The sequence below is a fragment of the Actinocorallia longicatena genome, from assembly GCF_039534125.1.
In the GTDB taxonomy this organism is placed as follows: Bacteria; Actinomycetota; Actinomycetes; order Streptosporangiales; family Streptosporangiaceae; genus Actinocorallia; species Actinocorallia longicatena.
In genome coordinates this window covers 1-111255 of sequence record NZ_BAAAUV010000006.1, presented here as the reverse complement: position 1 = coordinate 111255, position 111255 = coordinate 1, and the positions used below count along the sequence as shown (strand labels likewise).

The following is a 111255-nucleotide window of genomic DNA, read 5'->3' as shown; positions in this document are numbered from 1 at the left end:
ATGACCTTGCGGGTCGTGGTGGATCCGTCGGGCTCCCCGTGCTTCTGGGAGAGCGTCAGGGTCTTCTTGGTGCAGAGGGAGAGGGCCTTGACGCGCACCACGAAGACGTCGTCACCGGACCGGACCTGCGGCGCCAGCCGCTGGACGCCGCCGTCGATGTCGGGGAGGATCACCGCGCGCACGGTGGCGGGGCCGGTGGCCGTCTTGGCCTTCGGGGTGAACGTGCCCTTGGCACCGCCGGTCAGCTTCACCGCGTACTTGAGGGTCTTGCGATAGGTGAACTTGGCCTTCAGGACGCCGTTGGGGGTGTTGGCGACCATCCACACGGGCTTGGACTTCGAGAAGTCGTAGCTCGCGGTGGAAGTGGTGATCTTCAGCTTGGTGCCGGTGCCGCCGGACATCTTGGTGACGATCTTCTTGCCGCCGACGACGGCGACGTTGGTCGTGGCCTGGCCGGACAGCCTCCACGAGCCGATGGCGCACTTCTTCTTGACCGCGGCCGGAGCGGCCTGGGCCGGGGTGGCGAGGACGGCCATGCCGCCGAGGGCGAGGGCGCCGACGGCGCCGAAGCTCGCGATCTTGCTGAACATGTGTGCGTCTCCTGAGGTTGAATGCCCCTTTTGGGACACTTTGCTCAGGAGACGCTATCGCCCGCGGAGACCCCCTGCTACCGGCTGAACTTGAGCAGGAACTCGACCTGGCCCGAGTCCTCGACCTTGGCCCCCGGGAAGCTGGGGTTGTCGATGCCGTAGTCGCTGAAGGTCACCGGGATCTGACCGCTGGCCTCGAAGGAGTCCGCGCCGGTGCGGGTGGCCGTGACCTCGAAGGTGACCGGGTTGGACTTGCCCTTGAGGGTCAGGTCCCCCGTCGCCTCGGCCTTCAGCTGGGCGCCGACGGCCGGGAGGGTGCCCAGGTCGATCGGCTTGGTGAGGGTGAAGGTCGAGGTCGGGAACTGCGAGACGTCCATGATCCGCCCGCGGAACTGGCCGTCGCGCTGGTCCTTGTCGGACTTCACGCTGGCCATGTCGACGGTGAAGGTGCCCTTGGGCACCTGGGTCCCGGACATGGTGATCTCCCCGGTGACCGTTCCGGTGCGGCCGACGGCCTCGGTGGACTGCCCGAAGAGGACCTCCTTGACCCGGTAGCCGGCCAGTGAGCCGGATCCGGACTTCCAGACCCCGTCGACCGAGGTGGCCGGCCCGCTCGCGACGGCCCCCGAGGACGGCTGGACCGACAGCTCGTCCGGCGCGTCCCCCTCGATGAACTTGGTGTAGACGAATGGCGCGACCACGAAGGCCAGAAGGAGAACGCCCACTCCGGCGATGATCCAGCGCTTCAGATTTCGGCTCATCTGACTATTGTCTCCCTATGCTCAGGTCGTAGACGGTGGTGCCCCCGATGGTTGAAGCGGAGAAGTTCTCCGACACCCATTCGGTGATCTTCTGGGCGGCGTCGCTGCCGGTGGAGGCGGTCATGCCGCCTCCGGACGCGCCACCGATGAAATAGTGAATTCTGCCCGACTTGACATATTCCTGGAATTGCTCGAGCCCCGGCGCGGGATCCGTTCCGTTGAATCCGCCGATGGCCATCACCGGCTTTCCCGTCGCCAGCTGGTATCCGGCCGCGCTGTTCGACCGGACCGCCGCCGCCACCCAGGTGTAGGCGTCGGCGTTCTCCTGCAACGTCTTGGTGAGCACGGAACTCGGCGTCGTCGCGTTCAACAGCCCGCCCATTCCGCCGCCCATGCCCCCGCCGGGGCCGCCTCCGGACCCGGCGTTCCGGCCGCCGGGCGGGCCGCCGTTCTGGCCCGAGGCCGTGCCGGGAGGCCCGCCGAAGCCGCCGCCCATCCGGCCGGGGCCCCCGCCCCCGCCGGGACCGAAGCCGCCGCCGGTGCCGGGACCGGCCGTCGGGATCGCCCCGCTGTGCGGTGTCCGTGCGGTGTCGACGGCGTAGGCCGCCGGACCCGCGAGCGAGGTCACCAGGGCCAGGACGCCGCCCGCGACCAGCACCCGCCGGGCGGCGACGCCCGCCAGCAGCACCAGCGCCGCGCCGAGCCCGCCGATGAGGACCGCCCACCGCAGCCACGGCAGGAAGTCCGCGGACCGCCCGAGCAGCACCCACGACCACACCGCCGTGACGGCCGCCGCCGTCGCGAGGACCTGCGAGCCGTACCGGTGCCGCCACAGCACGGCCGAGCCGAGCCCGATCAGGGCCCCGACGGCCGGAGCCAGCGCCACCGAGTAGTAGGCGTGGAAGATCCCCTGCATGAACGAGAACACGAGCCCGGTGACGAGCAGCCACCCGCCCCACAGCGTGAGGCCGAACCGCACCTCCCCGCGGGCGGCCGCGAAACCGGCCACCAGCAGGATCAGCGCGGCGGGCACCAGCCACGACACCTGCCCGCCCAGCTCGCTGGCGAAGATCCGCCCGATACCGGCCTGCTGGTCGAGGTTGCCGAGCCCGCCGGTCTCCTCGCCGTTGAGCCGGCCGATCCCGTTGTAGCCGAGCGCCAGCTCCAGCACGCTGTTGTTCTGCGACCCGCCGATGTAGGGCCGCGACGACGCGGGCACCAGCGCCACGACGGCGATCCACCAGCCGGCGGAGACGACCATCGCCGCCCCGGCGAGCAGCACCTGCCCCGCCCGCCTGCCCAGGCCCGCCGGGGCGAACACCAGCCAGGCCACCGCGAACACCGGCAGCACGAGGAAGGCCTGCATCATCTTGGCCAGGAACCCGAGCCCCACGAACACCCCGGCCAGCACCAGCCAGCGCGTCGATCCGCCGGGCAGCGCCCTGACCATCGCGTAGGCGGCCAGCACCAGGAGCAGCACGAGGGCGGCGTCGGGGTTGTTGAAGCGGAACATGAGCGTCGCCGCGGGAGTGAGCGCCAGCACCGCCCCCGCGACCAGGCCGCCCGCCGTCGCCGCCGGCCGTCCGAGGCTCCCCTCCAGGGAGCGCCGCACCGCGGCGAACAGCACCCCCACGGCCGCGACGCCCTCCAGCGCCTGCGGCACGAGGATGCTCCAGGTGTTCACTCCGAACACCCGCGCCGCCAGGTCCATCGGCCACAGCGCGAGCGGCGTCTTGTCCACCGTGATCGCCCCGGCGGCGTCGGAGGAGCCGAAGAACATCGCCTTCCAGCTCGCCGAACCCGCCTGCACCGCGGCGGAGTAGAAGGCGTTCGCCCACCCCGACGCGCCCAGCCCCCAGATGTAGAGGACCGCCGTGACCGCGAGCAGGCCCAGCAGCGCGGGCCGCCCCCATCGCGGATCGTCAGCTCGTCTCTTCATGGCCCGAACGCTAGGCACTCTCGATGAAAGCCCTATGAGACGCCGTCTCCCGGCTTCTCAGGTCCGCTGCCCGGCCCCTCTCATCCGGCCTTCACACGCCCTGACGAGCCTTGATCCATGACCAACGGCGAAGAGGAAGAGAACGCAGGGACGGCCGCCCGCGACAGGAGCGGCCGCAGGGCCGGGCGGTTCGCCAGGGCCGTCGGCGCGGTGGCCGCCGTGGGCGCGGCCGTGCTCAGCATCGGCCTGGCCTCCGGCAACTACGGCACGGCCACCCAGACGACCTCCGATACGGCCACGAACACCAGGAGCGACGCGAACGACGCGAGCACCGAGCCGCTCAGCGGCTCCGCCCAGGCTCCCCGGTCCAGCTCGGACCAGGGGACCGTCACCACGGGCGGATCCTGACGATGACGGGGCGAGCGGAGTTCCCTCTGTGGGGCGGTGAGGCGACGGTGCTGGTCGCCGACGGGACGCGTGCCGAGGCCGCCAGGGCGGCGGTCGGGACCGTGGTCGAGGCGGTCGACGCGGCGCTGAGCGTCCACCGGGAGGACTCGGTGGCCGCATGGGTGAACCGCGCGGAGGGCCGCGAGGTACGGACCGGAGAGCTGTTCCGGTGGGCCCTGGAGATCGCCCTGCGGGCCTGGCGGGCGAGCGGCGGCCTCGTGGACGTCGCCGGCGGGAGCCTCGACTGGCGGGAGGCCGTGATCGAGGATCCGCTGCGCCTGCCCGCGGGCGCCCGCCTCGACTTCGGCTCGGTCGGCAAGGCCTGGGCGGCCGACCTCGCCGCGGAACGGGCCGCGGAGGCGGCCGGCTGCGGAGTGCTCGTCGCCCTGGCCGGAGATCTGGCCGTCGCGGGGGAGATCCCCGCCGAGGGCTGGACGGTCCGCGTCTGCGACGACCACAGGACCGCCGGAGGCCTGCCCGACGGCCAGGACGTCCGGCTGACGGCCGCGGGCGGCCTCGCGACGTCCAGCCTGCGGGTGCGCGGCCACCGGTCGCTCGACGGGACCGTCGTCAACCACATCGTCGATCCGCGCAGCGGCCTGCCGGTCAGGGGCGAGTGGCGGACGGTCACCGTCAGCGCGGGCTCCTGCGTGGACGCCAACATCGCCACCACCGAGACACTGGTCCTCGGCCACGACCGCAGGCTCGCCGGACGGGGGCTGCCCGCCAGGCTCGTCCACGCCGACGGCTGGACCCGTACGCTGAACGGCTGGCCCGAGCGGGAGGCCGCGTGACGCTCTGGTACGCCACCCGCGTCTTCGGGATCGTATCGTTCGTGCTGCTCAGCGCCGTCATGACGCTGGGACTGCTGGGGGCGTCGCGGCGGACGGGTTACGGGGCCGCGCTGCTGCACCGGTCGCTGTCGCTGCTGTCGGTCGTGTTCGTCGCCCTGCACGTGGTCGCCGCGATCGGCGACGGCTTCGTGCCGCTGGCGTGGAAGGACGGGTTCGTGCCCTTCCTGTCCGGCTACCGGCCGCTTCTGACCGGTCTCGGCACCGTCGCGGCCGATCTGCTGCTCGCCCTCGTCGTGACGAGCCTGCTGCGCCGCAGGCTCGGGCTGCACGCCTGGCGGGCGGTCCACCTGCTCGCCCCGCTGTGCTGGCCGGTCGCGCTCGTCCACGCGGTGGCGATCGGCACCGACACCCCGACGCCCTGGTTCCTGTTCCCCGTCAGCGCGTCGTTCGCGGCCGTCCTGGCGGCGGGCGCGCTCCGGCTGAGCGGCCGCGGACGCGCCGCGGCGCCGGTCCCCGTCGAACCCCTGAAGGAAAGGCTCAACCGATGAGGCTCATGCAGGCCGCGGCGGGCACCTCCTACGCCGCTCACACGGAGCGCAACGGAGGGATCCGCCCGCTGACGCTCGCCGAGGTCGAGGCCTCCGGCCTGCGCGGACGCGGCGGAGGCTGGTTCCCGACGGCCCGGAAGATGGCCTCCGTCCGCGGCTGCTCGACCGTGATCGTCAACGGCATGGAGGGGGAGCCGCTGTCGGAGAAGGACGGCTGGCTGCTCACCCACGCGCCGCATCTCGTCGCGGACGGGGCGATCGCCGCGGCGGAACTGCTCGGTGCCCGCGAGATCGTCCTCGCGGTCGCCCGCGACGGTCTCGCCGGGGTGCTCGGACCGCGCGGCGTCCGGGTCGTGCGCGGGCCCGACCGCTACCTGTCGGGCCAGGAGTCCGCGCTGGCCGGGTGGGTGCGGGGAGGACGGCCGGTGCCGGCCGCGCGCCGCCCGGCCGATCGGGGGATCTTCGTCTCCAATGCCGAGACGTTCGCCCATCTCGGCCTGATCGCCCGGCACGGCGCGGACTGGTTCCGCTCGGCCGGGACGGCCGCGGCCCCCGGCACCCTGCTCCTGACGATCAGCGGCGCCGTCGCCCGTCCCGGCGTGGTCGAGGTGCCGGTGGGATCGCCCCTGGCACCGCTCATCGCGGGCTCGTCGGGGGCGGTGCTGACCGGCGGCTACGGCGGCGCGTGGATCGGCGCGCAGGGGGCGCGGAGCCTGTGGCTGGAGCCGGAGGCGATGCGCGAGCGCGGGGCCGTCCTCGGTCCCGGCATCGTCTCGGTGCTGCCCGCGACGGTCTCCGGCCTCTCCGACACCCGCAGGATCGTCCGCTGGATGGCCGCCCAGGGCGCGGGCCAGTGCGGGCCCTGCCGGTTCGGCCTGCCCGCGGTCGCCGCCGACCTGGACGCCCTCGACCTCGATCCCGGCGCCCTCCCCAGGCTCAGGGCCCGGGCGGAACTGCTGCGCGGACGCGGCGGCTGCGCCCATCCCGACGGCGTCGAGCGGCTGGTCTCCAGCGCCCTGGACGTCTTCGCCCACGAGCTGAGGGCGGCCGCATGAGACTCACCGTCGACCGCATCGCCTGCGACGGCGCGGGCCTGTGCCTGAGAACCCTGCCCGAGCTCCTGGCCGCCGACGAGTGGGGCTACCCGATCGTGCATCGGGAGGAGGTCCCGGACGCCCTCCGCAGGCACGCGAAGAACGCCGCGCACCTCTGTCCCCGGATCGCTCTCCACCTCAAGGATTAAGGCAAACTTAAAGGAAAGTTTCTTAAGAGAAAGCGTTGACGCCACCCTTACGACGCGCCTACTTTCGTGCCGACCCTGCGGGGAGCCAGGGGCCAGGTCCGAGAGTTCGTTCATCTTGAGAGGTGGGCCGATGGCCTTCCGTACACGCGCCAAACTGCTCGTCGCCGGCGCGACCCTGTCCCTGATCGGCGGCGCCTTGGCCGCCTTCACCCCGAGTGCCAACGCCGCGGCCGACGCCTCCTGCCGTCCCGACGGTCTCTACACGACGCCCGGCGTCTCTGTTCCCTACTGCAGCGTCTACGACGCCGAGGGCCGGGAGAAGATGGGCGCCGACCACCAGCGCCGAGTGATCGGGTACTTCACCTCCTGGCGCACCGGCAAGGACGGCACCCCGTCCTACCTGGCCAAGGACATCCCCTGGAACAAGGTCACCCATCTGAACTACGCCTTCGCCCATGTCGACGCGGCCAACAAGATCTCCGTCGGCGGAGACACGGCGGCCAACCCGGCGACGGGGATGACGTGGCCGGGCAGCGACATGGATCCGTCGTTCGCCTACAAGGGGCACTTCAACCAGCTCAACAAGTTCAAGAAGCTCTACCCGAACGTCAAGACGCTCATCTCCGTCGGCGGCTGGGCCGAGACCGGCGGCTACTTCGACGACTCGGGCGCCCGCCAGACCGACGGCGGCTTCTACAAGATGACCACCAACGCCGACAACACCGTCAACCAGGCCGGGATCGACACCTTCGCCGACTCGGTCGTGGCGTTCCTGCGCAAGTACGGCTTCAACGGCGCCGACATCGACTACGAGTACCCGTCGTCGATGAAGGACTCGGGCAACCCGCTGGACTGGGCGGCGTCCAACCCGCGCCGCGCGGTGCTGATGAAGGGCTACGCCGCCCTGATGAAGACCCTGCGCGAGAAGCTCGACCGGGCCTCGGCCGCCGACGGCGAGCACTATCTGCTGTCGATCGCCGCGCCGTCGTCGGGCTACCTGCTGCGCGGCATGGAGACCTACCAGGTCGCCCAGTACCTCGACTACGTCAACATCATGAGCTACGACCTGCACGGGGCGTGGAACAAGTACGTCGGCCCGAACGCCGCCCTGTTCGACGACGGCAAGGACGCCGAGCTGGCGGCCGCGAACGTCTACGGCACCTCGCAGTACGGCGGCATCGGCTACCTCAACACCGACTGGGCCTACCACTACTTCCGCGGCTCGATGCCCGCGGGCCGCATCAACATCGGCCTGCCGTACTACACCCGCGGCTTCAAGAACGTCACGGGCGGCGCCAACGGCCTGTGGGGCACCTCCTCGACGAGCACCTGTCCCGCCGGAGCGGGCCTGACGACCTGCGGTGACGGAGCCACCGGCATCGACAACCTCTGGCACGACCTCGACGACGCGGGCAAGGAGGCCCCCGCCGGCTCCAACCCGATGTGGCACGCCAAGAACCTGGAGAAGAACATCAAGGGCGACTACCTGTCGGCCTACGGTCTCCAGAACGCCGCCCTCGACGGCGCCTACACCCGCAACTACGACGCGACGCTCGTCGCCCCGTGGCTGTGGAACTCCACCAAGAAGGTCTTCCTGTCGACCGAGGACGAGCAGTCCATCGCCGCCAAGGCCGACTACGTCGTCAGCAAGGGCATCGGCGGCACGATGATCTGGGAGCTGGCGGGCGACTACGCCTGGAACGCCACCAAGGGCCAGTACGAGCCGGGCTCGACCCTCACCTCGCTCATGTACGACAAGTTCAAGAACGCCTCGCCCTACGGCGCGTCCAAGAGCAACACCGCGCTGCCCGCCGACAAGCTCGACGTCTCCATCGGCTTCGGGGACTTCCCGGTCGGCGACAGCAACTACCCGATCAACCCCAAGGTGAAGATCACCAACAACTCCGCGGTGACGATCCCCGGCGGCTCGGAGTTCCAGGCCGACTTCGCCTCCTCGACCTCCAGCACCATCAGCAACTGGTCGGGCTGGACCACGACGATCCTGAAGAGCGACCACACCGGCACCAACGTGGGCGGCCTGAAGGGCGACTTCCACCGCGTCTCGCTGAAGCTCCCGGCCTACCAGGCCATCGCCCCCGGCGCCTCGGTCGACCTGTCGCTGGTCTACTACCTGCCGGTCTCGACCCCGTCGAACTGGACCGTCAACGTCAACGGCACCCTCTACGGCCTCACCCAGGACTACACGCGCGGCGGCACCGTCGTCACACCGAGCCCCACCGCCACACCCACGGTGACGCCGACCGTGACCCCGACGGTGACCCCGACCGTCACGCCGACGGTGACCCCCACGGTCACCCCGACCGTGACGCCCACCGGCGGCACGTGCACCCTCCCCGCCTGGAGCAGGACCGCCACCTACACCGGCGGCGCCAAGGTCTCCTGGAAGGGGCACAACTGGAACGGCCAGTGGTGGACCCAGGGCGAGGAGCCCGGGACCACCGGTGACTGGGGGGTCTGGCGCGACGCCGGAGCCTGCTAGCCGATGAGCGCGCGGCCCTGGTCACCTTCCTCAGCGCGGGGAGAGGACCAGGGTCGCGTCGTGTCCGCCGAAGCCGAAGGAGTTCGAGACGACGGGGAGCCGCTCGATCTCGCGCGGCGCCGCGTGGACGACGTCGATGGCGTCGGCGTCGGGGCCGCCGGTGAAGTTCGCCGTCGGAGGGACGAGCCCCGCGTCGGCGCAGAGCAACGCGAAGACCGCCTCGACGGCGCCGCCCGCGCCGAGGAGATGCCCCGTGACGCCCTTGGTCGCGGTGACGGGCGGCGAGCCGGCGGGGAAGCACGCGCTGATCGCCCGGGCCTCGGCCCGGTCGTTGTAGGTGGTCGCGGTGGCGTGGGCGTTGACGTGCCCGATGTCCTCGGGGCGCAGCCGGGCGTCGGCCAGGGCGGCGAGCATCGTCCGGGCGGCCACCGAGCCGTCCTCCAGGGGCTGGACGATGTGGGAGGCGTCGGCGCCGGTCGCGAAGCCGGTCACCTCGCCGTAGATCCGGGCGCCGCGCATCAGCGCCAGGTCCTCGCGCTCGAGCACGAGGAACGCCGCGCCCTCGGCCATCACGAAGCCGTCCCTGTCCCGGTCGAACGGGCGGGACGCCTCCTGCGGCGCGTCGTTGCGGCGCGACAGCGCGCTGATCCGGGCGAACGAGGCGATCGCGAACGGGTTGAGCATCGAGTCGACCCCGCCGGCCAGCGCCCGGTCGATCCGCCCGTACCTGATGGCCATCGCGGCCTCGCCGATCGCGATGGAACCGCTGGCACAGGCGCAGCTGAAGGTCAGGCAGGGGCCCTGGAGGCCGTGCCTGATCGAGATGCGCGCCGCCGTCGTGTTCGGCATGATCATCGGCACGGTGGCGACGGGCAGCTTGTCGTGGGGGAGCGCCCCGAAGTCGGCGGTGAGGCCGATGTTGGCGCCGCCCGTCCCGACATAGGTGCCGCAGCGGACCGTGCCAGATCCCGCCGTGCCAGATCCCGCCGTGCCAGATCCCGCCGTGCCAGGTCCCGCAGGGCGGCCGGCGTCGGGCGTCCCGGCGTCGGCCAGGGCGTCGGTGGCGGCCGCGATCCCGAGCTGGGTGGGCCGGTCGAGGTGACGCCTGCGGTGTTTGGGGAAGTAGACGTCGGGGTCGAAGTCGGGAACCTGGCAGCCGAAGGTGACGGGCACGCCGGCCTCGAGGAGGGCGGGGAGGTGGGCGGCGGCCGATTTTCCGGCGAGAACTGTGGCGAACGCCTCGGCGGGGCTGTTGCCTGCGGGACTCTTGATGCCCAACCCGGTGACGACGACGCGGTGCATTGGTCCTCCAGGGGGTCCGGTAGCGCCGGAAAGGTACCACGTGACCCATCAACCACTTGTTTGGTTCCCCGTCTCCCGCGGGGGATCGCGATGAACGACCCCTACGGCGGCAGGGCCGAGAAGCTGATCCGCGACGGCGTCGCCGGACGCATCCGGGCGGGCGGGGGAGTTCCGGACGTCCGGGTGGCGGAGGAGACCGAGCTTCCGCGGTTGCTGCAGGCCAAGCTGTACGAGGAGGCCGACGAGTTCGCCGCCTCCCGCAGCCCCGAGGAGGCCGCCGACCTCCTGGAGGTCGTGCACGCCCTCGCCGCCCTGATCGGCCTCTCGCCCGGAGAACTGGAGCGGGTGCGCGCGGAGAAGGCCGGAGAGCTCGGCGGATTCACCCGAGGGCACGTGCTGCGTGGCCACGAGCAGCCGCCGCGGCCCCTGGTCCAGAAGGCCCGTGCGCTCCTGCTGGACGGCGACGACCTGCTGCTGTTCCGCCGCACCAGGCCCGGCCGCGCTCCCTACTGGACGACGCCCGGCGGCCGGGTCGAGGACGGCGACCCCGATCTGCCGTCGGCCCTGCGGCGGGAGGTCTGGGAGGAGCTGGGAGCGACGGTCGGGCCGCTGCGCCGGGTGTTCACGTTCTTCGAGCACCGGCCGCTGGAGGACTACCGGCACCACTTCTACCTGTGCCGGCTGGAGTCGATGGACCTGTCCCAGCGGTGCGGGCCCGAGTTCGGCGATCCTTCGCGCGGCGCGTACGACGTCGAGTCCCATCGCTGCACGGGCGCGTCCTTCGCCGGGCTCGAGCTGTGGCCGCTCGAACTGCGCGACTACCTGGCCGACGAGGCGGACGGGCTGCCGTCACTGATCTGAGCCCGGAGCCTCAGCGGGGGAGCCAGCCCTCACCCCGGTGGGCGTCCAGGCCGGGGACCGCGGCGGGCGGGGCGGGGGAGTCGCCGTCGGTGCGGACCGGGGCGCCCACGGTCGGTCCGTCGGGGGCGTCGGCGATGACGCCCCGGACGCGGAAGTGGGGGAGCGCCAGCATCTCCTCGCGGGACAGCAGCGGGCTGACCGGGGCGCCCGCCCGCTCCAGCCTGGCCACGGCCTCGTCCCTGGGCAGGCGCCGGACGGCCTCGGCCAGCTCGGCGTCCAGTTCGCTCACCCGGCCGATCCGGTCGGGGAACGGGACGTCCGCGAGACGGCCGAGGCCGAGGGCGGTGCAGACGGCCGACCAGAAGTGGTCCTCCGACACGACGCCCAGGGTGAGGCGGAGGCCGTCGGCGCAGGTGTAGACGCCGTAGCCCGCGACCGGGCCGGTGTCGGCGTCGCGGCGGAGCGCCGGGGGAACCGTGGCGACCCAGTGGGCCAGGACATCGGCCATGCCGAGGTCGAGATGGCGGCCCTCGCCCGTCGCCCGGGAGTGGAAGCACGCGGCGGTGATCGCGAAGGCGGCCATCGTCGCGGCGGCCATGTCGGCGACGGGCAGGTCGTCGGCGTCGGGCGAGGCCGCGGCCTGCGGCAGCGAACCGGTCATCGCGCGGTAGTTGACGTCATGGCCCGGCAGGTCGGCGGCGGGGCCGTGCTCGCCGTAGCCCGTCATCGAGCAGGTGACCAGTGCGGGACGTGAGGCCCTGAGCGCGGCGTGCCCGATCCCGAGACGCTCGGCGACCCCGGGCCTGAACCCCGTCACGACCACGTCGGCTTCGGAGGCCAGTTCCCGGCAGCGGGCCCGGTCGCCGTCGTCCTTGAGGTTCAGGACGAGGGCGCGCTTGCCCCGGTTCAGGTGCCGGAAGTGCTTGTCGAACAGCCGCATCGGCTCGCCGCCCGGCGGCTCGACCTTGAGAACGTCCGCGCCGAGCTGGGCGAGGAGTTGGGTCGTGTACGGCCCGGGCCGCCACATCGTCAGGTCCAGCACTCTCAGCCCGTCCAGCATGGTCGTGAGAGTAGCAAGCGCTTGCTCTGTAGTAAAAGTGATATCACTTTGCTAGAGTCGAGACATCAGACCGACGAAGGAGAAGCCGATGAGCGAACTTCCCGAGATGCCCGCCCCCCAGATCCGTGAGCGGATCGCCTTCGGCTCGTCCGGCTGGCCCGTCCTCGCCGGAGCGATCGCCGGAGTCCTCGTCTCGATCGCCGTCTTCGTCGTCGGGGCCGTCCAGAGCGATGACGGCAACGTGGGCGCAGGCATCGGCCTGATCGTGCTCTCCGTGCTCCTGCTGCTGGTCAGCCTGTTCGCCGCGGGCGGTCTCACGCCCGTCGCGCCCGGCGAGGCCAGGGTCCTGCAGCTGCTCGGCCGCTACACCGGCACCGTCCGCACCGACGGCCTGCGCTGGGTCAACCCGCTGACCAGGCGCCGCCGGGTCTCGACCAGGATCCGCAACCACGAGACCGACATCCTCAAGGTTAACGACGCCGACGGCAACCCGATCGAGATCGCCGCCGTCGTGGTGTGGCAGGTCGAGGACACCGCCCGCGCCGTCTTCGAGGTCGACGACTTCATCGAGTTCGTCGCCATCCAGACCGAGACCGCCGTCCGGCACATCGCCAACAGCTACCCCTACGACACCCATGAGCCCGGCACCCTCTCGCTGCGCGACAACGCCGACGAGATCACCGCACGGCTCTCGGAGGAGATCGGCGTCCGGGTGGCCTCCGCCGGCGTCGAGATCATCGAGTCGCGGCTGACCCGCCTCGCCTACGCGCCCGAGATCGCCCAGGCGATGCTCCGCCGCCAGCAGGCCTCCGCGGTCGTCGCGGCCCGCACCCGGATCGTCGAGGGCGCGGTCGGCATGGTCGAGATGGCCCTCCAGCGGCTCGCCGACAACGACGTCGTCGAACTCGACGAGGAGAGGAAGGCCGCGATGGTCAGCAACCTCCTGGTCGTCCTGTGCGGCGACAGAGACGCCCAGCCCGTCGTCAACACCGGCTCCCTCTACAGCTGACCCATGGCCACCGAGCGGAAGAAGATCCTCCTCCGGCTCGATCCGGCCGTGCACGACGCACTCGCCCGCTGGGCCTCCGACGAGCTGCGCAGCACCAACGCCCAGATCGAGTTCCTGCTCCGCAGGGCGCTGTCCGAGGCCGGACGGCTGCCCTCGGGAGTGGGCCGGATGCGCGGTCCGGGACGTCCAAGTACCAGCCGTGACGAACCCGCCGAAGAGGAAGAGTCATGAACCTGCCCGACACCCTCCCCCAGCGCCTGTACCTCCTCGCCTACGATCCCGACAAGGGCCGGACCCGCACCGGCAGCCTCGGGGAGCTCGTCCGCGCCGCCGCGCTCACCGACCTCTACCTCAACGGCCATCTCGCCGACGAGCGCGGCCGGCCGGTCGTCGAGGTCCGCCACCCCTGCCACGATCCGGTCCTCGAGGCCCTGCTCGCCGAGGTCGCCGAGGCCAGGCGGCCCAGGAAGTGGAAGGCCTGGATCGGCCGCCGCGGCAAGCCCGCCCACCGTGCGGTCAGGGAACAGCTCGCCGAGGGCGGCTGGGTGCGCGTCGAGACCGGCCGCGTCCTGCTGTTCTTCCCCCGCACCAAGGTCACCCTGCGCGACCCCCGGGTCCGCAAGCACCTGGCCTCACGGGTCTCCCGCGCGCTCAGCGATCCGGTCGGCCGGGTCGACCCCGCCGACGCGGCCCTGGTCGCGCTGTCGGCCGCCGCCGAGCTCAAGCATGTCCTCGACCGCCGTCGCCGCCGCGACAACAAGGCCAGGATCGCCGACCTCACCCGGCTGGCGGGCCCCGCAGCCCCCGCCCTCCGCCAGGTGATCAGCGAACAGGCCTCGAGCGCGGCGGGTTAGGGCCTGTCGAGACAAGCCCCGACCGTCAGGTGCGGCGGAGGGCGGCCAGGAAGTCCTCGGCCCACTTGGCCACGTCGTGCTCGACGATCCGGCGGCGCATGATCCGCATCCGGGCGCGGCGGTCGGCGGGGGAGGCCTGGATCGCCTCCATGATCTTCCGCTTCATGCCCTCGATGTCGTAGGGGTTGACCAGGAAGGCGCGCTTCATCTCCTCGGCGGCCCCCGCGAACTCGCTGAGGACCAGGGCGCCGCCCAGATCCTCGCGGCAGGCCACGTACTCCTTGGCCACCAGGTTCATGCCGTCGCGCAGGGGCGTCACCACCATGACGTCCGAGGCGAGGTAGAGCGCGGCCAGCTCGTCCCGGGTGAAGGAGGAGTGCATGTAGTTGACGACGGGGGAGCCGAGCTGGCCGTACACGCCGTTGAGGCGGCCGACCTGGAGCTCGATCTCGTCCCTGAGCAGCTGGTACTGCTCGACGCGCTCACGGCTCGGGGTGGCGATCTGCACGAAGACCGCCTCGCCCGGCTTGATCCGCCCCTCGGACAGCAGCTCGCCGAAGGCCTCGAGACGCTGGCCGATGCCCTTGGTGTAGTCCAGCCGGTCGACGCCCAGGAGGATCGTGCCTGGTTCGCCCAGGTCTGCCCGGATCTGCCGGGCCCGCTCCTGGACCTCGGGACGGTGGATGACCTCGGCCAGCTCCTCGACGTCCACGGAGATCGGGAAGGCTCGGGCGCTGACCGTCCGGTCGTCCAGGAAGACCTGTGAGCCCTGCGTCTTGACGTCCAGGAGGCGCCGGGCCAGCCGGACGAAGTTCGCCGCCCCGCCGGGGACCTGGAAACCGACCAGATCGGCCCCCAGCAGGCCCTCGAGGATCTCCGTGCGCCACGGGAGCTGCCAGAACAGCTCGACCGGCGGGAACGGGATGTGCAGGAAGAAGCCGATCCGCAAATCGGGACGGAGCTCGCGGAGCATCTTCGGGACGAGCTGGAGCTGGTAGTCCTGGATCCAGACCAGGGCCCCCTCCGACGCCACCTCGGCGGCCTTCTCCGCGAACCGGCGGTTGACCTTCACATAGGCGTCCCAGTAGGCCCGCTCGTACACCGGCGGCGCCACCACGTCATGGTAGAGAGGCCAGAGCGTGGCGTTGGAGAAGCCCTCGTAGTACAGCTCGATCTCCGCCCCCGACAGGGGAACCGGCACCAGCGCCAGCCCGTCCTCGACGAACGGCTCGACCTCCTCGTCCGCGGCCCCCGCCCAGCCCACCCAGGCCCCGTCCCGGCCGCGCATGAGCGGAGTGATCGCCGTCACCAGGCCGCCGGGGCTGCGCCGCCAGCTCGCGACCCCCTCCGAATCCACGATTCGGTCGACAGGAAGACGATTGGCGACTACGACGAAATCACTCATAGAGATCTTCATACCCGCGGATCGGCAATCCTCGCATGTCGGTATGGACACACTGTGACAGGCGAGTACGCGGAGTTCGGTACTTTCGAACCATGAGATTGGGCGTCCTGGACATCGGCTCCAACAGCGTGCACCTGCTAGTGATGGACGCGCACCAAGGGGGCAAGCCGATCCCCGCGTTCTCGCACAAGACGGAGCTGAGGCTCGCCGAGCACCTCGAGGAGGACGGCCGCCGCCTGTCCCAGGAGGGCGCGGACCGGCTCCACGGCTTCGTCACCGAGGCCGTGCGCTTCGCCGAGGACAAGGGGGTCCACGAGACGCTCGCCTTCGCGACGTCGGCCGTCCGCGACGCGGAGAACGGCCTGGAGATCCTTGACCGGATCAAGTCCGACCTCCAGCTGGAGATCCAGGTCCTGTCCGGCGCCGACGAGGCCCGCCTGACCTTCCTGGCCGTCCGCCGCTGGTTCGGCTGGTCCTCGGGCCGCCTCCAGCTCTTCGACATCGGCGGCGGCTCCCTGGAGATCGCCACCGGCATCGACGAGCAGCCGGACGCCGCCGTCTCCCTCCCCCTGGGCGCGGGCCGCCTGACCCGGGGCTGGTTCACCACCGACCCTCCCTCCGCCGACGAGATCAGGGCCCTGCGCCGCCACGTCCGCACCGAGATCGCCTCCCACGTCGGCTCGATGACCCGCTTCGGCCGCCCCGACCACGCGGTCGCCACCTCCAAGACCTTCAAGCAGCTGGCCCGCATCGCCGGCGCGGCCCCCTCCAGCGAGGGCCCCTACGCCACCCGGGTCCTGACCCAGGCCGCGGTCACCGAGTGGACCGACCGCCTGGCCGCCCTCCCCGCCGCCGAACGCATGGAGATCCCCGGCGTCAGCCCCGCCAGAGCCTCCCAGCTCCTGGCAGGCGCCATCGTCGCCGCCGCCACCCTGGACCTCTTCGACCTCCCCGAACTCGAGATCTGCCCCTGGGCCCTCCGCGAGGGCGTCATCCTCCGCCGCCTCGACCTCCTCCCCGGCGAACCCCTGGCCTCCCTCTGACCCACCGAGATCATCCCGCCCACAACCGATGTGCACTACTCCCGCACCTACGCTAGAGTTACTCCTGCCCGCAAGGCCGCCGGAAACGGCGCCCGACCAGGCAAACCGGGACGTAGCGCAGCTTGGTAGCGCACTTGACTGGGGGTCAAGGGGTCGCAGGTTCAAATCCTGTCGTCCCGACGGTTTGTTCGGCTCAAAGGCCTGATCATCATCATGATGATCAGGCCTTTTGCGTTCTGGTCGTCACAGGGAAGGCCGAGGTGCCGGCGAAGCCGTGGGGTGAGGTTTCGGCTCTGTCGGAGGGTTCTTGGGGTGGCGGGAATCTATCGGTTGTTGTCATTTCAGCCGCTTGGAAAGGGGGGCGGCCGGGCTGAGGATGGGCGGTATGAGTGAAGAGACGGTCGTCCCTGGACGCGAGCTGCTGGCCCTTCCCGAGAGTGACGCTGCGCTGGAGGCGCTTGAGTGGATCAGGCGGATCGAGTCGGAGTCGCTGGTCAACCACAGTGTTCGTAGTTTTCTGTTCGCTCGGCTGCTCGGTCGGCACCGGGGTGTGGCGCCGGGGACGGATTATGATCCGGAGCTGTTGTTCCTGGCGTGTGTGCTGCATGATGTGGGGCTTACCGAGATCGGGAACGGCGGTCAGCGGTTCGAGGTGGACGGTGCGGATCTGGCCGCGGATTTCATGAACGCTCGCGGCTTCTCCGCGCAGGCGGTCGACACGATCTGGCAGGCGATCGCCCTGCACACCTCGACGGGGATCGTCGAGCGGCGCGGCACGGTGTGCGCGCTGGCCAAGGGCGGCATCTCCATCGATGTCACCGCGAGTGGCAGCGAGTTCATCACCGACGACGACGCGCGGCTGATCCACGACGCCTACCCGCGGCTCTCCACGGTGCATGAGCTGTTCGACGCGATCGGCGGTCAGATCGACGCCCGTCCGGAGAAGGCCCCGCCGATGAGCCTTCCCGGGGAGATCGCGCGGCTGCGCGGCACCGACGGCCTCGCCCGCTTCAAGGAGCAGATGCTCGCCGGGTCACGCTGGGGCAGCTGACGCGGGAGGGCTCTAGGAGGAGGCGAAGGTTCTGCGGTAGTCGGAGGGCGAGGTGCCGACCAGCCGGCGGAAGTGCGTGCGGAGGTTGGCCACCGTGCCGAGGCCGCAACGGCTCGCGATCTGCTCGACGCTGAGTTCCTCGTGTTCGAGGAGTTCGCGGGCGAGGTCGATGCGCGCGGTGAGCAGCCATTGCAGGGGCGGCAGGCCGGTCTCGGCGACGAACCGGCGGGCCAGGGTGCGGTCGGACAGTCCGGCGTGGCGGGCGAGGTCGGCGACGGTGAGCGGGCTCTGGAGCCGGCCGAGTGCCCAGGCTCGGGTGGCGGCCAGCGGGCTGCCGTGTTCCGGCGGAACGCTTCGCTCGATGTACTGTGACTGGCCGCCCCCGCGATGCGGTGCGGCGACGATGTCCCGGGCGATGTCGTTGGCGACGCGGGATCCGCAGTCGGTGCGGACGATGTGCAGGCACAGGTCGATGCCGGCCGAGAAGCCGGCGGAGGTCAGCACGGCGCCCCCGTCGACGTAGAGGGCGTCGCGGCTGACCCGGACGCGGGGGAACTCCCCGGCCAGCCGATCGGCGTAGCGCCAGTGGGTCGTGGCCTCCCGGCCGTCCAGGACTCCGGCCGCCGCCAGCGCGAACGCCCCGGTGCAGATCGACACGATCCGCCTGCCCCGGTCATGCGCCCTGGCCAGCGCGTCCGCAACCGCCGGTGACGGCCGCGCGTCCAGCGCGTAGCCGGGCACGATGATCGTGTCCGCCCGGCGTGCCACGTGCAGGCCGCTGTCCACCCGCATGGTGAAGCCCGCCGCCGTCCTCACCTCGCCCGGGGCCTCCGCGCACAACGTCGTCCGGTACGGGGTGGACTCCCGCCGCCCGAACACCAGCAGCGGAATGCCCAGGTCGAAAGGAACCACGCCCTCCAGGGCGAGGACCGCGACACGATGAACCGCCATGGCGGAAATCTATCGTGAAGTGATGTTCCAGCCACAGCGGTCCGCTGCCGAACGGCTCCTCCCCGAAGTGCCGAACCGGCCGAAAGAAGGCCCGGGCCCGCCCCGGCGGGTGGGGACTCCGGTCCCTGGAGGCCGGGCTCCGGGGACCGGGAGAATCGGCGGGACGGTCAGGGAGGCACGATGGGATACACGTTCAGGTGCGCGGACGGCAGCGGAGGCAATCTGTCGATCCCGGGTGGCGCGATGGTGGACCTGCGGGAGGTGCTCCGCCTGGCGGTGACCTTCGCCGGAGACGAGAGTGTCGTCCAGATGAGCAAGTTCGAGTCCAACGGCGGACGGATCGTCACCCCTGAGGAGTGCCGCGAGATCGCGCGGCTGCTCGGCGGACGCGAGGGCGAGTACATCCTCGCCGAGTACCGCAACTACGTCGACGGGATCCCCGACGGGCTCACCGGTGACGTCCGGGAGCTGGCGGAGCTCTGCGCCCGGGCCGCCGACCACGGAGGCATGCGGGTCGGCTGAGCGAGGACGCTTTACGAGGAGCCGATGACGGAGGAGAAGGCGGTGAGGGTCTCGACGGGGGCGAAGTCGGCGAACCAGAGGTAGAAGCGGTCGATGCCCTGGGCGTGGAGGGCGTGGAAGTGGGCCGTGAGCTCGGCGGGGGTGCCGATGACGGCGGTCTCGGCGATGCGGGTGGTGCCGAAGCGGCGCTGGAAGCGGGCGGTGGCCTCGGCGCGGGCGCTTTCGGAGGGGAGGGGCACGACCATGACCTGGGCGGAGATCTTCGTCTTGCCGGCGTGGGGGCGGAGGTCGTCCAGGCGGGAGAGCTCGTGCAGGGGGATGTTCCACCAGTCGGCGTGGGCCTGGACGAGTTGCAGGGTGCGGCGGCCGACCCCGCCGATCGTGATCGGGATCCGGTCGAGGGGGACCGGGAGCTGGCGGGCGTCGTTCAGGGTGAAATACGTGCCCTTGTGGTCGACCGGCTCGCCGGTCCACAGGCCGCGCAGGACGGTCAGTGATTCCGCCAGACGGTCGACGCGGTCGCGGGCCGCGGTGGAGCCCGCGCCGAAGGTCTCCAGCTCCTCGGGGGTGGAGCCCCAGCCGATGCCCAGTTCGAAGCGGCCGCCGGAGGCGTGGTCGAGGGTGACGGCCTGGCGGGCCAGGACGGCGGGGTGGCGGAGAGCGTCGCACAGGACCAGATGGCCGACCGTGAGGGTGCTGGTGCGGGCGAGGACCCAGCCGGCGATCGTCATCGCCTCCCACATGTCGTGCTCGGCGGCCAGCGGCGGGACGAGGTGGTCCATGAAGGCGATGCCCTCGAAACCGGCGGCCTCCGCCGCCAGCGCCCGTTCGACGATGGCCTCGACGGGCATCCGCATCTGCGGGAGGAAGAGGTGGAAGGTGGGGGAGCCGGCCATGAGAAGTGCCTTTCCGTGTTCAGGCGAAGAGTTCCAGGAGCGCTGAGGCCGAGGTGACCATGCGGTCGCCGGCGCCCTCGTCGTGAAGGGTCATTCTCACCCCGATCCTTCCGCCCGTTCCCGGCAGGGCCTCCCCGTCGACGCGGAAGGGGCCGGTCTTGCCGCGGGCCAGGAACATGACGTGCCAGGTCCGCATCTGGAGCCGGTCGGTGCCCGCCAGCCCGGCGGCGAGGTCCATCGCGGCCGTCTCCAGCAGGACGTGCTGCGGGCCGATGTGCAGGGCGGCGTCGGGGGAGGCGAACGCGTCGGACAGCGGGGGGAGCGTCCAGTGGGAGTCGTCGCGGCGGACGGCTCCGAACGCCTCCCACAGCGGCGGCAGGGCGGGGGAGTCGACGATCTCCAGCTTGGCCTCGTCCATCTTCACGAGCCCCTCGGGGGGCGCGCCGATCCGGACGCCCTGGCCCTCGGTGAGGGCGATGACACGATCGTGGTCGTCCGCGTCGACGATCTTCGACCGGCTGTAGCCCATGCGCGTGCCCGACCTGAGGACCTCCGACTCCACGACTTCGATCCGCCGGACGTCGCTGGCGTCGTCGAGGATCTGGCAGCAGTGGATGACCGGGTTGGGGACCGTGACGAGGTCGGATCCGACACCGCCCTCCGGCGCGCTGATGGACAGCGGCGCGACCAGGAGGCCGCCCGCGGCGTTGCGCATGTCGCGGCGGAGCGTGACGGTGTCGTCGGCGGGACCGGTGTTCATGGCGCCGTGGTTGCGCCCGATGTAGCGGTAGCTGAGCAGGCCCGTCCAGCGGCGCTTCAGCTCGGCGGCGTAGGCCTCCGGGTCGTCCTTCAGTGCCCTGATGTCCTTGACCATGGTCCGCTATCTTACCTATCTTTAGGAACCTAAAGTATGAAATATACACTTCTGATGGCGGGTGAACGGCGGGGAGGCCTGATGACGACCGGTGTCAACGGACATCGAGGCGAGGTCGGCTACGAGCACGACGGTCATGTTCTCGGCCACCTGGCCATGTACGACGTCGACGTGCCCGGAGCGGACCTCGCGATGGCGCTCCCGCTCACGCCCCGGGTGACGAACAACCGCGGTGGCCTGCAGGGCGGCCTGCTCGCGACGCTCGTCGACGTGACCGCAGGCCGCGCGGTCGGACAGGGCCTGGCCGAGCGCGACAGCGCGGCCACCGCCGACATGAACCTCCGGTTCCTGTCCGCCGTCACCGTCGGCCCGGCGCTCGCGGTGGCCCGCGTGCTGCGGCGGGGCCGGTCCCTGGTGGTGGTGCAGGTCGACGTCCGGGACGTGGGCCGGGACGTGCTCGCCGCGATCGCCACCCTCACCTTCGCGATCCTGCCGCTGAGGGCCGGGCAGCTCAGCTCCCGCGACCTCGACGGCCTGGCCACCCCCGGACGAGCGGACGAGGACCCACCCCATCACCTGGAGGAACCGATGCGGCGACCCGGAAGCGAGGACGCGCGATGACCGAATCCGAGGGCGTGGTCAACGATGTGCTGGCGGGGGTGAAGGTCCTCGAGGTCGCTGCGTGGACGTTCGTCCCCGCGGCGGGGGCGGTCCTCGCCGAGTGGGGCGCCGAGGTCGTCAAGCTCGAGCCCCGCGAGGGCGGCGACCCCCAGCGCGGGCTGTCCTCGCTGGGCTTCGTGCCGACCGGCCGGGGCGGGATCAACCCGATGACCGAACTGCCCAACCGCGGCAAGAAGTCCATCGGCGTCGACCTCAGGACGCCCGGCGGCCGCGAGGTCGTCCGGGAGCTCGCGGCCCGGAGCGACGTGTTCCTGACCAACTACCTGCCCTCGATGCGGGCCAGGCTGGGGATCGACCTCGAGGACATCCGCGCGGCCAATCCCTCCATCATCTATGTCAGGGGATCGGCGCACGGATCGCGGGGCCCCGACGCCGACCGTCCCGGATACGACGGGGTCTCCTACTGGTCGCGCGGCGGCATCGCCCATGCCCTCACCGGGCCGGGCGACGAGCCGGTGAGCCCCCGGCCCGCGTTCGGCGACGTCATGGGCGGTCTCACCATCGCGGGAGGGGTCGCGGCGGCGCTGTACAAGCGGGCGACCACAGGACGGCCCTCGGTCGTCGACGTGTCCCTCGTCGCGCTGGGCGCCTGGAACATCGGCCCCGACATCGTCACCGCGGGCCTGATGGAGTCCCGGGAGGTCAGGAAGACCTCCCGCGCCGACCGGCCCAACCCGCTGGTCGGCAACTACCGGACGAAGGACGGCCGCCACATCACGCTGATGATGCTGCAGATGGGCCGGTACTTCGCCGAGGCCATGCGCGTGATCGGCCTGCCGGAGTTCGTCGACGACGAGCGGTTCGGCACCGACGCCGACCGCTACCGGAACCGTGCCCTCATCGTCACGGCCATGGACGAGGTCTTCGCCGGGCGCACGCTGGAGGAGTGGACGACCGCGCTGTCCGGGCTCTCGGGGGCGTGGAGCGTGCTCCAGTCGCCGGGAGAGATCGTGGACGACCCGGCGGTCCGCGCGAACGGCTACGTCCCGACCGTGACGGCCGTCAACGGGACCGAGTTCGCGATGCCGGTCAACCCGGTGCAGTTCGACGAGGTCCAGGTCGTCCCCACGGGCGCACCCGAGCACGGCCAGCACACCGAGGAGATCCTGCTCGCCGCGGGACTGTCCTGGGAACAGATCGCCGCCCACAAGGAGCAGGGCGCCATCCTGTGAGGAGACCCATGCCGTCCCGAGAACTGCCCTATCCCGTCTTCGACGCCGACAACCACCTCTACGAGACCGAGGAGGCGCTGACGAAGTACCTCCCCGAGGGCTACGGGAACGCCGTCCAGTACGTGAACGTCAACGGCCGCACCAAGATCGCGATCAGGGGCCGGATCAGCGAGTTCATCCCCAACCCGACCTTCGAGGTCGTCGCCCGTCCCGGCGCGCAGGAGGACTACTTCCGGCGGGGCAACCCCGAGGGCAAGAGCGCCCGCGAGATCTTCGGCAAGCCGATGAAGGCGATCCCCGCCTTCCGCGACCCTGCCGCGCGCCTGGAACTGATGGACGAGATGGGCCTCGAGCGGGCCCTGATGTTCCCCACCCTCGCCAGCCTCGTCGAGGAGCGGATGCGCGACGACCCCGAGCTCACCCATGTGGTGATCCACGCGCTCAACCGGTGGATGCTGGAGACCTGGTCGTTCGGCCACAAGGGCCGCATCTTCCCCACACCCGTGATCACCCTGCCGATCGTGGAGAAGGCGATCGAGGAGCTGGACTGGTGCGTCGAGAACGGCGCGAAGGTCGTGCTCATCCGGCCCGCGCCGGTGCCGGGGCCGGGCGGATCGCGGTCCATGGCGCTGCCGGAGTTCGACCCGTTCTGGAAGCGGGTGGTCGAGACCGGGACGCTCGTCGCCTTCCACGCCTCCGACAGCGGCTACGAGCGGTACGTCAACGACCACGAGGGCAACGCGCGCGAGTACCTCCCCTTCAAGCCCAGCCCGTTCCGGAGCCTGTCGCAGTGGCGGCCGATCGAGGACCTGGTGGGGTCGATGATCTGCCACGGCGCGCTGTCCCGCTTCCCCGACCTGAAGATCGCGGTCGTCGAGAACGGCGCCTCCTGGGTCGAGCCGCTGATCAAGGGGCTGGCGAACGTCCACAAGAAGATGCCGCACCAGTTCGCCGAGGACCCGGTCGAGGTGCTCCGGCGCAATGTCCACATCAGCCCGTTCTGGGAGGAGGACATGGCGCACCTGGTGGACCTGATGGGGGTCGACCGCGTGCTGTTCGGCTCGGACTACCCCCATCCCGAGGGCCTGGCCGACCCGATCTCCTACGTGGACGACCTGGCCGGGCTGCCCGAGGCGGACCAGGCCAAGATCATGGGCGGCAACCTCTCGCGCCTGATGGCGTGAGGGAAACGGTGAGAGGAAGTCTCGATGGAGCTGGCGCTTTCGCCGGATCAGAAGCTCTTCCAGACCGCGGCGAGGGGGCTCCTCCGGCGGGAGCACTCCCTGGAACGGCTGCGCGGGCTCAAGGAGGGTGAACCGCGCTGGAGCCTCGAATGGTGGCGGGAGGGCGCGGAGCTGGGCTGGGCCGCCGCCCTCGTGCCGGAGGAACTCGGCGGCGGCAGCGTCTCCGGGGAGGGGGTGCGCGACCTGGGCCTGCTGGCCGAGGAACTGGGCGGCGAACTGGCCCCCGGGCCGCTCCTGCCGGTGAACGTCGTCCTCGCCGGGCTGGTCGAGGCGCACGGCACCGGCCCCGACCACGCCATCGAGATCGAGGCGCTCGTCACCGGGGAGAGCGTCGCGAGCTGGGCCGTTCATACGCCGGGCCGCCAGTGGTCGCCGGACGAGCCAGGGGTCACCGCGACGCCGGACGGTGACGGTCATGTCCTGGACGGCGTCAAGGACCGGGTCGAGGAAGCCGACCGGGCCGATCTGCTGCTGGTCACGGCCGCGACGCCGGAGGGCCTCGCCCAGTTCCTGGTCCCGGCCGGCGCCGCGGGCGTCAAGGTCTCCCCGCAGTGGTCCCTGGACCTGAGCCGGTCGTTCGGCGAGGTCGGGTTCGACGGCGTCAGGGTCGGCGCCGCCGCCATGGTCGGGGCGCCCGGCGCCGGGCGGGTGCTGGAACGGCAGCTCCAGATCGCCTGCGTCGTCCAGTGCGCGGAGGTCTGCGCCATCCTCGACCAGGTCTTCGCCCGCACCTTGCAGTGGGCGGGCGACCGGTACTCCTTCGGCCGTCCGATCGCCTCCTACCAGGCGCTCAAGCACCGCTTCGCCGACATGCGCACCTGGGTGGAGGCCTGCCACGCCACGACCCAGGCGGCGGCCGCCGCGGTGCAGGCCGCCGCACCGGACGCCGCGGAGGCGGTCAGCGTCGCCAAGTCCTTCGTCGGCGAGCGGTCCCTGGTGATCCTCCAGGACTGTGTGCAGCTGCACGGCGGCATCGGGGTGACCTGGGAGCACGACCTCCACCTCTACCTGCGGCGGGCGATCCTGAACCAGGCGCTGTACGGGACACCGCGCGACCACCGGCTGCGCCTCGCCGACCTCGCCTCCCTCTGAGCCCCCGACCCTTTCGAGCGCGAAGGACCTGATCCGCGATGACCGAGAGCACGACCGAGAGCGTCGAGGACTTCCGCCTGAGGGCGCGGGCCTGGCTGGCGGCGAACATGGAGCCGAGGGACGTCCGGCCGCCCGCCCTGGTCGACGACGACGTCCACGAATGGCTGGCCGCCCGTGAACTCCAGAAGCGGCTGTACGAGGGCGGTTTCGCCGGGATCTGCTTCCCGCGCGCCTACGGCGGCCTCGGCCTCACGCCCGCCCACCAGGAGGCGTTCAACGACGAGAGCCAGGACTACGAGATGCCGCTGCATCTCAACATCCCGACGTTCGCGATCTGCGCCGCGACCCTGCTCGACGTGGGCAGCGAGGAGCAGAAGCGGGACCGGATCGGCGCGGCGATCCGCGGCGACGAGGTGCTCTGCCAGTTCCTGTCCGAGCCGGGCGGCGGATCGGACCTGGCGGGCCTGACCACCCGCGCCGACCGCGACGGCGACCACTGGATCCTCAACGGCGCCAAGACCTGGAGCACCTCGGCCTACGCCGCGGACTGGGGGCTGTGCCTCGCCCGCACCGACTGGGACGTCCCCAAGCACCAGGGCCTGACGATGTTCCTCGTGCCGGCCAAGGCCCCGGGCGTCACCATGAACCGCATCCGCATGGTCAGCGGGTCGCGCGAGTTCTGCGAGGAGTTCTTCGACGACGTGGTGCTGCCGGACTCGGCGGTCGTCGGGGAGGTCGGCGGCGGCTGGACCGTCGCCTCCCGGCAGCTCTTCCACGAGCGCAACTCCCTGGGCGGCGGATCGCCCTACACCAGCGGCCGGGGCAGACCACGGATGCTGCCGAAGGTCGCCCCCGTCGACGTCGCACGAGCCGCGGGCCTCGCCGGTGATCCGGCCGTCCGCGAGATGGTCGGGGAGGCCCTGGCCCTGAGCGCGGTCCAGCGGCAGACGGCCGCCCGCGTGGTGCGGGCGATGGAGTCGGGCGTCCTGCCGCTGGCGGCGTCGTCGCTCCTGCGGCTGCTGGCCGCCGAGTCCGCCCAGCTCAACGACGACCTCGCACTCAAGATCGCGGGAGCGGGGGCGGCGACCGGCGCCTGGGGCGACCCCGGCCTCCAGGGAAGGGCGGGCATCGGCTTCCTGTCCCGGCAGAGCGCGAGCCTGGGCGGCGGCACCACGGAGATCGCCCGGAACATCGTCAGCGAGCGGCTCCTGGGCATGCCCCGCGAGCCCGCCCCCGACCGCGACATCCCCTTCAGCCAGGTCAGGCGCGGACGGTGAGCCGGACATGACCAGCGGCGGGCTGACCCCGGCCGGGGCCGTGCTCCTGCGCTCCGATATATAGATTTGATGATATATATAATTTTCATAATCGCATCGAGAAGCGGAGATGCCACGTGGACGTGAACAAGAAGGCCGCCGTCGTCGTGGGCGGAGGCTCGGGCATGGGACGCGCCACGGCGGAGGCCCTCGCGGCGGGCGGAGCCACCGTCGCGATCCTGGACCTGCCGGCGGGGCGCGGCGCCGAGACCGCCGCGGCCCTGGGCGGCACGGCGACCTTCCACCCCTGCGACGTCACCGACGCCGAGGGCACCGAGGCGGCCCTGGCCGAGGCGCTGGAGGCGCACGGCGCCCTGCACATCGCGGTCAACACCGCGGGCGGCGCCGTCAGCAAGCGGACCATCAACCGGGACGGCCCGCTGCCCCTGGCGGAGTTCCGCCGGATCGTCGAGCTCAACCTCGTCGCGACCTTCAACCTCAACCGGCTCCAGGCCTGGAGCATGAGCAAGAACGATCCCGACGAGGGCGGCGAGCGGGGCGTCATCATCAACACCTCCTCGATCGCGGCCTTCGAAGGCCAGGTCGGCCAGGTCTCCTACACCGCGGCGAAGGCCGGGATCGCCGGGATGAGCCTCACGATGGCCCGCGACCTGGGCAGCCTGGGCATCCGTGTCCTCGCGATCGCGCCGAGCCTGTTCGCGACCGGTCTGCTGGAGGGCGCGCCCGACAGCATCATCGCCGAGCTCACCAAGGACGCGGCGTTCCCGCGCCGCGCCGGCCTGCCGAGCGAGTACGCCATGCTCGCGGAGGCGATCGTGAAGAACCCCATGCTCAACGGCCAGACCATCCGGCTGGACGGCGGCCAGCGCTTCGCGCCCCGCTGACCCCAGGCCACGACCCCCGGAGGAATCCGATGCCCGAAGCAGTGATCGTCGCCGTCGCGCGGACCCCCATCGGCAAGGCGAACAAGGGCTCGCTGGTCGACGTCGACGCCTTCCAGCTGGCCAGGACGGCGGTCACCGCCGTCATCGAACGGGCCGGGCTGCCCGCCGCGGACATCGACGACCTCGTCCTCGCCGAGTCGTTGCAGGGCGGCGGGGTCATCGCCCGGTACGTCGCCGTCGAGGCGGGGCTGCCGCACATCCCCGGGATGGCCGACAACCGTCACTGCGCCGCCGGGCTCAGCGCCCTCCAGATCGCGGCCGGGTCGATCCGCTCGGGCATGGACCGGGTCGTGGTCGCGGGCGGCACCGAGAGCCTCAGCTCGATGCCCCAGACCCTCAAGTCCACGCCCGCCTCGGCCCGTGACTACCGGAGGTGGATGTCGCCGAGCCACCCGGAGACGCCCGGCGCGCCCGCCTTCGACATGTCCGTGACGGTCGGCGAGAACACCGCCCGGCTGGCCGGGATCAGCCGCGCCGACGCCGACCACTGGGCGCTCCACTCGCATCTGCGCGCCGCCCGCTCCATCGCCGACGGCCACTTCGCCGCCGAGATCGTCCCCGTGGACCTCCCGGGCGGGGGGGTCTTCGACACCGACGAGCACCCCCGCGCGGGCAGCACCGCGGAGAGCCTCGCGGGGCTGCGGCTCCTCCACCCGGAACTGGACGGGGCCGTCATCACGGCCGGGAATGCGGCGGGCCTCAACGACGCCGCCGCGGCGGTCGCCGTGGTCTCCGACGACTACGCCCGCGCCCACGGCCTGACCCCGCTCGCCCGGATCGTCTCCTGGGCCTCGGTCGGCGTCGAACCCGAGCGGACGGGCCTGGCCCCCGCCCTGGCCGTGCCCAAGGCGCTCGACCGGGCCGGGATGAAGGTCTCCGACATCGACCTGTTCGAGATCAACGAGGCGTTCACGACGGTGGCCGTCGCCTGCGGCCGTGCCCTGGGCCTGGACCACGACCGGGTCAACGTGAACGGCAGCGGCTGCGGGCTCGGTCACCCGATCGCCGCGACCGGGGCCCGGATGGCCGTCACCATGATCGGTGAGCTGCGGCGGCGCGGCCGGAACCTCGGCTGCGTGTCCATGTGCGCGGGCGGCGGCATGGGCTCGGCGATGGTCCTGGAGATCATCTGAAAGAGCAGATCTGATATCTTATTCTGCTGGAGTCGGCCAGGCGCCGGACGTTCCAAGGCGAGGAAGTGAGACCGATCGCACGACGGCAGGAGAGCTCGGGCCCGATGTCCGCGGACGACGGCCCGGCTCCGCTTCCGGGAGAGAGCCTCGCCAGGCTGAGCAGCGGTGAGCAGGTCCGGATCTACGTCCGCAGGCTCATCTTCGACGGCGTGCTGAGGCCCGGCCAGAGGGTCCCGCAGGACGCGATCGCCAAGACGCTCGGTGTCTCCCGGATCCCCGTCCGCGAGGCGCTCATCGCGCTGGAGCACGAGGGCTGGGTCACCCAGATCGCCCACCGCGGCGCCTACGTGAACATGCTCGACGAGCCCTCGATCCGCGATCACTACGAGCTCAACGGGCTCTTCTTCGGTTTCGCGGTACGGCGGGCCGTCGAGCGCCGCGGCATCGCGCTGGCCGAACCGCTCGAGGCCCTGCAGAAGCGCATCGCCAGGACCAGGGACACGGCCGAGCTCTCCCGGCTCGTCCGGGAATTCCACGGCACGGTCATCGCCGGGGCCGGCTCGCCCCGGCTCCGCACGGTGTTCCGCCAGATGACCGACATCGTGCCGGGGGACTTCTTCGAGCTCGTGCCGGGTTCGGAGAAGGTCGTACGGGCCGGGACCGGGGCGATCGTGGCCGCGATCTCCCGCGGCTACTCCGAGATCGCCGAGCGGGAGTACGCGGTCCTGCTGCGCCGGCAGGGCGATCTCGTGGTGGAGCTGTTCGAGCGGCGCGGGATGTTCGAGGGCAGCCTAGGGTCTGAGCCCGCCGGCTGACCCGTCTCAGGTCGTCGCCTTCCTGACCATCTCGCCGATCTCGAGGCCCACGGACTTCTCGAAGCGGCCCTTGTCGCGCGGGCGGACGGCGACGTCGTGATCGCCGGCCTCGGCGCGCAGCGCCCCGACGGTGGCGTTCTCCTTCGTCCGGCCGTTCACGAACGGGTCGAAGGAGTACCAGCGCATCGCGTTCTGGTAGGTCATCTTGTCGAGGTCGGTGTCGGGCACCCCGGCGGCGACCGCGGCGAGCTCCTCGGGGGCGTTCGGCCAGGAGGAGTCGGAGTGCGGGTAGTCGCACTCCCAGGCGATGTTGTCGATACCGATCATGTCGCGCAGGATGACGCCGACCGGGTCGGAGATGAAGCACGTCAGGAAGTGCTCGCGGAAGACCTCGCTGGGCAGCCGCCCGCCGAAGTCCTGGCCGGTCCAGAGCCGGTGCATGTCGTAGGTCCGGTCGACGCGGTCCAGGAAGTAGGGGATCCAGCCCGTACCGCCTTCGGACAGGGCGAAGCGGACGTCGGGGAAGTTCTTGATGACCCGCGACCAGAGCAGGTCGGCGGCCGCCTGGCAGATGTTCATCGGCTGAAGCGTGATCATGACGTCGACGGGTGCGTCGGGTGAGGTCACCGACAGGCGGCCGGACGAGCCCAGGTGGATGGAGATGACGACGTTCTCCTCCGACGCCGCCCGCCACAGAGGGTCCCAGTAGTCGTTGTGGAAACTGGGGAAGCCGAGCGTCGAGGGGTTCTCGGTGAACGTCACGGAGTGGCAGCCCTTGCGGGCCACGCGCCGGATCTCCCGGGCGCACTCCTCGGCGTCCCAGAGGATCGGGAGGGCCATCGGGATGATGCGGCCGGGATGGCGTCCGGCCCACTCGTCGATGTGCCAGTCGTTGTAGGCGCGCAGGACGGCGAGCGCCAGGTCCTTGTCGGGGTCGGCGGCGAACAGGCGGCCGGCGAAGCCGGGGAAGGAGGGGAAGTTCATCGACGCCAGGATGCCGCCGGCGTTCATGTCCTTGACGCGCTCGTCGATGTCGTAGCAGCCGGGACGCATCTCGTCGAAGGCGGTCGGCTCGATGCCGTACTCCTCCTTCGGCCGGCCGGCCACGGCGTTGAGGCCGATGTTGGGGATGATCGATCCGCCGAAGGTCCAGACGTCCGAGCCGTCCTTCTGCTTGACGACCTTCGGGGCCGCGTCCATGTACCGGGCGGGCAGATGGCCGGAGAACAGGTCCGGCGGCTCGACGACATGGTCGTCGACGCTGATCATGATCATGTCTGCGGCGTCCACGGTGCTCCTCGGGGGGTGCGGCCGGCCTGCGAGATGAACGGCTATCTCAGTAGAGTGAACCGCAGTTCAGTACCGGGCACAAGAGCCCCGTGCGGCCGGGGTCCGGGGCGTCAGCGGGCCGGTTGGACGATGAAAGCGGCGCTGACGGACTCGAGCAGGATCGCCAGCGGCATCGGGGCCCGGTCCGGTCCCGCCGTCGCGAGCTCGGTGGCCTGGAACGCGCTGACCAGGCCGGAGAACATCCGGGCGAGCAGCTGCGGATCGCCCTCCCGCAGGACGCCCTCGTTCCGGCCTCGCCGGAAGAGGTCGGCCTGCACGTCGAGGGAGCGCCGGAAGTCGTCGAGGAGGTGGCTGCCCTCGGCGGGGTCGGCCAGCGGGGTGACGATCGCGCCGCCGCGCAGGACCAGCCGCCCGAACTCCGGATGGATGCGGAAGAACTCGACCTGCCACTCGGCGAGGGCCAGGAGCTGCTGGTCCGCCGGCAGGCCGGAACCGATGATCTCGCTCATTCCGGGAACGAAGTCCGCGCGCCGGCGCAGGAAGATCGCCTGGTAGAGGTCCTCCTTGCCGGTGAAGAACCCGTAGACGGCGCCGACCGAGTACTCCGCCAGCTCGGCGATCTCCCGCAACGAGGCCTCGTGGTACCCCTTGCGCGCGAAGACCTGCTCGGCGACGTCCAGGATCTGGTCGCGGCTCAGGGCCCGTCGTTGCTCTCTGCGCTGCTCCCGCAGACTGCGCTGGCTCATTCGTTCGTCCGCTCTCCAGGTGCGTCGGCGAACAGCCTACCGGGCCGGATGACCCGGCGACCAACAGACTGAACCTTCGTTCATAATGATGAATCACGCCTTGACACGAGAGAACCCTCGTTCCAGACTTTGCCCTGCCAGGCGGTGCGGGCGGGCGGAGCGGAGAATCCAGTGATGAAGCTCGACGAGGAGATCCTCACGGTCCTGCGGGTGCGAGGGCCCGCCACCGACCTGTCGGAGATGCGGGCCGGCCGCGACTGGCACGCGATCCACGAACTCCTCGACCTCATGCACGGGCCGCCCGCGCCCCCGGGCAGGGGGGTGACCGTCGACCGGTACAACGTCCCCGCGGAGGACGGCGTCCCGCTCCCCTTGCGGATCTACCGGAAGGCCGGCCTCTATCCGCGTGCCGTGCTCCTCTACGTGCACGGCGCCGGCCTGCTCGACCGCGAGCTCGACGACTGCGACACCATGTGCCGCCGCTACGCGCTGGGCGCCGACGTCGCGGTCGCGGCCGTCGGCTACCGGCCCGCACCCGCCGGGGCCGAGGTCGGCCCGGTCGAGGACTGCCACGCCGCCCTGGCCTGGCTGGCCGAGTACGCCGCCGACCTGGGCTTCGACCCCGCGCGGATCGGGATCGCGGGCGACAGCGCCGGCGGCGCGCTCGCGGCGGGGACGGCCCTGCTCGCCCGCGACGCCGGCGGCCCGGAACTGGCCCTCCAGATGCTGGTCTATCCGATGCTCGACGACCGCGGGACCGCGCCGTGCGCCTCGCGGGGGCTCGGCACCCAGTGGACGCACGAGCTGAACGACCTGGCGTGGAGGCTGATCCTCGGCGGTGCGGATCGGGAGCGCGAGGCCACCCCCTACCAGGTGCCCGCCCGCGCGAAGGACCTGTCGGGCCTGCCCAGGACCTATCTGGAGGTCGGCGAACTGGACATCGTCCGCGACCAGACCCTCGACTTCGCCGAGCGGCTGACCGCCGCGCACGTTCCGGTCGAACTGCACGTCCGGCCCGGCGCGGCGCACGGGTTCGATCTCTGCGCCCCGCGGTCCGACCTCGTCCGCGAGGCGATCGCCGACCGTCTGCGCGCCATGTCGGCCCTGTAGGAGCGCGCGGGGATCGCCCGCGTCACCGGCCCTCCTTAAAGGTCTAGATGTTTTGAGCATCGGACTCGGCGGTGAGCCTGGCTCTGAGCTCGTGTTTGAGGATCTTGCCCATGGGATTGTGGGGGAGCAGGGTGGTCACGACCAGCCGTTCGGGGGTCTTGTACCGGGCGAGGCCCTCGGCCAGGCAGTGCGCGGACAGGTCCGCCAGCGTGAGTTCGTGGCCGGACCGGAGCACCACGACGGCGCACACGCGCTCACCCGTGCGGGGGTCGGGCACGCCGACGACCGCGGCGTCGGTGACGGCCGGATGGCGCAGGACCACGTTCTCGACGTCGAGGGCCGAGACGTTCTCCGCATTGCGGATGATCACGTCCTTGAGCCGCCCGGAGATCCGGACCCGGCCGTCGCCGCCGACATGGCCGAGATCGCCGGTCCTGAACCAGCCGTCCTCGTCGAAGGCGTCGGCGTCGAGCGCGGGATCGACATAGCCGAGGAAGCACTGGGGGCCCTTGAGCCGCAGCTCCCCGTCGACGACGCGGACGCTGACTCCCGGAGTCGGCCGTCCGACGGTCGTTCCGGCGCCGGGGTCGGCGGGTGTCTCGCTGGTGGCGATCGGGAACTCGGTGAGGCCCCAGGCCGCGAACACGCCGGGCACGCCGAGAACGTCGGCGACCTCCCGGTTGACCGTCTCCGGCACGGCCGCGCCGCCGGACAGGCAGACGCGGAGCGCGGGGAAGAGCGGCCGGTCGCCGTGGCGCCGCTGGGCGGCGATGAAGGCCTGGAAGAACGGGGTCGCCGAGCCGAGGATCGTGGGCCGGTGAGCGGCCATGCGGCCGGGACCGGCCTGGGGATCGAAGGCGTCGAAGAACACGAGCCGCCCGCCTGCCGTCAGGACCGAGGCGAGCAGCGAGACGCCGCCGATGTGCGCGAACGGCCACGCGACCGGGCTGACGTCCGCCGGGTTCCGCTGCTGGTGCTCGATGGCGCCCAGAGCGGCCGCGATCAGTCCGGCGTCGCAGTGGCGCACGCCCTTGGGGTCGGCGGTCGTCCCGGAGGAGTAGTAGATCCATCGGCAGGCCGCCGGGTCGGCCGGCGGGCCGGGCAGGACGCCGAGGTCGCCGGCGGGCAGCCGGATCCCCGGCCCGGACGGCGGCTTTCCGAGGTCGAGGACGAGCGTCCGCGGCACGAGCCTCCGGGCCATCGCGCCGTGCTCGAATCCCTGCCAGCGCTCGGGCACCACCAGCAGCCGGGGGCCGACCTGCCCGGCGATGAAGCCGACCTCCCGTTCGCGCAGGATCGGGACGACCGGGTTCTGGACGGCGCCGAGCCGGGCGCAGGCCGCGAGGAGCACCGCGGCCTCGAGCACCGTCGGGAGCTGCCAGGACACGACCTCGCCCGGCCGCACCCCCAGCTCCCACAGTCCGGCCGCCGCGCGCTCGGCCTCGTCGTGGAACGCGAGGGCCGAAAGCGACCTGCCGTGGTCGTCGGCCAGGACGACCGCGTCCGGCCGCAGCCGCGCCGCCCTCCGCACGAGACCCCAGAGGCCGTCCGGCCCGGGGGGTTCCTCCTGGATCACTGCCATCTGCCGGAGTGTAGACGCTCGCTCGGAAATATCTATAGGATTCGACCGATGTAAGGAGTGGGACGCATGGAGTTCGAGACGATCCAGTACCACGTGGCCGACCGTGTCGCCACGATCACCTTCGACCGTCCTGACAAGCTCAACGCCATCACCCCCGAGATGATCCGCGAGCTCGGTGCCGCCTACGCGCGGGCCGAGGCCGACGACGACGTCTGGCTGCTCCTGGTCACCGGGAACGGCCGGGCCTTCTGCGCCGGGGCGAGCGTCACCGACATCCCCGAGGACGGCAAGGGCATCGCCCCGGAGCCGTTCCTGTCGGTGTACGGGCACTGGGAGGCGCCGCAGGAGGCGACCCCGCCGTTCCGGACGATGGCCAAGCCGATCATCACCGCGGTCAACGGGCTGTGCTGCGGGGCGGGCCTCGACCTGGTCACCACGAGCGACATCGTCATCGCGGCGGACACGGCCGAGTTCTTCGACCCGCACGTGAGCATCGGCCTGGTCTCGGCCCGCGAGTCGGTCCGGCTGGCCCGGGTGCTGCCCAGGACCGTCGCCCTGCGGATGGCCCTGACCGGACGGCATGAGCGGATGAACGCGCGGCGGGCCTACGAGCTCGGCCTCGTCTCGGAGGTCGTCCCGGCCGCCTCGCTCCTGGAGCGGGCCTATGAGGTGGCGGCGCTGGTCAACCGCAACGCCCCGCTCGCCGTCCGCGGCACCCGGCTGGCGATCCACAAGTCCCTCGACCTCCCGATGCACGAGGGCGAGATCCTCGCGGAGACCTACCGGGAACGGGTCAACCTGACCGAGGACGCGCTGGAGGGTCCGCGGGCGTTCGTCGAGAAGCGCGATCCGAAGTGGCAGTGCCGGTGACCTCGGCGGTCGTCGACGCGGGCGACGGCCTTCCGCTGACCGTCCCGGCCCTGCTCGCCGCGCGGGCGGCGGAACGGGGCGGGCACACGCTGCTCGTCTGCGACGACGAGGTGCTGACCTACGCCGAGGCGGAGCGCCGGTCGGCGGAGCTGGCGAAGGCCCTGCTGGCGGCGGGCGCGGGCAAGGGAACGCATGTCGGGCTGCTCCACCCCAACGGAGCGGCGTTCGTGGTGGCCTGGCTCGCCGCGGCCAGGATCGGCGCCGTCACCTTCCCCTTCAGCACCTTCTCGACCGCCGCCGAACTGCGCGGCCTGCTCCGCGGCGCCGACATCGAGATCCTGCTCGGAGCCCGCTCCCACCGCTCGCATGACCATCTCGCCAAGCTGCGCGAGGCCGTCCCGGAGTTCGGCGCGACGGCCGTGCCGGCCCTGCGGCGCGTCGCCCTCGACGGCCCGGACGTGCCCGCGGACCTGTCGCTCGCGGCGCTGACCGCGGGCGGCGCCGGGATCGGCGACGCTCTCCTGGCCGGGGTCGAGGCGGCCGTGCGGCCCGCGGACCGGATGGTCGTCGTCCACACCTCGGGCTCGACGAGCTCCCCGAAGGGCGTCGTCCATCTGCACGGGCCGCTGATCAGGCACATGGCGAACCTCAACGCGATCCGGCGGATCGACGAGCACGAGGTCTGCTTCTCCAACTCGCCGTTCTTCTGGATCGGCGGCTTCGCGTTCGTCCTGCTCGGCACGGTCCTCGCCGGGGGGACCCTGGTCTGCTCGAACGCCCCCGACGCAGCCGGGGTCCTCGACGTCCTGGAGCGGACCCGGCCGACGCTCGTCAACGGGTTCGCGGCGTCGGTCGCCCACCTACCGGCGGACCCCTCCTTCGCCCGGCGCGACCTCACCTCGATCCGCCGGGGCAATTTGTGGCCGATCCTGCCCGGTGGCGTCCGCCCGGCCGACCCCGAGCTGCGCCACAACATGCTCGGCATGACCGAGACCGGGAGCGTGTGCCTGCTCAGCGCCGACGAGGACGACCAGCCGGAGCACCGGCGCGGCTCGTTCGGCCGGCCCGCCCCGGGATTCGAGGCCCGCGTCGTCGATCCCGTGCGGCTGGCCGACTGCGCCCCCGGCGAGACCGGCGAACTGTGGCTGCGCGGCCCCTTCCTGATGGAGGGCTACTACGGCCGCGAACGCGCGGAGGCCTTCGACGCCGACTCCTGGTTCCACACGGGCGATCTGTTCACCACCGACGCCGACGGCCTCTTCTACTTCCACGGCCGCGGCGGCGAGATGATCAAAACCGGTGGCGCGAACGTGTCGCCGCGCGAGGTCGAGGCGGCCATCCTCGCGGCGTCCGGGCTCACCGCCCATGTCGTCGGGGTGGACGACGAGACGCGGGGCCAGATCGTGGCCGCGGCCGTGCGCGTCCCCGCGGGCCACGCCCCCGTCGACCCCGACGCCCTCCGCGCCGGCCTGCGCTCCCGCCTGTCCGCCTACAAGGTGCCGCGGCGCCTGCTTCTCCTGCGCGACGACGAGGTGCCGACCATGTCCAGCGGCAAGCTCGACCTGCCCGCGCTCAAGGCCAGGCTCGCGGGCACCCCCGACACCGTGAAGGACCGATCCCTGGAAGGGTGAGTCACTTGGGCGACCAACGGATCCTGCTGGAGCGGGACGAGACGACCGGGATCGCGAAGATCACGTTCGACAACGCCGAGCGCCGCAACTCCTATGACGCCGCCATGCGCCGTCAGCTGGGGGCGGCCCTCGACGCGGCGGCGGGCGACGACGACGTCAAGGTCGTGCTCCTGCGCGGCGCGGGCGGCGTCTTCAGCACCGGAGCCGACATGGGCAACGCCTACGGCTGGTACGACGAGGAGCCGGACGGCGGACGGCCGCGCCGTCCCAGCCAGCGGCGCAGGCTCACCGTCGACCGCAGGACCTTCGACTTCTACCACGACTTCATGGGCTTCCCGAAGGCCACCGTGGCCGAGGTGCGCGGCTACGCCCTCGGCGGCGGCTTCGAGATGGCGCTGATGGCCGACGTCGCGGTCGTCGGCCGCGACGCGAAGATCGGGATGCCCGCCACCCGGTTCCTCGGCCCCGCCCTGGGCTCGCTGCACCTGTTCTTCCACCGGCTCGGTCCGGTGCTCGCCCGGCGGATGCTCCTCACCGGGGACACGATCGCGGCGGAGACCGTCGAGCACCTGGGCGTCTTCACCGAGGTGACGGACGACGGCCGGGTCGAGGCCCGAGCGGACTGGTGGGCCAGGAAGATCGCCAAGATGCCGGCCGACGGCATCGTCATGGCGAAGGAGGCCTTCCGCCTCGTCGAGCAGCTTCAGGCCTACCAGGGTGAGGAGGTGGCGAGCTATCTCTTCCACGCCTTCGGCACCAACCTGCGGTTCGAGGAGGACGAGTTCAACTTCGTGAAGACCCGCGCCCGGCACGGGGTGAAGGAGGCGTTCCGGATGCGCGACGAGCACTTCGAGGTCCCGGAGCCGTGACGGGCCCCCTCAGTAGAAGTCGGAGCCGCCGTCGGCGTTGACCGTCGCCCCGGTGACGTAGCCGTTGCGCCGGGAGACCAGGAACGCCGCGAGGGCCGCGACCTCCTCGGGCAGGCCCGCCCGGCCCAGGCCCGCGCTCTCGTGGAAGGTCCGCCCGATCCACTCCATGACGGCCACCGGATCGCCGGAGTCGAGCCCCTCGGCGGCCAGGACCGGACGCAGGGCCTCGGTGAAGCTCGCGGTGACGATCGTGCCGGGGCAGACGCAGTTGACCAGGATCCCCTCGGGGGCGAGGGTCTTCGACAGGTTCTTGGTGAGGTTCGCCAACGCGGCCTTCGCGGCGGAGTAGGCGACGGTCCGGGCGTTCGGCCGCCGGACCGAGACGGCTCCGAAGGTGCACACCCGCGCCCACTCGGCCCGGCGGAGCAGGGGAAGCGCGCACCGCACCGCCCTGACGGCCGACAGCGTGCCCCGGCCGAACGCGTCCTCCCAGCCCGCGTCGTCGAGGGACTCGAAGGTGCCGGAGCCGGGACCGACGGTGTGCACGAGGACGTTCAGCGCGTCCCAGCGGGCGCCGATCTCCTCGAAGGCCGCGGTGACGGAGGCGGCGTCGGCGAAGTCGGCGGTGATTCCCACGCACTCGCGCGCCCCCGCCTGCCACAGTGCGTCGACCGTCGCGTCGAGCGCGTCCCGGCCGCGGGCCATGACGGCGACCCGCGCCCCCTCGGCGGCGAGGGCCTCGGCGACGGCCCGCCCCATGCCCTTGCTGCCCCCGGTGACCACGGCGGTCGCTCCGTCAAGACCGAGGTCCATCTTGTCTTTCCCTTCCCCGGCAGCCTATGTTTTACCAATCTTAGGTAAGAAAGGCGGCATGTGTCATGTCCCTCCTCGAAGACCAGGACACGGGGCTGACCGCGGGACTGCGCGACTTCCTCGCGCGGCCCGGCGGGGGGCTCGCGGACGAGCACGCCCTCGTCCTCGCCGAATCCCTCGATGCCGGGCGGGTCGCGTGAGCGCCGGGACGGCCGTCCACCGCGACGTGCGGGACGGCGTCCTGACCCTGCGCCTCGACCGCCAGGCCAAACGGAACGCGCTCGACAGGGCGTCCATCGAGCACCTCGTCGCCCTGCTGGAGGAGGCCTCGACGGACGATTCCCTGCGCGCCGTCCATCTCACCGCCGCGGGCGCCGACTTCTGCGCGGGCTCGGACTGGGTGGCCTCCAACGCCGGGGGCGGCAGGCCGCGCCCGGCGAGCCTGGTCCGCCGGCTGCCGTTGCAGAGCCACCGGCTGATCGAACTGCTGCTGACCCTCCAGCTCCCGGTGGTCGCCACCGTGCGGGGCGTCGCGGCGGGGCTGGGCTGCCAGCTCGCACTCGCCGCCGACTTCACCGTGGCCGCCGAGGACGCCGTCTTCTGGGCGCCGTTCGTCCGCCGCGGCTTCACCCCCGACAGCGGGGCGTCCTGGCTCCTGCCCCGGCTGGTGGGGCTCGCCAGGGCCCGGCGGATGCTGCTGCTGGGAGAGAAGGTGAGCGGCGCGACCGCCGCCGGCTGGGGCCTGATCCACGAGGCGGTCCCCGCCGCCGACCTTGACGCACGGGCGCTGGAGCTGGTGGCCTCGCTGGGCCGCGGCCCGACCGTCGCGCTGGGCCTGACGAAACAGGGCCTGCTCAGATCGGCGGAGGTCCCGCTCGCCCGCGCCCTGGCCGACGAGGCGTTCGGCCTCGAGCTCGCCTCCCGCACGGCCGACTTCCGCGAGGGCCTGGCCGCCTTCGCCGATCGCCGCGACCCGGACTTCACCGGACGATGACGACCTCCGAGGAGACCTCCCGCATGACGCCCCACGCCTACGAGACGATCCTGCTGGAGACCGATCCCGCCACCCGCGTCGCCACCGTGACGCTCAACCGGCCCGAGCGCCTCAACGCCTTCAACCGGCGGATGTGCCACGAGGTCGCCGACGCCTGGCACCGGATCAGACTCGACCCTGCGGTCAACGCCGTCGTCCTGCGCGCCGCCGGGGACCGGGCCTTCTGCGCCGGGCTGGACGTCAGGGAACCCTACGGCCAGCCGGACGACGTGTGGAACCACGAGGACCCCGGCGAACTGCTCAGCCCCAAGTGGCAGAAGCTGTGGAAGCCGGTCGTCTGCGCCGTCCAGGGCATCTGCACGGCGGGCGCCTTCTACTTCCTCAACGAGTCGGACATCGTCCTGTGCTCGCAGGAGGCGACGTTCTTCGACTCCCACGTCACGTTCGGGATGGTGTCGGCCATCGAGCCCATCGGCCTCATGCGCCGGATCGGGCTGGGGGAGACGCTGCGGATGGCGCTGAGGGGCAACGACGAGCGGGTCGGCTCCGAGACGGCCCTGCGGATCGGCCTGGTGAGCGAGGTCCTCCCCGCCGACCGGCTCTGGGCCCGCGCGGACGAGATCGCGCGCTCGATCGCGCGGAAGCCGCCCGCGGCCACCCAGGGCACGGTCCGCGCGATCTGGGAGTCGCTGGACCGGCCCTACCGGGCCGCCGTCGAGCAGGGGCTCCTCTACACCCGGCTCGGCAACCCGATCGGGATGAGCCAGGTCGACCGTGCCGCCCTCGGCAAGGACGAGGTGGTGATCCGTTGAGCGGGCTCGCCGGGCGCCTCGGCGCGGTCCTGGCCCTGGACCCGGACGCCCCGGCGATCGAGTTCGAGGGCCGCTGGTGGAGCTGGGGACGGATCGCGGACCTCGCCGGGACCGTGGCCGCCCGGGTCCCGGAGCCGGGAGCGCCCGTCGGGGTGCTCCTGCGGAACACGCCCCGGCACGTGGCCGCGCTGCTGGGCATCCTGCTGGCGGACGGCTGCGTCGTCACGGTCAATCCGGGCCTCGGGGAGGAGCGGATCCGCGCCGAACTGGGGGAACTCGACCTCGCGGGACTCGTCGGCACCCCCGGTGACCTGGCCGGGCTCGGCGGCCGGGCACGCTGCGCAGTGAGGATCGCGCTGGCGGATCCGGTGGAGGCCGTGGAAGCCGCCGTGGCTCCCGCCGCGACGCCCCGGCCGGGGGTGGCGGTCCGGATGCTGACGAGCGGGACGACCGGCCCGCCCAAGCGCGTCGACCTCGGTGCCGAGGCGCTGCTGCGCGGGCTGGACGGGGTCAAGCACTACGAGTCGAGGCCCGCCTCCGGAATCAGGCTCAGGACCGGGGTGGCGATCGTCAACTCCCCGCTCGTCCATCTCGGCGGCCTGTTCAGGGTCCTGCAATGCGTCCTCGACGGCCGCTCCTTCGTGCTGCTGCCCCGGTTCGAGGTCGGAGCGTGGGCGGAGGCCGTCCGCCGCCACCGGCCGAGGACGGCGAGCCTCGTCCCGGCTGCGCTGCGCATGGTCCTCGAGTCCGAGCTGACCCGCGAAGACCTCTCCAGCCTGATGTCGGTGATGTCGGGGACGGCGCCCCTGGACCCGGCCGACGCGGAGGCCTTCACCGGCCGCTTCGGCGTCCCCGTGCTGACCTCCTACGCGGCCACCGAGTTCGCCGGGGGCGTCGCGGGCTGGAGCCTCGCCGACCACCGGGCGTTCGGCGGGCTCAAACGCGGCAGCTCCGGCCGCGCCCATCCCGGCTGCGGGCTGCGCGTGATCGGCGATGACGGCGCGGAACTGGCCGTCGGCGAGATCGGCCTGCTGGAGGTCAGGCCCGCCCAGTTCGGCGCGGACACCCCCTGGATCCGCACCACCGACCTCGCCCGCCTCGACGCCGACGGCTTCCTCTGGATCGTCGGCCGCGCGGACCAGACGATCATCCGCGGCGGCTTCAAGATCCATCCCGACCAGGTCAGGACCGTCCTGGAGGGGCATCCGGCCGTCCGGGCGGCGACCGTCCTCGGCGTCCCCGATCCGCGGCTGGGCGCCGTCCCGGTCGCCGTGGTCGAGCCCCGGCACGCCCTCGACCCGGCCGACCTGCTCGCCTACGCGGGCGAGCGCCTGGCCCGGTACGAGCTGCCGGTCCGGGTGCGGCTGGTCGGCGCGCTCCCGCGGACCGCCTCGGGCAAGGTCGATCTGGCCGCCGCCCGCACCCTGATCGAGGAGGACCCGCGATGACGTTCCGCCCCTCCGCCCGGGACGAGGAGTTCCGGGCGCCACGGCGCGACCGGCTGAAGGGCGCGCTCTGATGCGGCCCTGGATCTTCGGCGCCCGGGCCCTGCCCGAACAGGAGCGGTTCGCCCGCGAGGTCAGGGAGCTGTGCTCGGCGGCGCTGAGCCTGGAACACCCCGAACCCGCCCTGGAGGAGATCACCCTCGCGCTGGCCGGGGCCCGCCGCCGGATCGCCGCGGCCGGGCCCGCCGACCAGCGGCCCCGGGTCGGCGACCTCGCCGGCGGCGAAGGACGGGTCTACCTGGACCACGGACGGGACGTCGGGGCCTTCAACCCGATGTTCCCGGTCTACCGGATCGAGGTCGAAAGCCCTTCGCGCGCCACCGGCACCGTGCGGTTCCCCCTCTGCTACGAGGGGCCGCCCGGGCTCGTCCACGGCGGGTTCCTGGCCGTCTTCGCCGACTGCGCCGTCCAGCACCACAACTGCGCGGCCGGCCTGACCGGCAGGACGCGCGGGCTGGAACTCCGCTACCGGCGGCCGGTCCCGGTCCTCGCCGATCTGGAGTTCACGATCGACCGGACCGTCCGGGACGGCTCCGTGCACTCGGAGCTCAGCCTGACGCGCGACGGAGCCCCGCTCTGCACCGCCACGACCAGCGCGGTCGCCGGTGACCACGCGAAACTGCCCACGGTGTCCCCACGGAGGCGACGCGCATGACCGATCCCGGCACGTCCGCCGAGGGCCCCACGATCCCCGCGCTGCTGGCTCGGGCCGTCCGGGACCATCCGGACCGCGACGCCCTGGTCACCCTCGACGAGCGGCTCACCTGGGCCGAACTCGACCGGGAGTCCCGCGCCGTCGCGGCCGTCCTGGCCGGGCGCGGCGTCGGACGCCGCACCCGGGTCGGCCTCCTCATGGAGAACGGCCCCGGCTGGGCGGTCTGCTCCCTCGCGATCCTGCGCCTGGGCGCGGTGCTCGTACCCCTCAGCACGCTGCTGCGGGGCCCGGAGCTCCGGCAGCAGCTCTCCGTCGCCGACGTCGAGCGGCTGATCATGGTCGAGGGGTACCCGGGCCGCGACTACACCACCGAGTTCGCGGACCTCCTTCCCGCAGGGGAGGGCGACGGGCGCTCCGCCGGGCTGCCGTCGCTGCGCTCGGCCTGGTCCTGGGCGGAGATCGAGGCGGCCCCGAGGCCGGATCCCGTCCTCGCCGCCGCCCTCGAGGACCTGGTGCGGCCCGCCGACGATCTCGCGGTCATGTTCACCTCGGGCAGCCGCGGCCTGCCGAAGGGCGTGATCCACACCCACGGCAACGCGCTGCGTGCGGTCGCCGGCGGGCTGACCGCCCGGTGCGTCGGTCCCGGCGAGCGCCTCTACATCCCGATGCCGTTCTTCTGGATGGGCGGGTTCGGTGGCGGGCTGCTCACGGTGCTCGTCGCGGGGGCGACGCTGCTGACCGAGCCGGGCCGCGACCCGGAGCGGACCCTGGAACTGCTCGGCCGCGAGCGCGTGACGCTCTTCCGCGGCTGGCCCGACCAGGCCGTGCGGCTGGCGTCCCATCCCCGCGCCCCGGGCACCGACCTGTCGTCGCTCCGTCCGGGCAGCCTGGCCGGGATCCTTCCGGCCGGGCTCCGGCCGGAGCCGGGGGCCCGCGCGAACCTGTTCGGGATGACGGAGACCTTCGGGCCCTACGCCGGGGAGCACCTCGACAAGGACCTGCCGCCCGAGGCGTGGGGGAGCTGCGGCAGGCCGTTCGACGGCGTGGAGGTGCGGATCACCGTGCCGGAGACCGGGGCCGCCGCCGGACCAGGGACGCACGGCGAGATCGAGGTGCGGGGCCCGCACCTCATGCGCGGCGTCTGCGGACGGCTCCGCGAGGAGGTGTTCACCCCGGACGGCTGGTACCGGACGGGCGACCTCGGCCACCTCGACGAAGGCGGGCGGCTCTGGTACCACGGCCGCCTCGACGACATGCTCAAGATCCGCGGGGCCACCGTGTATCCCACGGAGGTGGAGACGGCCCTCCTGACGATCCCGAAGGTCCGGCAGGCGTTCGTCACCGACCTCAGGGGAGAGGACGGGGTACGGCGCGTCGCGGCGGCCGTCGTGCCCGAGACGGGTGCGGACCTGGACGAGACCGGGGTGCTGGCGGCGGCAAGGGAACGGCTCAGCTCCTTCAAGGTGCCGGCCGTCCTGCGGATCCTGGAGCAGGGAGCCGAGGTGCCCAGGACCGCGAGCGGCAAGGTCGACAAACCGGCCCTGCAGCGGCTGCTCTCGGGCTGACCGCTCAGCCCGACGAGGGGATCGTCGCGGCCCGGATGGCGGTGTTCTCCGCCCATTCGAGGGTCTTGTCGCGGGCGGCGGACAGGTGCGCGGAAGCGATCTTCTGCGCCCTGGCCTCGTTGCCGTCCTCGATCGCCGCCAGCAGGCTCTCGTGGTCGCGGACGGCGTTGCGCCGCACCTTCTGCGAGGCGACCGGGGCGTCGGAGTCCGCCGCCGCGGCGTCGGCCAGCGACCTGCGGCGCTCCCCGGCGGCGCTGCTCCAGACCGAGGACTCGTGCGCCGACCAGATGGCCTCGAGTGCGCCGACGACGACGATCATCGTGTCGTTGCCGCACAGGTCGACGACCGCCTCATGGAAGCGGCGCGCGTGCAGGATGTAGGCGTCCAGGTCGTCGATCTCCTGGAGCTGCCGTTCGAGGATGGCGCGCAGGGCCGGCACGACGGCCTGCGCCCGGTCCGGACGGGCCGCGCACATCCCGGCACAGATCGGCTCCATCCTGGTGAGCGCGTCGCTGACGTCCGAGGCGGTCGTGACCCGCGCCTGGAGCAGCATGCCGATCATCTGGGCGGCGCGGTCGACCTTCGGGGCGCGGACGAGGGCGCCGCCGACGTTCCCCCGGCGCACGATCAGCAGCCCGTCGTTCTCCAGCAGCCGCAGCGCCTCGCGCAGGACCCCGAAGCTCACCTGGAGCTCGGTCATGAGCTGCTCCTGCGGCGGCAGCAGATCGCCCTCGCGCAGTTCACCGCTGAGGATCCTCTCCCGCAGCCGCCCGGCGACGAGCTCGGCCAGCAGGGGTTGCCGCACGGACCGCTCCTCCTCGATTCAGTCTCTCCTGGTGCGCTCCTGAGCATAAGGCTTGGCGGGCGGGCCGAATCCGAAGAAGGCCCTGGCGTTGCCGCCGAGATAGGCCTCGAGGACCTGTTCGGGAAGGTCGAGCGCCCGTGCCTCGGTGACGCACCGGGTGATCGGCAGCACGGGCGCGTCGGAGGCGAAGATCACCCGGTCGGCGCCCCGCCCGGCCATGAATCGGAGCAGCTCGGGCGGGAGACGGCGCGGCGACCAGGCCGACGCCATCAGCGTGAGGTTGGCGTACTTCTTCATCAGCCGGATGGCGACGTCCCACCAGGGGTCGGCACCGTGGTGCATGCACAGCTTCAGCTCGGGAAAGCGCTGGCAGACCCGGTCCAGGTGCATCGGGTGCTGGGCCTCACCGGCGATCGGCGGCCCGGGCAGGCCGGTGGCCAGGCACAGGGGGAGCCCCCATTCGGCGCACTTGGTGTAGAGCGGATAGTAGACGGCGTCGCCGGGCGGATAGCGGCCGTCGCCCCAGAAGGCCGGTCCGACCTGGGCGTAGGCCACCGGATGGTCTCTGCGGAAGGAGTCGAGGGCGCGCAGTGTCGGCATCGGCCGCAGCAGGTCGAGCCCGCCGACGCCCAGCGCGAACCGGTCGGGGTGCGCCTCGGCGTAGGCGACCGCGCGCGCCGACGGCTCGGTGATCCTCGTCAGGAGGATCGCCCGCTCGACGCCGTTGGCGTCCATCTCCTCCAGCAGCGCGGCCACGGGCGCGCTCGCGAGCATCTCCTCGCCCGCCCGGAAGTAGTCCTCTTTCACCCGGATCATCCAGTCCGGCTGGGCACGGTCGCCGAAGCCCACGTTGACCAGGCAGTCGATCACGCCGCCCCCGCTCACGAGACCTCCGCGGAGGCGGTGGCCAGCGCGGTGCGCAGGATCTTCCCGGCGGCGTTGCGGGGGAGCGGCTCGGTCCGCAGCCTCCAGCGCGTCGGGACCTTGTAGGGCGGCAGCGCTCCCGCGCACCAGTCGGCGAGCTCCCGCTCCCCGGCCGCGGCGCCGGGCCGCATCACGGGGAAGGCCATCACGGCCTGCCCGGTGACGGGATGGTCGACCCCGACGACGGCGGCCTCCTCGACGTCGGGATGGGCTTCCAGCCGGAACTCCACCTCCGAGGGATGGACGTTCTCCGCCGAGACGAAGATCAGGTCACCGGCCCGGGAGTCGATGTAGAGAAGGCCGTCCTCGATCCGCCCGACGTCGCCCATCGCGATCCACCGTCCGGGGCCGATCACCGCCGCGGTGCTCACCGGGTCGTTCCAGTAGCCCAGCATCGTGTACGGGCTCCGCACATGGATGAGGCCCTCGCCGCCGGGGGCGACCTCGCGGCCGTCGGCGTCCCGGACGGAGATCAGCACCCCGTCCTGGATCGGGCCGGTCGACTCGGGGAAGGCGGCGAAGTCCGCCCCGCCGATGCTCGCGACGATGCTTCCGCCCTCACTGCTGGTGTAGCCCATGCGGAACCCGGCGGCGGCCGACGGGAACGCCTCGCGGAGCAGGCCCTTGACCGCCGGGCTCATCGGGGCGCCGCCCACCACGACGCTCGCGAGGCTGGACAGGTCGTGGGCGTCACGGGCCGGATGCGCGGCGACGCGCGGCGCGGCGCTGCCCACCGACAGCCAGACCGTGACGCGCTCGGCCTCGATCGCCCGCAGGACCCGCTCCTCGTCGAACCGGCCGGGCCTCATCACCAGCAGCCCGCCCGCGACGGTGAACATCAGGACGGCGCCGTAGAGGGCCGAGAGATGGAACAGCGGAGGGGAGACCAGGACCCGCGCGGGCGGCGGCGGGGTGCACGGCATCGCTCCCGCCCGGAGCAGGGCGTTGAACCGGTTGCAGGCCACGAACCCGATGAGCCCCCGGTGGCTGTGCGCGACCCCCTTGGGCCGTCCCGTGGTCCCGCTGGTGAAGATCAGCAACGCCGGATCGTCCTCGGCGACCGCGGGGACCGGAGCGGGCAGGGCGGGCGCCGCGGTGAGACGTTCGTAGAGGGCCGGAGTGAACGGCAGTGTGCCGAGGCCGGGGGCGACCCGGGCGACGGACGCGAGCCTGCGCTCGTCGCCGAGCACCACCCGGGGCGCCACCAGGGCCAGCGCGGTCTCGATCTCCGGCTCGCTCCAGAAGCTGTTCATCGCCGCGGCCACCGCCCCGCAGGCGGCCACCGCCCAGAAGCCGATGACCCACTCGAGCCGGTTGGCGGAGATCAGCCCGACCCGGTCGCCCGGCTCGACGCCGTGCTCCTCGCGGAGGATCCGCGCGAGTTCCGTGACGGCCGACAGATGCTCGCGGTAGGTCAGCCGCCGCTCCTCGTCGGCGAGATACTCGCGGCCGGGATAAGCGGCCGTGGCCCTGGTCAGCAGCTCGAACACCGAGGACGGCCGGTCGCGGAACACGGCCGCCCGCTCGCCCAGGACGTCCTGCTCGACGACCGGGAACGGGCCTCCGGGCGCGATGAGGGAGCGCCCGAACTCCGTCCTCGACGCGTTCGCGAACGTCTCCCGGATCAGGTCGCTCATCGCCTCACCCTTCTCAGTTCCGCCACCGCGTGCTGCTGCGCCGCCGCCTCGTTCTCGAGCGCCTCGGCGAACGTGCTGGTCCAGGCGCCGTCGATGAGGTCGAGCGTCCCCGAGGCGGCGGCGGGCGCGCAGGCGGCGAGCCGCTCGCACCACTCCCCGACCACGGCCTCGAGCTCCCCGGCGGGCACGATGAGGTTGGCGAGGCCGAGCTCGCGCGCCTCGGCGGACTCGATGATCCGCCCGAAGAGGGCCAGCTCCTTGGCCTTGTGCGAGCCGACGATGCGCGGGAGCAGCCAGCTCAGCCCGCCGTCCGGGGTCATGCCGTGCCGGGAGAACACCGAGCCGAACCGGACCCGGTCCGAGGCGACCACCAGGTCGCAGCCCAGGGCCAGGCTCATGCCCACCCCGACGGCCGCGCCGTCGACCTGGGCGAGCGTGGGCTTGGGCAGCGTGTGGAGCCGGACGATGATCGAGGCGATCTCGCGCATCTTCGCGGCGACCTGGCCGGAGGAGGCGTTGATGCCGCCGGACAGGTCGGCTCCGGCGCAGAACGCCCCGCCCGCCCCGGACAGGACCAGGACGCGGGCCCCGGGGTCCTGCGCGAAGCCGTCCAGGGCCTCGCCGAGCAGATCCCAGCTCTCGGCGTCGAGGGCGTTCCTGACGTGCGGCCGGTCGAAGACGATCCGGGTGACCCTCCCCGGCAGCCAGCGGACGGGAGGCACGCTCACGCCTCGATGCCGAGGCACTCGGCGAGATTGTCGCGCATGATCCGCCGGACGCCACCGGAATCGAACCCGCCGAGCTCCGCCGCGTAGTCCGTCGGCTCGGCCAGCCCCTCGCCGTGCGGCCAGTCGGATCCGAACAGCACCCGCTCGACGCCGATCCACTCCGCCAGCTCCACGACGTCCTCCTCGAAGTAGGGCGCCACCCACACGTTCTCGCGCAACCGGTCGCCGGGGTCGGTCCTGAAGCTGCCCGGCTGCTGGTTGGCCAGCTTGCGCAGCCGCTTGGCCAGCAGCGGGACCCACGCGGAGCCGTTCTCGACGCTCATCACCCTGAGCGCGGGGAACCGGTCGAAGACCCCGTGGATGATCAGTGACCCGATGGTGTCGTGGATGGCGCGGTCGGAGATCACCAGCTTGGTCAGCGGGTCGATGTGGAACGGGTCGTAGTCGGCGGGCCCGCCCCAGGCGCCCGCGAGCAGGTTGTACCCGCTGTCGGACAGGTGGAAGGCGACCGGCACCCCGGCCTCGGCGAGCCGCGCCCAGACCGGGTCGTGCACGGGATCGCCGAGGGAGCGGGTGCGGCCGTCGGCTCCGGGGACGGGCGCGGGCCGCACGCAGACGACGCGGGCGCCGAGGCCCAGGACGCGCTCGACCTCCGCGAGCGCCGCCTCCGGATCGGCCAGGGAGATCATCGGGGCGGCGAACAGCCGCTCCCGGAAGTGGAAGCCCCAGTCCTCGTCGAGCCAGCGGTTGAAGGCCGTCAGCGCGGCCATCGTGGCCGGGACGTCATGGCTCAGCGCCTGCTCGACGCCGCAGCCCAGGGTGGGGAAGAGCAGGACGAGCCCGAGGCCCTGGGCGTCGAGCGCGGCGACCCGGGCGTCCCGGTCGCGGTACTCGGGGTGCAGCGGCTCGACGACCCGCAGGCTGCCGGGGTCGACCCCCTCGGGGATGGCCCCGCGGAAGTAGGGGTCGAGGGAGCCGGGGACGAGCACCGGGTCGAAGGTCGGGTTGGGGATGAACCGGCTGACCTTCTCGCCGATGAGGACCATCGTCCGCTCACCCGCCTGGACGACCTGCACGCCCCTGCGGCGGAAGCGCCGGTCGATGTGCCGGGTGAAGGCGTCGACCGTCTCGTAGTAGTGGTTGTCGGCGTCGAAGGGCAGGAACGGGGCGCCGTCGAGTGTCATGGGCATGGGGTGGGTCCTCCTCGGACGGGTTCAGGACGATCGCGGCAGGCCGAGGCCGCGCTCGGCGATGATGCGGCGCTGGACCTCGCTCGACCCGCCCCAGACGGGCAGGATCACGGCGTGGCGGAACTCCTCGGCGAAGGCGCCGCCGGCCACCGCGCGCGGATCGCCGACCTCGCGCAGGCCCCGCGGGCCCAGCAGATCGACCAGGACGGTCGAGAAGCGCACCCGGGACTCGGCGCTGAACAGCTTGTGCATCGAGCCCTCGACGGTCGGCAGCCCGCCCGTCGCCTCGATCCAGCAGCTCCTGCGGCCCAGCAGCTTGGCCACCTCGACCTCGGTCGCGAGCCGTGCCAGCGACTCCCGGACGGCCGGATCTCCGATCGCGGCGGTGCCGTCGGGGCCGGGGGTCCCGGCCGCCTCGACGATCGTGGTGAGCAGCCGGGAGTCGTCGCCCACCCCGCTGCGCTCGTAGGTGAGGGCGGTCATCAGGACGTTCCATCCGCCGCCGACCTCGCCCACGCGGGCGTCGTCGGAGACCCGGACGTCGGTGTAGTGGACGGTGTTGGTGCGTTCGCCGCCGAGGGTCGCGATGGGGTGGATCTCGATGCCGGGCGTGTCCATCGGGACGAGGAACATGGTGAGGCCGCGGTGCTTGGCGCCCTCGGTGGAGGTGCGGGTCAGGAGGAAGACGTAGTGGGCCTCCTCGGCCAGGGTGGTGAACACCTTCTGGCCGTTGATCACCCAGCCGTCGCCGTCGCGTTCGGCGCGGGTGCGGGCGGCGGCGACGTCCGATCCGCCCTGCGGTTCGGTGTAGCCGAGGCAGATGAGGATCTCGCCGTTGATCGCCCGCGGCACGATCTCGGTGCGCATCCGCTCCGATCCGGCGGCCAGGAGGGTCCGGGCGACGAGCACGGTCATGCCCATGCCCTCGGTCGGGGCGTGGCGCTTCTTGAGCTCCTCACGCATGGCCATGAGCTCCAGCGGGCTGCGGCCCTGGCCCCCGTACTCGACCGGCCAGCCCGCGGCCAGCCAGCCACGGGCGGCCAGCGCCCGGTGCAGGTCCCAGTCGTGCATGGAGCCGCTGCGGCGCACCCGGTCGCGGACGTCCGGCGCGAGGTGCTCGTCGAGGAAGGCTGCGACCTCCGCCCGGAAGGCCTCTCCCTCGGCGCCCAGGTCGAAGTTCATGCGGGCCCCCTCGCGGGTTCAGGGCCGAACAGGAGGCCGGCCAGGTCCCGGTACTCCCGCCGCACCGACCCCCAGACCAGGGGGTGGGCCTGGGCCCGGCGGTAGTAGAGCTGGACGTCGTACTCGGTGGTGAACCCGTAGCCGCCGTGGAAGTGCAGGGCGTCGCCCGCGACGGCCACGGCCCGTTCGGCCGCGTAACAGAAGGCCATCGACGGCAGGGAGACGGCGCGGGGGTCGCGCACGTCGCAGGCCCAGGCGGCCTCGCGGACGAGCAGCCGGGCGCCGTCGATCGCCGTGGCGTGGTCGGCCAGAGCGGCGGCGACGGTCTGGAACGACCCGACGGGGCGGCCGAAGACCGTCCGCTCCTTCACGTAGGCGACCGCGATCTCCAGCGCCCTGGCCGCGAGCCCGACGAGCTGTGCGGCCGTCAGCAGCCGCCATTCCCGCAGGGCGAGGCCGAAGGCGGCGCGGGCGGGTTCGCCGTGGGCCAGGGGACGGCCCGCGGCCGGATCGAGGTGGCGGTCGGCCAGGGCCAGGCTCCCGATGTTCGGGGCGGCGGCCATCGGAGCGGGAGCTTCGTAGGCGGTCAGCGTCTCTCCGTCGCAGGCCAGCAGGGTCTCGGCCACGGCCCCGGCGGGGACCAGGTCGGCGCGCCCCTCGTGCGGGTGGTGCAGGACGAGCGTCGCGATCCGCCCGGCCGAGCATCCATCGAGGAGCTCCGCCGCGCCGGGGCCGCCGCACCGCTCCAGCAGCCGCGCGGCCACCAGGCTCTCGATGACGGGGGCACAGGCCAGGTGGCGTCCGGCGACCTCGGCGATCAGGACGAGCTGCACGGTGGTGGCGGCTTCGGGGCCGACGGCCAGTGCGGGGACGCCCATCCGCTGGAGCGCCGTCCAGAGGCCGGGGTCGAAGCCGAGGGGCTCGGCGGCCCGGACCCGGGACATCGAGGACTCCCTGGCCAGGAGGCCGTCGAGGGCCTCGACGAGTTCCTCCTCCTCGGGGCTGAGCGCCAGGTCCATCGTGTCGCCTGCGGTCGTCATCGCAGCAGCCTCCCCATCAGCCGCTGGGCGGACGGGCTGTAGGGCGGATACATGAAGGACAGGTCGGGCCGGCTGGGCTTGCGCAGGACGGCCTTGGGGTTGCTGAGCGCCTCGAAGCCCCAGCGCCCGTGGTAGCGGCCGGTGCCGCTGGTCCCGACCCCGCCGAACGGCAGATCGCTGACCGCGTGGTGCATCATCACGTGGTTGACGACCGTCCCGCCGGTGACGATCTCCCGGAGCACGCGCCGCTCGTCGTCGCGCTTCTCGGTGAACAGATACGTGGCGAGCGGCCGGGTGCCGCGCCGGACATGGCCGACCGCCTCCTCCAGGGAGCCGACGGTGACCACGGGCAGCAGCGGTCCGAAGATCTCCTCGCGCAGCAGGGCGGCGCCGGGCTCGGGGTCGACGATGACGGTCGGCTGCGCGCGGGCCCCTTCGGCGTCGACGGTGCCGCCGAGGACGGTCCGCCCGCCGGCGTCCACGAGCAGCCCGGCGAGCCTGGCCGCGTGCCGCGGGTTGACGATCCGCTGGTCCCCGCCCTCGGAGAAGGTCCGGACGGCCGCGACCAGCTCCTCGACGAACTCGTCCCTGACCCGCCGGTCGACCAGGACGTAGTCGGGGGAGATGCAGGTCTGGCCCGAGTTGAGGAGCTTGCCGAAGGCGATCCTGCGGGCGGCGACGCCGACGCGGGCGCTCTCCGTCACGATCGCCGGGCACTTGCCGCCGAGTTCGAGCGTCACGGGGGTGAGATGGCGGGCGGCGGCGGCCATGATCTCCTTGCCGACGGCCGGGCCGCCGGTGAAGAAGCAGTGGTCGGGCGCCTGGTCGAGCAGCGCCCTGGTGACGTCGGCGTCGCCCTCGACGACCGCGAACGCCCCGGGGTCGAGGTAGCCGGGGATCGCCTTGGCGAGCGCCGCCGAGCTGGCCGGGGCGAACTCCGACGGTTTGATCACCGCGCAGTTCCCCGCGGAGACCGCGGCGATCAGCGGCGCGACCACCAGGTGCACCGGATAGTTCCACGGTCCGATGATCAGGACGACGCCGAGGGGCTCGTGCTCGTACCAGGCCCTTCCCGGGCGGGTGCCGAGAGGGGCCCGGACCCGGTGCGGGCGCATCCATCCGCGCAGGTTCCGCAGGGCGTGGCGGACCTCCGCCTTGGTCGGGGCCAGGTCGAGCAGGACGCTCTCGAACGGCGTGCGCCCGAGGTCCTCGGCGAGCGCGGCGGCGAACTCGTCCTCGCACTCGACGAGCATCCGCTCGATGGCGCGGAGCTGGCCGGTGCGCCAGCCGCGGTCGCGGGTGCGGCCTCCGTCGAAGGTGCCGCGCAGCCGGGTGAAGGTCTCCATCAGGCCCCGCCCTCCCGCAGCAGCGTGTCGCGCAGCCGGTGCTTGAACAGCTTCCCGGTGTCGGAGCGGGGGAGTTCCTCGGTGAACAGGACGCGGCGGGGGCACTTGTAGCGGGCGAGGCTGCCCGCGCACCAGTCGGCCAGCTCGGCGGCCAGGTCGGGACCGGCGGCACCGGGATCGACGGGCTGGACGACCGCGACGGCCACCTCGCCGAGATCGGCGTCGGGGAGCCCGACGACGGCCACGTCCTGGACCAGCGGGTGCACGGCGAGGACGTTCTCGGCCTCCTGCGGGTAGATGTTCACCCCACCAGAAATGATCATGAAGGAGCTGCGGTCGGTCAGGTAGAGGTAGCCGTCCTCGTCGAGGCGGCCGATGTCGCCGACCGTCCGCCAGCCCTCGCGGCTGGTCGTCTCGGAGTCCTTCGCCGGGTCGTTGAGGTACTCGAAGTCCACGCCCTCGGCCCAGATGAGGCCGGGTTCACCGGCGGGCAGATCCCGGCCGTCCTCGTCGAGGATGTGCAGGGCGCCGAGCAGCGAACGGCCGACGGAGCCCGGGTGGGCGAGCCACTCGTCGGGGCCGATGAAGGTGAATCCGGCGCCCTCCGACGACGACCAGTACTCGTGGATGATCGGCCCCCACCAGTCCATCATCGCCCGCTTCACCCCGACCGGGCACGGCGCGGCGGCGTGGACGACGCCGCGCAGGCTGGACAGGTCGCTTCCCAGCCGGTCGGCCTCGGGGAGCCTGAGCATCCGGGTGAACATGGTCGGCACGAACTGCCCGTGGGTCACCCGGTGCTCCTCGATGAGCTCCAGCGTCCGCCGGGGATCGAACTTCGTGGACAGCACGACGGTCGCGCCGACGCGCAGCGCGGTCATCGTCCAGATGATGGGCGCGGAGTGGTAGAGCGGGGCGGGACAGAGGTAGACCGAGTCCTCCTGGACCCCGATCAGCCCGACGAGGAGCGCGAACATGTCCTCGGCGGCCGACCGGGGGGCCGGGCGCAGGGGCCGCCGGATGCCCTTGGGCCGTCCGGTCGTCCCCGAGGAGTACTGGAGGAGGTCGCCCTCGAGACCGGTGTCGCTCACGAAGTGCGGCGCCGCCGCCAGGACCTCCTCGTAGTCCTCCCAGAGCGGATGCGCGGTTCCGCGCAGGAGGCGGTGCAGGATCCCCGGTGCGAGCGCGGCGGTCAGCTCGGCGTGGACGGGCAGGTTCGCCGAGGCCAGGAGCGCCCGGGCACCGGAGTCGGCGAGGATGTGGGCGATCTCGTCCGCGCGGAAGCCGGTGTTCAGGGTGACGTGGTAGAGCCCGGCGAGCCGGCACGCCCACGTCATCTCCAGGTAGGCCGGGCTGTTCTCCGACAGGATCGCCACGACGTCGCCCACGTTCAGGCCCCGGCGCCGCAGCTCACCGGCCAGCCGTGAGACGCGGTCGGCGAGCTCGCCGTGGGTGAGGGTCTCGCCCGAATCACAGATCACGGCGGGGCGGCCGGGGTCGGTCCCGGCCCGGGGGAGCGCCCGGACGGCCGCCCGCGCGGCCTCGGCGGGGGGCCTCACAGCGTCACCGGCAGGTGCTCGACGCCCGCGATGAAACTGGAGGTGATCCGGCGGACGTCGCCGTCGATGCGCAGCCGCGGAAAGCGGGTGAGCAGCTCGGTGAGCATGATCGATATCTCCAGCTTCGCGAGCCGCGACCCGAGGCAGAAGTGCGGGCCGATGCCGAACGCGAGATGCGGGTTGGGGTCGCGGCGCAGGTCGAGGCGGTGGGGGTCGGCGAAGACCGAGGGGTCGCGGTTGGCGGCGCTGTACCAGAGGACGACCTTGTCGCCCGCGCGGATCCGCTGCCCGGCGAGCTCGGTGTCCCGGGTCGCGGTCCGCCGGAACTGCATGACCGGGGTGACGTGGCGGACCAGTTCGTCGGTCCCGGTGGCGAGCAGCCCGGGATCGCGGGCCAGCTCCGTCCACAGGCCCTGCTCCTGGAGCGCGATGACGGCTCCCGACAGCGAGTTCCTGGTGGTCTCGTTGCCCGCGATGACGAGGAGGATCCAGAACATGCAGAACTCGTCGTCGGTGAGGCGCTCGCCGTCGATCTCGGTGTTGGCGATGACGGACATGATGTCGGCGGTCGGGCGCCCGCGGCGGTCCGCGGCGACCTCCTTGCCGTACTCGATGGCCTCGGAGAACATCGCCACGGCCGCCATCGGGTCGCCCGCGAGCTCGGCGTCCTCGAAACCGATCATGGCGTCGGACCACTTGACGATCAGATGCCGGTCGGCTTCGGGCATCCCGAGCAGCTCGGCCAGCACCCGGGTCGGGAGCTCCTTGGAGACGGTCGTGACCAGGTCGATGGTCCCGGCGCCCGCGATGTCGTCGGCGAGGTCGCGGGCGTGCCGCGCGATGGAGGTCCGGAGCGCGCCGATCGCCTTCGGCATGAACGCCGGAGAGACGATCTTGCGCAGCCGGGAGTGCTCCGGCGGGTCCATGGTGAGCATCATCAGCCGCAGGCCCGCGAGGGTGATCTCGTCGGCCGTGAACATCTGGACGCCGCCCAGGTAGCTGGAGAACAGACCGGGTTCGCGGGACAGCCGGTGGACCAGCTCATGGCCGGTCACCGCCCAGAACCCGGGGGAGGGCGGCGCGGGGACGCCGCTGGAGGCCTCGCTGGCGCGCAGGGCGACGGCCCGCTCGTCCTGCCAGGCGACCGGAGCCGCCGCGCGCAGGAGGTCGAACGCCGCGTGCGGCGGACCGGTGACGAAGGTACGGGGATCGCTCAGGCTGACATCGCAGTGGTCCGCTACCCGCGCGGCTCCCTCGGGAGCCGTCTGGGGTTGCCGCACGTCGTCCATCTGGCTCCGTCCGGGGTGGTGGAGGATTCGCCACGACGTTACACATTTTACTTGGTGTCTTGTCAAGGGACGCGGTACCTTCACCCCATGCGGACACACGGATGGGGTGGATCACCTCCGGCGAGCGATGCGGAGGCCGTCGCCCGGATCATGGACATGACGCATCGCTGCGTCGAGGAACTGGGCGGCACCACGACGATCGCCCACGTCGCGACGGCCCTGGGCATCAGCCGTCCGACGGTGTACCGCTACTTCCCCGGTACCGACGCCCTGCTGACGGCGGCCGCGCTGGAGGGCACCAAGCCGTTCCTGAAGCGTCTGTCCCGCAGGCTCCGCAGGATCGACGATCCCGGTGAGGCGCTGGTCGAGGCCGTGGTCTACACGGTCCGCCACATCCCGAGCGAGCCGTACCTGCGGCTGCTGCTGGGCGGTTCGGGCCGCAACTCCCTGCTCCAGGGCGTCACCTCCGACGCCGCCCGCACCATCGGCCGGACCCTGCTGGACCAGGCGGGGGTCGACTGGGACGCCTCGGGCATCAGCCCCGCGCAGCGCGAGGAGCTGATCGAGTGGACGCTCCGCGTCATCCAGTCCTTCCTGCTCGATCCGGGCGGCCCCGAGCGGACGACGGAACAGTTCCGCGACTTCCTGCGCCGATGGCTGGCACCCGGTGTCGGCGCCGTCGTCAACCCGGTCCGGGCCGGGGCCGCCGAGCCGAGGGCCGCCTCATGAGCGGCCCCGGCGCGCTCTTCGAACGGTCGGGCTCGCAGCTCCTGCCCACCGACCACGCGCGGGGCCCCTGGCGGCCGGACGCGCTGCACGGGGGCGCGGTCGCGGCCCTGCTCGCGAGCGCGATCCAGGTTCCCGGCTGGAATCCGGCCCGGGTCACCTTCGAGCTGCTCGCACCGGTGCCCGCCAAGCCGCTGACCCTGGAGGTCTCACCGCCCGAGGGCGGCCGCCGGGTGGTGCGCCAGTCGGTCACCCTGCTGGAGGGCGGCACCCCCGTGGCCGAGGCCCGGTGCGTCGCGGTCCGGGAAGCCGTCCTCGATCTGCCCGCCGGCCTGGCCGGCGCCGCGGGCCCGTTCGCCGGGCTTCCCGAACCGGATCTGAGCCGGCCGCGGCCCGGGGTGCGGGAGGCGATCGGCTGGGACTCCTTCGACAGCGGCGCGGTGTCCGTCCGGTCGCTGCGCTCGGCGGACCTCGGGGCGAACACGGTCGGCATGTGGATCAACCTCCTGGTCTCCGTGGTGGAGGGCGAGCCGACGCCGCCCCTCTCCCGGATCGCCGCCGCGGCGGACTACGGCTCGGCCGCGACGGGAGCGATGCTCCCGTTCGACCGGTGGAGCTACATGAACACCGAGCTGACCCTGCACCTGCCGCGTGAGCTGTCCGGCTCCTGGGTGGGCCTCATCAGCACAGGTACGGTCGGACCGAACGGCCGCGGACTGGGGGCCGGCGACCTCTACGACCGTTCGGGACCGCTCGGACGCTCGGCGCAGACCCAGGTGGTGGAGGAACGCGAACGCGTCGTCCGCGAGTAGCCCGCCCGCGGAGTGCGCCGCTCAGGGGTCGCGGACGAGGAGCTCGACGACCTTCGAAGCGCGCTGTCCCAGCATGACCCGGCCGACGACGGCCATGTGGCTGCGCCAGTGCTCCTCGGCGGCGGTGGCGTCTCCGGCCTCGATCAGCTCGAGGAGCCGCCGCTGCGAGCGCAGTCCCCGGCGGCGGACGGCCACCGAGCCCGTGGGGTCGTCCGCCCGGCTCACCTCGGCGACCGACCGGACCACGATCTCGGTCAGCATCTCGGTGAGGACGGTGAGCGTCTGGTTGCCGCCGAGCTGCATCAGCCGCTCGTGGAAGGCGGCGTTGGCGTAGCCGAACCGCTCGGGGTCCTCGATCGCACGCTCCTCCTGGACGATCAGGGCGCGCAGTTCCGCGAGGGCGGCCGCCCGGTTCCGCCGGGAGGCGATCCTGCGGACCGCCAGCGGTTCCAGCATCGCCCTGGCCTCGAAGACGTCGGCGAGCGGGACGTTGCGGGCGCGCAGGACCAGGGAGCCGGTGCGGGCGGTCATCCGCTGGTCCGGCTGGTGGACGATCACGCCGCCGTACACCCCGCGCACGACGGTGATCAAGCCGTCCGCCTCGAGGATCCGCAGGGCCTCGCGCAGGGACGGCCTCGAGACCCCGAACCGCTCGATGAGCTCGGGCTCGCGGCCCAGCGAGTCGCCCTCGGAGAGCTCCCCGCTGACGATCAGCGCCCGGATCGCGTCGGCGACCTGATGGGGCTTCGCCCGGGAGGGCCCCTCGGCTCGAACTGGATCGGGTCGCACCACGCCCACCACAGTAGCGATCTCCGGGGGAGCCCGGACCGTCCGCCGGTCCCGCCGGACGCTCCAAAAGCGAGCGGTGATGCTAGCGTGACGCTGTGAAAAATGGCGGTTGCGGTGAAACGGGGCAGTTCGATCCGTCCGTGCCGTCGGAGGCGCGGATCATCGACTACCTGCGGGGCGGCAAGGACAACTTCGCCACCGACCGCGAGGTGGGCGACGCGCTGCTCGCGGTCGCTCCGGAGCTCCAGTCCATCACCAGGGACGGGCGGAGGTTCCTCGGGCGGGCCGTCAGGTACATGGCCGCGCAGGGGGTGCGGCAGTTCATCGACCTCGGCTGCGGGCTGCCGACGGGGGGAAGCGTCCACCAGATCCTCGAGGAGGCGGCGCCCGGATCGAAGGTCCTCTACGTCGACAACGACCCCGTCGTCGTCCGCCACGGCCAGGCGATCCTGGAGAAGGGGGAGGGGGCCGGCGTGCTGCTCGCCGACGTGCGGAACCCCGACGCGCTGCTCGACCGGCCCGAGGTGGCCGAGCTGATCGACCTCGACCGCCCGACGGGCGTCATCATGCAGGGCCTGCTCGCGGTGATCCTCGACGACGAGGCGGCGACCGGGATCGTCGAGCGGGTGGCCGGCCGGATCGCCCCCGGCAGTCATCTTCTGCTCTCCCATCCGATCGGCGACCTGTGCAGGGAGAAGGCGGAGCGGCTCGGCGACGTGTACCGCGACACCCGCCTGGTGACGGGGGAGCGGGAACGGGCCAGGGAGCGGGTGGACGTCGCCCGGTTCCTCGACGGCCTGGAGATCGTCCCGCCGGGTCTCGTCCCGCTGCCGGCCTGGCGTCCCGACCCGGGTGAGCCTCTCGTGAACCTGGACGGCTACTGGGCCGTCGGCGCCGTCGCGCGCAAAGCCTGACGCCGATTCGAGCCGATCGATTCAGGGCCGAATACAGAATGCCATTCGGTCCGTCCGTCACTCTCGGCAGTTGTTCGTGAAACTCTCATCGGCCATGATGGGGGAAAATGGGCGAATAGGGACGCCGCCTGATTCGCACCGTGAAGATCTTGTTTCGCGGCCTCTGGGTGCCTTGTAGCTTTTCTGGCACTATTTCCAAACTTAAATAGATTTCACTGTTCGGTTGGGCTAGCCTCTGGTCCACTCGTCGACCCCCGTCGTCAGAAAGCCGATCGGCGGTGCTCTGCGATGAGGGCAACCACGCCATTCGTCACGGAGTGTCATGAGCAAGTCCCCCCGTAGCCGCTCCCTGCGAACGAGGCTCATTCCGCTTCTGCTGATCCCGCTGACCACGCTCACACTTCTGTGGGGCTATCTCGCCGTGACCACGGTGGACAGCGCATTGCAGAATCGCATTTTCGACAAAGACAGCAGGCAGCTCGCTGATCTTGACAAAGAGCTTGACGCGGAGTTGTCGGCCGAGCGCATTGATACCGCCCAGTTCCTGGCCACGCCCAGGGCCAAAGGCGACGTGCTGAGGAGCCAGCGGCTGCGCACCGACGACATCGTGGCCCGGTACCGCGCGACCGTGGATCGGGTGTCCCGCCCCCAGGGCAACGGCGCCGAGTACACCACCCGCGCCAGGGAGATGGCGGCCCAGCTCGAACGGCTGCCCGAGGTGCGCAAGCAGGTCGACGACCGCTCGGCCGACCGGGTGCGGATCTTCGACGCCTACAACGCCATGTACGACGCGCTGTACCTGATGTACGAGTCCACGAACGTCTTCAGCGACCAGCGGCTCAGCCGGGCGGTCAACGCGACCATCAACGGCGGCCGGGCGATGGAGCGCATCACCCGGGAGAGCATCCTTCTCACCGCCGCCTTCGCCAACGGCGGCCAGATGAGCCGCAACGACCGCGACGCCTTCGTCGGCACCGTCCGCGAGCAGCGGCTCCTGTGGGACCTGGAGCGGGCCAACATGCCCGACGATCTCTACGAGACCTACCTGCGGAAGGTCCTGGAGGGCCCGGACTACCAGCGGCTCCGCACCATGGAGGAGCAGATCGTCGCCGCTCCCGGCAACCGGATCACCGTCGACCCCGCGCTGTGGGGCTCCACGGTGAAGGCGGCCAAGACCACGATCGGCATGGCGCACTACGCGGTCTCCGACCAGTACGGCGACGAGGGCGACGCCTTCGGCGAGCGGATCCTCCTCCGCGCGGGACTCCTCGGCGGGCTGGGGCTCATCGCCGTCCTGCTGTCGATCGTGCTGTCCGTCCGCTTCGCCCGGACCCTGCTGCGCGAGCTCCTGCGCCTGCGCGACGAGGCCCGCGAGCTGGCGGTCGGCCGGCTGCCGCATCTGGTGGCCAGGCTGCGTTCGGGGGCCGAGGTCGACATGGCCGAGGAGATGCCCGTGTGGCGTCCCAGCCGGATCCGCGAGGTCGGCGAGGTCGCCGAGGCCTTCGCCGCGACCCAGCGCACCGCCGTCGCGGCCGCCGTCGGCGAGGCCGACCTCCGCCGCGGGTCCAGCCGGATCTTCCTGAACATCGCCCGCCGCAACCAGTCCCTGCTCCAGCGGCAGCTCGTCATGCTCGACCAGCTGGAGAGCCGCGCCGAGGCCGACAACCTCGCCGACCTGTTCAAGCTCGACCACCTCACGACCCGCATGCGCCGCCAGGCGGAGAACCTGATCATCCTCTCCGGGACGGTTCCGGCCCGCGGCTGGAAGCAGCCGGTCCGGATGATCGACGTCCTGCGGGCCGCCATCGCGGAGATCGAGCAGTACACCCGGGTGTCGGTCGTCAGGACCACCGACGACGGAGTCTCCGGTGCGGCCGCGACCGACGTCATCCATCTGCTCGCCGAGCTCATCGAGAACGCCACCTCCTTCTCCCCGCCGGGCACCGAGGTCGACGTCTCGGCGAGCGAGGCCGGCAACGGCTGCGTCGTGGAGATCGAGGACCGTGGCCTCGGAATGACGCAGCAGGCGTACGAGCAGATCAACGAATGGCTGGCCAACCCGCCCGACCTCGACATCGTCGACACCGACCAGCTCGGCCTGTTCGTGGCCGCCAGGCTGGCGGCCAGGCACGGCATCAAGGTCATGCTGCGGCCCTCGCCGTTCGGCGGCGCGACCGCGATCGTGCTGATCCCCAGCGAGATCCTCGTCGCCCGCGACGGGACGGCCGGCCTCGGCGACCGGAATGCCTCACGCGAGGCCGGGTCGGGCCGCCTGCGCGGCCCGGCCGTCAACGTCCAGGACGCCGGGGAGGCGTCCGTCCCGCCGGACGCCCGTGCGCTGAAGCCGGGAACCTCGCCCGCCGCCACGGGACGCCACGCCGGACCCCGGGAACCCGGCGGCCGCCGGATCGCGCAGGCCTCCCGGGGCAGCGCCGCCGAGGGCCCCCTGCACGCGGGGCTGCCGGTCCGCACCCGCGGAGTGAACATGACGCCGAGCCTGCGCACGGTCGACCCCGCCGAAGAGGCCGGGGAACGCGAGCCCGTCACCGAGCGCTCGCCCGAGCGGGCACGGCTGCGGATGTCGGCCGTGCAGAGCGGGTGGCGGCGAGGAAGAGAGGCCGACGTGACCCCGGCCGACCACGAGAACCCTACGGAGATGTCATGAAATCCACGGCGGGCAGCAGCAAGCTGGACTGGCTGCTCAACGAGTTCGTGTCCAACGTCCCGGCGGTCCGCCAGTCGGTGATCCTCTCCAGGGACGGCATCACGATGGCCGCCTCGGAGAACCTGACCCGCGAGGACGCCGAGCATCTGTCGGCCCTGGCCGCCGGGCTCCAGGGCCTGGCGAGGGGCGCGGGCCGCCACTTCAACGGGGGACGGATCCAGCAGACCGTCATCGAGATGGAATCGTTCATGCTGTTCGTCACCGCCGCGGGTGACGGAAGCTGCCTGGCCGTCCTGTGCGACGCCGACCTCGACGCCGACGCGGGACAGATCGCCTACGAGATGACGGTCCTGGTCAAGCGGGTCGGCGCGCATCTTGAGGCCGCCCCGCGCCAGGCCCCCGTTCCCGCACACGGTCTTGAAGGCTGATGGAAGAACAGCCGGACCGATGGCTGGAGGTCGAGCGGGGACCGATCGTCCGGCCCTACGCGCTGACCCGCGGAAGGACGGAGCCCGAAGGGGAGGCCTTCCACCTCATCTCGGTCGTGCAGGCCCGGGTCGAACCCGGCGCCGTGTCACGGGCGGAACCGGAGCACCACCTCCTGCTCACGTTGTGCCAGCGGCCCGTCTCGGTGGTCGACCTGGCCTCTGACGCGCGTCTCCCGCTGGGGGTGACGCGCGTCCTCCTGGGCGACCTGCGGCACAGGGGGATGATCATCACAAGGCCGGCCGCCGCCCGGAACGACGGCGCCGTCGACATCCACATCATCCGGGAGGTCCTCAATGGGCTCCGAGCCCTCTGACACGGCCCGCCTCACCACCACGAAGATCGTCATCGCGGGCGGTTTCGGCGTGGGCAAGACCACGATGGTCGGCTCGGTGAGCGAGATCCGTCCGCTGTTCACCGAGGAACCGCTGACCGAGCGGAGCGTGGGCGTCGACGATCTCGCGCTGGTCGACCGGAAGACCACGACGACCGTGGCGATGGACTTCGGCCGCATCACCATCCGCGACGACCTCGTCCTCTATCTCTTCGGGACGCCCGGCCAGGACCGCTTCTGGTTCATGTGGGACGAGATGACCTATGGCGCCCTCGGTGCCGTCGTCCTGGCCGACACCCGCAGGCTCACCACCTGCTTCCCGGCCATCGACTACTTCGAGGAACGCGGCGTCCCCTTCCTGGTCGCCGTCAACTGCTTCCCCGACACCGGCTCCCACGATCCCGCCGACATCGCGATAGCCCTCGACCTGAACCCGGGCGTCCCCGTCCTCCTGTGCGACGTCCGCCGCCGGGACTCCACCCGCGAGGTCTTCGTCCGCCTCCTCGAACACGTCATCGCCGAGTCCCCGCAGGCCCTGAACGGCGCCCACCATGAAACCGGCTGACATTGGCTGAAACCGGCTGAACCCGGCGGCCCCCGAAAGGGCCGCCGGGCCGGACCACCGGGAGGGGTCAGTCCAGAATCTTGATCTCCAGGGCGGGGGAGGCCGCGATCTGGTCGTCGGTGAAGCGCTCGGTGACCCACTGCCCGGCCGAGAACAGCTTGGTCTGGTCGGTGTAGTGGGGGGAGGCGGGGTTCGCCGACTGGGAGTAGGTCAGGACGGACCGGGTCTCGGGCGGGCCTTCGGCGGTGAACCGCACGATCTGGATGAAGCTGGAGCCGAAGGTGATGTCGAACTTGCCGTCGACCTGACCGGGAGTGATCACGTTCAGGACGCCCAGCTGGCCCACCGAGCCGTGGATCGGGATCTGCTCGTTGTTGCGGGTGACCTTCTGGACGTCCGACAGCGCCGCGTTCAGCGGGACGCCCGCCGTGCGCAGGGCGAGGACCGCGCGGCCGAAGGCGTCACGGACGGCCGAGCTGCCGGAGTCCAGCGAGTTGGGTGTGTGGATCGGGTCGTCGCGGTCGAAGGGGACCCGCCACGGTAGTTTCTCGACGCCCTGCCCGTTGAGCAGGATGACCCAGAAGTTCGCGAACAGCCAGGAGCCGCGGCCCGTCAGCGAGTAGTCGTGGTCCTTCCAGGCGGCCAGGATCGGGCACGCCTCACTGACGTTGACGACCTTGCCGTCCACCAGGATGAGCCCGAAGGGCTGGTTCTGGCACATCGTCACCGTGGCGTTGAGCGCCAGGTCGGCGGCCCTGCTGTTGTCGGCGAACAGCAGTTTGCCCATGGTCTCCGGGGTGAAGCCCCGGCCCGGCAGGCCGTCGGTTCCGTTGATCCGGTTCTGCGCGGTGAGGATCAGCTCCTGGGTGCGCAGCGACCGGGGCGCCGAGGTGTTGCCCATCACCCGGGGGTAGGTCAGCGGCTGCGCCGGGTTGGCCAGCCACGGGCTGTCGTTGGCGTTGCCCGCGAAGTCGGACCTGATCAGGCGCGGCTGCTTGGCCGGGTCCAGCAGGCCGGGCGCGGCCGCGTTCGGGTCGTCCGGCCAGTCGCACGCGCTGCGCTTGCCGTCGAAGATGGAGATCGGCGGCACGTCCGCCCGCAGCACCTGGTTGAACAGCAGCGTGCCCGTCGCGGTGAGGCAGGAGTCCGCGTGGGCGTCGGTGATGTTCGGGGTGGCCTGGATGTCGGCGTAGAGCGCCTTGCCCTGGCGGTCGGAGGCGACGGTGTTGAAGAAGGGCACGCCCTGGGTGGTCTCCAGGGTGGTCACGACGTCCTCGACGTTCTTGGCCTGGTCGAGCCGGAACCAGGTGTTCAGCGCCCGCAGGTTGCCCATGTTCGCGTCGCGCACCGCGTGCGCGCTGACGATCCACGGCAGCCCGACGCCCTGCATCGAGGCGGTGACCGGGCCGTAGCGGGTGGACCACAGCGTCCTGGTGACCTTGCCGAGGGTGCCGTCGGCGTTCAGCACGTCGACCGCCACCTGCTGCGAGGTCATCTTCTGCCAGGCGCCGTCGACCAGGTAGGAGGTCGGGTTCAGCGGATCCACCTGCACGTCGAACAGCCCGAACGGGGCGACGGTGGCCACGGTGTGGCTCCAGGCGACGTCGTCGTTGTGGCCCATGTTCACCGCGGGAAGGCCGAGCAGCCCGGCCCCCGAGACGTTGACCTTGCCCGGGATCGTCAGGTGGCTCTGCCACATGCGGTTCTTGCCCTGCCACGGGAAGTGCGGGTTGGCCAGCATCATGCTGGTGCCGCCCGACACTCCCTGCGAGCCGACCGCGAGCGCGTTGCTGCCCATGCCCTGCTCGCGGCTCGCCGCCACCGCCTCGCGGATCTTCTTCGCGGTCTTCGCCGGGTCCGGGGCCTTCGCCGCCGTCTTGGCGGCGGACGCGCCCGGGGGCTGGGCGGTCACGAGGCCGTCCAGCAGCGGGTCGGCGCTGCCCATGATGATCTCGGCGTGAGCGTGCCGGTAGACGTCCAGCTCCGTGATCGGCCGCACCCAGGCGGCGCCGCGGCAGGCCGGGTCGGTGATGCCGGCGACGCCCGTCTCGGCCAGGTACCTGTTGTACCCCTGCACGAAGCCGCGGATGGTCTCCTTGACCTCCGGCTCGGGCCCGTCGGGGGCGGGCCGGTCGATCTGCCGCTCCACCACCCGGTCGTCGTTGATCCGCTGGAAGTACAGGTCGCTGTTGAGGTTGGTGGTGCTGTTCTGGCTCTGGCCGGGGCTCGCCTTGCCCGCGGGCCCCAGGTAGCGGGACCGCTGGGCGTTGACCATCAGATAGGTGTCGGCCAGCGTGCAGATGTTGTCCTTGGCCGCCGCGTAACCGTAGCCCGTCCCGAGGCCCTCCCAGTCCTTGGCGATGATGTGCGGGATGCCGTACTCGGTGTAACGGATGGTCGGTTCGTCCGGCCCCTCCTCCGCGGCGGCCGTCCCGACGGCCGCCATCGTGCCCATCACCGCCATCGCGGCGACCACCGCCATCGGCAGCCTCACGCTGAGTCTCCTCCGAGCCATCGAGCCGTCCTCTCCCTGAACCCATCGGCCCCAGGCCGCTGGGTTCAGGGAAGCGCCGGGCGCCGCGGATGTCACTCCGGAGCGTTCCGGATGTCCAGGCCGGTGCCTTCGTCCTTACGTTGTCGACGGCGTCCGGGCCCCGGGCACCAAGTCGGCTCCCGACCCAGGAGGTCATGTTGAGCGCCCAAGACCCCACCCGAAGGAACATCCTCAAGACGGCCGGCGGCTTCTCCGCCGCGCTGGCCCTGGGCGCCGGAGGCGTCCTGGCCGGGGCCACCCCCGCCGCCGCGGCCGGCGACGGGTTCGGCCTGCGGATCGTGGACCGCAACGAGGGAGACCCCCGTATGTGGTACTACCGTTTCCAGACCGCCGAGATCGGCTGGAACCCCGGGGTGAACGTCCTCCTGCCGGACGACTACCACTGGAGCGGCCGCACCTACCCGGTCCTGTACCTCTTCCACGGCGGCGGCACCGACCAGGACTTCATCACCTTCGACCGCGAGCACATCCGCGACATCACCGCGGGCAAGCCGATCATCGTGGTCATGCCCGACGGCGGCCACGCGGGCTGGTACTCCAACCCCGTCAGCTCGAACGTCGGCCCCCGCAACTGGGAGACCTTCCACATCGGCCAGCTGCTGCCGTGGGTCGAGGCCAACTTCCGCACCTTCGCCGAGTACGACGGCCGCGCCGTGGGCGGTTTCTCGATGGGCGGCTTCGGCGCGCTGAAGTACGCCGCCAAGTACTGGGGCCACTTCGCCTCGGTCAGCTCCCACTCGGGCCCCGCCAGCCTGCGCCGCGACAACGGGATGGTCGTCCACTGGGCCAACGCCACCTCCGCCGCGCTGGATCTGGGCGGCGGGACCGTCTACGGCGTTCCCCTCTGGGACCAGGCCCGGGTCACCGCCGACAACCCGGTGCAGCGCATCGAGAGCTACCGCAACAAGCGGGTGTTCCTCGTCGCCGGCACCAGCCCCGACCCGATCAACTGGTTCGACACGGCCAACGAGACCCAGGTCCTCGCCGGGCAGCGCGAGTTCCGCTCCCTGCTCGGCAACGCGGGCATCGACCACGAGTGGCACGAGCGGCCCGGCGGCCACTTCATCCGCCGCGACCTGCTGGAGCACGACATCAACGGCGTCATCGGCCGTCTCCGCAAGGCCTGACCGGTGTCCTCCCCACGCACCCTGGCCTGCGCCCTCGCCACGGCGGCGGTCCTGCTGCCCGTCCTGGTGGCACCGTCCCCGGCCGCCGCCTACTTCCCGGCGGCCTGCCCGGCCGCAGGGGCCGTCTCCCAGCACTTCCACAGCGGGCACAACGGTGTCGACATCGCCGCCAACTACGGATCCTCGATCTACGCCATCGGCGACGGCGATGTGACGATTTCTGGGTTCGAACCCGGGTACGGACAGTGGATCCGGATCCAGCACCCGGACGGAACGATCTCCGAGTACGGGCACATGTACGAGCGGTTCGTCCTCAAGGGCGACCACGTGGTGGCCGGGCAGGAGATCGCCCTGGTGGGCGCGGAGGGCAACTCCGACGGTCCCCATCTCCACCTGCGGATCTGGGACTCCCCGTCCGCCTCCCACGGCATCGATCCCGAGCCCTACCTCGCCGAGCGCGGGGTGGAACTGCCCTGCGCCCCCGGCACCGGCCCCCATCCTCCGCCCCTGGTGTATCCGGCCGAGTCGGGACGGGTGGTGTCGGCGCGGTCCTCGGACGGCCGTCTCGAGGTGTTCGTCGCCGCGGCCGGCGGAATCCACCACGCCTGGCAGTCCGAGGTCAACGGCGGCTGGTCGGAGTGGGAGTCCATCGGCGGCCCCGGCGGAGCGCAGCTCGCGATCGGAGCGAACGCCGACGGCCGTCTGGAGCTGTTCGCGATCAACGGGAACGTCTTCGAGCACCGCTACCAGCTGGCGGCGTCGGGGAACTGGTCGGGCTGGGAGAACTTCGGCGGCGGCGGCAGGGACATCGCGGTCGGCGCGAACGGCGACGGCCGTCTGGAGGTCTTCGCCTCGGGTCCGTCGGGTGTGTTCCACCGCTACCAGTCGGCGCCCAGCAGCGGCTGGTCCCAGTGGGAGGGTTCCGGCGGCGGGCCCGCCGACAGCACCATCGAGATGGAGAAGGCCCCGGACGGCCGTCTTGAAGTCTTCGCGATCAACGGCGACGTGTTCGAGCACCTGTTCCAGTCCGCGGTGAGCGGCGGCTGGTCGGCGTGGGAGAACTTCGGCGGAGGCGGCCACGACCTGACCGTCGACCACAACCAGGACGGACGCCTGGAGGTGTTCGCCTCGGGCTCGGCCGGCGTCTACCACCGCTACCAGACCGGCCCGACGACCTGGTCGGGCTGGGAGGGCACCGGCGGCCCCGCGAACTCCCAGCTCACCAGCGAACGCTCGCCGGACGGCCGGGTGGAGGTGTTCGCACTGAACGGCAGCGTCGCCCAGCACCTCTGGCAGTCCAACGTGAACGCCCCGTACAGCCAGTGGGAGTCCTTCGGCACCGGCGGCACCGAGGTCACCGCCGCCGTGAACGCCGACGGCCGCATCGAGGTCTTCGGCACCAACCCCGACGGGGTCTTCCACCGGTGGCAGACCGGCTTCTCGTCCTGGTCCGCCTGGGCCTGGCTCAACTCCACCGCCGGCCCCGCGATCAACTGAGGAGACGACAGATGACCAGAGAAAAGGTGAGAGCCGTGCGGCGGGCGTTCCGTCGCCTCGCGCTCTCGGTGATGGGCGTCGTGCTGCTCACGACGGGGATCACCGTCGCCGCGGCACCGGCCCACGCCGCGGGCAGCGACCTGTGCGCCGAGGTCGGATACAACGCGGGCTTCCGCGGCGACGGCCTGGTGACCGCCATCGCCGTCGCCCTCGCGGAGTCCAGCTGCGACCCGTCGGCGACCAACGAGTACAACAACACCCCCGCGTCGCGGGACCGCGGACTGTGGCAGATCAACGATCATTACCACCCCGAGGTCGACGACGCCTGCGCCTACGACGCCCAGTGCAACGCCAACGCCGCCTTCGAGATCTCCACCGGCGGGACGAACTGGAACCAGTGGTCGACCTACAACGCGGGCGCGCACTGGCGGCACATGGACGAGGCGCAGGCCGCGGTGGACCGGCTCGGCCACCACGAGCCCGGGCCCGGGCCGCTGGCCTATCCGGCGGAGTCGGGACGGGTGGTGTCGGCGCGGTCGGCGGACGGCCGTCTCGAGGTCTTCGCGGCGGGCACCGGCGGTGTCCACCACGCCTGGCAGACGACCGTCAACGGCGGCTGGTCGGAGTGGGAGTCCGTCGGCGGCCCGGCCGGAGCGCAGCTCGCGATCGGAGCGAACAAGGACGGCCGTCTGGAGCTGTTCGCGATCAACGGGAACGTCTTCGAGCACCGCTACCAGCTGGCGGCGTCGGGGAACTGGTCGGGCTGGGAGAACTTCGGCGGCGGCGGTAAGGACATCGCGGTCGGCGCGAACGGCGACGGCCGCCTGGAGGTCTTCGCCTCAGGGCCGTCCGGAGTCTTCCACCGCTACCAGTCGGCGCCCAACAGCGGCTGGTCACAGTGGGAGGGTTCCGGCGGCGGGCCCGCCAACAGCACGGTAGAGATGGAGAAGTCCTCCGACGGCCGTCTTGAAGTCTTCGCGATCAACGGCGACGTGTTCGAGCACCTGTTCCAGTCCGCGGTGAGTGGTGGCTGGTCGGCGTGGGAGAACTTCGGCGGAGGCGGCCACGACCTGACCGTCGACCACAACCAGGACGGCCGTCTCGAGGTGTTCGCCTCGGGCTCGGCCGGCGTCTACCACCGCTACCAGACCGGCCCGACGACCTGGTCGGGCTGGGAGGGCACCGGCGGCCCCGCGAACTCCCAGCTCACCAGCGAGCGTTCCCCCGACGGCCGGGTCGAGGTGTTCGCCATCAACGGCAGCGTCGCCCAGCACCTCTGGCAGAGCGGGGTGAACGCCCCGTACAGCCAGTGGGACGCCTTCGGCACCGGAGGATCCGAGGTCACCGCCGCGGCCAACGCCGACGGCCGGATCGAGGTCTTCGGCACCAACCCCGACGGGGTCTTCCACCGCTGGCAGACCGGCCAGTCGACCTGGTCCGCCTGGGCGTGGCTCAACTCCACCGCTGGTCCCGGGATCAGCTGACCCCGCCGGCCCTCATCGTCCCGCGGCCGGCCGGCCCCATACGGCCGGCCGCGGGACCGCCACCTGGAGAGACTCATGCCTCCGATCAGCAGACGGAACCTGTTGCGCGGCGCCGCCGCGGCGGGCGCGCTCCCGCTCCTGGGCGCCGGGCGCGCCGGGGCCCGCGATGTGCCGCCCCACCGGTGGATCGGCTCGGGCCCCTTCACCTACGTCCACGATCCGTCCACCCTCGCCGGGCCTCGCTACCTCAACGACCACACGCTCGTCCGGGCCGGGGACCGCTGGCACCTGTTCGGCATCGTCGGAGCGAGCGCGCCGCGCGGCGAGGCGCCGGACAGCACGAAGGAGGTCACCTTCGCCCACGCCTCCGCCCCCGACCCGTACGGGCCGTGGACCGCGCACGCCGACGCCCTCACCCTCGACGCCTCCTATGGCGAGGAGCACCTCTGGGCGCCGCACGTCATCGAGGCGGGCGGAAGGTACTGGATGTTCTACGCCGCGGGAGGCTCGAGCGGCGCCGCGATCAACCTCGCGACCTCGACCGACCTGTTCACCTGGGCGCGCGAGCCGTCCGGCCCGCTGTTCCGCGGCATCGCCGCCCGCGACCCGATGGTGGTGCGGATCGGCGGCGAGTGGGTCATGTACTACACCGAGCTCTCGGCCGCGGGCGGTCACCACATCGTCGCCTGCCGCCGCTCCGGCGACCTGCTGCACTGGAGCGGGCCGGAGACCGTCTTCACCGACGCGAGCACCGACACGACCGTCTCGGTGACCGAGTCGCCGTTCGTCGTCGAACGCGACGGCTGGTACTACCTGTTCATCGGGCCGCGGGGCGGCTACGAGGGCACGGACGTGCTGGCCTCCCGCGACCCGTTCTCCTTCGGCCTCGACGGCTACGCCGGGCACGTCCCCGGCCATGCCGTCGAGGTGATCTCCGACGGCGGCGACTGGCATGTGAGCGCCGCCGGCTGGTTCCGTCAGGGGCTGTACATGGCGCCCCTGACCTGGGGAGAGGCCCCGGTTCCGTGGCAGAGCCTCGACAATCCGGTGGCCGGGCTCGACGCCGCGGGCCGGCTCACGGTCTTCGCGCTCGACGCCGGCGACCGGTCGATGCTGCGCCGCGTCCAGACCGATCCGAACTCCGACACCTGGTCGGACTGGGAGGTCTTCGGCGGCCCGGCGGGGGCCGTCCCGACGCTCGGCCGCACCCCGGCCGGCCGGCTGGAGGTGTTCTCGCTCGCACCGGGCGGAGCCAACCTGCACCACCGGGTGCAGCGTCAGGACGGGAGCTGGTACGGGTGGGAGGAGTTCGGCGGCCCGGCCGGTTCCGCGCCCGCCGTCGCCCGTGATGCGGCCGGCCGGCTGGAGGTCCTCGCGCTGAGCCCCGGCGGCGCCTCGATCGCCCGCCGCCGCCAGACGACCTCCGGATCGCTCGCCTGGGATCCCTGGGAAGCGGGATTCGGCGGAGCGGCGGGGGCGCCTCCCGTCCTCGCCGCCAACGCGGACGGGAGGCTGGAGGCGTTCCACCTCGCGGCCGGCGGCACCGCGCTCCTCCACCGCTGGCAGGAGGCACCGAACGGCCCCTGGACCGCCGGATGGCACCCCTTCGGGGACGCCGCGGGCGCGGCGCCGAGGGTGGCACGGGACGGTGGCGGCCGGCTCACCGTCACCGCGATCGGGCCGTCGGGGGTGGGGACCTTCCACCGGCGGCAGTCGGTGCCCAGCGGCGGCTGGGACGGCTGGCTCCCGCTGTTCGGTTTCAGCGCCGCGGCCCCCGCCCCCGCCGTCAACCTCGACGGCCGTCTGGAGGTCTTCTCCCTGGCACCCGGCGGAGCCCGGCTGAGCCACCGCTGGCAGTCCTCCCCTGGCGGGACATGGGACCCCGCCGCGGAGTTCGGGGAACCCGGGCTCCGGCTCGCCGGCACACCCGCGGTCGCGGCCGACGCCACCGGCCGGATCCACGTCTTCGCCGTCACGGCCGAGGGCCGGGTCCGCAGGCGTGTCCAGATCCGGCCGAGCGGCGGCTGGGGATCTTGGTCGGCGTTCGGTGATCGCCGGATCGTGCCGGTCATGGCGGGTGCTCCCGCCCTCTGAGCAGGGCCCGGACCGCGTCTCCCGGCGGGATCGGATCCGGGCCGCGCACCCCGCCCGATCACGCGCCGTCCCCGTCCGGGTTCGGTGATCTTCCCCACCTCACGGCGGGCCGCGGAGAGCTCCGCGGCCCGCCCGCGCACGCCCGGCCGTTCCCCAAAGGCACCGGTCCGGCGGGGGATCGGCGAGCCGCCGGCCGTTCCCCGCTGCTCCGGCCGCGGACTCTGAAACTCTCCGGTTCGCCTTCGCGGACGGCTGCTATCGTTCCGGCCGTCCGACATTCGGGACACGCAAAACCGGGGGTGAACGGTGAGCGGAGTGGTAGTCCACCTGCCGCGGGGGAACGGCCCCGACGGCGGCGGACCGGTGACATTGCGGCTCGGACCTGGGGAGGTCGCGAGATTCGGAAGAGGATCCCCCCGGACCCCCGTCGAGCTCCGCCTGGACGACGAGGCGGTGTCCCGGCTGGCGGGCGAGATCCGGGTGGCCGACGACCACTGGCAGCTGACGAACCACAGCACCAGCCACAGCTACCTGGTCGAGAACCCGGAGGGGGCGGGGGAGTACCTGAGGGTCCAGCCGCGCAGGGTCGGCGCCCCCATCCCGTTCGAGTTCTCGCGGGTGGTGCTCCCCACCCGCGGTCAGGTGCCCGTCGCCTTCCAGGTGTTCGCGCCCGACCACGTCTTCCTCGACCCCGACGCCACGGGCGCGCCGTGGGGGAGCCGAACCGTCATGGCCTACTCCCTCGACGAGACGGCCACGTACTTCCTCGTCCTGGTCGCCCTGTGCGAGCCGCGCCTGCGCGACCTGTCGCGGATCGCGGTCCCCACCACGCCCCAGATCGTGGAGCGCCTCGACGGGCACACCGCCTCCGGCACCCTGACGGCGCGGGCGATCAGCTCCCACATCGACTACCTCGCCGAGCAGAAGCTGCGCATCCGCCCGCCGGACGCGCACGAGGCGGACCGCCGCAACGGCAAGCGCGAGGAGATCGTCGGGCTCGCGCTCCGCTTCGGCCTCGTCCGCGAGGAGCACCTCACACTGCTCCCGCCACCGGCGCGATGACGGCGCTGCACGTCCCGGGCGGCATCACCGGAGAGCCCGCGGACCTCCTGCCGAGCGGCCACCGGGCGGGGGCGTGGACGGTCGGTGACCTGATCGGTTCCGGTGGCTGGTCCACGGTCTACGCCGCCCGTCCCGCGGACCGCGGCGGCGACCGCCCCCTGGAGGTCGCGCTCAAGGTCATGCCGACCGCGGGGCTCGCCCCCCGCCAGGTGCGGCGGATCCTGGACTCCGCGCAGCGGGAGATCGAACTCGGCCGCAGGACGTCCCATCCGCGCCTGATCGGGCTCGTCGAGTCGTTCGTCCTGCGCGAGCCGGACCGGCCGTCGCTGGACGGGGCGATCGTGCTGGTGATGGAACGGGCCGCGCGCAGCCTGCGCGACCTCCTCGACGCCGGGGTGCCCGAGGCGGACCGCGGCCGGCTGATCGAGGGCATCTGCGAGGGGCTCGCCCATCTGCACGGCTCAGGCTGGGTGCACGCCGATCTCAAACCCGAGAACGTCCTGCTCGGGCGGGACGGCTCGGTGAAGCTCTCGGACTTCGGCCTCGCGACCGAGCTGACCGGCACCCACGGCTACGCGCCGCCCCTGGGGACCCTCGACTACCTGCCGCCGGAACGCTGGCGGGCCTCCCTCGGCGCGGAGGGCGTGCAGGTCCGGCCGAGCACCGACATCTGGGCCCTGGGCATCGTCGTCCACGAGCTGTTCGCCTCCGGAGGCTCGCCCTTCGCCGGTGCGACCCCGGTGGCGCGCGGCGCTGCCGTCCAGGAGTACGGGGCGGGACGCGCGCCGCTCCGCCTGGATCCCGCGGTCCCGCCGTTCTGGCGTGAGCTCGCCGCGGACTGCCTGGCCCCGACGCACGAGGCGCGGGCCCTGCACACGGCCGAGAGCCTGCTCGAACGCATCGCCACCGGACGTCCGGCGGAACGCCGCGCGCCCGCCCGCCCGCGGCGCCGGGCCCGCACGGCCCTGGTCGCCGCAGCGCTGTGCGCCGCCTCGGGCGCGGCGCTCGCGGGGGACGTTCCGCGAGCGGACGCGCTCCGGCCGGCGGGCGAACTCACCGTCTTCAACGCCGAGCGGGGGTGCCAGGACCTGCCCGGCCGGGTCCTCCGGTGCAGCCTGGGCCTGGCGATCGATCCGGGGCGCCCGTACGTTCCCGGGAACGTCGTGCCGACCCGGGTGTGGCACGGCGACGTCCTGACGGCCGAGTGCCGGCTGCCGCAGGGGCTGCCGATCATCGACGAGGACGGGGTGCGGTCCACCGAGTGGTTCTGGGTGCGGCTCCCGGCCGGTTCGATTCCCTTCGCCGCCTGGCTTCCCGCCGTTCGCACGAAGGATCGTCCGCCGCTTCCGGACTGCCCGCACCGCTCGGCCTCCTGACACCGATTCCGCTGTTCGGCCAAGTGAGTGATCTAGGTCTCGTTCTGACAGAAAGACGGGTATGTTCATTTGAGATAATCTGTGCGAGGCAGAGTCCGCTGCACCCACCCCGAAGGGGACACCTGTTGAACCGCCCACCCTCCGTCCGGCACCGTCGCGTGGTGGCCGTCCTCGCCGCGGCCCTTCTGGCGCTGACGTTCGCCTCGCCCGTCCGGGCCGACCCGGGGCCGCCCGTCCTGGCCGACGGATTCGGTCTCACCCAGGTCGCCGGAGCGCAGACCGGGACCGCCACGAACTTCGTCATCTCCGTGACCACGGCCCAGGTGTCCGGCGAGCACCCCATCAAGATCATCCTGCCGAGTGACTACTTCACCGACACGGCCAAGCGCTATCCGGTGCTGTACTTCCTGCACGGATCGCCGGACTTCCCGCAGAACCAGCTCTACTCGGCGCTGACCGGGACCGACGAGATGATCACTGTGATCCCGGACGGCGGCCGTCGCGGCTGGTACTCCAACTGGCTCAAGCAGAACACCCCCGCGGGCGCCCAGAACTGGGAGACCTTCCACATCGACCAGGTCATCCCGTTCATCGACGCCAACCTGCGAACGATCCCGACCAAGCAGAAGCGGGCCGTCGCCGGCATCTCGATGGGCGGATTCGGCGCCGTGCGTTACGCCGAGCGTCACCCGGACCTGTTCAGCCAGGTCGCGACGCTCTCCGGCGACGTCGACTTCTCGGTCGCCTCGATGGACCTGCGGCTCTCCGTCGTCGCCTCACTGACCGACGCCGCCGGGGTGCTGTGCGCGTCCTCCTCCGACCCCGACCTGTGCCACCAGCAGGACCTGTACAAGCCCGCGGTCGACAGCGACGCCCTGTACGGCACGCCCTACCCCTTCCTCAACGCCGACTGGCGCTGGAACGAGGCGAGCCCCGGCACCCACGCCGCCCAGCTCGCCGGGATGGGCATCTACATCTACACCGGGAACAACGACTTCCTGGAGTTCTGGGTGGAGGGCGCCAACAAGCACTTCAAGGACGCCCTGAACGCCGCGCAGGTTCCTTATTACTACGTCGGCTACGGCGACGGCTCCTCCTGGGGCTGCGACGGCGGCCACAACGCCGGCTGCTGGGACAAGGATCTCCACGACCTCATCCCCCGTCTCGAGCAGGCCTTCGCCTGACGTCCACTCGAGAGAAGGAGGTCCCTCCGCGTCCGGCGGGGGGACCTTCAGGCTTTGCGGCCGACGGCGCCGACCGACCAGAAGGCGTCGGGGTCGACGCCGGGCTCTCCCCGCAGCGGCCGCCAGGCGGGGAGCGGGACCAGGCCGGGCGGGACGAGGTCGAGGCCGTCGAGGAACCGGGCCACCTCCCCGCGGGTGCGCGGCCCCGACCGGTCGCCGTCGAGGAGATAGCGCTGGCGGAAGAGCTCGGCCAGCTTCTCGGTGTCGGCCTTCGGCGCGTCCCCCACGGAGTGGGTCAGCACCATGTAACCGCCCACGGGCAGGCGGTCGACCAGCTGCCGGGCGATCTTGGCGGCGAGGTCGTCGTCGAGGATGTTCGTGAGCATCGACTGCACGAGGAAGGCCGTGGGACGCTCCAGATCGATGAGCGAGGCCAGGTCGGGATGGTCCAGGAGCGCGTCGGGATCGCGGATGTCGGCCTGGATGATCCGCAGCCGCTCGCCGGCGTCGATGAGCGCGTTGCTGTGCGCGATGACGACCGGATCGTCGTCGACGTAGGCGACCTTGGAACCGGGCGCCACCCGTTCGAGGATCTCGTGCACGCTGCCCTGCGCCGGCAGCCCGCAGCCGATGTCGACGAACTGCCGGATCCCCTGCTCCGCCAGATAGGCGACGGCCCGGAAGAGGAACTTCCGCGCCTCAATGATCATCATCGGGATCTCCGGCGCGAACGCCATGATCTCCTCGGCGGCCCTCCGGTCGGCGGCGAAGTTGTCCTTCCCGCCCATCATGTAGTTGATGACGCGCGCCTCGTTGGGGACCGTCGGATCAAAGCCTTTCGGCTGCTCGGCATGCTCGGCCATCATTTTCGAAGGCTACGACCCACCCCCGAAGGATTTCACGCGTGTTGCGCAGTTGAAACCATGTATTCGCCACCCATCCCGCCGGCCTTGACCTCGATCGGGAGGTGCGGGGGCCCTTCTCGGGGTCGGGGAAGTGGATCTAGACTGCGGACCGCCTCAACCCCACCCCCCTCGGAGGTATGCCGTGAAGACCGTTTTTCGTGTTGCTGTGGCCGGTGCCGTGGTGACCGGAGTGCTGGTGGCGCCGGTGGCGGCGCGGGCCGACTACCAGCCGAGTGACGCCGACTTCGCCTCCTGCCCGGCGCTTCCGGCCGATGCGGTGAAGCTGTTCTGGAACTGCGTCTCGGTGAACCTCGACAAGGGGCGGTTCAAGCTCGGCGCGCTCGACCAGACGCTGACGGAGAGCATCCCGATCACGGTCGCCGTCGGGTTCGTCGACGGCAAGCTCACGACGATCTCCAGCGGACTGGGCGGGGGCTCGTCCTCCTCCTTCGGGATCGACGTTCCGCTCATCGGCACGATCTCCGTGAGCATCGAGCCGGTGGGCTCGGTCGGGGGCGGCGGGCTGATCCCCACCTCGCTGCCGTTCAAGATCCACCTCAGCCACTGGCTGCTCGGCTCCGGCTGCTACATCGGCACCGACGCCGCGCCGATCGTCATCAAGCCGCAGATCACCAACCCGCGGATCGAGTTCTCCGGCTGGAACGGCATCCTGCGCGCCGACGTCAGCGACACCACCTTCGCGGTCCCCGGCGCCACCGGCTGCGGGCTCGGCGGCCTCTTCAACGGAGCGGTGAACGCCGCCGCCGGAACCCCGAGCGCGAGCGGCTCCAACAGCCTCAAGTTCGACGCCCACGTCCGTCTGCGCAACTACCAGCTCGGGACGATCACCCCGTCCCTCGGCATGCTCGCCAACGCGGCCCCCGCCACCTGACGGGCGGGTGCCCCGGCCCTCACCGGGCCGCGCGGCGCGGGGACGATCGCCAGCCGGTCGTCTCCGCCGTGCGCGTGCCCGTTCAACGCGGCGCGAGGCTCAGTGGTGCAGGGCTTCGGCGATCAGCGCGGGGGCCTTGGGGTCGGAGACGGGGGTCACGTTGCCCGTCCAGAGCCAGCTCCAGGTGCCGGCGGTGAGGACGCAGGCGACGTAGAGCACCCGTCCGGTGTTCTTGTGCGCGAGCCGCAGGACCGGGGTACCCCCCGGTTGCTCGACACGGGCGACGAGCCCGTGGACGCGGAACGCGGAGGCGAGCCGGCGCAGGTGCTGAAGGGATTCGGGGTTGGCGGGCATTTCGGCATACACCTCGATGTGCGTGCGTGTCTGGTCTAGACCATCCATTCTGCCCTGCCGGAGCCGCCGAGTGAAAGTGCCCCGGCCGCCGTGATGGCCCGGCGCCCGGGGACGGCTCTTGAATCACACCATCATCACGGTGTAATTTTTTGCGATCTCGCGCTGTGGCGGTCGCTGGGACCGCCTGCCCGATGGGAGCTCGCATGGACGAATCGCAGGTGGCCGCGTCGCAGTTCGCGGGCCAGGACATCCCCTGGCTCCTGCGGACCTGGGCCGAGCGGCAACCGGACAAGGCCCTGCTCATCTGGGAGCCCCGGGACGGCACGGGCCGGACGTGGACCTATGCCCAGTTCTGGTCCGACGTCCGCGGGCTCGCGGCGGGGCTGGCGGAGCGAGGGGTGGCCGAGGGCGACAAGATCCTCCTGCATGCCGACAACTGCCCGGAGATGGTGCTGGCCTGGTACGCCTGCGCCACCCTCGGCGCGGTGGCCGTGACCACCAACACCCGCAGCGCCGCGAGCGAGGTCGCGTTCTTCGTCGAGAAGACCGGCTGCGCCGGGGCGATCACCCAGCCGCGCCACGCGGCCGTGGTGAAGGAGGCGGCGCCCGGTCTCCCCTGGATCGCCGTCACCGGGGACGACTCCGGCGCGGAGCCCGCCGCGGGAGACGCGGACCACGGCCTCGGCTCCTTCGACGAGCTCTTCGGCGACGGGGACTCCCTGCCCGTGCGGGAGCCCGACCCGATGGCGCCGGCGGGCATCCTGTTCACGTCCGGGACGACGTCGCGGCCCAAGGCCGTCGTGCACACCCACGCCAACGCCCTGTGGGCCGGCCGCGTCGGGCCCGTCAACATCTCGCTGACGGGCGACGACACCTACCTGATCTACCTCCCGTTCTTCCACGTCAACGCCCAGAGCTGGGCGCTGTGGACGGTCCTGGGCGCGGGTGGAACCGTGGTGCTCCAGCCCAAGTTCTCCTCCTCCCGCTTCTGGGAGGTGGTCGTGGCCCACAAGGTCACCCACATCTCGCTGCTGCCGTTCGTGATCAACGCCGTGATCTCCCAGCCCGTCCCGGAGAACTCGCTGAAGGCGGGCGTGTTCGGGCTGGTCGTGCCGGAGCTCGAGGCCCTGCTGGGCTTCAGCGTCGTGCCCGCCTACGGCATGACCGAGACGGTGATCCACGCGACCTCCCAGGGCCCCGGCCTGCCCCTGGCCTCCCGTTCCATGGGCAGGCCCACTCCCGGGTACGAGATGCTGGTCGTCGACCAGGAGACCGGCGAGATCTGCGCCGAGGACCAGGCCGGCGAGCTGTGGGTGCGCGGCACCCGGGGCATCCAGCTCTTCCTCGAGTACTACGACAACCCCGAGGCCATGGCCAAGAGCTTCACCGAGGACGGCTGGTTCAAGACCGGCGACATCGTCCGCTGGACGGCCGGTGGCAGCATCGTCTACTGCGAGCGTGACGCCGACCTCCTGAAGGTTGGAGGCGAGAACGTCTCGGCCCGCGAGGTGGAGGACGTCTGCCGGCAGGTTCCGGGCGTCGCCGACATCGCCGTGGTCAGCCGGAGCCACCCCATGCTGGACGAGGTCCCCGTGGCCTTCGTCGTCCGGGGCCCGGCGGCCGAGGGGGACGACGCCGAGTTCGGGGCGGCCCTCATCGAACGCTGCGCGGCCGCGCTGGCCGACTTCAAGGTCCCCAGGGCGGTCCACGTCGTCGCCGACTTCCCGCGCGCGACCCTGGAGAAGGTGGCCAAGAACAAGCTCCGCGTCCTGGCCGAGGAACTCGCCGAGGAGAAGACCGCCGATGCCTGAGTCCACCTCCGCCCCGCTCGTCCTCGTCGAGGCCGAGGGAGGGGTGCTGACCGTCACGATCAACAGGCCGGAGAAGAGGAACGCCACCAACGCCGAGGTGCTCTGCCGCCTCTACGACGCCTGGGTCCGGCTGGACGAGGACGACTCGCTGCGGGTCGCCGTCCTGACCGGAAGGGGCGGCACGTTCTGCGCCGGGATGGACCTGCGGGAGATCCTCCGGCTGCGCGAGGGGGTGCGGGACAACGAGTGGATCACCCGGCTTCAGGACGATCCCGGCATCTCCCTGCACGCCTACCTCAAGACCTACCGGCCCGCGAAGCCCGTCGTCCTGGCCGCCGAGGGCTTCTGCCGCGCCGGGGGGACCGAGATCCTCCAGGGCACCGACATCCGGGTCGCCGGGGAGAGCGCGGTGTTCGGGGTCACCGAGGTGCAGCGGGGCCTGTTCCCGATGGCGGGCTCGGCGGTCCGCCTGCGCCGGCAGATGGGATACGCCGTGGCCGCCGAGATGCTGCTCACGGGCGAGGACCTGGCCGCCCCGCGGGCTCTCGAACTGGGCCTGATCAACCACGTGGTGCCCGACGGGCAGGCCCTCGCGAAGGCCAGGGAGATCGCCGGCCGGATCGCGCGCAACGGCCCGCTGGCCGTCCGGGCGATCCTGGCGACGCTCCGGCGGACGGAGAGCCTCTCCGAGGAGGAGGCCTTCGCCATCGAGATGCCGCTGGGCGGCGCGGTCATGCGGTCGAAGGACGCGATGGAGGGGCCGATGGCCTTCCTGGAGAAGCGCGAGCCCGTCTTCACCGGCGAGTAGCGGACGCGGCGGTCGCGGTGGCGGCGGCCGTCCTGGAATACCGTGTGACCTGGAGCGGCACCGGAAACCCGGTGCCGCGGGAGGAAGGAGAGGCCATGATGACGGCGCTCGACGGGGAGGGTGGCTGACCGTGCCGGGGCGGCGCGCGTTCGAGCTGGACGCCGACGAGATAGTCCAGGCCGCGGTGGAGATCCTCAAGGTCCAGGGGCTGGACGCCGTCAGCATGCGGACCGTCGCCGCGAGCCTCGGGGTCTCCCCGGTGCCGCTGTACAGCCGGATCGGGAACAAGGAGTCCCTGCTGGACGCCATGTCCTGCCATCTTCTGGCCGACGCGGTCCCCGGTCAGGAGCCGGAGGAGCCCTGGCAGGTCTACGCCATCCGCTGGGCGACGGCGCTGCGCCATCGCCTGCTGGCCACCACCGATCTTCTCCGCCTCCTCGGACACCGCAGCACTCCCTATGTGGAGGTGTCGAAGCCGCTGGTCGAGGCGCTGCGCGGGGCGGGTTTCGGCCCGGACGAGGCGATCCGGGCGTGCCGCCTGGTCGTCTGGACGGCCGTCGCCGGAACCCTGGTCGAGCCGAGCCGCTTCGAGGGCAGGGCCTCGGCCTCCTCCCGGCGGCGCACCGGCGACGCCCCCGCGATGTCGGAGGCGGAGGCGGAGGACCTCTTCAGGCTCCACCTCCGCTACCTCGTCGAGGGCATCGAGCGGGACGCGGTCAGGGCTCGATGAGGCCGAAGGGCGCTGTGCCCGGTCCGCTGATCACGGCCGTCCGGCCGTACGGCGCAGGGGAGGGCGGCGCCTCGGTCCTGGCACCGAGGGACGCCGCCCGGGCGAGGGAGGCGTCCAGGTCGGCGACGGCGAAGTAGGGCGTCCAGTTGCCGGCGAGCCCGGAGGCCGGGGCCGCGGCGATCCGCCAGCCGATGTTCCGCTCGCCCTGGACGGCCGGAGCCGGCGAGGTGCCGAGGACGGCCCGGTAGAACTCCTCGGCCTTCACCGGATCGGGGCAGAGGAGCTCGATCATGTGGAGGGTTCCGGGAAGGCCCGTGACCATGGAGCTGGTGCCGGGCCGCGTGCTCCAGATGCCGAATCCGGCGCCCTGGGGGTCGATGGCGAGGGTCATGTCGCCCACGTCGCCGATCGCCGTGACGTCCATCAGGACCTGGCCGCCGCGCTCACGGATGGAGTCGGCGGACGTCCGGAGGTTGCGGACCAGGAAGAAGCAGGTCCACAGGGGTTCCGCGTCGGGATCGGCCGCGGGCATCAGCCCCATGGCGTTCGGCGGCTCGGCGGGCGGGAGCGTCTGCACGGTGTAGTCGTTGACGCCCATGTCGGGCAGGTGCTCGGGTTCCCAGCCGAACAGCCCGCTCAGGAAGTCCTGGGCGACCTGCTTGTCGGGGCTGGTCAGGTCGAGCCACCAGGGCGCCCCGGGAGGGAAACCCGCTATGTCCACCTCTGCCATGTCGCTCCCGTCTCGATGTCCTTCCACAGTAGGAACCAGAAGATCGGCGCCGCACCACGACATCGGTAGACGTTTCCCAAGTCCTCTTCATGCCTCGGCCGTCAGGCGGTCATCCGGCGGGGGAGCCGCCGACGAACATCCGCTCCGGCGGGGACGCCACGAGCTCGACCGTCGTGCCCTGCCGGACCTCCTCGCCGAGGACCTGAACGATCGCTCCGGTGAGGGCGGAGCCGAGCCGCCCGGTGATCTCCACGGCGTCGGGCCGGTCGAAGATCCCGGCACGGACGCCCAGGACCACCGAGACCTCCGTGTCGACGGCCTTGCCGCCGCGCGCGAGACGGCCCTCACGGACCCCTCCCAGCCGGATGCCGACCAGGTCGCGGGCCCATTCGCCGTAGACGCCGACGATCGCTTCGGTCAGGGCGCCGAGGAGGGCGGCCTCGTTGCCTGCCAGCCTGTTCTCTGGAAGATGGACGGTCAGATGCGGCACAGTGGACTCCGTTCTCTTTGGCCATAAAGGCTTTGAATATAAAGGTATCTGGAGGTGCCGCCGATGTCCACGGAAACCGACGGTCCCGCCGTCGACGAGGCCGTTCGCACGCTGCTGCTGCTCATGCCGCGGCTCGTCGGCCGGGCCAAGCGCCTGCCCATGCCCCCGGCGCTTCGCGGGATGGACCTGGCGCCGCGTCATCTCGCGCTGCTGGCCCATCTGGAGTACTCGGGCCCGGCGAGCGTCAACGAGCTCGCCGCCCGGCTCGAGGTGGCGCCGACGACCGTCAGCCTGATGGTCGGTGAGCTGTCGCGGCCGGGCGTCCTGCGGCGCGACCCGGACCCCGCCGATCGGAGGCGCCGCATTGTCGCCATCTCCCCGGCCTTCACCGAGGCGATCGGGCAGTGGCTGTCGGGCAGCGCCTCCGCCTGGGAGGGCGTCATGCGGGGCCTCACCCCCGCCGAGCGCGGCACGGTGATCGCGGCACTGCGCGCCTTCGAGGCCGCCCTGGACCCGGCCGGAGAGTAAGGGCGCGGGTCAGGCGGCGAACAGCAGGAAGAGGCCCGCGCTGGTGTAGGCGGTCATGAGGCCGAGCAGAGGGGTCTGGCCGAGGACCGCTCCGCGCCGGGGAAAGAGGGCCAGGGCACGGTCGTGGGCCAGGACGGTGCCGAGGACGTGACCGAGCACGATCACGGTGACCTGGAGCATCGCGATCGAGGCGGGAGTGGTGCCGAGGCCGTTGAGGGGCCGGTCCGTGCCGCCCAGCGGGTTCGTGCCGGTGACCAGCGGGTCGCCGAGGCGGACGATGGTCCGCTGGCCCTCGAAGAGCAGCAGCGTGAAGTAGTGCGCGATCAGGTAACCGGCCGCGATGGGCACGACGGCCGGGGCGAACTCCACGACGGCCGAGCCCTTCATGACCGCGCCCCAGGTGTCGGCGAGACCGGTCGCGGCGGTGAACGCGGCGAGGACCAGGCCGATGACCGTCAGCAGCCCGATGGTGCCCCACACCGGAGCGGGCCAGGAGCTCTCCTGCACGAACACCACCCAGTCGGCGGAACCGGACAGGCTGTCGTACATCGTCGAACCGAGCAGGACCACGACGAGCACGGTCAGCCCGGGCGCCGGACGCAGCTCCGCCATGCCGTCCAGGGGGTTGCGCCAGCAGAGGACGCCGTCCCGGCGCAGGCCCACGGGTGACAGGCGTCCGATCAGGCCGCTGTAGGCCTCGAAGGCGTCGCCGCGGTCGAACCACTGGGAGCCGAACACGACCGCTCCGGCGAGCATCGCCAGGCAGTAGACGGCGAGCCATGTCCTGATGACCGGCAGCGTCGCGCGCTCCGGCGCCACCAGTTCCAGCCAGACGAATCCGAACAGCCCGACCGCCGCCGGCCAGTGGCCGAGCCACGGCGGCAGCGGCCGCAGGCCCTTCTCCTCGTCGCGGCGGAACGCGCGGGAACCCAGCAGATGCACGGTGCGCAGCGGGTTCAGTGTCCGCCACACGGGCCCGAACAGCAGGGACAGGGGGACGAGCCCGACCCAGAACAGCACGTAGAACGTCCCCGCCGTGGGATTGGCCGGGTCGTCCGGACCGAACAGCAGGCCCACGCAGAAGTACGCCGCCATCACCAGACCGGTGATCCGCCAGGTCCAGGCCCAGCCGGGGCCGGAGACGAGGCCGCCGAGCCGCCGGGGCAGGGTCCGCGCGGTCTCGGGCACCCCGCCCAGCCGCGGCTCCTTCCACAGGAGGCCGAGCGCCACGAACGACAGGAGCAGGGCGAGGACGGCGCCGGTCAGCGCCGCGGCCAGGGGGATCGGCAGGTCCTGGCGGCCGCCCACACCATGGGCCAGCAGCATCGGGAGTCTCCTCAGGGGGATCGGCGGGGTGTCAGCGGTGTCCGCGGCGTCCTGCGGAGGCGCCCTTGCTCCCGGTGCGGCCCGCGGCCCTGAGCCGGGGGTCGCCCGACCGGCCCGGCCGCTTCCCGCCGGGACGGCCCCCGCCCCCTGGAGCGGGACGCCGCGCCGCCAGGACGATCATGGCGCCGGTCCCGAGGACGAGGACGGCGGGCAGGATCCAGATCTTCCAGCCGCTGCCGGAGCCGTCGCCGGAGGACGCGGCGGCCGTCGCGGCGGAGGGCGCCGCGCCGGTGGCGGCCTTCGGCCCGAACGGCGCGCCCAGGATCGTGTCGGGCTCGTTGCGGAGGGCCTGCCATCCGGCCGGCGGTCCGCTCGTCCTGCCGGCGTAGGAGAAGGTGACCTCGCCGTTGACCTTGTCGTTGTCCGAGGCGACCGTGGCGTAGCGGACGGTGTAGGTGCCCTTCTCGGGCCAGTAGCCGACCGGGACGTCGATGCCGAAGCCGGTGTCGTAGACGGTCGGCACCCAGGCGCCGTCGACCAGGTTGAACTCCCGGACCGGCTCGTCGAGCCGCCGGGACTCGCCGGGCATCCACGCCTGGTCGACCCGGACGCCGCCGGGCGTGAGCACCGCGAAGTAGGCGTTCGGGGCGGGCGCCTCGGTGAAGTAGAGCCGCACCTTCTCCAGCGGCTCCTTCACGGTGCCGCCCTTCGCCGGCGCCGAGAGCGCGAGCTGCCCGTGCGCCGCGGCGGGGGGCGCGGGAAGAACCGCCAGGACGGGCGCGGAGAGCGCCGCGAGGGTCAGGATCCGGCCCAGCCACCGTCTCAGCGCCACCATCATGCTCCTCCGGGACCCGTGGGCGGCCTACCGTCGGCTGGATCGTAAGCGCGGCTTATGTCGATGGTCAAGCAAAGTATGCACCATGGGAAACATATGTCGGCCGGTCATCCGTCATCGGACGCGGACGACGAGCTTGCCCGTGGCGCGGTTCCGCTCCATGTCGTCGTGGGCCCGGGGAACCTGCTCGAGTCCGTGGTAGACGCGGTCCACGGGAAAGACCAGGTGCCCGGCCGCGACGGCGTCGAGGATCTCCTGGAAGACCTCGCGCGGGAGGTCGGCGGCGTCGCCGAAGTAGCCGGACAGGCGCACGCCCCGCGGCAGGTACTCGTTAGGGGAGAAGTCCCGCACCGTCCACTGGTTCGAGAGGCTGCCGCCGAAGCAGGCCGTGCCGTGCACCCGGACCGCGCGCAGGGTGTCGGGCAGGGTCGGGGTGCCGACGAGGTCGAGGGCGGCGTCGACGCCGCCGGGGTAGAGGTCCCGCACCGCGGGCGCGACCTCGCCGGTGTCGAGCAGGGGGTGGTCGACACCGTGGTCCTTCAGCGCGGCGAGGCGGTCCTCCCGCCGGGTGGTGGACAGGACCGTGGCGCCGCGCCAGGCGGCCAGGGCGGCGGCGGCCAGGCCGACCGAGGAGGTGCCGCCGCGGATCAGCAGGGTCTGCCCCGGCCTGAGGTCCAAGCCGATCGTGAGGGAGCCGTAGGCGGTCTGCACCATCTCCGGCAGCGCGCCCAGCACCTCCCAGGGCAGGGCGGTCTCGACCGGAATGACCTGGGACAGCGGCACCGAGGTGTACTCGGCGTAGCCGCCGTCGTAGGTCCGCCCCATGTCGCCCATCATGGCGACGACCTTCTGCCCCCTGGCCAGCCCGCTGCCGGCGGGGGCGGCGTCGACGGTTCCCGCGGCCTCGATCCCCGGCACCCGGGGAAAGCCGACGCCCTCGCTCAGGCCGAGCCGGAGCTTCAGCTCCGAGCGGTTGAGGCCGAACGCCTCGACCCGGATCCGCACCCAGCCGTCGCGTTCGGGCGGGAGGGGCAGCGTGGTCAGCCGCAGCCCGTCGACGGGGCCTGGGCCGGACAGCTGGATGGCGCGCATGGTGGACGGCATGAGCCCGCCTGCTTCCGAGAGAGATGAGAGCCGGTCAGGGAGGGTGCAACAGGAGGGCCCGGCGGCCCATTCCCGATCCACGGGATCTCACGCGCCGGTTCCGCATGCGGCCGGTTCCCATGCCGGTGGCGGCGCGCCCGTTGCCGGATCCGCTCCCGCGTCAGATCATGGCGGAGTGAGGTGGAGACGCGGGAGCGGGCGTTCCAGGGGGCCCGGCCGCGGCGTGTCCGAGGTGGAGTTCGAGCAGTCGGTGGCGCTGACGGAGCTGGAGGAGGTCCGCCGGGACGCCGCGGCCGCGTTCCGCGCGGTCCAGGACGACGTCGACGCCCGCATGCTGTCCGGCGAGCTGAGCCTGGAGGAGGCCGCCGACCGGCTGAGCGAGAGCGGCCGCCAGCAGGTCCTGCGGGTGGACGACGCCGAACGCGCCGCGGGAGCCCGTGTCCAGGACGCCTCCGGCCACGGCCACGGCCACGGCCCCGGATCGCGCTGAGCCCTGACACGGACGTCCGCGGGGAGCACGGAGAGGGCGTTCCGTGGTGGGCACGGATGCCCGCGCAGGCGGCCGGGCGGCAGGCTCTTCCCATCGGTTCCTGACGGGGATCCCAGCGAACGGGGGAGAAGAGAATGACCACCACCGGGGCTCCGGCGTTCGACGAGGCCGGGCTTCACGCGTTCGTCGGGCAGGCCGTCGTCGACATGGGGGCGGCCATCTCCGGGCTGATGCTCCACCTCGGCGACCGGCTGGGCTTCCCGGCCCGTCGGCCAGCCGAGGACATGGCCGGCCATCCCGTGCGATGCTTCGGGATCTTCGATTTATCCGGTGGTCCAAAATTCTTTATCCGCACGTATGATAAGCGCATTCTCTGACTCTATATCGACTCCCTTGTTCACTCGACCAGTACCGGTATGGTCTGGGGTGTTCATGTGCACAGCTTTCATGGAGAACTTTATTCTCATATCTGATTAATGATGATCTCCTATGTGGTGAGTATTTGCTGATGATGGTCTGATATCGAAGATTCATAGGTGATCATCTGTTGATTCTCGGCGGAGTGAGGCGCCTTGTGGTCCGGTCGTTCGGAACTTATGTTCCTCCGCGAATCGGTTCCTCTGACCACAGGAGCACAGATGTCCGCACCCGTCCCCGCCCCCGCCGCCGGCCCCGGCCGCAGACGAGTCCTCGGAGCGGCCGCGATCGGCGGCCTCGGCCTCGCCGTCGGAGTACGGCCCTCCCGGGCGTCCGCTCGGATCGCGGTGGTCCCCCTCACCGAGAGCCGTGAGCGCGCCGTCGTCGTCGGCTCCGGATTCGGCGGCGGCGTCACCGCGCTGCGCCTCGCCCAGGCCGGCGTGAGAACGCTGCTCCTCGAACGCGGCCTGCGCTGGCCGACCGGACCGAACGCCACGACGTTCCCGCGGATCGCGAACGTCGACCGGCGGTCGGCGTGGCTCACCGACCACAGCATGATCCCCGGCGTCCCCGGTACCTGGAAGCCCTACACCGGGCTCATCGAGACCGTCCAGGGCGACGGCATGACGATCAACTGCGGCGCGGCCGTCGGCGGCGGCTCACTGATGTACCACGGCATGACGCTCCAGCCGTCGGAGGAGTTCTTCGCCCGGTCGATGCCGTCGGCCGCGGGCGACTACGACGTGCTGAACCGCCTCTACTACCCCGCCGTCGCACGCATGCTGAAGATCAGCACGATCCCCGCCGACATCCTCGCGACCGGACCCTACACGTCGTCGCGGTTCTTCCTGGACGTCGCGCCCCAGGCCGGCCTGCGCACGTTCAAGGTGCCGCTGCCGGTCGACTGGAACTACGTCCGCGGCGAACTGGACGGCCGGTACGCCCCCACCTACACCAACAGCGATCTCACCTTCGGCGTCAACAACGGTGGCAAGCACTCCATCGACGTCACCTATCTGGCCGCCGCCGAGGCCACCGGGCGCGTCCGTGTCGAGACCCTCCACGTGGTCCGTGACCTCTCGCTCGACGCCGCCAAGCGCTGGGTGCTGCACGTCGACCGGATCGACACCGACGGCGTCCTCCAGGAGCGGAAGAGGATCATCGCGGACGCCGTGTTCCTCAACGCGGGCTCTCCCGGGACCACCCGGCTGCTGGTGAAGGCCCGCGCCAAGAACCTCGTCCCCGGCCTGCCCGACGCCGTCGGCACCCGCTGGGGCAACAACGGCGACCGGATCTACGCCTGGGCGGGCATGAACGGCGACATCGGCACGGCCCAGGGCGGCCCGGCGTGCGTCGGCGGCCGGGTCGACGGCAGCCCGATCCCCTACACGATCATCCACGCGGGCTCCCCGCTGCTGCCGCCCGACGGCACGAAGCTGATGACGGTCGTCGGCTTCGGCATCGTCGAGCCCAAGGGCGCGTGGACCTACGACGCCACCACCGACGACGCGAAGCTCACCTGGGACACCGACGGCGACGCCGCCCTCCAGACCCTGGTCCGCGCCCGCATGAACGAGTTCACCAAGGTCGCGGGCGGGGTCATGATCGACCGCGACGCCCAGAACACCTCCACCTGGCACGCCCTCGGCGGCGTGCCCATGGGCGAGGCCGTCGACCGTCACGGCCGCGTCCTCGGCCACCAGGGCCTGTACGTCCTCGACGGCTCCCGCATCCCCGGCTCCACCGGAGCGTGCAACCCCTCGATGACGATCGCCGCCCTCGCCGAGCACAGCATGGCGGCGATCCTCCGCCAGGACCTCGTCCGCGTCTTCTGACCGAAAGTCCCCGCCCCGTTCGAGGGCGGGGACGTCTCGTCAGTGGCGGGAGAACTGGAAGCGGGTGCGCTGGATGACGTTCGGGCGGAGCTTCACACCGGTGAAGGTGAGCTTCTGGCCGTAGATGTCGGTGGCGCTGATGGCCTTGCCGCAACCGGCGCCCTTGGGGGAGAGGAAGTAGTTGTAGGCGGTGCGGGTGAGCTTGCGCCAGCCCTTGGAGGTGCGGACGTGCAGCGCGGCGATGGGGTTGCGGTGGTCGAGGACCTGGATGCCGCACCAGTAGCGGCTGGAGCCGCTCTTGTAGCGGACGGAGACCTTCAGGGAGGTCTTCGGGCTGAGGAGCCTCCACTTGATGGCGATCCTGCCCTTGACCGGGGCGGCGAGTTTGGCGAAGGCCTGGGCGCTCAGGTCGAGCTGCCGCGCCTGGCAGGTCGGGCACGAGTTGGTGACCTTGACGGTGATCGACCGGCCGCCGGAGGTGACCCGGATGAAGGCACCGCAGGCCTTGGCGTTCTCGAAGTCGGTGGTGTTCATCGCTGCGACCATCATGTTCCTGGCCGGGCCGAACATGCAGGAGCCGTCACCCTTGCCCGCGGCGTAGAACGTCGCCAGGCCCCTGTAGGTGACCTTGGGCTTGATCCGCCCCGCGAGCGGTGCTCCGGCGCGGGCGGAACCGTCGGCCGCGACCGGCCGTGCCGTGGCGGTCCATCCGGGGACAGCCGACCCGGTGACCACGGCGGCCAGGCAGGCGAGCAGCGCGGCGGCCGGCAGCACCAGCGACGCGCGTCTCATCGGCTTGAACCAGGTGCTCTGTGTCATCGCGCTCACGCCCGTCCGTCCGGAAGATCGAGTCGGAGCGCAATACTCCCAGATCTCCCGGACGGCCGGGTCGTGTTCGGATCGCCGGGTCAGTTGTATCCGGCGGTGTCGCGGGCCCGCAGCCGGGCCCGGTCGAGACGGGTGGAGAGCCTCGACTTCCGCCAGCCGATCAGCTCCTGATAACGCTCCAGCACCTCGATCTCACGGTCGTAGGCGCCCATGTGCCGGTAGAGGTCCGCGACCTGCTCGTAGTGACGGTCCTTGAGCCATCGGCCGGGCGGCTGGTCGAGCCGCCGGAAGAGCTTCTCGGCGTCCTCCATGGCTTTAATGATCTTCCAGAGGAGGCTCAGGGCCTCCTGGTCGCGGTGGTCCTTGCGCAGTTCTTTCAGGACGGGCAGCCATTCGGGGTAAGGACGTCCGTCGACCAGGCAGACCCACTGGGTGGTGGTGGGGTCCCGGTCCGACGGCGCGCCCGCTCGCGTGCCCCGGCCCTTCGTCCTCGGGCGTCGCACATGCCACATGTGCCCTCCTCGAACGCTCCGCTTCTGTTACGTGAGAATTACCTTCCTCTCCTGTTCATCTCCCGGCCACCCCGGAATCCCGGGTCTCCGCTAACGCTCTGGTCTCAGGGCGCGGTGACGAGGAGGTCGTCGAGGGTGGCCGCGGCCGTGTGCATGCGGAGGCCGACGCCTCCGGCGGTGAGCTCGGTGACCGGGTTCGTCCAGGTGAGGACCTGGGCGCCGTCGACGGAGCCGGTCACGGTGGAGCCGGAGACGGTGGCCTGGAGGGTGCGGAAGACGCCGGGGGAGAGCGGGACGGAGGCGCTGGCGACCAGCGTCAGGACGCCGCCGACCTTCTTGTACAGGTCGGCCTTGTCGGTGGAGTCGTTCAGGCGGAACAGGTAGAAGTTCGCGGCTCCGGTGTGACGGAGGACGAGACCGGCGTTGGCGCCGGCGTTGTCCAGCCGGATCCTGGCCCGCGCTGTGTAGTTCGTCCAGGAGGAGGAGCCGGTGGTGGAGAGGCTCTCGCCCGCCGCGGTCGAGCTCTGGGAGTAGGCGCCTGCGGACACCGTCCAGGTCCCGCCGGTGGTGGTCCAGCCCGCGGCGTCGCCGTCGGAGAAGTCGTCGGCCAGCAGGGTCGTGACGGGCGCAGCGGCCGACTCGTGCGCGCCCCGGTCGGGAGCGCCCTGGTAGAGGTTCGTGCCGAAGAAGTCCTGAGCGCCGGGGGAGGCCACCGCGATGCCGCTGTCGATGCCGGGGGAGCCCGCCAGCAGCTTGTAGGCACCGGCCGTCGAGAGCCCGGACGCCCCGCCGGGCGCGGCGAACTGCGGGCTGGAGACGATCTTGTAGGGGTCGTTGGGCTGCCCGGAGTTCGTGCCGGAGAAGATGTTGTGGTCGTAGGTGACGTTGCCGCTGAGGCTGTAGGCGCCGGTGCCCTGGTTGACGAAGATGTTGTTCGTGTAGGCCACCTGGCCCGTCGAGGTCCCCGTCATCTGCCCCCACTGCCCGGCCGAGCGGTAGAAGACGTTGTTGTGGACCTTCAGGTCGCCCGAGCCGCTGACCAGGTGGAACACCCCGACGCTCAGGTCCTTGTCGTTCTGGGAGATGTTGTAGCGGAACACGTTGTCGTCGGTCTGGTCCATGACGAGCAGCGTGCCGCCCTCGTTGTCCTGGCTGTAGTTGTACTGGTAGACGCTGCGGTAGACCATCTGGTCGAAGTCCCAGGGCTGGCCGTCGCCGTCGAGCTTGCGGGTGCGGAAGGCCTGGTTGAACTGGAAGACCGCGTCGGTCGTGGAGTACATCCACTGGGCGGCGACGACCGCGATGTTCTCGAGGTAGGGCAGCGTCGAGGTCGTCGACTCGCCGATCAGGTCGGTGGTATTGCGCTCCACCAGCGGGGCGAGGCCCGACCGGACGAGGATGCCGTCGCGGTGGATCCGGGTGACGGTGTTGCCGCGGATCACCAGGTTCGTGAAGGCGTCGTAGTCGTGGGCCCACGAGGTGTTGAGCAGGGCGTCGGTCATGGTCTGGATGCCGGTGTCGGCGACGTTGTCGACGGTGTTGCCCTCGATCAGGACGTCGTTCCAGGTGCTCTCGGGCTGGGTCGCCGTCCCGCGGGCGTGGAAGTTGATCCCGCCGGTGCGCCGGTCGGTGCCGAACACGTCGTGGACGTCGTTGCCGGTGATGTGGATGTGGGTGAACGCGCCCGCGCCGGTGCCCTCGCCGACGACGAGGATGCCGTTGCGCCTCCGGTCGGTCGGCTGCTCGCCGCTGGTGATCTCGAGGCCGCCGACCTCCCAGTACGAGACGTTCTTCAGCCGCACGCCGAAGCCCTCACCGCCGACCGCGGTGTCGGCGAAGTCGATGAGCGGCTTGGCCCCGGTGCCGTAGCGGCCGAGCACGATCGGGGCACCGGCGGAGCCCGAGCCGTGCAGATCCAGGTACTGCCCGCTCCAGACGCCGCCGGACTTGAGCAGGACGCGGTCGCCGGGGCCGAAGGTCTGGGAGCTGACCTTGCTCAGGGTCTGCCAGGGCGCCCCGGTGGACGTCCCGGACGCGCCGTCGGAACCGGCCGCCGCGTCGACGTAGTAGGTGGTCCCGGCCGCGTGAGCGGGCGTGGGCAGAAGCAGCGTCGCGACGAGCGCCAGAACCGCTGAGGCGGGGTGGAGCCTCATGCTGATACCTCTGATTCGTATTAGTAATACGTGACCTGCGGAAACATCCGATCCCCCGATTCGTACCGGGAAGATAATCCGAGATCTTTTGGGGCGTCAAGGGCTGATTTCCGGCGGTTTTCAAGATTCTTTCGCTGAGGTGTTGACAGCACCATGTCCGAGTTGCGACGGTTCTGGCCAATACGAATCAGCCAGCGGACCTCAACAGGCCGTTGCCCCTCAACTGATACGAATCAGGAGATCCGATGGACGGACAGCGGCGCAGGGCCCGCCAGGCGGACGTGGCCAAGCTCGCCGGGGTCTCCCAGGCGACGGTCTCCGCGGTCATCAACGGCCGGGGCCCGGAGACCGGGATCCCCGAGCAGACCGTCCTGCGGGTCCAGGAGGCGGTGCGCCAGCTCGGGTACGTCGCCAACCCCGCCGCCAGGAGCCTGCGCGGCAAGCGCAACCGGCTGCTGGGCGTCCACACCTTCGAATCGATCTTCCCGATCGACCAGCTCGACTTCTACCACGCCTTCCTGGTCGGGATCGAGCAGCAGGCCATCGCCGACGGCTACGACCTGGTGCTCTTCGCCTCCACCGAGGACCCCGACGGCCGCCGCCGGATCTACCGCGACGGCGTCAACCGGCTCGCCCTCGCCGACGGCAGCGTCCTGCTGGGCGTCGAGGACGGTTCCACCGAACTGGCCAAGCTGGCCGCCGAGGGATACCCCTTCGTCCACATAGGGCGCAGGACGGTCCCCGGCTCCGAGATCGCCTGGGTCGGCGCGGACTACGCCAACGCGACCCGGGACATCGTCGCCCGGCTCGCGGGCCTCGGTCACCGGCGGATCGCCTACGTGACCGGTCCCGACCGGATGGAGGTCTTCCTCGACAAGGAGGCGGGCTACCGGTCGGGCTGCGCCGACGCGGGGCTGCCCGAGCTGATGTACGTCACCTCCCAGCTCGACCCGGCCTGGGTGGACGCCGCCCACGCGGGGGGCGTCACGGCGGTGCTGGCCGAGAACGACGTCCTGGGCCGGCAGCTCGTCGCGGCCCTGGCCGAACGGGGCATGTCCGCACCGGCCGACATGTCGCTGGTCGTTCTGGTCACGATGACGGAGGACGGCTGGAGCAGCCTGCGCATCCCGCGCGACGAGATGGGCAGGGGCGCGGTGAAGATGCTCACCCAGATCCTCGGCGGCGACCCGGCCCTCGGCGAGCACCAGCGGCTCCTGCCGTGCGGGCTCCCCGCCGACGACATGATCGGCCCTCCCAGGGGCTGATCTCTCACACCTGAACATCCCCAGCTCCCGGCGGTACAGCGCCGGGAGCCGACCTCCCACACCCCGAAACAGGAGCAAGGCATGACCATCAACAGACGAGGCTTCCTCGCCACCGCCGTCGGCGCGGGCGTCCTGATCGCTGCGACGGCCTGCGGCACCGGCGGCGGCGAGGGCGGCGGCTCGTCGGAGGCCCTGACCGTGTGGTTCCCCGGCAACTCCGCCCCGGAGATCGAGCTCGTCACCAAGAAGCTGGTGCCGGAGTTCGAGACCGCCAACGGCGCGAAGGTCCAGGTGACCTTCGTCGACTGGGCCCAGATGTCGCCCAAGCTCAACGCCGGGTTCGCCGGCAACAGCGCCCCCGACGTGTTCGGCCACGGCCCGGCCGCCGCCGCGGGCTTCGCCGCCGCCCAGCGGATCGAGCCCCTCGACGCCCGGATCGCCGCCCTGTCCGCCGACGACAAGGCCGACCTCGCCCCCTACCTGTCGGGCGGCCAGGTCGGCGGCAAGCAGTACCTGATCCCGCTGGTCGGCAACGGTGTGCTCGTCGCCTACCGCAAGGACCTCCTGGAGAAGGCCGGGGTCGCCGAGCCCGGCACCTGGACGGAGGCGGCGGACGCGGCGAAGCGGCTGACCGTCCGCGACGGCGGGACCGTCAAGCAGGCGGGCCTGATGCTCCAGTCGGCCAAGATCCAGCGGGTGCAGAGCTTCCAGGGCCTGCTCGGCTCCGAAGGCGGCACCCTGCTGTCGGCCGACGGCAAGACGGCCACCTGGAACTCGGCCGAGGGCGTCAAGGCGCTGGAGTACTTCGCCGGGCTCTACAGCGGCGACGGCAGGGTCAGCGACCAGCTCGGCCTCGACTTCGCCAACCAGCCCGCCGCCCAGAACCCGCTGGCGACCGGCAAGGCGGCGATGGTCACCGCGACCACCGGCCAGGTCCTCCAGATGGTGAAGGCGGTGCCCGGCCTCGCGGACAAGATCGGCGTCCTGTCGCCGCTGAAGGCCGCCGACGCCAAGACCTTCGGCGGCGCGACCACCGGTCTGTTCGTCAACGCCGACTCGGCGAAGAAGGACCTGGCCTGGAAGTTCGTCGAGTTCATGGTCTCCAAGGGCGTCAACGAGCGGTACGCCGAGACCGTCGGCGGGCTGGGCGTGCGCGCCTCGGCCGCCCAGGGCTCCTACGTGACCGGGCAGCCGCTGCTGAAGCCGTTCATCGACGCGGCCCCCGCCTATGTCGGCAGCCCGAACGTCCCGGCCTGGGTGCAGGTCCGCGACGTGCTCGACAAGCACCTGGAGCAGGCGCTCGCCGGAAAGGTCAGCGCGAAGAAGGCCCTCGACGACGCCGCGGCCGAGGCCGGACCGCTGCTCGCGGCGCAGTGATGGCGGTTCTCACCAAGGCTCCGCGCAGTAAGGACGGGTCCGCGGCTCCGCCGCGGGCCCGGGCCCTGGGGAAGGGCCCGACGGGCCGCCGCCGGCTGGTCGGGCTGGCCTTCACGGCCCCCGTCCTGGCCTACCTCGCGATCTTCCAGCTCTTCCCCGTGCTCTACGGGTTCTACCTGAGCTTCACCAGCTACAGCCCCCTCGACCGGGGCGCGCCCCGGCCGGTCGGCGTCGCCAACTACACGGCGCTGCTGCACTCGGCGGACTTCCTGAAGTCCCTGCGGGTGACGGCCCAGTTCGTCGGCGAGGTGCTGCCGTTCGCCGTCGGCATCGCGCTCGGGCTGGCGCTGCTGGCCAACCGGAGGATCCCCGGCATCGGGCTGTTCCGGGCCGGGCTGTTCCTGCCGCGGATCGTCCCGCTGACGGCCGTCAGCCTGGTGTGGCTGTGGATGTACTCCCCGGACGGCTGGTTCAACGATCTCGCCGGCTCCCTCGGCGTCGACCCGCGCGACTGGCTCCTCGACGAGGGCACCGCGTTGCACTCGGTCGCCGTGATGCGCGTGTGGAAGGCGCTGGGCGGCAACATGGTGCTGTTCCTCGCCGGACTCCAGGCGATCCCGGCGACGCTGTACGAGGCCGCCAAGATGGACGGCGCGGGCCGCTGGGCGCAGTTCCGGCACGTGACGCTGCCCGGCCTGCGACCGGTCATGGTCTACGTGATCACGATCAACATCGTCTACCTGTCGCAGTCGTTCGCCGAGATCTTCATCCTGACCGGCGGCGGGCCGCTCGCCTCGACGACGACCACCAACTACCTGATCTACCAGGAGGCGTTCCAGAACAACCGGTTCGGCTCCGCCAGCGCCATGGCCTTCGTGCTGTTCGCGGCGATCTTCGCTTTCGCGTTCGTCACGATGCGCGGGAACGGACGGAAGTGATGAAGAGATCCGGATCCATCATCGCGCTGGTCACGGCCACGCTGCTGGTGCTCGTCCCGTTCTGGTGGATGGTGTCGATCGCGTTCAAGCCCGAGGCGGAGGTGTTCTCCGCCGAGCCGCGGCTCCTGCCGCAGAACCCGGTCCTCGACAACTTCTCGACAGCCCTGGACGCGGGCAACCTCGGCCGGGCCATGACGAACTCGCTGATCGTCGCCCTGCTCGTGGTGGCCGCCAACTGCGTGTTCGCGCTGCTCGCCGGGTACGCCTTCGCCAAGCTGCCCTACCGCGGCAGCAACGCGATCTTCATGACGATCGTCGCGACCACGATGGTCCCGGTCGCGGTGACCCTCATCCCGCTGTTCCTCATCGCCAAGGGCATCCCGCTCGCCGGCGGCAACGACATCACGGGGCAGGGCGGCTCCGGGCTGCTCGACTCGCTCGGCGGGCTGACCCTGCCGCACCTGATCGGGCCGCTCAACGTCTTCCTCGCCCGCCAGTACTTCCTCGGTCTCCCCGACGAGCTCGGCGAGGCCGCCAGGGTCGACGGCGCGAGCGAGTTCCGGCTGTTCTGGAAGATCTATCTGCCGCTGGCCCGGCCGCTGGTCGCGACCGTCGCGGTGTTCGCCTTCACCGCCGTCTGGGACGACTTCCTCTGGCCGCTCGTCGTGACGAGCTCCCCCGAGACGCAGACCGTCCAGCTGGCGCTCAGCAAGTTCCTGACCGGCGGGAACGTCGCCTACGGGCCCGCCATGGCCGGATCGGTGCTCGTGCTGCTGCCGGTCCTCGCCGTCTTCGTCTTCAACCAACGCAGTTTCGTCGCCGGTCTGTCCGAAGGCGGCGTGAAGGGATGATCATGCAGGAGACCCACGCGCCGGTGCTCGTCGTCGGCGGAGGCCTGGGCGGTGTCGCCGCGGCGCTGACCGCCGCGCGGCTGGGCCGGCGGGTCGTGCTCACCGAGGAGACCGACTGGCTCGGCGGCCAGCTGACCAGCCAGGCCGTCCCGCCGGACGAGAACCCGTGGATCGAGTCCCGGTACGCCTCGCCGAGCTATCGCCGGCTGCGCCAGGGCGTCCGCGAGTACTACCGCCGCAACTACCCGCTGCGCGCCGACGTCGCGGCGCAGCGCCTGCTCAACCCGGGCCAGGGCGTGGTCAGCGGGCTCTGCCACGAGCCCCGGGCGGCGCTGTCGGTCATCGAGGGGATGCTGGCCCCCTACCGCACCGCCGGGCTCCTCACCGTCCTGCTGCGGCACACGCCGGTGGCGGCGGAGGTGACCGGCGACCGGGTCGACGCCGTGACCTTCGCCCGTCCCGACGGGTCGGAGGTGGTCGTCACCGCCGACTACGTCGTGGACGCCACCGAGCTCGGCGACCTGCTCCCGCTCGCCGGGGTCGAGCACGTCGTGGGCGCCGAGGGCGTCGCCGAGACCGGGGAGCTCCATGCCGCCCCGGTGGCCGACCCGCTCGACCAGCAGGCCGTCAGCTGGTGCTTCCCGCTGGAGTACCGGCCGGGCGAGGACCACACGATCGACCGTCCGGCGGGGTACGCCCACTGGAGCACATGGAAGGCGCCGTTCTGGCCGGGGCCGCAGCTGTCCTGGACGGACGTCGAGCCGATCGACCTGTCCGTGCGCTCCAGGGGACTGTTCCACGACGGCGGGCACGTGCCGGGGAAGCACGACCTGTGGCACTACCGCCGGATCGTGGCCGCGGCGCAGTACGAGCCCGGCACCATCGCCCACGACGTCACGCTGGTCAACTGGCCGCAGATCGACTACTGGGACCTGCCGCTGATCGGTCCCGGGGCGGACCGCGAGGCCGCGCTGGCCGGGGCCCGCGACCTGTCGCTGTCGTTCCTGTACTGGATGCAGACCGAGGCCGGATATCCGGGGCTGCGGCTGCGTCCCGACCTCGTCGGCACGGAGGACGGCCTGGCCAAGGCGGTGTACGTCCGGGAGTCTCGGCGGATCAAGGCTGAGTTCACCGTGCTGGAGCAGCACGTCGGGGTCGAGGCGCGCGGCGCCCTCGGCGGGTCGGAGGTGTTCGGCGACGCGGTCGGCCTCGGCTCGTACCGGATCGATCTGCACCCCAGCACGTCCGGCCGCACCTACGTGGACGTCGACTGCTACCCCTTCCAGATCCCGCTCGGGGCCCTGCTGCCCCAGCGGGTCGACAACCTGCTGCCCGCCAACAAGAACATCGGCACCACCCACGTCACCAACGGCTGCTACCGCCTGCACCCGGTGGAGTGGAGCATCGGCGAGGCCGTCGGCGCGCTGGCCGCCCAGGCCCTCGCCACCGGCCTGCCGCCCCGCAAGATCCGCGCGGACGCCGCACGGCTCGCCGACTTCCAGCGGACGCTCACCACGACCCTCGGGCTGACCCTCGCCTGGTCGCAGGAGATCCGCAGCACCCCGTGCGGCCGTCAGCCGGCCGTCCCTCAGCTCGTGGAGGACTGACCGTGACCACCGACGATTTCCCCTCCTTCCCCGCCGGGTTCGTCTGGGGCGCGGCCTCGGCCGCCTACCAGATCGAGGGCGCCGTCCACGAGGACGGGCGCGGGCCGTCGATCTGGGACACCTTCTCCCGGACGGCCGGCAGGGTGGCCTCCGGCCACACCGGGGACGTCGCCTGCGACCACTACCACCGGTACGCGGACGACGTCGCGCTCATGCAGTCCCTCGGGCTGGCCGCCTACCGGTTCTCGGTGGCCTGGCCCCGGATCCAGCCGGACGGCTCGGGCCCGGCCGATCCGCGAGGCCTCGACTTCTACGACCGGCTCGTGGACTCCCTGCTCGCCGCGGGCATCGACCCCTACGTCACGCTCTACCACTGGGACCTGCCCCAGGCGCTGGAGGACCGCGGCGGCTGGACGTCGCGGGACACCGCCCACCGGTTCGCCGCCTACGCCGAGGCCGTCCACGCCCGGCTCGGTGACCGCGTCCGCACCTGGACGACGCTCAACGAACCCTGGGTGTCGGCCTTCCTCGGCCACGGCAGCGGGATCCACGCCCCGGGCCGGACCGATCCCGCGGACGCCTTCCGGGCCGCCCACCATCTGCTCCTGGCGCACGGGCTCGGCGCACGGGCGCTGCGCGAGGCGGGCGCCCGCGAGCTGGCCCTGACCCTCAACCTGTCGCCCGCGTTCGGCGATTCCGCGGCGGCCGAGCGGATCGACCTGCTGCTCAACCGGCAGTTCCTCGACCCGGCGCTGCGCGGGGAGATGCCCGAGGACCTGCTGAAGATCATCGACCGGCACGCGGGCCTCGGCCATCTGCGCGACGGCGACCTCGAGCTGATCCACCAGCCGGTCGACCTGCTCGGGATCAACTACTACTGCCCGCAGTACGTCCAGGACGTGCCGGGCGCGCCCGCCGATCCCGCCTGGCCGGGCGCCGAGGACGTCGGGTTCGTCCATCCGGGCGGTCCCAGCACCGCCATGGGCTGGCCGATCGCGGCGGCGGGACTGACGGTCCTGCTGAACCGGCTGGCCCGCGAGTATCCCGAGGTCGGCCTGCTGATCACCGAGAACGGCGCGGCGTTCGACGACGGCGAGCCGTCGGGCGGACGGGTCGCCGATCCCGACCGGGTCGCCTATCTCGACGCTCATCTCAGGGCCGCCCATGAGGCGCTGGCGGCGGGCGCGGACCTGCGCGGCTACCTCGTCTGGTCGATCCTGGACAACTTCGAGTGGGCGGAGGGCTACCACAAGCGCTTCGGCATCGTCCATGTCGACTACGCGACCCAGCGGCGCACCCCCAAGGACAGCGCGCTCTGGTACCGCGACGTCATCGCCGCCGAAGCGGCGCGGCTCCGGGGCTGAGACTTCCGCCCCCGGAATGCTTCAGGAGCACACGCAGGGCACGCCGGGCCTCGCCCGGACGAAGGACGGCCGGGAGCTCTTCTACACCGAGCCTCCCGGACCAGGGGACGGCCGGAGCACGCCGACCGTCGTGCTCGTCGCCCCCAGCGGCGGCGGGCCGATCGTCAGGAAGGCCGCGGCCGAGCGTCCGGGACGCGTCGCCGGGCTGGTCCTCGCCGAGGCCACCGGCGCCCACCGCTCCCGCGCCGCCCTCTCCCGCCGAGGCCGCCACATCATCGCCGACGGCTCGGGCCACATGGTCATCCTCACCGCCCCGGACCTGGTCGCCCGGGAGGTCCGGCACCTCCTCACCCCCTGAGGGCACCGGGGGCTATGACGGGATCGCGGGGGCGGATAGCGTGGCGCGCAGGGACCCCCGGATCCGGCTGAGGCGGGCTATGACCAAGTTGTGGATCGATGACGGCGGGGAAGGGTCTTTCGCCGTCGTCAGCCTCACCGGGGAGTTGTGGCACGAGACGGTCGGGGCGGCCGAGGCGCATCTGATGGAGCGGGTGGCGGGCGGCGGAGCGGTTCGGCTCGTGCTCGATCTGGAGAGGCTCAGCTTCCTGGACTCGGCCGGGGTCAGCATGATCGCCAAGACGGTGCGGGCCGTGCGGGGCGTCGGCGGGACGTTGCTGCTCGTCGTGCCGGACGGTACCCAGCCGCGGCGCGTTCTGGCGATCACCGGGATGGACCATCAGGTGCGGGTGCTGGACGCGCTCGGGAAGGCCGTCGCCGAAGAGCGTCCGGGCTGAGCCCGTCCGGTGGGTCGGCCGCGGGCGGGGGTCCGGGGTCCGTATCATTCGGGCGGTGAACGGTTATGACGAGCTTGATCTCTTCGAGCACCTTGACGCGGCGGGGCTGCCCGAGCGGCAGCAGCGGATTCTGATCGTGATCCGGGAGTGGGCCGTCCGGTACGGGTACGCGCCGAGCGTCAGGCAGATCGGGGACGCCGTGGGGCTGCGGTCGTCGTCGGCGGTGTCGAGGCATCTGGCGAGCCTGGAGGAGAAGGGCTTCCTGCGGCGCGGGGCCGCGGTGGCCAGGCCCATCGACGTGCGGGCGTTCCTGCCGGGGGCGAGGGAGGCGGAGCCCGCCGGGGACTCGGTGGCCGTTCCGGTGGTCGGGGACATCGCCGCCGGTGTCCCGATCCTGGCCGAGGAGCACGGCGACGAGCTGCTGCGGCTGCCCCGCGGGTTCACCGGCCGCGGGACGGTGTTCGCGTTGCGGGTGCGCGGCGACTCGATGGTCGATGCGGCCATCTGCGACGGTGACATGGTCGTCGTGCGCCAGCAGCAGGAGGCCCATTCGGGGCAGATCGTGGCCGCGATGATCGACGGCGAGGCCACGGTCAAGGTCTACCGGCGGCGCGGCGGGCATGTCCTGCTCGAGCCGCGCAACCCGGCTTATGAGGTCATCGACGGCGACAAGGCCGAGGTGCTGGGCGTCGTGGTCTCGGTGCTGCGCAACGTCTGAGGGCGGACGGTGGCTCAGGGGGCGTTGGTGGTGATGGCGAGGCCGCCGTAGGGGCCGCCGCCCCAGAAGACCGCATGAGGAGAACCGGGGATCGCGGTCACCTTCCCGTAGGCGCCCTGGAGGGGAAGGGCCTCCCAGGCGGTGCCGGTGTGGCGGGACGGCGGGTTGAGGGCGTAGAAGGCTCCGCCGGAGGTGGCGGTGACGGTGTGGGGATAGGCCGCGGCGTGCCCGGTGAACAGGGTCCAGCCCGTGCCGGTCCACCGGAACTGGCGGCGCTCCCCGGCGGCGGAGACCGTGAGCAGCGGGCCGCCCGCGTCGGCGAGGCTCCGGGTCGCGCCGGCGGAGTAGCCGTCCGGCAGCGGGACGCTCTCCCAGGCGGTGCCGTTCCATCGGTGCAGGTCGGTGGAGGTGCGGGCGGACGCCCACAGGCCGCCGTCGGAGGTCGCGAGCTTGCCGGCGTCGCCGGGCGGTTCGGGGATGCCGGTCCAGGACGTCCCGTCGTAGAAGGAGACCTGGAGGTTGTTCAGGGCGTACACGCCCGTCGCGGTGGGGTAGGGCCAGCCTCCGTGGCCGCGGTGCTCGGTCCACTGGCCGCCCCGCATGCTCCAGACGCCCGCGTTTCCCGCGGTCCACAGGACGCCTCCGGCGGCGACCATCGAGTTGTTGGGCAGGACGTCCGGGGGAGGGGTGACCCGGGTCCAGGACGTGCCGTCCCAGTGCGAGAGGTAGTGGTTCAGGGAGTTCCCGCCGAGGAAACCCGCCGCCCACACGTCGTCGGGACCGACGGCCTCGATGTTGGTGATCTGTCCCTCGCCGGGCATCTCCGGCGGGCTGAAGTTCGTCCAGGCCGTGCCGTTCCAGTGCTGCAGGATCGGTTTCGCCGGGACGTTGACGATGGTGATCGGGGGACGGAGCAGGTCGCCCGGGATGGTGATGACCTTCTTGCCCTGGCCGCCGCCCGCCCAGAGGTCGTGCGGCCCGGCCGCCTCCACGTCGTTCAGGAAGCTGTCGCTCCAGGTCCAGTTCAGTGACGCGACGCGCCAGGTCTCCTCCGCGTGGGCCGGTGCGGGCGCGGCGAGGAGGGCCGCGGAGGCGAGGGCGACGACCGCAAAAATGCGCATGCGGGAACGGTCGCATCGCGGCGCACGGTGAATCTTGTCGCGTCGCGCACGACTTGACCGCCCGCCGCGTTGCCGGTCTGGACAGATCCTTTTTTGTGTAGATCGGACGGACACTAATTCTTCATTTTTCTCGTAGGAAATATCGGCTACCCTCGGGAGGGTTCCTCGAAGGCGCAGCTCAGGAGGCTCGGTGCGAACGGTGGCGATGATCGGTGGCGGTGCGAGCGGGAGCCTGGCCGCCGTCCACCTCCTGCGGCGGGCCGCGGGGCCGCTGCGCGTGGTGCTGATCGACAGGGACGGGCGGCACGGGCTCGGGCAGGCCTATGCGACCTCGGACCCCGCCCACCTCCTGAACGCCGGCGCGGTGAAGATGAGCGCCTTCGACGACGATCCTGGTGATCTTCTGAGATGGGCGCGCGCCGAGGGGATGGACGTCGCGGACGGTGACTATCTGCCGAGGGCCGTCTACGGGCGGTACCTGCGGTCGGTCCTCGGGCGGTACCGGGACCGGATCACCGAGCTGACGGGGAACGTCGTCTCCCTCACGCCGCCCGCCGGCGGCCGTCCGGCCCGGCTGGTCCTGGAGGACGGGAGCCGCGTCGCGGCGGACGCCGTCGTCGTGGCCACGGGCAACCGCACGGCGGCCGCCCGGACCTCGGGGACGAACCCCCGCTACGTCGCCGATCCCTGGTCTCCGGGAGCGCTGGAACCGATCCGCGACGGGGCTCCCGTGCTGGTCGTCGGCACGGGGCTCACCATGGTCGACGTGGCCGTGACCGTCACGCGGGCGCATCCCGGCACGGTCGTCCACGCGGTGTCACGGCACGGGCTGCTGCCGCGGCCGCATCGATGTACCCCCGCGCCGCCCGCCGAGGTGGCGCTTCCGGCCGGTGAGGTGCGCCTCGACCGGATCTTCCGGGCGGTCATGGCCGCCGTCCGGGCGAACGGCGGCGACTGGCACGCGGTCGTCGACGGGCTGCGTCCCCGCGTCCCGGGGCTGTGGGAGGCGTTCTCCGCCGACGACAAGCGGCGCTTCCTGGCCTCGCTGGCCCGCTACTGGGAGATCCACCGGCACCGTATCCCGCCGGTGACCGCGGACCGGGTCGACCGGCTCCGCGCCACCGGACGCCTGGGCGTGCTGCGCGGCTCCGTGACCTCGGCGGCGGCCGACGCCGGAGGCGTGACCGTCCGGCTCGACGGCTCCGGCGGGCCCCGCGAGCTGCGCGTCGGCTGGCTGGTCAACGCCACGGGACCCACCCGCGACCTGACCGCCGACCCCCTTCTGAACGATCTCTTCGCCTCGGGCGCCGCCCGCCGCGACCCGCTGGACCTGGGCCTCGAGGCCGACGCCTGCGGCTCGCTCCTGGACCTCCGCGGCCGCCCTCAGCCCCGCCTGTTCACCCTCGGCCCCACCCTGCGCGGCCAGCGCTACGAGACGACGGCCGTCCCGGAGATCAGGGCGCAGGCCGCGGCCCTGGCCACCGCCCTCCTCGCTTCCCTGGAGGACGAGCCCGCCCTCACCCCGCCGGAGGACCACCGGGCGGCGGCCCGCTGACCGGGCCGCCGGGCTCCCGGTGTCAGGAGGCCGCCAGCCAGCGCTCGTAGGTGATCTCGCCGAGGGTCGCGCCGTCGTCCGGGACGAGGGTGTCGTCGGTCAGCTCGGCGCCGAAGTAGTGGGCGTGCGGGTCGGTGACCACCTCGCGCGGGTCGTTCCAGGCCTTGAGGGCGGTGCGGAAGAAGCCGTCCATCGACGACTCCTCCGGGCCGGCGATCTCGAGTGGTCCGTTCAGCGGCTCGCCGACGGAGACCCGGCCGACGATCCTCGCGACCTCCTCGCCCGCGATGGGCCGGAAGCGCACCGGCGCCATGTGCACCTTGCCGTCCACGGTGGCGCCGTCGGCGATGCGGTGGGCGAACTCGAAGAACTGGGTCGCGTGGACGATCGAGAACGGGATCGGGGAGGCCTTGATCAGCCGCTCCTGGGCGACCTTGGCCCGGAAGTAGCCGATGTCGGGCCTGCGCTCGGTGCCCACCACCGACAGCGCGACGTGGTGCTTCACCCCGGCGGCCTCCTCCGCGGCCAGCAGGTTGCGGGTGGAGGTCTCGAAGAACTCGAGCACCGCGGCGTCCTCGAAGGACGGGGAGTTGGACACGTCGATCACCACGGAGGCGCCGGTCATGACCTCGGCCAGGCCCTTCCCCGTGAGCGTGTCGACCCCGGTGTTCGGCGAGGCCGCGACGGCCTCGTGCCCGTGCTCGCCGAGCTTGGTCACGAGCTTCGAGCCGATCAGGCCGGTACCGCCGATGACAACGATCTTCATGACAGGCCTCTCTGTCCGCCGGGACGTCTTCGCCGCCCGGTCAGCAGCTAAGACCGGGCGGCCGCTCCGTCTGTGACCGGTCCGGCGAAAGTTCTCCGGGTGCCGGATCGGGGGCCGGACCACAGGCGTTTTCCCGGTTCCGGGAGGGGAAGGGAGGCCGGGACCTGGAGGTGACCTGCTGTGACGAATCGGCCGACGACCATGGAGTCCGTGCTGGGAGCCATGATCGAGAAGGCGGGCGGTCCGCTGCCGGGGCAGATCGGCGCGGCGTGCGCCGACGTGCTCGGCGCCGACCGGGCGAGCATCACCGTGGTCCTCGACGAGGTGCGTCACACGGTGTGCGTCACCGATCCGGTCGCGGGACACCTGGACGAGCTCCAGTTCACCGTCGGTGAGGGGCCCTGGCTGGAGGCCTACGCGACCGGATCGGTGGTCGTCGCCGCTGATCTGAGCGGGGAGGAGGCGCGGTGGCCGATGCTCGTGTCGGGGCTCAGGGAGTTCACGGAGCGCACCGGCGAGCGGGTCGGGGGGAGCATGGGCGTTCCGCTGAGGGTCAGGGGGGAGTCCCCGGACGAGTTCAGGCTCGGGGCCCTGAACCTGCTCTTCCCCGGCCGGATCAGCGTGGACCGCGTCTTCGCCGAGCGGGCCCGGGCCACGGCGGACGCCGCCGCGCTGGCCGTCCTGGGCGTCATGCCGGACGGCCGCGACCTCGGGCCCGACTGGTGGACCTTCGGCGCCGACCTGCGCCGCTCCGTCCACCTGGCCACCGGGCTGATCGCGGAGAGGCTCGGCCTGGCTCTCGAGGACGCCCTCCTGCGCCTGCGGACCTCGGCCTTCGTCCACGGGCAGACCTCGAGCGAACGCGCCGAGGAGATCCTCGCCACCCGGGACGTCACGGAGGAGGATCTCTGACGGCAACGCGCACCGTCCGGCTGGACTAGGATCCTGATCGCTACCGTTCTTCCGCCCTGGACCCCGCGGACTGCCACGACGGTGAACTCCGTCGACCATCCGAACTTCTGGGAGCCACGAGTGCACATCGACGCGGATGCGCTGCACGCCAGCCTTCTCGCTCTGCGGTCGGAGACGGAGTCGCCGGGCCTGGCCGGATATCTGCAACGCGTCGTCGGGGCCATCGAACAATTGTTCGTATGTGATGGTGCCGGCCTGATGATAGAGGACCCGGAGAACGTCCTCCGGTACGTCGCGGCCTCCGGTGAACCGGGCCGCACCCTGGAGCTGGCCCAGCTCGAGGCGGGTCAGGGTCCCTGCATCGACGCCTTCCTGCACAACGCCCCCGTACGGACCCCCGACCTGCCCGTGGACGAGCGGTGGCCCGCGGTGCGCGACCACCTGCACCCCGACGTGCGGGCCGTGCTGGGCGTGCCGATCAGGCTCGCGGGCGGACCGGTCGGCTCCCTGAACGTCTACCGGAGTGAGCCCGGCCCCTGGGACGACGCGGCCGTCGACGCCCTGTGCGGTTACGCCGAGGTCGTCGAGCAGGTCATCGGCGTCGCCGTGACCGCGGTCGAGCACAGCACCATCGTCGAGCAGCTCCAGTACGCCCTGAAGCACCGGGTCATGACCGAACGGGCCATCGGCCTGCTGATGGGCAGGCACGGCCTCGACACCTCCACCGCCTTCGAGCTTCTGCGCAGGCAGGCCAGGGACCGGCGCGAGCGGGTGGTCACCATCGCCGCCGAGCTGCTCGGCGAGCCCAGGCCGGCCGAGGACGCCAAACCGCGATGAACACCGCAGCCAAGCCCCTGGACATCCTGCTCGTCGAGGACGACCCGGGAGACGAGCTCCTGACCCGCGAGGCGCTGGCCGAGCAGCCCGTCGCCCATCGCCTGCACGTGGCCAGGGACGGAGCGGAGGCCATCGACTTCCTCTACCACTTCGGCGACCACGAGGACGCGCCCCGTCCCGATCTGATCCTCCTGGATCTGAACCTGCCGAAGTTCTCCGGCCACCAGATCCTGCACCAGATCAAGGCGGATCCCGCGCTCGCGCCGATCCCGGTCGTGATCCTCAGCACCTCCAGCGCCCAGGAAGACGTCCGCGAGGCCTACGGGAGGCGCGCGAACGCCTACGTGACCAAGCCCGTGGACCTCGACCACTACACCGAGGCGATCCGGCAGATCGACGGCTTCTTCACCGGGCTCGCCCAGCCCGTTCCCCGCCAGGGAAGCTGAGGAGGGCGGCCGCCGCCATGGCCGCGATCGCGGCCACGGCCAGCACGTACGACCAGGACGCGGTGCCGGTCCAGTCCATCGAGTCCCGGTAGCGCACCGAGGCGAGCAGGTCGAGGAGGGCCGTGACGCCGATCGCGGCGAAACCCGGGCGCAGGCGTGCCCGGTCGCCGTCGACCAGGCCCTGGACGAGCGCCCAGCCGAGCCCGAGCAGCCAGGCGGCGGTCGCGCGACCGGTCAGCGGGGTCAGCGTCCATGGCCACGGCGTGCCGGAGGGCTCCGCGAACAGCGCGACGCCGAACCCGGTCATCAGCGCGGCGAGCACGCCCATGACCAGCTTGAGCGGGACGGGAAGAGGTTCGTCCGGCGCGGGGTCGGCGCCCGGACGCCGCTGCTGCCGGAGGAACAGGGCGACGAGGGCGGGCGGGACCACGACGTAGACCACCAGCCAGAGCCAGGCGATCGCCCGCGGAAGGACCTCGGGGGAGTCCAGGTGGAACTTCTCCAGGTGCATCAGGGTCGCGACGAGCATCGCCCCGCTGAACACCGCCGGGGGCAGCACCGAGATCCGGGCACGGGCCCACACCCGGTCGTGCAGCGCGCCCGCGAACAGGACGAGCGCGCCCGCGTAGGCGGCGCCGAGGAAGCCCGCGGTCCGCGCCGGGAGGATCGTCCAGGAGAAGATCTGGTCGGTGTGGCCGCCCACGACGTAGAGGGCGAGGAACGCCAGGAACGCCAGGAACGCCAGCCCGCTGAACACCGCGAACACCCCGGTGAGCCCCGGGCCGATCCGCCGATACCGTTCCATGCTTCCCTCCAGGATCATCTGGAGGGAAGCATGGATCACGGTCGCCCGGCAACCAGGGTGATCGAACCGTGCCGGAGATCGGCTCAGCCGAAGCCGAGGACGCCCGTGGCCGCGTCGCGGGCGCACGTCAGGATCGTGCGGGTCGCGGCGGTCGCGGCGCCGGTGAGGCACTGGCCGAGGACGGCCTGGCCGGCCGCGTTCGGGTGCCACGACTCCTGGCACGTCTGGTAGTAGGTCACACAGGTGTCGGCGGCGCGCTGGATGCCGATCTTGTCGTAGCCGGACAGGCTCGCCACGAAGGTCCCGGTGGCGCCGTCCTGAACGCGGATCGGGGTCGCGAACGTCCCGGCGGGGCTGCCGGTCTTCTCGCAGAGACGGGCACCGTCGAACGCCTTCTGGACGTCGAGGAGGACGAGGTCGGCGGCGGGGCGCTCGGTCCTGAGCGTCGTGTAGGCCGACTTCACCAGGTCGCCGAGGTTCGCGGAGAAGACGTGCCCGGGAGCCAGGCTCGCGCGGTGGATCGGGCAGCCCGCCGCGTAGCGCTCGGCGCCGAGGGCGCGGAACTTGTCGCGGGTGTCGGACCGGTCGTCCTCCTCGTGGTACTCGGGCGCGAGGTCGAGCGGCAGCGGGTTGGTGTAGTTCTGCAGGACGACGCGGTGCGTGCCGTCGGCGTCGACCTCGTCGAGGACGTCGAGGAGCCGCCGCAGGGCCGAGGTCGTCTCGGTGGCCGCGGAGGCCACCTCGGCGTCGGTCGCGAGGTCGGAGGCGGTGCAGGGCTCCTGCGGGACGTCGCCGTTGAGATAGGCCCAGAACTCCCACCAGCCCGTCCAGGCGTCGGCGATGAAGCGGTTCGCGCACAGGACCGCGACGTCCCCGAAGGTGAAGGAGCTGTTGTTCGAGCCGAGCCCGACGAGGACGACGTCGATGTCGTGGGTCTGCGCGACGGCCCTGATCTGGTCGATCTGCGACTTCACGTCGCGGCCCTTCTCGCGCGCCGCCGACGGGCTCGCGATGTCGGCGGGACGGCCGCCGGAGCAGGCCAGGTTGAACCGGTCCCGCACCCCCGGCAGCGACGCCTTGAACAGCGAGGCGTTCGCCGACCGGTGGCAGAAGTAGGCGTTGGAGTTCGCCGCCGACCAGCCGGGGAACCCCTGCGCCGTCCCGTTCGCGTCGGGGACGGCCTGGTAGTCACCGGCCCCCTCACCGCTGATGAAGCTGTCACCGACGGCCACCGCCGCCGTCGGCAGGACGGCGGACACCGTTCCCGGTACCGCCACCGCGGCCCCCACCAGAGCCGCCACCAGGCCCACCAGCGCGGCGGTTCGCCTCGACAGACGCATCCCATCTCCCTACTTAACCGACCGGAAATGTGAATCACTTACGCGTTGGATCTCAACACGGCCGGTCCCGAACGTCAAGATCGAGCCATACGGGGAGCGACGCCAGGAGCGACCGGGACGCCGGTGACGGGGACCGGTCGGCGGGCGGCGCAGGGAGGGCGCCGCCCGCCGGACGGACGGGCTACTCGGAGGAGAAGGCGGCGTCGAACGAGGCGGTGGGCGGGGTGATGGCGTTCATCCGGCGGATGTAGGCCAGGGCCTCGGGGGCGCCGTCGAGACGGTCCATGCCGGCGTCCTCCCACTCGATGGAGATGGGGCCGGTGTAGCCGATGCTGTTGAGGGCGCGGAAGCAGTCCTCCCAGGGGACGTCGCCGTGGCCGGTGGAGACGAAGTCCCAGCCGCGGCGGGGGTCGGCCCAGGCCAGATGCGAGGACAGGCGTCCCCTGCGGCCGTCGCCCACACGCACCTTGGCGTCCTTGCAGTCGACGTGGTAGATCCGGTCGGCGAAGTCGAGGATGAACCCGGCCGGGTCGAGATCCTGCCAGACCATGTGGGAGGGGTCCCAGTTCAGGCCGAAGGCGGGGCGGCGGCCGATGGCCTCCAGGGCGCGGACGGTGGTGTGATGGTCGTAGGCGATCTCACTGGGATGCACCTCGTGGGCGAAGCGGACCCCCTCGGCGTCGAAGACGTCCAGGATCGGGTTCCACCGGTCCGCGAAGTCCTGGTATCCGGCGTCGATCATCGACTGGGGCGCGGGCGGGAACATCGCGACGGTCTTCCAGATCGAGGAGCCGGTGAACCCGATGACGGTGTCGACCCCGAGCAGCGCGGCCGCCCGGGCGGTGTTCTTGACCTCCTCGGCCGCCGCACGGCGCACCGCTTCGGGCTCCCCGCCGCCCCAGACGTGAGCGGGGAGGATGCCGTGGTGACGCTCGTCGATGGGGTCGTCGCAGACGGCCTGCCCGACGAGGTGGGTGGAGATCGCCCACACCTTCAGCCCGTGCTCGGCGAGGGTCTCCTTCTTGCGGGCGACGTAGCCGGGTTCGGCGAGGGCGCGGCCGACGTCGAAGTGGTCGCCCCAGCAGGCGATCTCCAGGCCGTCGTAGCCCCAGCCCGAGGCCAGCGCGCAGACCTCCTCGAACGGCAGGTCGGCCCACTGGCCGGTGAACAGGGTGACGGGACGGGTCATGTCTCCTCCACAGCGGTGAAGCGGCTCTCGTCGGCCGCGCTCTTCTCGATGGCGGCGAGCACCCGCTGGACGCCCAGCCCGTCGGCGAACGAGGGCGCGGGATCGGCGCCCTCGGCGACGGCGACCAGGAAGTCGCGGATCTCGTGGGTGAAGGCGTGCTCGTAACCGAGGCCGTGGCCCGGCGGCCACCATGCCCCGGCGTAGGGATGGTCGGCCTCGGTCACGAGGATCCTGCGGAACCCCGCCTCGCCGGCCGGGAGCGCGTGGTCGTGGAACCACAGCTCGTTCATGGCCTCGAAGTCGAACGACAGGCTGCCGAGCGAGCCGTTGACCTCGATTCGCATGGCGTTCTTGCGTCCGGAGGCGAACCGGGTCGCCTCGAACGTGCCGAGCGCGCCCCCGGCGAAACGGCCCAGGAACAGCGCCGCGTCGTCGACCGTCACCGGGCCCTTCACCGTGGACGACGATCCGGCGGACAGCCCCGCGGAGGAGTCGGCCAGGGGACGCTCCCGGACGAACGTCTCGGTCAGCCCCGACACCCCGGTGAGCGGTTCTCCGAGGACGAACTGGGCGGTGTCGATGATGTGCGCGCCGATGTCGCCGAGCGAACCGGAGCCCGCCCGCTCCTTCTGCAGCCGCCAGACCAGCGGGAACTCCGGATCGACGATCCAGTCCTGGAGGTACTGCGCCCGCACGTGCCGGACCCGGCCCAGCCGGCCCTGCTCGACGAAGCGCCTGGCCAAGGCCACGGCGGGAACCCGCCGGTAGTTGAAGGCGACCATCGACCGGACCCCCGCGGCGGCGGCCTTCACCGCCGCCGCGGTCATCGCCTCGGCCTCGGCCACCGTGGTGGCCAGGGGCTTCTCGCAGATGACGTGCTTGCCCGCCTCCAGCGCCGCGACGGCGATCTCGGCATGGGAGTCGCCCGGCGTGCAGATGTCGACGATCTGGACGTCGTCGCGCTCCAGCAGCCGCCGCCAGCCGGTCTCGGCCGACGCCCAGCCGAGGGAGGAGGCGGCGGCCGCCGTCCGGTCCGGATCCCGGCCGGCGAGCGCGGCCATGACCGGGCGGGCCGGCAGGTCGAAGAAGGCGGCCGCGTTGCGCCACGCCTGCGAGTGCGCCCGGCCCATGAAGGAGGAGCCGACGAGGCCCACCCCGATGGTCTCCGTCACGATTCGAACCCCAGGGGCAGGTACTTGCCGGCGTTGTCCTTGGTGATCGTTTCCGAGGCCAGGGTGATCGATTGGGGGACCTGCTGTTCGACCAGGTCGGTCATGCCCTTGCCCTGGGCGATGAGGCGGGCGAGTTTGATCGCGGAGGAGGCCATCGAGGGGGAGTAGGTGACGGTGGCCTTGAGCACGGAGTTGTCGGCTTTGATGTCGCGCATGGCGTTGGCGGATCCGGCGCCGCCGACCATGAAGAATTCGCTGCGTCCGGCTTCCTTGATGGCGGCCAGGACGCCGATGCCCTGGTCGTCGTCGTGGTTCCAGATGGCGTCGATCTTCTTGTGGGCCTGGAGGAGGTTGGAGGCGACCTTGGTGCCGGATTCGACGGTGAAGGCGGCGTCCTGTTTGGCGGTCACGGAGTATCCGTAGGTCTTGAGGGCGTCGGCGAAGCCCTTGCTGCGGTCCTGGGTGAGGGGGAGGGTCGCGATGCCCTGGATCTCCAGGATGACGGGGTTGGTGGCGCCCTTGTCCTTGAGCTGCTTGCCGATGTAGGTGCCGGCCGCGACGCCCATGCCGTAGTTGTCGCCGCCGATCCAGGTGCGGTAGGAGAGTTTGTCGGGGAAGACGCGGTCGAGGT

The 111255-nt window shown here is 71.8% G+C and carries 108 protein-coding genes and 1 tRNA gene (1 of these 109 only partly in view); 67 read left to right on the top strand and 42 right to left on the bottom strand.

The window, feature by feature from the left end:
• The 3 genes from ABD785_RS13890 to ABD785_RS13880 all read right to left on the bottom strand — a co-directional run.
• On the bottom strand, positions 1 to 590 hold the 5' portion of the coding sequence (locus ABD785_RS13890; RefSeq protein WP_344827465.1) for a hypothetical protein. It extends 19 nt beyond the left edge of the window; only the first 590 of its 609 coding nucleotides appear in the window; the start codon lies at positions 588 to 590; its stop codon lies off the left edge, out of view.
• 77 nt (positions 591 to 667) lie between these two features.
• Positions 668 to 1351, bottom strand: a complete 684-nt coding sequence (locus ABD785_RS13885; protein ID WP_344827460.1) for a YceI family protein — start codon at positions 1349 to 1351, stop codon at positions 668 to 670.
• A gap of 4 nt (positions 1352 to 1355) precedes the next feature.
• Positions 1356 to 3290 carry an ArnT family glycosyltransferase gene (locus ABD785_RS13880; RefSeq protein WP_344827457.1) on the bottom strand — a complete coding sequence of 645 codons (1935 nt, stop codon included), beginning with the start codon at positions 3288 to 3290 and terminating at the stop codon, positions 1356 to 1358.
• A 117-nt stretch (positions 3291 to 3407) separates the two neighbouring features.
• Between ABD785_RS13880 and ABD785_RS13875 the strand changes: the two genes are divergently transcribed.
• The 6 genes from ABD785_RS13875 (at position 3408) to ABD785_RS13850 (ending at position 8822) form a co-directional block, all read left to right on the top strand.
• The gene (locus ABD785_RS13875) at positions 3408 to 3698 is read left to right on the top strand and encodes a hypothetical protein (protein WP_344827453.1); all 291 of its coding nucleotides are present in this window, start codon (positions 3408 to 3410) and stop codon (positions 3696 to 3698) included.
• A 2-nt stretch (positions 3699 to 3700) separates the two neighbouring features.
• Positions 3701 to 4531, top strand: coding sequence for an FAD:protein FMN transferase (locus tag ABD785_RS13870; RefSeq protein ID WP_344827450.1), 831 nt, complete (start codon positions 3701 to 3703; stop codon positions 4529 to 4531).
• Positions 4528 to 5079, top strand: a complete 552-nt coding sequence (locus tag ABD785_RS13865; protein ID WP_344827446.1) for a ferric reductase-like transmembrane domain-containing protein — start codon at positions 4528 to 4530, stop codon at positions 5077 to 5079. Before ABD785_RS13870 ends, ABD785_RS13865 begins: the two co-directional genes overlap by 4 nt.
• A complete protein-coding gene (locus ABD785_RS13860) occupies positions 5076 to 6134 on the top strand; it encodes an NADH-ubiquinone oxidoreductase-F iron-sulfur binding region domain-containing protein (protein WP_344827443.1) in 1059 nt (352 codons plus the stop codon). Before ABD785_RS13865 ends, ABD785_RS13860 begins: the two co-directional genes overlap by 4 nt.
• Positions 6131 to 6322: a ferredoxin gene (locus ABD785_RS13855; RefSeq protein ID WP_344827440.1), complete on the top strand. Its 192-nt coding sequence runs from the start codon at positions 6131 to 6133 to the stop codon at positions 6320 to 6322. The genes ABD785_RS13860 and ABD785_RS13855 overlap by 4 nt, the downstream gene beginning before the upstream one ends.
• A 130-nt stretch (positions 6323 to 6452) precedes the next feature.
• Positions 6453 to 8822 (top strand): chitinase C-terminal domain-containing protein, encoded by a 2370-nt coding sequence (locus ABD785_RS13850; RefSeq protein ID WP_344827436.1) that lies wholly within the window; start codon positions 6453 to 6455, stop codon positions 8820 to 8822.
• Positions 8823 to 8852: 30 nt separating this feature from the next.
• Here ABD785_RS13850 and ABD785_RS13845 read toward each other — a convergent pair whose 3' ends face one another.
• A complete protein-coding gene (locus tag ABD785_RS13845) occupies positions 8853 to 10124 on the bottom strand; it encodes a beta-ketoacyl-[acyl-carrier-protein] synthase family protein (RefSeq protein ID WP_344827432.1) in 1272 nt (423 codons plus the stop codon).
• Positions 10125 to 10214: 90 nt separating this feature from the next.
• Here ABD785_RS13845 and ABD785_RS13840 point away from each other — a divergent pair, with 90 nt between their 5' ends.
• Positions 10215 to 10985 carry an NUDIX domain-containing protein gene (locus ABD785_RS13840; RefSeq protein WP_344827429.1) on the top strand — a complete coding sequence of 257 codons (771 nt, stop codon included), beginning with the start codon at positions 10215 to 10217 and terminating at the stop codon, positions 10983 to 10985.
• 10 nt (positions 10986 to 10995) lie between these two features.
• Here ABD785_RS13840 and ABD785_RS13835 read toward each other — a convergent pair whose 3' ends face one another.
• Positions 10996 to 12045, bottom strand: a complete 1050-nt coding sequence (locus ABD785_RS13835; RefSeq protein ID WP_344827426.1) for a CaiB/BaiF CoA transferase family protein — start codon at positions 12043 to 12045, stop codon at positions 10996 to 10998.
• Between the two features lie 88 nt (positions 12046 to 12133).
• On the opposite strand from ABD785_RS13835, the gene ABD785_RS13830 reads away from it, so the two are divergent.
• Genes ABD785_RS13830 through ABD785_RS13820 form a run of 3 tightly spaced genes read left to right on the top strand, consistent with a single transcriptional unit; the run spans position 12134 to position 13908 of the window.
• Entirely contained in the window at positions 12134 to 13054 is a 921-nt protein-coding gene (locus tag ABD785_RS13830) for an SPFH domain-containing protein (protein ID WP_344827422.1), read from the top strand.
• 3 nt (positions 13055 to 13057) lie between these two features.
• Entirely contained in the window at positions 13058 to 13285 is a 228-nt protein-coding gene (locus ABD785_RS13825; protein WP_344827418.1) for a type II toxin-antitoxin system antitoxin, read from the top strand.
• A complete protein-coding gene (locus ABD785_RS13820; protein WP_344827414.1) occupies positions 13282 to 13908 on the top strand; it encodes a GOLPH3/VPS74 family protein in 627 nt (208 codons plus the stop codon). Before ABD785_RS13825 ends, ABD785_RS13820 begins: the two co-directional genes overlap by 4 nt.
• A gap of 25 nt (positions 13909 to 13933) precedes the next feature.
• On the opposite strand, the gene ABD785_RS13815 is transcribed toward ABD785_RS13820, so the two are convergent.
• Positions 13934 to 15313: an alpha,alpha-trehalose-phosphate synthase (UDP-forming) gene (locus ABD785_RS13815; RefSeq protein ID WP_425547765.1), complete on the bottom strand. Its 1380-nt coding sequence runs from the start codon at positions 15311 to 15313 to the stop codon at positions 13934 to 13936.
• A gap of 92 nt (positions 15314 to 15405) precedes the next feature.
• On the opposite strand from ABD785_RS13815, the gene ABD785_RS13810 reads away from it, so the two are divergent.
• From ABD785_RS13810 to ABD785_RS13800, 3 genes are all read left to right on the top strand, one after another.
• On the top strand, positions 15406 to 16356 hold the full coding sequence (locus ABD785_RS13810) for a Ppx/GppA family phosphatase (RefSeq protein WP_344827407.1): 951 nt from the start codon (positions 15406 to 15408) through the stop codon (positions 16354 to 16356).
• A 106-nt stretch (positions 16357 to 16462) separates the two neighbouring features.
• Positions 16463 to 16536: transfer RNA gene (locus tag ABD785_RS13805), tRNA-Pro, on the top strand.
• Between the two features lie 205 nt (positions 16537 to 16741).
• Positions 16742 to 17407 carry an HD domain-containing protein gene (locus ABD785_RS13800; RefSeq protein WP_344827403.1) on the top strand — a complete coding sequence of 222 codons (666 nt, stop codon included), beginning with the start codon at positions 16742 to 16744 and terminating at the stop codon, positions 17405 to 17407.
• A 12-nt stretch (positions 17408 to 17419) separates the two neighbouring features.
• Here ABD785_RS13800 and ABD785_RS13795 read toward each other — a convergent pair whose 3' ends face one another.
• A complete protein-coding gene (locus ABD785_RS13795) occupies positions 17420 to 18358 on the bottom strand; it encodes a GlxA family transcriptional regulator (RefSeq protein WP_344827399.1) in 939 nt (312 codons plus the stop codon).
• A gap of 180 nt (positions 18359 to 18538) precedes the next feature.
• On the opposite strand from ABD785_RS13795, the gene ABD785_RS13790 reads away from it, so the two are divergent.
• Positions 18539 to 18880, top strand: a complete 342-nt coding sequence (locus ABD785_RS13790; RefSeq protein WP_344827396.1) for a hypothetical protein — start codon at positions 18539 to 18541, stop codon at positions 18878 to 18880.
• A gap of 11 nt (positions 18881 to 18891) precedes the next feature.
• Here the strand turns inward: ABD785_RS13790 and ABD785_RS13785 are convergent, their stop codons facing one another.
• Together ABD785_RS13785 and ABD785_RS13780 are read right to left on the bottom strand one after the other, a co-directional pair.
• Positions 18892 to 19776 carry an LLM class flavin-dependent oxidoreductase gene (locus tag ABD785_RS13785; protein WP_344827393.1) on the bottom strand — a complete coding sequence of 295 codons (885 nt, stop codon included), beginning with the start codon at positions 19774 to 19776 and terminating at the stop codon, positions 18892 to 18894.
• Between the two features lie 19 nt (positions 19777 to 19795).
• Positions 19796 to 20650, bottom strand: a complete 855-nt coding sequence (locus tag ABD785_RS13780) for a hypothetical protein (protein ID WP_344827389.1) — start codon at positions 20648 to 20650, stop codon at positions 19796 to 19798.
• 81 nt (positions 20651 to 20731) lie between these two features.
• Here ABD785_RS13780 and ABD785_RS13775 point away from each other — a divergent pair, with 81 nt between their 5' ends.
• The 8 genes from ABD785_RS13775 (at position 20732) to ABD785_RS13740 (ending at position 29008) form a co-directional block, all read left to right on the top strand.
• On the top strand, positions 20732 to 21271 hold the full coding sequence (locus ABD785_RS13775) for a PaaI family thioesterase (RefSeq protein ID WP_344827385.1): 540 nt from the start codon (positions 20732 to 20734) through the stop codon (positions 21269 to 21271).
• Positions 21268 to 22503 carry a CaiB/BaiF CoA transferase family protein gene (locus tag ABD785_RS13770; RefSeq protein WP_344827382.1) on the top strand — a complete coding sequence of 412 codons (1236 nt, stop codon included), beginning with the start codon at positions 21268 to 21270 and terminating at the stop codon, positions 22501 to 22503. Before ABD785_RS13775 ends, ABD785_RS13770 begins: the two co-directional genes overlap by 4 nt.
• An 8-nt stretch (positions 22504 to 22511) precedes the next feature.
• The gene (locus ABD785_RS13765; protein ID WP_344827379.1) at positions 22512 to 23687 is read left to right on the top strand and encodes an amidohydrolase family protein; all 1176 of its coding nucleotides are present in this window, start codon (positions 22512 to 22514) and stop codon (positions 23685 to 23687) included.
• A gap of 24 nt (positions 23688 to 23711) precedes the next feature.
• Positions 23712 to 24839 carry an acyl-CoA dehydrogenase family protein gene (locus tag ABD785_RS13760; RefSeq protein WP_344827375.1) on the top strand — a complete coding sequence of 376 codons (1128 nt, stop codon included), beginning with the start codon at positions 23712 to 23714 and terminating at the stop codon, positions 24837 to 24839.
• Between the two features lie 38 nt (positions 24840 to 24877).
• Entirely contained in the window at positions 24878 to 26116 is a 1239-nt protein-coding gene (locus ABD785_RS13755) for an acyl-CoA dehydrogenase family protein (RefSeq protein ID WP_344827373.1), read from the top strand.
• Between the two features lie 116 nt (positions 26117 to 26232).
• Positions 26233 to 27000, top strand: a complete 768-nt coding sequence (locus tag ABD785_RS13750) for an SDR family NAD(P)-dependent oxidoreductase (RefSeq protein WP_344827369.1) — start codon at positions 26233 to 26235, stop codon at positions 26998 to 27000.
• Positions 27001 to 27029: 29 nt separating this feature from the next.
• Positions 27030 to 28193, top strand: a complete 1164-nt coding sequence (locus ABD785_RS13745) for a thiolase family protein (RefSeq protein ID WP_344827365.1) — start codon at positions 27030 to 27032, stop codon at positions 28191 to 28193.
• A 104-nt stretch (positions 28194 to 28297) separates the two neighbouring features.
• Positions 28298 to 29008, top strand: a complete 711-nt coding sequence (locus tag ABD785_RS13740; RefSeq protein WP_344827361.1) for a GntR family transcriptional regulator — start codon at positions 28298 to 28300, stop codon at positions 29006 to 29008.
• 6 nt (positions 29009 to 29014) lie between these two features.
• Here the strand turns inward: ABD785_RS13740 and ABD785_RS13735 are convergent, their stop codons facing one another.
• Together ABD785_RS13735 and ABD785_RS13730 are read right to left on the bottom strand one after the other, a co-directional pair.
• Positions 29015 to 30298, bottom strand: a complete 1284-nt coding sequence (locus ABD785_RS13735) for an amidohydrolase family protein (protein ID WP_344827357.1) — start codon at positions 30296 to 30298, stop codon at positions 29015 to 29017.
• 110 nt (positions 30299 to 30408) lie between these two features.
• Positions 30409 to 31044 (bottom strand): TetR/AcrR family transcriptional regulator, encoded by a 636-nt coding sequence (locus tag ABD785_RS13730; RefSeq protein WP_344827352.1) that lies wholly within the window; start codon positions 31042 to 31044, stop codon positions 30409 to 30411.
• A 174-nt stretch (positions 31045 to 31218) separates the two neighbouring features.
• On the opposite strand from ABD785_RS13730, the gene ABD785_RS13725 reads away from it, so the two are divergent.
• Complete coding sequence (locus tag ABD785_RS13725; RefSeq protein ID WP_344827349.1) at positions 31219 to 32154, top strand: alpha/beta hydrolase; 936 nt, start codon at positions 31219 to 31221, stop codon at positions 32152 to 32154.
• A 43-nt stretch (positions 32155 to 32197) separates the two neighbouring features.
• On the opposite strand, the gene ABD785_RS13720 is transcribed toward ABD785_RS13725, so the two are convergent.
• Positions 32198 to 33736, bottom strand: a complete 1539-nt coding sequence (locus tag ABD785_RS13720) for a class I adenylate-forming enzyme family protein (RefSeq protein ID WP_344827345.1) — start codon at positions 33734 to 33736, stop codon at positions 32198 to 32200.
• Between the two features lie 66 nt (positions 33737 to 33802).
• Here ABD785_RS13720 and ABD785_RS13715 point away from each other — a divergent pair, with 66 nt between their 5' ends.
• From ABD785_RS13715 to ABD785_RS13705, 3 genes are read left to right on the top strand one after another with little or no spacing between them, the layout of a single operon-like run.
• Positions 33803 to 34606 (top strand): enoyl-CoA hydratase/isomerase family protein, encoded by an 804-nt coding sequence (locus tag ABD785_RS13715; protein WP_344827342.1) that lies wholly within the window; start codon positions 33803 to 33805, stop codon positions 34604 to 34606.
• Entirely contained in the window at positions 34591 to 36237 is a 1647-nt protein-coding gene (locus ABD785_RS13710) for a class I adenylate-forming enzyme family protein (RefSeq protein WP_344827339.1), read from the top strand. Before ABD785_RS13715 ends, ABD785_RS13710 begins: the two co-directional genes overlap by 16 nt.
• 5 nt (positions 36238 to 36242) lie before the next feature.
• Positions 36243 to 37106, top strand: a complete 864-nt coding sequence (locus tag ABD785_RS13705) for an enoyl-CoA hydratase/isomerase family protein (RefSeq protein ID WP_344827335.1) — start codon at positions 36243 to 36245, stop codon at positions 37104 to 37106.
• Positions 37107 to 37115: 9 nt separating this feature from the next.
• Here the strand turns inward: ABD785_RS13705 and ABD785_RS13700 are convergent, their stop codons facing one another.
• A complete protein-coding gene (locus ABD785_RS13700) occupies positions 37116 to 37919 on the bottom strand; it encodes an SDR family NAD(P)-dependent oxidoreductase (RefSeq protein WP_344827331.1) in 804 nt (267 codons plus the stop codon).
• Between the two features lie 65 nt (positions 37920 to 37984).
• Between ABD785_RS13700 and ABD785_RS13695 the strand changes: the two genes are divergently transcribed.
• The 6 genes from ABD785_RS13695 to ABD785_RS13670 all read left to right on the top strand — a co-directional run bounded on the left by ABD785_RS13695 (position 37985) and on the right by ABD785_RS13670 (position 43450).
• A complete protein-coding gene (locus tag ABD785_RS13695; RefSeq protein ID WP_344827328.1) occupies positions 37985 to 38119 on the top strand; it encodes a hypothetical protein in 135 nt (44 codons plus the stop codon).
• On the top strand, positions 38116 to 38913 hold the full coding sequence (locus tag ABD785_RS13690; protein WP_344827325.1) for an enoyl-CoA hydratase/isomerase family protein: 798 nt from the start codon (positions 38116 to 38118) through the stop codon (positions 38911 to 38913). The genes ABD785_RS13695 and ABD785_RS13690 overlap by 4 nt, the downstream gene beginning before the upstream one ends.
• A gap of 23 nt (positions 38914 to 38936) precedes the next feature.
• Positions 38937 to 39725, top strand: a complete 789-nt coding sequence (locus tag ABD785_RS13685; RefSeq protein ID WP_344827321.1) for an enoyl-CoA hydratase/isomerase family protein — start codon at positions 38937 to 38939, stop codon at positions 39723 to 39725.
• Positions 39722 to 41173: a class I adenylate-forming enzyme family protein gene (locus ABD785_RS13680; protein WP_344827319.1), complete on the top strand. Its 1452-nt coding sequence runs from the start codon at positions 39722 to 39724 to the stop codon at positions 41171 to 41173. Before ABD785_RS13685 ends, ABD785_RS13680 begins: the two co-directional genes overlap by 4 nt.
• Positions 41174 to 41243: 70 nt before the next feature.
• Entirely contained in the window at positions 41244 to 41885 is a 642-nt protein-coding gene (locus tag ABD785_RS13675; RefSeq protein WP_344827316.1) for a PaaI family thioesterase, read from the top strand.
• Positions 41882 to 43450 (top strand): class I adenylate-forming enzyme family protein, encoded by a 1569-nt coding sequence (locus tag ABD785_RS13670; RefSeq protein ID WP_344827313.1) that lies wholly within the window; start codon positions 41882 to 41884, stop codon positions 43448 to 43450. The genes ABD785_RS13675 and ABD785_RS13670 overlap by 4 nt, the downstream gene beginning before the upstream one ends.
• A gap of 4 nt (positions 43451 to 43454) precedes the next feature.
• Here the strand turns inward: ABD785_RS13670 and ABD785_RS13665 are convergent, their stop codons facing one another.
• Genes ABD785_RS13665 through ABD785_RS13620 form a run of 10 tightly spaced genes read right to left on the bottom strand, consistent with a single transcriptional unit; the run spans position 43455 to position 55150 of the window.
• A complete protein-coding gene (locus ABD785_RS13665; RefSeq protein WP_344827311.1) occupies positions 43455 to 44255 on the bottom strand; it encodes a FadR/GntR family transcriptional regulator in 801 nt (266 codons plus the stop codon).
• An 18-nt stretch (positions 44256 to 44273) separates the two neighbouring features.
• Entirely contained in the window at positions 44274 to 45140 is an 867-nt protein-coding gene (locus tag ABD785_RS13660) for an amidohydrolase family protein (protein WP_344827306.1), read from the bottom strand.
• Entirely contained in the window at positions 45137 to 46816 is a 1680-nt protein-coding gene (locus ABD785_RS13655; protein WP_344827302.1) for a class I adenylate-forming enzyme family protein, read from the bottom strand. Before ABD785_RS13655 ends, ABD785_RS13660 begins: the two co-directional genes overlap by 4 nt.
• Positions 46813 to 47544, bottom strand: coding sequence for an enoyl-CoA hydratase/isomerase family protein (locus ABD785_RS13650; RefSeq protein WP_344827298.1), 732 nt, complete (start codon positions 47542 to 47544; stop codon positions 46813 to 46815). The genes ABD785_RS13655 and ABD785_RS13650 overlap by 4 nt, the downstream gene beginning before the upstream one ends.
• Positions 47541 to 48734, bottom strand: coding sequence for an amidohydrolase family protein (locus tag ABD785_RS13645; RefSeq protein ID WP_344827295.1), 1194 nt, complete (start codon positions 48732 to 48734; stop codon positions 47541 to 47543). The genes ABD785_RS13650 and ABD785_RS13645 overlap by 4 nt, the downstream gene beginning before the upstream one ends.
• A gap of 24 nt (positions 48735 to 48758) precedes the next feature.
• Complete coding sequence (locus tag ABD785_RS13640) at positions 48759 to 49916, bottom strand: acyl-CoA dehydrogenase family protein (protein ID WP_344827292.1); 1158 nt, start codon at positions 49914 to 49916, stop codon at positions 48759 to 48761.
• Positions 49913 to 50956, bottom strand: coding sequence for an acyl-CoA dehydrogenase family protein (locus tag ABD785_RS13635; RefSeq protein WP_344827289.1), 1044 nt, complete (start codon positions 50954 to 50956; stop codon positions 49913 to 49915). The genes ABD785_RS13640 and ABD785_RS13635 overlap by 4 nt, the downstream gene beginning before the upstream one ends.
• Entirely contained in the window at positions 50953 to 52302 is a 1350-nt protein-coding gene (locus ABD785_RS13630; RefSeq protein ID WP_344827285.1) for an aldehyde dehydrogenase family protein, read from the bottom strand. Before ABD785_RS13630 ends, ABD785_RS13635 begins: the two co-directional genes overlap by 4 nt.
• The gene (locus tag ABD785_RS13625) at positions 52302 to 53861 is read right to left on the bottom strand and encodes an AMP-binding protein (protein WP_344827282.1); all 1560 of its coding nucleotides are present in this window, start codon (positions 53859 to 53861) and stop codon (positions 52302 to 52304) included. Before ABD785_RS13625 ends, ABD785_RS13630 begins: the two co-directional genes overlap by 1 nt.
• Positions 53858 to 55150, bottom strand: coding sequence for a cytochrome P450 (locus ABD785_RS13620; protein ID WP_344827279.1), 1293 nt, complete (start codon positions 55148 to 55150; stop codon positions 53858 to 53860). The genes ABD785_RS13625 and ABD785_RS13620 overlap by 4 nt, the downstream gene beginning before the upstream one ends.
• An 87-nt stretch (positions 55151 to 55237) precedes the next feature.
• Between ABD785_RS13620 and ABD785_RS13615 the strand changes: the two genes are divergently transcribed.
• Positions 55238 to 55879: a TetR/AcrR family transcriptional regulator gene (locus ABD785_RS13615; protein WP_344827274.1), complete on the top strand. Its 642-nt coding sequence runs from the start codon at positions 55238 to 55240 to the stop codon at positions 55877 to 55879.
• Complete coding sequence (locus ABD785_RS13610; RefSeq protein WP_344827271.1) at positions 55876 to 56688, top strand: thioesterase family protein; 813 nt, start codon at positions 55876 to 55878, stop codon at positions 56686 to 56688. Before ABD785_RS13615 ends, ABD785_RS13610 begins: the two co-directional genes overlap by 4 nt.
• Before the next feature lie 21 nt (positions 56689 to 56709).
• Here ABD785_RS13610 and ABD785_RS13605 read toward each other — a convergent pair whose 3' ends face one another.
• Positions 56710 to 57480, bottom strand: coding sequence for a FadR/GntR family transcriptional regulator (locus ABD785_RS13605; RefSeq protein WP_344827267.1), 771 nt, complete (start codon positions 57478 to 57480; stop codon positions 56710 to 56712).
• Positions 57481 to 57572: 92 nt separating this feature from the next.
• Between ABD785_RS13605 and ABD785_RS13600 the strand changes: the two genes are divergently transcribed.
• From ABD785_RS13600 to ABD785_RS13580, 5 genes are all read left to right on the top strand, one after another.
• On the top strand, positions 57573 to 58391 hold the full coding sequence (locus ABD785_RS13600) for an SAM-dependent methyltransferase (RefSeq protein WP_344827264.1): 819 nt from the start codon (positions 57573 to 57575) through the stop codon (positions 58389 to 58391).
• A gap of 322 nt (positions 58392 to 58713) precedes the next feature.
• The gene (locus ABD785_RS13595; RefSeq protein WP_344827260.1) at positions 58714 to 61056 is read left to right on the top strand and encodes a sensor histidine kinase; all 2343 of its coding nucleotides are present in this window, start codon (positions 58714 to 58716) and stop codon (positions 61054 to 61056) included.
• The gene (locus tag ABD785_RS13590; protein ID WP_344827258.1) at positions 61053 to 61484 is read left to right on the top strand and encodes a roadblock/LC7 domain-containing protein; all 432 of its coding nucleotides are present in this window, start codon (positions 61053 to 61055) and stop codon (positions 61482 to 61484) included. The genes ABD785_RS13595 and ABD785_RS13590 overlap by 4 nt, the downstream gene beginning before the upstream one ends.
• Positions 61484 to 61858, top strand: coding sequence for a DUF742 domain-containing protein (locus ABD785_RS13585; protein ID WP_344827256.1), 375 nt, complete (start codon positions 61484 to 61486; stop codon positions 61856 to 61858). Before ABD785_RS13590 ends, ABD785_RS13585 begins: the two co-directional genes overlap by 1 nt.
• Positions 61839 to 62441, top strand: coding sequence for a GTP-binding protein (locus ABD785_RS13580; RefSeq protein WP_344827254.1), 603 nt, complete (start codon positions 61839 to 61841; stop codon positions 62439 to 62441). The genes ABD785_RS13585 and ABD785_RS13580 overlap by 20 nt, the downstream gene beginning before the upstream one ends.
• A 67-nt stretch (positions 62442 to 62508) precedes the next feature.
• On the opposite strand, the gene ABD785_RS13575 is transcribed toward ABD785_RS13580, so the two are convergent.
• Complete coding sequence (locus ABD785_RS13575; protein ID WP_344827251.1) at positions 62509 to 64935, bottom strand: penicillin acylase family protein; 2427 nt, start codon at positions 64933 to 64935, stop codon at positions 62509 to 62511.
• Positions 64936 to 65129: 194 nt separating this feature from the next.
• Between ABD785_RS13575 and ABD785_RS13570 the strand changes: the two genes are divergently transcribed.
• The 7 genes from ABD785_RS13570 to ABD785_RS13540 all read left to right on the top strand — a co-directional run bounded on the left by ABD785_RS13570 (position 65130) and on the right by ABD785_RS13540 (position 74819).
• Entirely contained in the window at positions 65130 to 66122 is a 993-nt protein-coding gene (locus tag ABD785_RS13570; RefSeq protein WP_344827249.1) for an alpha/beta hydrolase, read from the top strand.
• A gap of 3 nt (positions 66123 to 66125) precedes the next feature.
• Positions 66126 to 67619: a DUF8189 domain-containing protein gene (locus ABD785_RS13565; RefSeq protein ID WP_344827247.1), complete on the top strand. Its 1494-nt coding sequence runs from the start codon at positions 66126 to 66128 to the stop codon at positions 67617 to 67619.
• 11 nt (positions 67620 to 67630) lie between these two features.
• Positions 67631 to 69103, top strand: coding sequence for a DUF8189 domain-containing protein (locus ABD785_RS13560; protein ID WP_344827245.1), 1473 nt, complete (start codon positions 67631 to 67633; stop codon positions 69101 to 69103).
• 75 nt (positions 69104 to 69178) lie between these two features.
• Positions 69179 to 71197: a DUF8189 domain-containing protein gene (locus ABD785_RS13555; RefSeq protein ID WP_344827243.1), complete on the top strand. Its 2019-nt coding sequence runs from the start codon at positions 69179 to 69181 to the stop codon at positions 71195 to 71197.
• 306 nt (positions 71198 to 71503) lie between these two features.
• A complete protein-coding gene (locus tag ABD785_RS13550) occupies positions 71504 to 72259 on the top strand; it encodes an FHA domain-containing protein (protein WP_344827241.1) in 756 nt (251 codons plus the stop codon).
• Entirely contained in the window at positions 72256 to 73635 is a 1380-nt protein-coding gene (locus ABD785_RS13545; RefSeq protein WP_344827238.1) for a serine/threonine-protein kinase, read from the top strand. Before ABD785_RS13550 ends, ABD785_RS13545 begins: the two co-directional genes overlap by 4 nt.
• Before the next feature lie 125 nt (positions 73636 to 73760).
• Entirely contained in the window at positions 73761 to 74819 is a 1059-nt protein-coding gene (locus tag ABD785_RS13540; RefSeq protein WP_344827236.1) for an alpha/beta hydrolase, read from the top strand.
• Between the two features lie 47 nt (positions 74820 to 74866).
• On the opposite strand, the gene ABD785_RS13535 is transcribed toward ABD785_RS13540, so the two are convergent.
• Positions 74867 to 75685, bottom strand: coding sequence for an SAM-dependent methyltransferase (locus ABD785_RS13535; protein ID WP_344827234.1), 819 nt, complete (start codon positions 75683 to 75685; stop codon positions 74867 to 74869).
• Positions 75686 to 75890: 205 nt separating this feature from the next.
• Here ABD785_RS13535 and ABD785_RS13530 point away from each other — a divergent pair, with 205 nt between their 5' ends.
• The gene (locus tag ABD785_RS13530) at positions 75891 to 76616 is read left to right on the top strand and encodes a hypothetical protein (protein ID WP_344827232.1); all 726 of its coding nucleotides are present in this window, start codon (positions 75891 to 75893) and stop codon (positions 76614 to 76616) included.
• A 99-nt stretch (positions 76617 to 76715) separates the two neighbouring features.
• Here the strand turns inward: ABD785_RS13530 and ABD785_RS13525 are convergent, their stop codons facing one another.
• On the bottom strand, positions 76716 to 76970 hold the full coding sequence (locus tag ABD785_RS13525) for a hypothetical protein (RefSeq protein WP_344827230.1): 255 nt from the start codon (positions 76968 to 76970) through the stop codon (positions 76716 to 76718).
• Between the two features lie 203 nt (positions 76971 to 77173).
• Between ABD785_RS13525 and ABD785_RS13520 the strand changes: the two genes are divergently transcribed.
• The 3 genes from ABD785_RS13520 to ABD785_RS13510 all read left to right on the top strand — a co-directional run bounded on the left by ABD785_RS13520 (position 77174) and on the right by ABD785_RS13510 (position 80319).
• Positions 77174 to 78781: a class I adenylate-forming enzyme family protein gene (locus ABD785_RS13520; RefSeq protein ID WP_344827228.1), complete on the top strand. Its 1608-nt coding sequence runs from the start codon at positions 77174 to 77176 to the stop codon at positions 78779 to 78781.
• Complete coding sequence (locus ABD785_RS13515; protein ID WP_344827225.1) at positions 78774 to 79589, top strand: crotonase/enoyl-CoA hydratase family protein; 816 nt, start codon at positions 78774 to 78776, stop codon at positions 79587 to 79589. Before ABD785_RS13520 ends, ABD785_RS13515 begins: the two co-directional genes overlap by 8 nt.
• A gap of 130 nt (positions 79590 to 79719) precedes the next feature.
• Positions 79720 to 80319, top strand: coding sequence for a TetR family transcriptional regulator (locus ABD785_RS13510; RefSeq protein ID WP_344827221.1), 600 nt, complete (start codon positions 79720 to 79722; stop codon positions 80317 to 80319).
• On the opposite strand, the gene ABD785_RS13505 is transcribed toward ABD785_RS13510, so the two are convergent.
• Together ABD785_RS13505 and ABD785_RS13500 are read right to left on the bottom strand one after the other, a co-directional pair.
• On the bottom strand, positions 80306 to 81049 hold the full coding sequence (locus tag ABD785_RS13505; RefSeq protein WP_344827218.1) for a VOC family protein: 744 nt from the start codon (positions 81047 to 81049) through the stop codon (positions 80306 to 80308). The genes ABD785_RS13510 and ABD785_RS13505 overlap by 14 nt on opposite strands.
• Before the next feature lie 109 nt (positions 81050 to 81158).
• Positions 81159 to 81539 carry a hypothetical protein gene (locus tag ABD785_RS13500; RefSeq protein WP_344827215.1) on the bottom strand — a complete coding sequence of 127 codons (381 nt, stop codon included), beginning with the start codon at positions 81537 to 81539 and terminating at the stop codon, positions 81159 to 81161.
• A gap of 63 nt (positions 81540 to 81602) precedes the next feature.
• Here ABD785_RS13500 and ABD785_RS13495 point away from each other — a divergent pair, with 63 nt between their 5' ends.
• Positions 81603 to 82067 carry a MarR family winged helix-turn-helix transcriptional regulator gene (locus ABD785_RS13495; RefSeq protein WP_344827212.1) on the top strand — a complete coding sequence of 155 codons (465 nt, stop codon included), beginning with the start codon at positions 81603 to 81605 and terminating at the stop codon, positions 82065 to 82067.
• A gap of 9 nt (positions 82068 to 82076) precedes the next feature.
• Here ABD785_RS13495 and ABD785_RS13490 read toward each other — a convergent pair whose 3' ends face one another.
• The 3 genes from ABD785_RS13490 to ABD785_RS13480 form a co-directional block, all read right to left on the bottom strand.
• On the bottom strand, positions 82077 to 83393 hold the full coding sequence (locus tag ABD785_RS13490) for a hypothetical protein (protein WP_344827210.1): 1317 nt from the start codon (positions 83391 to 83393) through the stop codon (positions 82077 to 82079).
• Positions 83394 to 83424: 31 nt separating this feature from the next.
• Positions 83425 to 84231: a copper resistance CopC family protein gene (locus ABD785_RS13485; RefSeq protein ID WP_344827207.1), complete on the bottom strand. Its 807-nt coding sequence runs from the start codon at positions 84229 to 84231 to the stop codon at positions 83425 to 83427.
• Positions 84232 to 84342: 111 nt separating this feature from the next.
• Positions 84343 to 85332 (bottom strand): zinc-binding dehydrogenase, encoded by a 990-nt coding sequence (locus ABD785_RS13480; RefSeq protein WP_344827203.1) that lies wholly within the window; start codon positions 85330 to 85332, stop codon positions 84343 to 84345.
• A 223-nt stretch (positions 85333 to 85555) separates the two neighbouring features.
• Between ABD785_RS13480 and ABD785_RS13475 the strand changes: the two genes are divergently transcribed.
• The 3 genes from ABD785_RS13475 to ABD785_RS13465 all read left to right on the top strand — a co-directional run bounded on the left by ABD785_RS13475 (position 85556) and on the right by ABD785_RS13465 (position 88074).
• The gene (locus ABD785_RS13475; RefSeq protein WP_344827198.1) at positions 85556 to 85822 is read left to right on the top strand and encodes a hypothetical protein; all 267 of its coding nucleotides are present in this window, start codon (positions 85556 to 85558) and stop codon (positions 85820 to 85822) included.
• 134 nt (positions 85823 to 85956) lie between these two features.
• Positions 85957 to 86199: a hypothetical protein gene (locus ABD785_RS13470; RefSeq protein WP_344827194.1), complete on the top strand. Its 243-nt coding sequence runs from the start codon at positions 85957 to 85959 to the stop codon at positions 86197 to 86199.
• A gap of 261 nt (positions 86200 to 86460) precedes the next feature.
• Positions 86461 to 88074 carry a GMC oxidoreductase gene (locus ABD785_RS13465; protein ID WP_344827189.1) on the top strand — a complete coding sequence of 538 codons (1614 nt, stop codon included), beginning with the start codon at positions 86461 to 86463 and terminating at the stop codon, positions 88072 to 88074.
• Between the two features lie 39 nt (positions 88075 to 88113).
• Here the strand turns inward: ABD785_RS13465 and ABD785_RS13460 are convergent, their stop codons facing one another.
• The 3 genes from ABD785_RS13460 to ABD785_RS13450 all read right to left on the bottom strand — a co-directional run bounded on the left by ABD785_RS13460 (position 88114) and on the right by ABD785_RS13450 (position 91567).
• The gene (locus ABD785_RS13460) at positions 88114 to 88893 is read right to left on the bottom strand and encodes an expansin EXLX1 family cellulose-binding protein (RefSeq protein ID WP_344828509.1); all 780 of its coding nucleotides are present in this window, start codon (positions 88891 to 88893) and stop codon (positions 88114 to 88116) included.
• Positions 88894 to 88982: 89 nt separating this feature from the next.
• The gene (locus ABD785_RS13455) at positions 88983 to 89414 is read right to left on the bottom strand and encodes a hypothetical protein (RefSeq protein WP_344827186.1); all 432 of its coding nucleotides are present in this window, start codon (positions 89412 to 89414) and stop codon (positions 88983 to 88985) included.
• 104 nt (positions 89415 to 89518) lie between these two features.
• Complete coding sequence (locus ABD785_RS13450; protein ID WP_344827183.1) at positions 89519 to 91567, bottom strand: 3-keto-alpha-glucoside-1,2-lyase-like domain-containing protein; 2049 nt, start codon at positions 91565 to 91567, stop codon at positions 89519 to 89521.
• Positions 91568 to 91812: 245 nt separating this feature from the next.
• On the opposite strand from ABD785_RS13450, the gene ABD785_RS13445 reads away from it, so the two are divergent.
• From ABD785_RS13445 to lexA, 9 genes are all read left to right on the top strand, one after another.
• Positions 91813 to 92832, top strand: coding sequence for a LacI family DNA-binding transcriptional regulator (locus tag ABD785_RS13445; RefSeq protein WP_344827178.1), 1020 nt, complete (start codon positions 91813 to 91815; stop codon positions 92830 to 92832).
• A gap of 81 nt (positions 92833 to 92913) precedes the next feature.
• Positions 92914 to 94209, top strand: coding sequence for an extracellular solute-binding protein (locus tag ABD785_RS13440; RefSeq protein ID WP_344827175.1), 1296 nt, complete (start codon positions 92914 to 92916; stop codon positions 94207 to 94209).
• Positions 94209 to 95147, top strand: coding sequence for a carbohydrate ABC transporter permease (locus ABD785_RS13435; protein WP_344827172.1), 939 nt, complete (start codon positions 94209 to 94211; stop codon positions 95145 to 95147). The genes ABD785_RS13440 and ABD785_RS13435 overlap by 1 nt, the downstream gene beginning before the upstream one ends.
• On the top strand, positions 95147 to 95998 hold the full coding sequence (locus tag ABD785_RS13430) for a carbohydrate ABC transporter permease (RefSeq protein ID WP_344827168.1): 852 nt from the start codon (positions 95147 to 95149) through the stop codon (positions 95996 to 95998). Before ABD785_RS13435 ends, ABD785_RS13430 begins: the two co-directional genes overlap by 1 nt.
• Positions 95999 to 96000: 2 nt before the next feature.
• A complete protein-coding gene (locus ABD785_RS13425; RefSeq protein WP_344827165.1) occupies positions 96001 to 97605 on the top strand; it encodes an FAD-dependent oxidoreductase in 1605 nt (534 codons plus the stop codon).
• Between the two features lie 2 nt (positions 97606 to 97607).
• Complete coding sequence (locus ABD785_RS13420; RefSeq protein ID WP_344827162.1) at positions 97608 to 98969, top strand: GH1 family beta-glucosidase; 1362 nt, start codon at positions 97608 to 97610, stop codon at positions 98967 to 98969.
• 16 nt (positions 98970 to 98985) lie between these two features.
• Positions 98986 to 99327 carry an alpha/beta fold hydrolase gene (locus ABD785_RS13415; RefSeq protein ID WP_344827159.1) on the top strand — a complete coding sequence of 114 codons (342 nt, stop codon included), beginning with the start codon at positions 98986 to 98988 and terminating at the stop codon, positions 99325 to 99327.
• 79 nt (positions 99328 to 99406) lie between these two features.
• The gene (locus ABD785_RS13410; RefSeq protein ID WP_344827156.1) at positions 99407 to 99763 is read left to right on the top strand and encodes an STAS domain-containing protein; all 357 of its coding nucleotides are present in this window, start codon (positions 99407 to 99409) and stop codon (positions 99761 to 99763) included.
• A 55-nt stretch (positions 99764 to 99818) separates the two neighbouring features.
• Positions 99819 to 100481 (top strand): transcriptional repressor LexA, encoded by a 663-nt coding sequence (gene lexA, locus ABD785_RS13405; RefSeq protein ID WP_344827152.1) that lies wholly within the window; start codon positions 99819 to 99821, stop codon positions 100479 to 100481.
• A 14-nt stretch (positions 100482 to 100495) separates the two neighbouring features.
• Here lexA and ABD785_RS13400 read toward each other — a convergent pair whose 3' ends face one another.
• Positions 100496 to 101602, bottom strand: coding sequence for a beta propeller repeat protein (locus ABD785_RS13400; protein ID WP_344827149.1), 1107 nt, complete (start codon positions 101600 to 101602; stop codon positions 100496 to 100498).
• A 190-nt stretch (positions 101603 to 101792) separates the two neighbouring features.
• Here ABD785_RS13400 and ABD785_RS13395 point away from each other — a divergent pair, with 190 nt between their 5' ends.
• Positions 101793 to 103157: an FAD/NAD(P)-binding protein gene (locus tag ABD785_RS13395; RefSeq protein ID WP_344827146.1), complete on the top strand. Its 1365-nt coding sequence runs from the start codon at positions 101793 to 101795 to the stop codon at positions 103155 to 103157.
• 22 nt (positions 103158 to 103179) lie between these two features.
• Here ABD785_RS13395 and ABD785_RS13390 read toward each other — a convergent pair whose 3' ends face one another.
• Positions 103180 to 103923 carry an SDR family oxidoreductase gene (locus ABD785_RS13390; protein ID WP_344827143.1) on the bottom strand — a complete coding sequence of 248 codons (744 nt, stop codon included), beginning with the start codon at positions 103921 to 103923 and terminating at the stop codon, positions 103180 to 103182.
• 180 nt (positions 103924 to 104103) lie between these two features.
• Here ABD785_RS13390 and ABD785_RS13385 point away from each other — a divergent pair, with 180 nt between their 5' ends.
• The 3 genes from ABD785_RS13385 (at position 104104) to ABD785_RS13375 (ending at position 106118) form a co-directional block, all read left to right on the top strand.
• Positions 104104 to 104835, top strand: coding sequence for a GAF and ANTAR domain-containing protein (locus tag ABD785_RS13385; protein WP_344827140.1), 732 nt, complete (start codon positions 104104 to 104106; stop codon positions 104833 to 104835).
• 120 nt (positions 104836 to 104955) lie between these two features.
• Positions 104956 to 105672, top strand: coding sequence for a GAF and ANTAR domain-containing protein (locus ABD785_RS13380; RefSeq protein WP_344827137.1), 717 nt, complete (start codon positions 104956 to 104958; stop codon positions 105670 to 105672).
• The gene (locus ABD785_RS13375; protein WP_344827135.1) at positions 105669 to 106118 is read left to right on the top strand and encodes a response regulator; all 450 of its coding nucleotides are present in this window, start codon (positions 105669 to 105671) and stop codon (positions 106116 to 106118) included. The genes ABD785_RS13380 and ABD785_RS13375 overlap by 4 nt, the downstream gene beginning before the upstream one ends.
• On the opposite strand, the gene ABD785_RS13370 is transcribed toward ABD785_RS13375, so the two are convergent.
• The 5 genes from ABD785_RS13370 to ABD785_RS13350 form a co-directional block, all read right to left on the bottom strand.
• Positions 106078 to 106923, bottom strand: a complete 846-nt coding sequence (locus ABD785_RS13370) for a hypothetical protein (protein WP_344827133.1) — start codon at positions 106921 to 106923, stop codon at positions 106078 to 106080. The two genes, ABD785_RS13375 and ABD785_RS13370, sit on opposite strands and share 41 nt — an antisense overlap.
• A gap of 83 nt (positions 106924 to 107006) precedes the next feature.
• Positions 107007 to 108263 carry an SGNH/GDSL hydrolase family protein gene (locus ABD785_RS13365; RefSeq protein WP_344827130.1) on the bottom strand — a complete coding sequence of 419 codons (1257 nt, stop codon included), beginning with the start codon at positions 108261 to 108263 and terminating at the stop codon, positions 107007 to 107009.
• A 181-nt stretch (positions 108264 to 108444) separates the two neighbouring features.
• Positions 108445 to 109452, bottom strand: coding sequence for a sugar phosphate isomerase/epimerase family protein (locus ABD785_RS13360; RefSeq protein WP_344827127.1), 1008 nt, complete (start codon positions 109450 to 109452; stop codon positions 108445 to 108447).
• Complete coding sequence (locus ABD785_RS13355; RefSeq protein WP_344827123.1) at positions 109449 to 110624, bottom strand: Gfo/Idh/MocA family protein; 1176 nt, start codon at positions 110622 to 110624, stop codon at positions 109449 to 109451. Before ABD785_RS13355 ends, ABD785_RS13360 begins: the two co-directional genes overlap by 4 nt.
• Positions 110621 to 111255: substrate-binding domain-containing protein (locus ABD785_RS13350; protein ID WP_344827118.1), on the bottom strand; the 635-nt coding region annotated here is incomplete at its 5' end. The genes ABD785_RS13355 and ABD785_RS13350, both read right to left, overlap by 4 nt.

What these genes read in the sequence shown, in the direction of transcription:
- ABD785_RS13615 (WP_344827274.1), top strand. Translation starts at nt 55,238, where the DNA reads ATGCGGACACACGGATGGGGTGGATCACCTCCGGCGAGCGATGCGGAG.
- ABD785_RS13585 (WP_344827256.1), top strand. Translation starts at nt 61,484, where the DNA reads ATGGAAGAACAGCCGGACCGATGGCTGGAGGTCGAGCGGGGACCGATC.
- ABD785_RS13520 (WP_344827228.1), top strand. Translation starts at nt 77,174, where the DNA reads ATGGACGAATCGCAGGTGGCCGCGTCGCAGTTCGCGGGCCAGGACATC.
- ABD785_RS13715 (WP_344827342.1), top strand. Translation starts at nt 33,803, where the DNA reads ATGGAGTTCGAGACGATCCAGTACCACGTGGCCGACCGTGTCGCCACG.
- ABD785_RS13450 (WP_344827183.1), bottom strand. Translation starts at nt 91,567, where the DNA reads ATGAGGCTCCACCCCGCCTCAGCGGTTCTGGCGCTCGTCGCGACGCTG.
- ABD785_RS13495 (WP_344827212.1), top strand. Translation starts at nt 81,603, where the DNA reads ATGTCCACGGAAACCGACGGTCCCGCCGTCGACGAGGCCGTTCGCACG.
- ABD785_RS13725 (WP_344827349.1), top strand. Translation starts at nt 31,219, where the DNA reads ATGAAGCTCGACGAGGAGATCCTCACGGTCCTGCGGGTGCGAGGGCCC.
- ABD785_RS13370 (WP_344827133.1), bottom strand. Translation starts at nt 106,923, where the DNA reads ATGGAACGGTATCGGCGGATCGGCCCGGGGCTCACCGGGGTGTTCGCG.
- ABD785_RS13885 (WP_344827460.1), bottom strand. Translation starts at nt 1,351, where the DNA reads ATGAGCCGAAATCTGAAGCGCTGGATCATCGCCGGAGTGGGCGTTCTC.
- ABD785_RS13470 (WP_344827194.1), top strand. Translation starts at nt 85,957, where the DNA reads ATGACCACCACCGGGGCTCCGGCGTTCGACGAGGCCGGGCTTCACGCG.
- ABD785_RS13810 (WP_344827407.1), top strand. Translation starts at nt 15,406, where the DNA reads ATGAGATTGGGCGTCCTGGACATCGGCTCCAACAGCGTGCACCTGCTA.
- ABD785_RS13825 (WP_344827418.1), top strand. Translation starts at nt 13,058, where the DNA reads ATGGCCACCGAGCGGAAGAAGATCCTCCTCCGGCTCGATCCGGCCGTG.
- ABD785_RS13555 (WP_344827243.1), top strand. Translation starts at nt 69,179, where the DNA reads ATGCCTCCGATCAGCAGACGGAACCTGTTGCGCGGCGCCGCCGCGGCG.
- ABD785_RS13390 (WP_344827143.1), bottom strand. Translation starts at nt 103,923, where the DNA reads ATGAAGATCGTTGTCATCGGCGGTACCGGCCTGATCGGCTCGAAGCTC.
- ABD785_RS13800 (WP_344827403.1), top strand. Translation starts at nt 16,742, where the DNA reads ATGAGTGAAGAGACGGTCGTCCCTGGACGCGAGCTGCTGGCCCTTCCC.
- ABD785_RS13445 (WP_344827178.1), top strand. Translation starts at nt 91,813, where the DNA reads ATGGACGGACAGCGGCGCAGGGCCCGCCAGGCGGACGTGGCCAAGCTC.
- ABD785_RS13840 (WP_344827429.1), top strand. Translation starts at nt 10,215, where the DNA reads ATGAACGACCCCTACGGCGGCAGGGCCGAGAAGCTGATCCGCGACGGC.
- ABD785_RS13655 (WP_344827302.1), bottom strand. Translation starts at nt 46,816, where the DNA reads ATGAGCGACCTGATCCGGGAGACGTTCGCGAACGCGTCGAGGACGGAG.
- ABD785_RS13695 (WP_344827328.1), top strand. Translation starts at nt 37,985, where the DNA reads ATGTCCCTCCTCGAAGACCAGGACACGGGGCTGACCGCGGGACTGCGC.
- ABD785_RS13845 (WP_344827432.1), bottom strand. Translation starts at nt 10,124, where the DNA reads ATGCACCGCGTCGTCGTCACCGGGTTGGGCATCAAGAGTCCCGCAGGC.
- ABD785_RS13430 (WP_344827168.1), top strand. Translation starts at nt 95,147, where the DNA reads ATGAAGAGATCCGGATCCATCATCGCGCTGGTCACGGCCACGCTGCTG.
- ABD785_RS13720 (WP_344827345.1), bottom strand. Translation starts at nt 33,736, where the DNA reads ATGGCAGTGATCCAGGAGGAACCCCCCGGGCCGGACGGCCTCTGGGGT.
- ABD785_RS13635 (WP_344827289.1), bottom strand. Translation starts at nt 50,956, where the DNA reads ATGACGACCGCAGGCGACACGATGGACCTGGCGCTCAGCCCCGAGGAG.
- ABD785_RS13400 (WP_344827149.1), bottom strand. Translation starts at nt 101,602, where the DNA reads ATGCGCATTTTTGCGGTCGTCGCCCTCGCCTCCGCGGCCCTCCTCGCC.
- ABD785_RS13415 (WP_344827159.1), top strand. Translation starts at nt 98,986, where the DNA reads ATGCTTCAGGAGCACACGCAGGGCACGCCGGGCCTCGCCCGGACGAAG.
- ABD785_RS13515 (WP_344827225.1), top strand. Translation starts at nt 78,774, where the DNA reads ATGCCTGAGTCCACCTCCGCCCCGCTCGTCCTCGTCGAGGCCGAGGGA.
- ABD785_RS13755 (WP_344827373.1), top strand. Translation starts at nt 24,878, where the DNA reads ATGACCGAGAGCACGACCGAGAGCGTCGAGGACTTCCGCCTGAGGGCG.
- ABD785_RS13765 (WP_344827379.1), top strand. Translation starts at nt 22,512, where the DNA reads ATGCCGTCCCGAGAACTGCCCTATCCCGTCTTCGACGCCGACAACCAC.
- ABD785_RS13775 (WP_344827385.1), top strand. Translation starts at nt 20,732, where the DNA reads ATGACGACCGGTGTCAACGGACATCGAGGCGAGGTCGGCTACGAGCAC.
- ABD785_RS13425 (WP_344827165.1), top strand. Translation starts at nt 96,001, where the DNA reads ATGCAGGAGACCCACGCGCCGGTGCTCGTCGTCGGCGGAGGCCTGGGC.
- ABD785_RS13645 (WP_344827295.1), bottom strand. Translation starts at nt 48,734, where the DNA reads ATGCCCATGACACTCGACGGCGCCCCGTTCCTGCCCTTCGACGCCGAC.
- ABD785_RS13455 (WP_344827186.1), bottom strand. Translation starts at nt 89,414, where the DNA reads ATGTGGCATGTGCGACGCCCGAGGACGAAGGGCCGGGGCACGCGAGCG.
- ABD785_RS13460 (WP_344828509.1), bottom strand. Translation starts at nt 88,893, where the DNA reads ATGACACAGAGCACCTGGTTCAAGCCGATGAGACGCGCGTCGCTGGTG.
- ABD785_RS13850 (WP_344827436.1), top strand. Translation starts at nt 6,453, where the DNA reads ATGGCCTTCCGTACACGCGCCAAACTGCTCGTCGCCGGCGCGACCCTG.
- ABD785_RS13610 (WP_344827271.1), top strand. Translation starts at nt 55,876, where the DNA reads ATGAGCGGCCCCGGCGCGCTCTTCGAACGGTCGGGCTCGCAGCTCCTG.
- ABD785_RS13685 (WP_344827321.1), top strand. Translation starts at nt 38,937, where the DNA reads ATGACGCCCCACGCCTACGAGACGATCCTGCTGGAGACCGATCCCGCC.
- ABD785_RS13795 (WP_344827399.1), bottom strand. Translation starts at nt 18,358, where the DNA reads ATGGCGGTTCATCGTGTCGCGGTCCTCGCCCTGGAGGGCGTGGTTCCT.
- ABD785_RS13410 (WP_344827156.1), top strand. Translation starts at nt 99,407, where the DNA reads ATGACCAAGTTGTGGATCGATGACGGCGGGGAAGGGTCTTTCGCCGTC.
- ABD785_RS13590 (WP_344827258.1), top strand. Translation starts at nt 61,053, where the DNA reads ATGAAATCCACGGCGGGCAGCAGCAAGCTGGACTGGCTGCTCAACGAG.
- ABD785_RS13375 (WP_344827135.1), top strand. Translation starts at nt 105,669, where the DNA reads ATGAACACCGCAGCCAAGCCCCTGGACATCCTGCTCGTCGAGGACGAC.
- ABD785_RS13620 (WP_344827279.1), bottom strand. Translation starts at nt 55,150, where the DNA reads ATGGACGACGTGCGGCAACCCCAGACGGCTCCCGAGGGAGCCGCGCGG.
- ABD785_RS13820 (WP_344827414.1), top strand. Translation starts at nt 13,282, where the DNA reads ATGAACCTGCCCGACACCCTCCCCCAGCGCCTGTACCTCCTCGCCTAC.
- ABD785_RS13505 (WP_344827218.1), bottom strand. Translation starts at nt 81,049, where the DNA reads ATGGCAGAGGTGGACATAGCGGGTTTCCCTCCCGGGGCGCCCTGGTGG.
- ABD785_RS13580 (WP_344827254.1), top strand. Translation starts at nt 61,839, where the DNA reads ATGGGCTCCGAGCCCTCTGACACGGCCCGCCTCACCACCACGAAGATC.
- ABD785_RS13870 (WP_344827450.1), top strand. Translation starts at nt 3,701, where the DNA reads ATGACGGGGCGAGCGGAGTTCCCTCTGTGGGGCGGTGAGGCGACGGTG.
- ABD785_RS13760 (WP_344827375.1), top strand. Translation starts at nt 23,712, where the DNA reads ATGGAGCTGGCGCTTTCGCCGGATCAGAAGCTCTTCCAGACCGCGGCG.
- ABD785_RS13465 (WP_344827189.1), top strand. Translation starts at nt 86,461, where the DNA reads ATGTCCGCACCCGTCCCCGCCCCCGCCGCCGGCCCCGGCCGCAGACGA.
- ABD785_RS13545 (WP_344827238.1), top strand. Translation starts at nt 72,256, where the DNA reads ATGACGGCGCTGCACGTCCCGGGCGGCATCACCGGAGAGCCCGCGGAC.
- ABD785_RS13860 (WP_344827443.1), top strand. Translation starts at nt 5,076, where the DNA reads ATGAGGCTCATGCAGGCCGCGGCGGGCACCTCCTACGCCGCTCACACG.
- ABD785_RS13640 (WP_344827292.1), bottom strand. Translation starts at nt 49,916, where the DNA reads ATGAACTTCGACCTGGGCGCCGAGGGAGAGGCCTTCCGGGCGGAGGTC.
- ABD785_RS13365 (WP_344827130.1), bottom strand. Translation starts at nt 108,263, where the DNA reads ATGCGTCTGTCGAGGCGAACCGCCGCGCTGGTGGGCCTGGTGGCGGCT.
- ABD785_RS13435 (WP_344827172.1), top strand. Translation starts at nt 94,209, where the DNA reads ATGGCGGTTCTCACCAAGGCTCCGCGCAGTAAGGACGGGTCCGCGGCT.
- ABD785_RS13790 (WP_344827396.1), top strand. Translation starts at nt 18,539, where the DNA reads ATGGGATACACGTTCAGGTGCGCGGACGGCAGCGGAGGCAATCTGTCG.
- ABD785_RS13780 (WP_344827389.1), bottom strand. Translation starts at nt 20,650, where the DNA reads ATGGTCAAGGACATCAGGGCACTGAAGGACGACCCGGAGGCCTACGCC.
- ABD785_RS13745 (WP_344827365.1), top strand. Translation starts at nt 27,030, where the DNA reads ATGCCCGAAGCAGTGATCGTCGCCGTCGCGCGGACCCCCATCGGCAAG.
- ABD785_RS13675 (WP_344827316.1), top strand. Translation starts at nt 41,244, where the DNA reads ATGCGGCCCTGGATCTTCGGCGCCCGGGCCCTGCCCGAACAGGAGCGG.
- ABD785_RS13360 (WP_344827127.1), bottom strand. Translation starts at nt 109,452, where the DNA reads ATGACCCGTCCCGTCACCCTGTTCACCGGCCAGTGGGCCGACCTGCCG.
- ABD785_RS13570 (WP_344827249.1), top strand. Translation starts at nt 65,130, where the DNA reads ATGTTGAGCGCCCAAGACCCCACCCGAAGGAACATCCTCAAGACGGCC.
- ABD785_RS13670 (WP_344827313.1), top strand. Translation starts at nt 41,882, where the DNA reads ATGACCGATCCCGGCACGTCCGCCGAGGGCCCCACGATCCCCGCGCTG.
- ABD785_RS13835 (WP_344827426.1), bottom strand. Translation starts at nt 12,045, where the DNA reads ATGCTGGACGGGCTGAGAGTGCTGGACCTGACGATGTGGCGGCCCGGG.
- ABD785_RS13630 (WP_344827285.1), bottom strand. Translation starts at nt 52,302, where the DNA reads ATGGAGACCTTCACCCGGCTGCGCGGCACCTTCGACGGAGGCCGCACC.
- ABD785_RS13480 (WP_344827203.1), bottom strand. Translation starts at nt 85,332, where the DNA reads ATGCCGTCCACCATGCGCGCCATCCAGCTGTCCGGCCCAGGCCCCGTC.
- ABD785_RS13830 (WP_344827422.1), top strand. Translation starts at nt 12,134, where the DNA reads ATGAGCGAACTTCCCGAGATGCCCGCCCCCCAGATCCGTGAGCGGATC.
- ABD785_RS13595 (WP_344827260.1), top strand. Translation starts at nt 58,714, where the DNA reads ATGAGCAAGTCCCCCCGTAGCCGCTCCCTGCGAACGAGGCTCATTCCG.
- ABD785_RS13700 (WP_344827331.1), bottom strand. Translation starts at nt 37,919, where the DNA reads ATGGACCTCGGTCTTGACGGAGCGACCGCCGTGGTCACCGGGGGCAGC.
- ABD785_RS13770 (WP_344827382.1), top strand. Translation starts at nt 21,268, where the DNA reads ATGACCGAATCCGAGGGCGTGGTCAACGATGTGCTGGCGGGGGTGAAG.
- ABD785_RS13525 (WP_344827230.1), bottom strand. Translation starts at nt 76,970, where the DNA reads ATGCCCGCCAACCCCGAATCCCTTCAGCACCTGCGCCGGCTCGCCTCC.
- ABD785_RS13440 (WP_344827175.1), top strand. Translation starts at nt 92,914, where the DNA reads ATGACCATCAACAGACGAGGCTTCCTCGCCACCGCCGTCGGCGCGGGC.
- ABD785_RS13880 (WP_344827457.1), bottom strand. Translation starts at nt 3,290, where the DNA reads ATGAAGAGACGAGCTGACGATCCGCGATGGGGGCGGCCCGCGCTGCTG.
- ABD785_RS13560 (WP_344827245.1), top strand. Translation starts at nt 67,631, where the DNA reads ATGACCAGAGAAAAGGTGAGAGCCGTGCGGCGGGCGTTCCGTCGCCTC.
- ABD785_RS13535 (WP_344827234.1), bottom strand. Translation starts at nt 75,685, where the DNA reads ATGATGGCCGAGCATGCCGAGCAGCCGAAAGGCTTTGATCCGACGGTC.
- ABD785_RS13855 (WP_344827440.1), top strand. Translation starts at nt 6,131, where the DNA reads ATGAGACTCACCGTCGACCGCATCGCCTGCGACGGCGCGGGCCTGTGC.
- ABD785_RS13785 (WP_344827393.1), bottom strand. Translation starts at nt 19,776, where the DNA reads ATGGCCGGCTCCCCCACCTTCCACCTCTTCCTCCCGCAGATGCGGATG.
- ABD785_RS13490 (WP_344827210.1), bottom strand. Translation starts at nt 83,393, where the DNA reads ATGCTGCTGGCCCATGGTGTGGGCGGCCGCCAGGACCTGCCGATCCCC.
- ABD785_RS13485 (WP_344827207.1), bottom strand. Translation starts at nt 84,231, where the DNA reads ATGATGGTGGCGCTGAGACGGTGGCTGGGCCGGATCCTGACCCTCGCG.
- ABD785_RS13730 (WP_344827352.1), bottom strand. Translation starts at nt 31,044, where the DNA reads ATGAGCCAGCGCAGTCTGCGGGAGCAGCGCAGAGAGCAACGACGGGCC.
- ABD785_RS13815 (WP_425547765.1), bottom strand. Translation starts at nt 15,313, where the DNA reads ATGAGTGATTTCGTCGTAGTCGCCAATCGTCTTCCTGTCGACCGAATC.
- ABD785_RS13740 (WP_344827361.1), top strand. Translation starts at nt 28,298, where the DNA reads ATGTCCGCGGACGACGGCCCGGCTCCGCTTCCGGGAGAGAGCCTCGCC.
- ABD785_RS13875 (WP_344827453.1), top strand. Translation starts at nt 3,408, where the DNA reads ATGACCAACGGCGAAGAGGAAGAGAACGCAGGGACGGCCGCCCGCGAC.